Consider the following 112,597-nt stretch of genomic DNA (forward strand, 5'->3'; position numbering starts at 1 on the left):
CACCGAGAGCGAAGCCATTTCACGTTTTGAAGAATTCACGGATTCAGTCAGACAGCTAAAAAGTGCAGGCATCAGCGTGACGATCGATCACTTTGGTGCCGGCTTTGCGGGACTACAGCTACTGGCCCAATTCCAGCCCGACAGAATTAAGATTAATCGCGATCTCGTCGCGAACGTGCACAAAAGTGGCCCTCGACAGGCCATTATTCAGGCGATTATCAAATGCTGTTCATCGCTTGAAATTCAGTTCTGCGCGGTCGGCGTGGAGAAGGCAGAAGAGTGGATGTGGCTGGAATCTGCGGGCATTTCCCAGTTCCAGGGCCATCTATTTGCAAGCCCCCGGCATGGCGGAATTCCGGCGATTGCATGGCCGGAGAAAAAATTCGATTTTTGATAAAGCTGTACAAAACCCGGCAGACTTAGCTGTACGAGAAGCAAATTTTAGACAACAATGTATTAACAGGTGAAAGGGAGAACGACCCCTTTCACCTGTGCAAAATGCGGTCTTAGTTATACAAATGGTTTGTACAATCTGATAAGGTTGGTGTAGTTAGGTATGGAAGTTCTGAGCGTGAGGGAGTTAATGGCCTATTACAGTATCGGCGAAGTGGCCGAACGATGCGGTATCAACCCCGTTACGCTGCGTGCCTGGCAGCGACGTTATGGATTGTTGAAGCCGCAGCGCAGCGAAGGGGGTCATCGTCAGTTTGACGATGAAGATATCCTGCGTATTGAAGAGATCAAACGCCTGATGAAAAGCGGCGTTTCGGTCGGAAAAGTAAAAGCCTTACTGGAAAATAAAGAAGTCCTGACTCAGGGTAACTGGGTCTCGTTCCAGGAAGAGATGATGACCGTTCTGCGTTATGCCAGCCCGGCAAAGCTGCGCGCCAAAATCGGTGAGTTCCGCCGGGATCACGCCATGGATGCGCTGATTGATAACATCATTTCCCCCGTCCGCCAGCGAATGAATCAGGATCAAAATACTGTACGCCACATGGCGAGCATGCTTGACGGCGTCCTGATTGAATTCGCGGTTCTAAGCCTGGCGGAGTCGCGCAAGAAAGCGGGTAAAGATGCGTTGCTTATCGGCTGGGAATGCGATGACCGCACCCGTCTTTGGCTTGAAGCCGCGCGGCTGGCGCAGCAAGGCTGGCACATTGACGTGCTGGCGGACCCGATTGATTCTCCGCGTCCTGAACTTTTCCCGGGGCAAAAAATCTTCGTCTGGACGGGAAAAACGCCAACACCGCGTCAGCAGGAACAGCTGGATCACTGGCGTGAGCAGGGTTTTAGCGTTTCATTTCACCAATAATAATCAGAGGCCTTGAGGGCCTTTTATTGTTTTAGACACTTCCAGAACAAAAGCTATCTCAAAAATAGGCATTTCCGATACATATTTTACTTTTCCTTTCTTCGCTGTTTTCTCCAACAGATAATCCATTAATTTTCAAAGTATTGAACAATTAAATCCATCCTGCCTGCATCCTGCCACAGGGTCTATGCTTAATAAAAGTAGACAAAAAGGGCGGTTTAGCCGAATGCCCCTGCTGACAGAGGGTTGAAGTGATAATCGTTATCACTAACATGGTGTTATGCCCTGATGGCTAATCAGATGAGGTGGACCTATGGAACTGCATTCAGAAACCTTCAATCCTGCCGATTTTGCCTGGCGAGGATTAACGCTCACGCCTGCGGCGGCGGCGCATATCCACGAGCTGGTGGCAAAAAATCCCGACATTCTCGGCGTGCGCTTAGGCGTTAAGCAGACCGGCTGCGCGGGCTTTGGCTACGTGCTGGATACCGTCACCGCACCGGAAAAGGATGACCTGGTGTTTGAAACCGACGGCGCAAAGCTGTACGTCGCGCTGCAGGCTATGCCGTTTATCGATGGAACCGAAGTGGATTACGTGCGGGAAGGTTTAAACCAGTTATTCAAATTTCATAACCCGAAAGCCCAGAACGAATGCGGCTGCGGCGAAAGCTTTGGGGTATAGGCGGTACTATGTCTCGTAATACTGAAGCAACGAGTGATGTAAACACCTGGAGCGGCGGACACCTCAACTATAAAGAGGGTTTTTTCACGCAGCTGCAGACCGACGAGCTGGCGAAAGGCATTAATGAAGATGTGGTGCGCGCCATTTCGGCCAAACGTAACGAGCCCGAGTGGATGCTCGAATTTCGCCTGAGCGCATTCCGTGCCTGGCTGGAGATGGAAGAGCCGCACTGGCTGAAAGCCCACTACGACAAGCTGAACTATCAGGATTACAGCTACTACTCCGCGCCCTCCTGCGGCAGCTGTGACGATACCTGCGCCTCGCAGCCCGGCGCGGTCCAGCAGACCGGTGCCGAGAACAGCTTCCTGAGCAAAGAGGTTGAAGAGGCGTTTAATCAGCTGGGCGTGCCCGTGCGCGAGGGGAGAGAGGTGGCGGTAGACGCCATTTTCGACTCCGTCTCGGTGGCGACCACCTACCGTGAAAAGCTGGCCGAGCAGGGGATCATTTTCTGCTCCTTTGGCGAAGCCATTCATGACCATCCCGATCTGGTGAAAAAGTACATCGGCACCGTGGTACCGAGCAACGATAACTTCTTCGCCGCGCTGAATGCCGCGGTAGCCTCTGACGGCACCTTTATCTACGTACCGAAAGGCGTGCGCTGCCCGATGGAGCTCTCCACCTATTTCCGCATCAACGCCGAAAAAACCGGACAGTTCGAACGCACCATTCTGGTAGCGGACGAAGGCAGCTACGTCAGCTATATTGAAGGGTGCTCCGCCCCGGTGCGCGACAGCTACCAGCTGCACGCGGCGGTGGTTGAGGTCATCATTCACAAAGACGCCGAGGTGAAATACTCCACGGTGCAGAACTGGTTCCCCGGCGACGGCAATACCGGCGGTATCCTGAACTTCGTCACCAAGCGTGCGCTGTGCGAAGGCGAAAACAGCAAAATGTCCTGGACGCAGTCGGAAACCGGCTCCGCTATTACCTGGAAATACCCGAGCTGTATTCTGCGCGGGGATAACTCCATCGGTGAGTTTTACTCGGTGGCGCTGACCAGCGGGCATCAGCAGGCCGATACCGGCACCAAGATGATCCACATTGGGAAAAACACCAAATCGACGATTATCTCGAAGGGGATCTCCGCCGGGCATAGCCAGAACAGCTATCGCGGGCTGGTGAAAATCATGCCGACGGCCACCAACGCGCGTAACTTCACCCAGTGTGATTCAATGCTGATCGGTGCCGACTGCGGGGCGCATACCTTCCCGTACGTCGAGTGTCGCAACAACACGGCTCAGCTAGAGCACGAGGCGACCACGTCGCGCATTGGGGAAGATCAGCTCTTCTACTGCCTGCAACGCGGCATCAGCGAAGAAGATGCCATTTCGATGATTGTGAACGGCTTCTGTAAGGACGTGTTCTCTGAACTGCCGCTGGAATTCGCCGTTGAAGCACAAAAACTCCTCGCCATTAGTCTTGAACACAGCGTCGGTTAAGGAAAGCACATGTTAAGCATTAAAGATTTACAGGTTAGCGTGGAAGAGAAAGCGATCCTGCGCGGTCTCAATTTTGACGTCAAGCCGGGTGAAGTTCACGCCATCATGGGGCCAAACGGCTCCGGGAAAAGTACGCTTTCAGCGACGCTGGCGGGACGTGAAGATTACGAAGTAACAGGCGGCTCGGTCGAATTTAACGGCAAAGATCTGCTGGAGCTGTCTCCGGAAGACCGCGCGGGTGAGGGCATCTTTATGGCCTTCCAGTACCCGGTGGAAATTCCGGGCGTCAGCAACCAGTTTTTCCTCCAGACGGCGCTGAATGCGGTGCGCAAGTATCGCGGCCAGGAGGCGCTGGATCGCTTCGACTTCCAGGATCTAATGGAAGAGAAGATCAAACTGCTGAAAATGCCGGAAGACCTGCTGACCCGCTCGGTCAACGTCGGCTTTTCCGGCGGCGAGAAAAAGCGTAACGATATCCTGCAGATGGCGGTGCTGGAGCCAGAGCTGTGCATTCTGGATGAGACCGACTCCGGTCTGGATATCGACGCCCTGAAGATTGTCGCCGACGGGGTGAATTCCCTGCGCGACGGCAAGCGCTCGTTCATTATTGTCACCCACTACCAGCGCATTCTGGACTACATCAAGCCGGACTACGTCCACGTGCTTTACCAGGGACGTATTGTGAAATCCGGTGATTTTACGCTGGTTAAACAACTGGAGGAGCAGGGTTATGGCTGGCTTACCGAACAGCAGTAATGCGCTCCAGCAGTGGCACCGGCTGTTTGAGGAGCAGGGTAATACGCGCTCCGAGCAGGCGCAGCAACACCTGCAGCAGATGCTGCGCCTCGGCCTGCCGACGCGGAAGTATGAGAACTGGAAATACACCCCGCTCGACGGCCTGCTGAACGGCGAGTTTGTGACGCGTCTGGCGGAGATTGATCCGGCCCGGCGTGACGCTCTGGCGCTGACGGTGGATGCGGTGCGTCTGGTCTTTGTCGACGGCGTCTGGCGTCCAGAACTGAGCGACGACGCCCGGGATAGCGGGTTCGATATCGTCATTAACGACGACCGCCAGAGCCTGAGCGCCCCGGTTCAGCCGGAAGTTTTCCTCCACCTGACCGAGAGCCTGGCCCGCAGCGTGACGCATATCCAGGTCAAGCGTAACCAGCGTCCGGCAAAACCGCTGCTGCTGATGCACATCACACAGGGCGTGGAGGGCGATGAGATCAACACCGCGCACTATCGCCATCACCTTGAGCTGGCGGAGGGGGCGGAGGCCACGGTAATCGAACATTACGTCAGCCTCAACGAGACCCGCCATTTTACCGGGTCGCGGCTGACGATGAACGTTGCCGCCAATGCGCAGCTTTACCATATTAAGCTGGCGTTTGAGAATCCGCAGAGCCACCATTTTGCCCATAACGATCTTCTGCTGGGCCAGGATGCCGCGGCGTACAGCCACAGCTTCCTGCTCGGCGGCGCGGTGCTGCGCCACAACACCAGCACGCAGCTTAACGGTGAAAACACTACGCTGCGCATCAACAGCCTGGCGATGCCGGTGAACGCAGAAGTGTGCGACACGCGCACCTGGCTTGAGCACAACAAAGGCTACTGCAACAGCCGCCAGCTGCACAAAACCATCGTCAGCGATAAAGGGCGGGCGGTGTTTAACGGCCTGATTAACGTGGCCCAGCACGCCATCAAAACCGACGGGCAGATGACCAACAACAATCTGCTGCTGGGGCGCCTGGCGGAAGTGGACACCAAGCCGCAGCTGGAGATCTACGCCGACGACGTAAAATGCAGTCACGGCGCGACGGTCGGTCGGATCGACGACGAGCAGATGTTCTACCTGCGCTCGCGCGGCATCGACCAGCAGGCGGCGCAGAAAATGATCATCTACGCCTTTGCGGCGGAGCTTACGGAAGCGCTGCACGATGGCGTATTGAAGCAGCAGGTGCTGGCCCGCATTGGTCAGCGTCTGCCCGGAGGCGAAGCATGAGTTTTCCCGTAGAGAAAGTGCGGGCCGATTTCCCGGTTCTGACCCGTGAAGTGAACGGCCTGCCGCTGGCCTATCTCGACAGCGCGGCCAGCGCGCAGAAGCCGAATCAGGTGGTGGATGCGGAAGCCGAGTTCTACCGCCACGGCTACGCCGCCGTGCATCGCGGTATTCATACCCTGAGCGCCGAGGCGACCCAGCGCATGGAAAACGTGCGCACGCAAATTGCATCCTTCCTCAATGCACGCCTGCCGGAAGAGCTGGTATTTGTGCGTGGCACAACCGAGGGGATTAACCTTGTCGCCAACAGCTGGGGCAACGCCCAGGTGCGCGCGGGGGATAACATCATCATCACCCAGATGGAGCACCACGCCAATATTGTGCCGTGGCAGATGCTCTGCGAGCGTGTCGGCGCGCAGCTGCGGGTCGTTCCGTTGAACGACGATGGCACGCTGGAGCTGGAGCAGCTTGACGCCCTGCTGGACGATAAAACGCGGCTGGTGGCGGTCACCCAGGTCTCTAACGTGCTGGGCACCGAAAACCCGGTGACAGAGATTATCGCAAAAGCCCATCAGGCCGGCGCGAAGGTGCTGATTGACGGCGCGCAGGCGGTGATGCACCACGCGGTGGACGTGCAGGCGCTGGACTGCGATTTCTACGTATTCTCCGGGCATAAGCTCTATGGCCCGACCGGGATTGGCGTGCTGTATGTGAAAGAGGACATCCTGCAGGCGATGCCGCCGTGGGAAGGGGGCGGATCGATGATCGCCACCGTCAGCCTCACGGAAGGCACGACCTACGCGCGCGCGCCCTGGCGTTTTGAGGCGGGCACGCCCAACACCGGGGGCATTATCGGGCTCGGGGCGGCGGTGTCTTACGTCTCCGCAATCGGCCTCGACGCCATTCAGGAGTACGAGCAGCTGCTGATGCACTACGCGCTGCAGGAGCTTGCCAGCGTACCTGACCTTACCCTGTATGGCCCGGCTGACAGACAGGGCGTGATTGCCTTTAACCTGGGGAAACACCATGCCTATGACGTGGGAAGCTTCCTCGATAATTACGGCGTGGCCGTCCGTACCGGCCACCACTGCGCCATGCCGCTGATGGCTTTTTACCAGGTGCCGGCAATGTGCCGCGCATCGCTGGTGATGTATAACACAATGGAAGAGGTCGACAGGCTGGTGGCGGGGCTTAAGCGCATTCACCAGCTGCTGGGCTAATAAGAGGCAAAAGATGGCAGAACTGCCGGACAGAGACAAATTGCTGCGCAACTTTGGGCGCTGTGCAAACTGGGAAGAAAAGTACCTTTATATCATCGAGCTGGGGCAGCGTCTGCCGCCGCTCGGTGAAGAGGCGCATAACCCGGAAAACATTATTCAGGGCTGCCAGAGCCAGGTGTGGATTGTGATGGAGCAGTCTGACGACGGCACTATCGCCCTGCACGGCGACAGCGATGCGGCCATTGTAAAAGGGCTGATTGCGGTCGTCTTTATTCTTTACCACCGGATGTCGGCGCAGGATATCGTCGCGTTCGATGTCCGCCCGTGGTTTGAAAAAATGGCCCTGACCCAACACCTCACCCCGTCCCGCTCCCAGGGGCTGGAAGCGATGATTCGCGCCATTCGCGCCAAAGCTGCAATCCTTAGCTAGACTTACAGAACAGCATTCATTCTGTTTCGCGAGGTGGTTCCCGCCTCGCTGGTTTTTCAGCTTTCTGGCATCCTGCCAGTGAATAAGGAATCTCAGCATGAAGCGCGCGTCTCTAATAACTCTATTACTCCTCAGTTCGCTCGGTACGTTTAATTCGGCCCGCGCGATGGACTATCCGTTGCCGCCTGCAGGCAGCCGCCTGATTGGGCAAAATCAAACCTACACGATACAGGAAGGGGATAATAAGCTTCAGACTATCGCCCGTCGGTTTAATACGGCGGCGCAGGTGATCCTTGAAACGAACAATACCATTGCGCCAGTAAACCCGGCACCGGGTACCGTTATCACGATCCCGTCGCAGATGTTGCTGCCGGATACCCCGCGCGAAGGCATTGTGGTTAATCTGGCCGAGCTTCGGCTCTACTACTTCCCGCCGGGAGAAAATATTGTCCAGGTCTTCCCGCTCGGCATCGGACAGCTGGGGCTGGAAACGCCGGTGAGCACCACCCGCGTCAGCCAAAAAATCCCTAATCCAACCTGGACGCCAACGGCGGGCATCAGAGCGCGTTCTCTGGCCCAGGGAATTAAATTGCCTCCCGTCGTCCCGGCGGGGCCAAATAACCCGCTGGGGCGCTATGCGCTGCGTCTGGGAATTGGTAATGGGGAATATCTTATTCACGGCACCAGCGCGCCGGACAGCGTAGGTCTGCGCGTCAGTTCCGGCTGTATGCGAATGAACGCCCCGGATATTAAAGCCCTGTTTGAACAGGTGCGGGTCGGCACGCGGGTACAAATCATCAACGAGCCGGTGAAATTCTCGGTTGAGCCGGACGGAAAGCGCTATATTGAGGTCCACCGTCCGCTGGCGCAGGTGGAGGGCGAGAACCCGCAGATTTCGCCCATTACCCACTCGGCAGACTTTGCCACCTTTGTTTCTCAGGCCGGAAGCGATAAGGCGTTAATTGATAAAGCCCTGGCGCGCCGTGCCGGGATCCCGGTTGTCGTATCCGCGGGTAGCGGCCCGTCGGCCAGCAATAGCGTGTTGTCAGTGCAGAACAGCCGGGTGTCTGCTGCGGTAGCAGAAGAGGAAGGGGAAAAGGTAACGCAGTAGCAGTTTGACGCAGGCAAAAAAAATGGCGCACAATGTGCGCCATTTTATTAACAGGTACTATTACTTACGGTATTTAGTAGCCTGGTTGTCCAGACGCTGGTTAGCGCGAGCTGCGTCGTCTTTAGCAGCCTGAACGTCGGAACGCATTGCGTTCACGTCGTTGCTCAGCTGGTCAACTTTAGCGTTCAGAGTCTGAACGTCAGAAGACAGCTGATCGATTTTAGCGTTGCTGGAGCAACCAGCCAGCAGAGTAGAACCCAGGATTACCGCGCCCAGTACCAGTTTAGTACGATTCATTATTAATACCCTCTAGATTGAGTTAATCTCCATGTAGCGTTACAAGTATTACACAAACTTTTTTGGGTTGAGAATATTTTTTTGATGGGAATACGCCTATTTTTGATCGTTCGCTCAAAGAAGCATCGAATCAGTGCGTTTTGAGTAAAAAGCTATGTAAAAAAAGGCATTTTTCATCGGATTCATCTTAGATAAATCGCATTTAAATAGAAAAACCCGATTTGCTTTTTGAATGAATTTGGCTAATGCCGGGAATAAAAAAAGCGCCCATTGGGCGCTTTTTCTCAAATTTAATTCGTTCGTGAATTATTACAGCACGTGAACGGAGGCAGTATTGGTTGTTCCGCTTGGTACCAGAGCACCAGAAACCATTACAACCACGTCGCCCTTCTGCGCCAGACCGCTTTCCAGAGCCATTGCTTTACCCTGAATGTAGAAATCGTCAGTAGAGGCGATCTCTTTGACCAGGTGCGCAACCACGCCTTTGCTCAGCACCAGCTGACGTGCGGTGGTTTCGTTGGTGGTCAGGGCCAGGATGGTGGCATCCGGGAAGTATTTACGCACTGCGCGCGCAGATTTACCGCCCTGGGTCGCAACAACAATCAGTGGCGCTTCCAGTTTCTCAGCGGTTTCTACCGCACCGCGGCACACTGCTTCAGTGATGCGCAGCTTACGGCTGTCGTTGTTGAAGTCCAGACGGCTGGTCATCACGCGGTCAGTACGTTCGCAGATGGTCGCCATGATGCCAACCGCTTCCAGAGGGTATTTCCCTTTCGCGGATTCACCGGACAGCATGACTGCATCGGTACCGTCGAGGATGGCGTTCGCCACGTCGCCTGCTTCAGCGCGGGTAGGGCGTGGGTTTTTGATCATGGAGTCCAGCATCTGCGTGGCGGTGATAACCACTTTACGCGCGCGAACACATTTCTCGATCATCATCTTCTGCGCGAAGATCACTTCTTCAACCGGGATTTCAACGCCCAGGTCGCCACGAGCAACCATGATGCCGTCAGACGCTTCGAGGATTTCGTCGAAGTTGTTCAGGCCTTCCTGGTTTTCGATTTTGGAGATGATCTGGATCTTCTCGCCGCCGTGGGCTTTCAGGTGCTCACGAATTTCAACCACGTCGGAACGCTTACGGATGAAAGATGCCGCAACGAAATCAACGCCTTGTTCGCAGCCGAAGATCAGGTCCTGTTTGTCTTTCTCCGCCAGTGCTGGCAGCGCGATAGAAACGCCCGGCAGGTTAACGCCTTTGTTTTCGCCCAGGTCGCCGTTGTTCAGCACTTTACAGATAACTTTGTTGCCTTCGATAGCGGTGACTTCCATACCGATCAGACCATCGTCGACCAGCACGGTGTTACCCACGGACAGATCGCTGGTGAAGCCTTCATAGGTGACCGCAACGATTTCGCTGTTACCAACAACGGATTTGTCGGTAGTGAAGGTGAAGGTCTGGCCCGCTTTCAGAGAGACGTCGTTACCGCCTTCCAGTTTGATGGTACGGATTTCCGGACCTTTGGTGTCGAGCAGGATCGCCGCTTTTTTACCGGTCTTGCTCATCACGTTGCGCAAGTTCTGGATACGCTGACCGTGTTCTGCGTAGTCACCGTGGGAAAAGTTCAGACGCATCACGTTCATGCCGGCGTCCAGCATTTTGCTCAGCATCTCTTCGGATTCGGTTTTCGGGCCGATAGTACAAACAATTTTCGTCTTTTTCATGACAGTCTTAGTCTTTAAGTTGGGAAGGATATGGAAATCTCGCTCCGGGGGCGCACCGCCGCGGAGTCAAACCTGTGTTGCAAAAGAGTATATGACACGCACTAAGGATAGGAGACATCAAATGAGCGTGCAGAAGAAAGTGTGCCTGAGTGACAGCCCAACGAAGGAGAGGAGAAGTTGTACGTTGTTTTTTGTATTCCAAGCGCTGAAACCATTCACCAGGGATTTGGCGCGCATTATACGCTAATTTTAAGATAAAAGGAAAATGGAAACGGTGTTTCAGAATTAATCAATGCCGTTTCACATAATATTGTTATCAAGGCGTTAAGCCATGATGACAACTTTTGGCGGCAGGTGAGCGACCTGCCGCCGTTTGCTTATTTTTGCAGCGCCTGGCTGAGGTCGGCAATCAGGTCTTTTGGATCTTCAATGCCTACCGAGAGGCGGATCAGCTGCGGCACAATGCCGTTTGCCAGCCGTTGCTCCAGCGGAATCGAGGCGTGCGTCATGCTGTAAGGCTGGCTCACGAGACTCTCCACCCCGCCCAGGCTTTCCGCAAGAGTGAACAGCTTCAGGTTGCGAATCACCTCGGTGGCGCGTTGCGCATCGCCTTTTACCACGACGGAAATCATCCCGCCCGGCAGGGCCATCTGGGTGCGGGCAAGCTGGTACTGCGGATGCGATTCCAGGCCGGGATAGAACACTTTTTCGACAAGAGGATGCTGCGCCAGCCATTGCGCAATCTCCAGCGCGTTGGTGCTGTGCTTTTCGACCCTCAGCGCAAGCGTGCGGATACCGCGCAGGGTCAGGAAGCTGCTAAACGGATCCAGGACGCCACCGACCGCATTTTGCAGATAGCCAAGCTGGTCCGCCAGCGCCGGATTATCTCCCACCACTGCCAGCCCGGCCACCACGTCAGAGTGCCCGTTAAGGTATTTGGTGGCGGAGTGCACCACGATATCGAAACCGGACGCCAGCGGGCGGTGGATCACCGGCGATGCGAACGTGTTATCCGCCACGCTGATGACGTTATGACGACGGGCGATCGCCGCAATGGCCGTCAGATCCGCCAGCTTCAGCAGCGGGTTGGTCGGCGTTTCGACCCACACCATGCGGGTCTCCGGGCGAATGGCGGCCTCAAGCCCGGCTAAGTCGTCCGGCTTAACCCAGCTGACCTGCAGGCCCGTACTGCGTTTGCGCACGTTTTCAATCAGGCGATACGTCCCGCCGTAAACGTCATCAATGGCGACGATATGGCTGTCTTTATCCAGCAGTTCGAGCACCGTGGAGATGGCCGCCAGACCGGAAGCAAAGGCGTAGCCGCGCGTGCCGCCCTCCAGTTCGGCGATGGCGGTTTCCAGCGCATGGCGCGTTGGGTTGCCGCTGCGGGAATACTCATAGCCGGTATGCTCGCCGGGTGATGGTTGCGCAAACGTCGACGTGGCGTAAATCGGCGGCATGACGGCGCCGTGCGGGTCGTTGAATGCGCCGCTGTGGACGCTCAGGGTTGCCAGGTTTTTCATCGTTTAATCCTTTATTGCTGTAGACGATTGCGCCATGCGGTCAGGACGTCGCTGCGCGTAATCAGGCCGAGAAAATGGTCATTGTCGTTAATCACGGCCACCAGACCGCGGTCGAAGATGGCGTGCAGGGCGCTCTCCGGGGCACGTTTATCGAGAAATTCCACCTGACGGGTCATGGCCGCCGTGACCGGCAGGGCAAAGCGGTCGCCGTTGCCGCCGATATGCCGCAGCAGATCCCACTCGTCGATAATGCCCACCACCTTGCCGTTCTCCAGGACCGGCAGCTGAGAGATGTCATACAGGCGCATGCGTGCCAGCACGGTGGAAAGCGTATCGTCCGGCGCGGCGGTGACGGTAGCGCCTTCATCATGGCGCAGGGCAATGTAGTCAGAGAGATCCCCCGCCTGAGGGCGCGTGATAAGCCCCTGCTGGCGCATCCAGTCGTCGTTAAACATCTTCGAGAGATACTTATTGCCGCTGTCGCAGGCGAAGGTCACCACGCGCTTCGGCGTGGTCTGCGCCTGGCAATACTTCAGCGCCGCCGCCAGCAGCGTGCCGCTGGAGGAGCCCGCCAGAATGCCTTCCGTCTTCAGCAGCTCGCGCGCGGTGGCGAAGGCTTCGCGGTCGGTGATGCGCCAGGCGCGATTCACCCCTTCAATGTGGGCCAGCGGGGGAATAAAGTCTTCGCCAATGCCTTCGACCAGCCAGGAGCCCGCGTCGTGGTAGCGTCCGGTTTCCACCTGGTCAGCCAGCACCGACCCGGCGGGGTCAGCCAGGACAAACTCCGTGTGCGGAGAGTGCTCGGCGAACCACGCCTGCAGGCCACCGAGCGTACCACCTGAGCCGACGCCGACCACGATGGCGTCAATTCTGCCGTCAAGCTGCTCGTACAGCTCCGGTGCCGTGGTGGTGCGGTGCGCCAGCGGGTTGGCTTCGTTATTGAACTGGTCGATGTAAAACGCGCCCGGCAGCTCGTTAGCCAGACGCCGGGCGTAATCCTGGTAATAGGCGGGATGGCCCTTGTTGACGTCGGAGCGGGTCAGCACCACCTGGGCACCCAGCGCGCGCAGGTGGAAAATCTTTTCGCGGCTCATTTTGTCGGGCACTACGAGGATCAGCGAGTAACCTTTCTGGGCGGCGATCAGCGCCAGGCCGAGGCCGGTATTGCCCGCCGTGGCCTCAATAATCGTGCCGCCCGGCTGCAGCTGGCCGGTACGTTCCGCTTCGTTAATCATCGACAGCGCAACGCGGTCTTTAATCGAGCCGCCGGGGTTCTGGTTCTCCAGCTTCAGAAACAGCGAGCAGGGACCGGTATCAAGCTTATGCAACTGGATCAGCGGCGTGCGGCCAATCAGTTCGGTGACGGAGTGGTAAATCGTCATGATGTTTTCCTTTCGGTATGTCATGACGGGATGATAGGGCTGTGAAATTTTCTCAATAAAGAACCATTCACTGCCGTTTAGAACGGAAAGGAATATAAATGCCATTTCTGGATGGCAGGACAGCAAGACGTAAAGTTGTCTGGATGTGGGGATGGCTATATCGGGATAAAATGCTGCAAAAATGACCGTTTTTTGCGCGCGTCCGCCAGCAGATATGCATCCGGCAGATAATCATTGCTGAAATTGGTCTAAATGCTTCGCACCCGGTAAATCCGCTGTTTATTTCCGAAAGTTATAACACATTCTTTTTTGTTCATTTAAAAGCTGATAACGCCTGTTTACTATCTTTTGGACATCCATACTGCTAAACCGCCGAGGGCGGCACGGATAACGAATAAGAATGATTGTACTGAGCAATATTTCGAAGGTTTTTGACAACGGAAAGGTCGCGCTGACCGCCGTTGATAACGTCAATTTGACGATAGAGCAGGGACAGATTTACGGCATTATCGGTTACAGCGGCGCCGGGAAAAGCACGCTGATTCGGCTGCTGAACGGTCTGGAGAAACCCAGCGCCGGGAGCGTCACCATCAACGGGCAGGATATCTCCGCCGCAAAAGGTGAAGCACTGCGCCAGGCGCGTCTGAAGATCAGCATGGTGTTTCAGCACTTCAACCTGCTGTGGTCGCGCACGGTGAGTGAGAACATTGCTTTCTCTATGCAAATTGCCGGTGTGCCAAAAGCGAAGATTAAGGCGCGCGTCGCCGAACTGGTGGAGCTGGTTGGCCTGAAGGGACGCGAAAATGCGTACCCGTCGCAGCTGAGCGGCGGGCAAAAGCAGCGCGTGGGGATTGCGCGTGCGCTGGCCAACGACCCCGACGTGCTGCTCTGCGATGAGGCTACGTCTGCGCTCGACCCGCAGACCACCGATCAGATCCTCGATCTGCTGCTGGACATTAACCGCCGCTTCAAACTCACCATCGTGTTGATCACGCACGAGATGCATGTGGTGCGCAAAATCTGCGACCGCGTGGCGGTGATGGAGAACGGCAAAGTGGTGGAAGAGGGCGACGTGCTGAGCGTCTTTACCCATCCACAGCAGCCGATTACGCAGCAGTTTGTCCGCCAGGTGAGCCAGTACGCCGAGGAAGAGACCTTCAATACTGAACTGGCAAACGATCTGGAAGGCACGGTGATCAGGCTGACCTTTACCGGACACAGCACACACAAGCCGATTGTCGGGGAACTCACCCTGCGCTACGGCCTGCCGTTTAACATCCTGCACGGAAAAATGACCCAGACCGCCCACGGTGTTTTCGGGCAGCTCTGGGTCCACGTGGCGGCATCCGATGAACAACTGAACAATATCCTCGCCGACCTGCAGCACAGCGATATTGAAGGCGAGGTAATTAAACATGTCTGAGAATCTCTTTCCGCATCTCAAGTGGGATCAGCTCTGGGCTGCAACGCTGGAGACGCTGTACATGACCGCGCTGTCCGGCGTGGCGACCTTTGTTCTGGGCATCGTGCTGGGCCTGGCGCTGTTTTTAACCGCGCGCGGTGGCTTGTTCCACAACCGCACGGTCTACAGCGTCATTTCGATTGTGGTGAACGTGTTCCGATCTATTCCGTTCATCATTTTGATTGTCCTGCTGATCCCTTTCACCAAGACCGTCGTCGGCACCATCCTTGGCGCTAACGCGGCGCTTCCGGCCCTGATTGTCGGCGCCGCGCCGTTCTACGCGCGTCTGGTGGAGATCGCCCTGCGCGAAGTGGACAAAGGGGTCATTGAAGCAACGCGCTCGATGGGCGCACGACTGAGCACGCTTGTGTTTCGGGTTTTACTGCCGGAATCATCACCTGCACTGGTATCAGGTATTACGGTGACGCTGATTGCGCTGGTGAGCTACAGCGCCATGGCGGGGGTGATTGGCGCCGGTGGTTTGGGAAATCTGGCTTATCTGGAAGGATTCCAGCGCAACCATGGTGACGTCACGCTGGTGGCAACGGTGACCATTTTAATCATCGTTTTCATTATCCAGTTCTGCGGCGATGTCATTACTTCACTGTTAGATAAACGCTAATAAATACACACAGGAACCACATCATGAAAAAGACACTGACACTGATCGCCGCCGCAACCCTGAGCGCCCTGAGCTTCGCCTCATGGGCCGACACCCTGACCGTGGGCGCATCCAACACGCCGCACGCCGAAATTCTGGAGCAGGCCAAGCCGATTCTGGCGAAGCAGGGTATCGACCTGGAGATTAAACCGTTCCAGGACTACATTCTGCCGAACACTGCGCTCGCGGGTCATGACATCGACGCGAACTATTTCCAGCACATTCCTTACCTGAACAGCGTGCTGAAAGATCATGCGGGCGATAAAGACTACGATTTTGTCAGTGCGGGCGCGATCCACATTGAGCCAATCGGCATCTACTCAAAAAAATACAAATCCCTGAAGGACCTGCCGGAAGGCGGCAAGATCATCATGCGTGATGCGGTTTCCGAGGAAGGCCGTATTCTCTCCATCTTCGAAAAAGAGGGCGTGATCAAGCTGAAGCCGGGCATCGACAAAGTGACGGCGCGCATCAGCGATATCGTTGAGAACCCGAAAAAACTGAAGTTCACGCCGAACGTGGAAGCGTCCCTGCTGCCGCAGATGTACAACAACGACGAAGGCGACGCGGTGGTGATTAACGCCAACTATGCGATAGACGCCGGTCTGGATCCGGTTCACGACCCGATTGCGGTCGAGAGCGGTGAAAACAACCCGTACGCCAACATCATTACCGTGCATCGCGGCGACGAGAAAAAGAAAGACATCGTCGCGCTGGTGAACGTGCTGCACTCCAAAGAGATTCAAGACTGGATCCGCACCAAATACAAAGGCGCGGTCATTCCCGTGAACAACTAATTATTTGATTTTCCAGATGAAGCCCGGCGAGATCCTCGCCGGGCTTCTTTTTTGTATCCGGCGGGAGAATCATTTAAGCTCAACGTTTAACAGGCAATGGAGTGATGACGATGGGTAACGTGACCAAAGATGAAGCGCTGTACCAGGAGATGTGCCGGGTGGTCGGAAAGGTGGTGCTGGAGATGCGTGATTTAGGGCAGGAGCCGAAGCATATTGTCATTGCGGGCGTGCTGCGCACGGCGCTGGCGAACCAGCGCATCAAGCGCAGCGCACTGACAACCGAAGCGATGGAAACGGTGGTTAAGGCGCTGGCCGGCTAACGCGCCAGCGTTTCGCGACCTGTTCAAGCGAGCAGCAGAGCAGGTAATAGACCGCACCCGTAAAGATAAAGATGGCCGCCGGGTAGATTTGCACCCGGTTGTTGACCTGTCCCGCCACCGTTGTTAGCTCCGGGACGTTGACGATGAATGCCAGCGACGTATCCTTCAGCAGGCTGATAAAAATTCCCACCAGCGATGGCAAAATATTTCTCAGCGTCTGCGGCAGCAGCACGCGCCACAGGGTTTGCTGTGTGCTGAACCCCTGAGACAGCGCGGCCTCGTTTTGACCCGCAGGGAGCGCCCTGAGCCCGGCAAAAACCGAATGCATCACCGATGCCGCCGTAAACCAGGCCAGCGCCAGCGTCACGGTCAGCGCCCCCGGCAGATCCCCGCCGGTGATCAGCGGCAACAGGTACCACATCCAGAAAATCACAAAAATCAGGGGAATACCGCGAATCAACTCCGCCCACAGAAAAAGCCCCCTGCGCACCAGCCCAGGATAGCGCCAGGCGAGGCACGCCAGCGCCACGCCGCCGGGAAGCGCAAGCAGGGCGGCCCCTGCGGCCATCAGCAGCGAAAGCAGTACGCCGCCGGGTTCACCCGCTGCCGTTCGTCCCCACAGCAGATAATCCAGGTTTTCGACAATAACGTTAAATCCTGCCATCATCTTTTTTCCTCCCTGAATGCGGACCGACGCGCACCAGCACCATCCCCATGACAATGCCGGTAAGCAAATAGAGCACCGTACCGACGATAAACGCCTCCATGGCGTGGGCGTTGTAACTTTCAATCTGCCGGACCTGGTAGGTTAGCTCAGCGAAGCCAATCCCGCTGGCGAGCGAGGAGAGCTTCATCAAGTTGAGGTACTGGCCGACAACGGGCTGCCAGGCGTTGGCGAGCCCCTGCGGCAGAAGGATGTAGCGAAATAAACGCCACGAGGAGAACCCTTGCGCCAGCGCCGCTTCATGCTGTCCGGCAGGAACAGAACGCAGTCCCGATGCCGCTTCCTCAATTAAAAACGCCGAGGTAAAAACGCCCAACCCCCAGGCAGAACATAAAAACTCAGGGGTAAACCACCAGACGTCGCCGGGCAGAATTGACCAGCTGTGATCCGCATTCACCGCGTCTCGAAAGCCCTGCGGTAACCCGTTCCAGGCGGCGAAATACCAGAACAGCAGCTGCACCAACAGCGGCGTATTGCGAAACAGCGATACCCAGCCGCTGACGACCGCATTCCCGATGCGTCCACCGGAAAGACGCAGGAGCAAAAAGGTCGGTGCAAGCAGGCTGGCGATCAGGCCCCCCGCCAGCGTCACCCACAGGGTGGTGAGAAATCCGGAGAGTATCCACTGCAGAGGCTGTCCGGCCAGCACGCCCTGCCAGTCGAGGGCGGGCATCAGAGGTGCTCCTGGTGCAGCGGGTTCAGCACTTTTTGCAGGAAACGCTGCGCCCGGGGATGCGACGGTTGACTGAAAAATTGCCCCGGCGGCGCGGTTTCAAGAATCTGCCCGCCGTCGATAAAGACAATCCGGTCGGCAATTTCCCGGGCGAACTGCATCTCATGAGTCACGACAATCATGGTGATCCCGCTATGGGCAAGGGCTTTCATGACGAATAACACTTCGCCAATCATCTCCGGATCGAGCGCCGACGTCGGCTCGTCGAAGAGGATGATCTGCGGCGACGAGGCCAGGGCGCGGGCAATCGCCACGCGCTGCTGCTGGCCGCCGGAAAGCTCAGCGGGGAGGTGGTGAGCCTTTTCCTGCATTCCGACCTTCTCCAGCAGCGCCAGCGCGCGCTCCTGAGCTGGCTGTGGCTTCCAGCCGTGCACATGCTCCAGCGCCAGGGTGATGTTCTGGCTGGCGGTGAGGTGGGCATACAGATTGAACTGCTGAAACACAAATCCAACGCGGCTGCGCAGCTGACGCAGCCTGCTGCCGGAAAGCTGCCCGGTCGGCTTGCTGTCGACCAGGATTTCCCCGCCGCTCAGGGTTTCAAGCTGATTGATAAGACGGATCAGCGTTGATTTACCCGAACCGGAAGGGCCGAGAATAGCAACCACTTCACCGGGCGTGATGGTGAGGTTAATGTCGCGTAAAACCTGATGGTCGCCGTAGCGTTTGTCCACGTGGCGAAACTCAACGCTGGCCTGTTCCAGATGTGAAAAATCCGCGGCACCGGCCGCGGAGTGGGAAAATAAACCTGAGAGCATAATTACCTGGCTTCTATTTTAAAGGCGCGAGGCTGTGGAGCGGGCGTGTTTGGGCCAAACCAGACGTCATAGATTTTTGCCGCCTGACCGTTCTTCTCGAGATTAACCAGCTCATCGTTGACGGCTTTCAGCAGCGCTGTTTCACCTTTCTTCACCCCGACGCCAATTTCTTCTTTACTGAGCAGATCGGGCAGGATTTTGAAGTTCGCTTTATCCGGGGCCTGTGCCAGCAGGCCTGCAAGAATTGTGCTGTCCTGGGTAATGGCCTGCACGTTGCCGTTACGCAGCGCCGTCAGCGCCAGAGGAATGTCGTCATAAGCCAGCACGCGGGACTGCGGGAAACGCTGGTGGAGCGCCTGTTCACCCGTGGTGCCTTTGACCGCGCCAATGCGCGCCCGGCTGTATTCATCCAGCTTATCGGGCGATTTGGCGGGAACCAGGAACTGTTGTCCGGTCACGAAATAGGGGGTGGAGAAATCAATCACCTGCGCGCGTTCCGGGGTGATGGTGATATCCGCTACGATCAGGTCTGCTTTACCGGACTGAAGCAGCGGAATGCGGTTGGCCGGATTGGTGGCAACCAGTTCAAGCTTCACGCCGAGTGATTTTGCCAGTGCTTTAGCAAAGTCCACGTCGTAACCCACGATCTCGTGCGTTTTTGCATCAATTGAGCCAAACGGTGGGTTGGCGTCAAACGTGGCGACTTTCACCACCCCCGCGGCCTTAATATCTTCCAGCCGATCGGCCAGCGCCTGCGCTGAAAACAGGCTCCCGGCGGCCAGTAATCCCAGAACTGCCGTCCCTTTTTTAAACCTTTTCATCTTTGCTGCCATAGTCATCGTTCGTCCCGTTGTTTTTGTTTTGCACCGTTACGCTCCCATAAGCAAAAGCTATCGCCAAATAAGAAAATGTTCTTTGCTCTATACAAAAAAGCATTAGTGAACAGTGTGTTACCGGCAGGTAAATGTAAGGAGCTATTTGCACGTCCTGCACATCGACTGCCGGAATTGATATTTCCGTGGCCAGGAAACGCGTGCTTAACTCAAGGCTGGTGAAGCGAGAGGGGTAAAGGCAATGAAAAAATGGATCGGCACGCTACGGCGGTTTTTTGCGACCCGGCCAGCGAATGCGGAGAACAGCGCGCAGCGTGTTCTGGAGTCAATACTGCCTGTTGCCAGCCTGTATGGCGTGGACGTCGCTAACATCGACCCGGAGTGGTTCCATGATAAAACGTCACGCTGAACTTCGCCGCACGCGCGAAACGTACTGGAATGAGCTGTGCGTGATGCCTGTAAAGCAGGGATGAACGGAAAAATACGCGGGCAAATCCTCGGTAAACCCTGGCCGTTTTGATACCAATATCTCCTTTCTCAGAAGGAGATGATAATGAAACGGACAGTATTAACCCCGGCACTTTCTGCCACCGCACTACTGATTGCCATGCAGGCGGCGCACGCTGCGCCACAGGCGCACGTCGTCTGCGGTTACTCCCACACGCTCGGCGACGATGCCATTATGATGCACGGCATGCCCAACGAGGCCATGCTGCACGATTTTTTTGGCAACGTGCAAACGGATGCCTTCTCCAGCCGTGAATCTCTGCGTAAAGATGAAAAGACCACCTGCGATAACAAAGCAGACAGCTCGGCCTACTGGGCACCCTCTCTGAAATTGCCTGACGGAACGGTGGTCAAACCCGCCTATCAAAAAACCTATTATCAGGCATCGAACGTCGACGCCTGGCCGCTGCACCCGTTCCCGGCGGGGCTGTCGCTGCTGGCGGGCGATCATCACGGCACTGCGCCGAATCCACATATCACCTTCCTGTGCGCTAACGGCAAGGGCTACACCACCAAAACGGGTGAGGTCTGCGGCTTACGCAAGGCGAACGATGCCGTGCAGTTTAATATTGGCATTCAGTTTCCGAACTGCTGGGACGGGGTAAATCTTAAGCCCGCTCACGGTCTTGCCAATGCCACCTACGACACCAAAGGGCAGTGCCCGTCCGACTTCCCGGTGAAAATTCCCACCGTGAACATGAACATTGCGTACGTGCTCCCGACGATTAGCTCGCTCGATACCAGTAAAGCGCAGCTTTCTCTCGATCCCATCATGCACGGCAACGAGCGTGAAGAGCGGTGGGGGAGCCTGTATACGGCGCATGCTGATTTTATGAACGGCTGGACGGAAGACGCCGCGCGCTTTATGACCGACCTGTGCATGAACCGCGGTCTGGACTGCGGCACCACCGTTCCGTATGGTTATTCAAAAGCGAAGGCCAACGTCTGGCTCAGCAGCCTGGAGCCCGCGCTTACCCAGCCAGAGCCCCAGGTCCTGCTGGTGCAGGATAACTGGCAGAACGGCGGGCGCACCAAAAACAGCGAAACGCTGTCGCTGGTGAAGTTTCACATTCCCCCGCTGCCTGCCGGACAGGATCCTTCGCAGTTTAAATACCGCGTGCGGATTTATGGCGGGAAAGTGGAAACCAACGGCGCGGATCAAATTTTCTTCTATCCGGCAAGCAACGACTGGGATCCGGCCAGCGTGAGCTGGCAGTCGCGGCCAGCCTGTAACTACCGCTCGGATGCGGTGCTTTACCTTAACCACTCCCGCGAATACCGGATGGTGGACGTGGATAAGGCGGTGCGCAAGGCGCTGGCAGAAGGGAAAACCGAGATTTCGTGGTACATCGGCGGCGATCGTCAGGGGAATCACTACCAGTTTGAGACGGCGTCTTCCCCGCAAAGCCTGATCCTGATGCTGACCGGCTTTAGCAAAACGCCGGAGATCTGATTACGCCCGCGTTTTTTTGTTCTCATCAACGTTAACTGGTAATGTCGACAGCCTGAAAAATGAGAAGGGCATTCTGGTTACCCTGGGGTACTGCTGGAAGGGTGCAGTAATAAAGAGGTGGCTGCACGCCTGAATCTTTCCCCGAGAACCGTGGAAGCGCACCGTGCGGCGGCCATTGACTGGCTGAAAAAGTAAAATAAAAAAGCACCGGTTTACCGGTGCTTTTTTTATCAAATCTTGCAGGCATCACCGCAGTCGTCGTCGGCAACAATCGCCTGCGCTTTTTTATCCGCGTCGTCCAGACGTTCCGCGTTACGCTCTTCCGCTTCATCCAGACCGTTAAAAACTAAGTTATCGAGATCAATTTCCATGTTGCACCTGCTCTGTTCGGTTTTTGATACTGGCACAGTATAGGGTAAAAAACGTCGGCAATGTACCTCGCAGCACATAAGGATAATCCCTGCCATACTCAGTGCTTTATCACCGAGGAGCGCTCATGATTACACTCTGTAAAACCTGCGGTACCTCCTATGATGGAAAGCCGGAGAGATGTCCGATTTGCGAGGATGAACGCCAGTATGTCCCGGTCAGCGGTCAGGCGTGGATTGATTACGCGACGGTGACGGCCACGCACGTGAATAAATGGCAGCAGCTGGAGCCCGCGCTGTTCAGTATCAAAACGGTTCCCGCTTTTGCGATTAACCAGAGGGCGCTGCTTCTGCGCACCCCGCACGGCAATATTCTTTGGGACTGCATTGCCAACCTTGATCCCGCAACCCAAACGCTCATCACCGCGCTCGGTGGCCTTCACGCCATTGCGATATCGCATCCGCACTATTACACCACGATGCAGGAGTGGGCCGCGGCTTTCAATGCGCCGGTCTACCTGCACGCCAGCGACCGCGAATGGGTGATGCGCAACAGCCCGGCGATTCATTTCTGGGAGGGGGAGGCGCTGGAGATTTGGCCGTCCGTCACGTTGCTACGTCTCGGCGGCCATTTTGCGGGCGGAACGGTGCTGCACTGGCAGGAGGGCGAGGGCGTTTTGCTGGCGGGGGATATTTTGCAGGTCACCCCGGGGAAAGATGCGGTGTCGTTTATGTGGAGCTACCCGAATATGCTCCCGCTGCCTGCCCGTACGGTTGAGGTCGTTACCCGGCGCCTGGCGGGAAAATCGTTCGCTCGTCTTTACGGCGCGTTCGAAGGGCAAAACATCCCGGCGAACGCGGACGACATCGTGCAGCGGTCGGGCCAGAAATATATTGCTTGTCTCAGGTAAAGTACGGTGGGTAAACTTTACGAGTGTGATCGCGATCATACCGAAACGAAAACAGATAAAAGAGAAATTGCTATGCAACATATCATTGAAGGTTTTCTCAGCTTTCAAAAAGAGATTTTCCCGCAACGTAAAGAGCTCTTTCGCAGTTTAGCGTCCAGCCAGAATCCCAAAGCGCTGTTCATCTCCTGCTCCGACAGCCGTCTGGTTCCTGAACTGGTCACCCAGCAAGAGCCGGGACAGCTTTTTGTCATTCGTAATGCTGGCAACATTGTCCCGCCTTTCGGGCCGGAGCCGGGCGGCGTATCTGCAACTATCGAGTACGCGGTGGTGGCGCTGGGCGTGACGGATATCGTGATCTGCGGCCACTCCAACTGCGGCGCGATGAAGGCGATTGCCGATAACGCCAACCTGGAGCCAATGCCAGCCGTATCGCACTGGCTGCGCTATTCCGACGCGGCGAAAGCCGTGGTAGAGAAGAAAAGCTGGGACAAGCCGATCGATAAAGTGAATGCGATGGTGCAGGAGAACGTGTTTGCGCAACTGAGCAACATCAAGACCCATCCGTCCGTCGCGGTGGGCCTGCGTAATAATTCGCTTCGTCTGCACGGTTGGGTGTATGACATTGAAAGCGGCAAAATCCTCGCCCTGGATAAGAACACCAAAACGTTCGTATCGCTGTCGGAAAACCCAGAGGTCTTCTTCGAGTAATTACCGATAGCAGGGCATGGAAGCCCTGTCAGTTCTCCACGTACGGTAACCGACGCCGTCTCCCCGAGGCAGGTTTTTCAGCCGCCTTCGCCATCGCCTCTGCAATTTCCGCACACTCCGCCAGCCCCTGAACGAAGGGACGATCGTGCATCAGCCACGGTATCGCACCGAAAGCAATGCGCCCGCGAACCGTTTCAGGCGCTTTAAGCGTGTAATCCTCGCCAATGTCGGGTATCTCGTCGCCCGTCTCTGCCAGCTGTTTACGCAGCGTCGGGAAAGGCAAGTCCTTTGTTTTGAGCGGCTTTTGCCCGCGCGCGTCAATAAACACGTCGAAACGATAAACGCTCTCTTTGGTGGTAATTACCGTCCGATCGCTGCCAGCGTCGAGCGTGTAATCATCGCCAAGCGCCGCCACGCTAATGATGCCGGCCTCGCGAAGCGCAAGCAGCCTGCGGATAGACTGCGGCGGGATGGCGGCATAGTTGTCGATAAACACGCGGGCGAGGCCCTGCTTAAAGCGCTCTCTGTCGTCGTCGTTGAGGTGGGGCACAATCTCCTGAACCACCTCATGCAGTCGAAGGACGGTATAGCGCCAGGCCACGGTGCGCCGTTCGCGTTTGTTGCGTTCAACCTCGCTGAGGTTCTCTTCCGCCCAGGTAAAGGGGCCGTGCCGTTTACGGTCCTCAAACCATGCCTCACGAAGGCTGTCGGCATCCTGGTTACGCAGAGAAATTTTCTCGCACCACGCCGGGTCAGCGAGCTCGAGCTCTTTCACCATCAGGGAAAATATGCGGTCAAGCAGGCCGTCCGATCCTTTGGCTATCTCGCGTTCAACCACGAATTCGGTCAATACCGACAGCGGTTCGTAAGGGATTGGACAGTAAAAATCGGCTTCCGGCAGAATGCCCGTGCGGGACATCAGCGTAATGTTTAACCCTTCGCTGCCCTTGTCGAGGAGGAATTTACCGTCACGAAACTCACCGTGCTGCATTACCACCGCCATAGCCGCGTCCAGACCGCTCAACGACGTTCCCATAATGCCCACGCGGCAAGGGGGAATGCTGGCGTCCATCAATCCCGACCACGGGCTGGGGAAGAACGTGCGCGTGGCTTCCTCCTCATCTGGCCAGACGTGGCCGGTGGCGATAACCGCCAGGTCGAACCGATCGGGCAAAGTGGTGTCGTTGACGGAAAGCGTTACGCCGGTTGTCGAGGGGATGATGTCCGTTACCTTCGCGGATTCATGGACCGCAACCTGGAACCCCAGCTTTTTTGCCTCTTTCACGATTGAACGCAAGCTGTCGCGAAAATACTCTCCCAACAGGAGTCTGGGCAGGAACTGCCGGTCATGCAGGCTGGCTTTATCAACCATAAAGCGCGCCAGATGGGCGTCGCTCTGTTCCTTGAGCCAGTCGAGGTAGGTCATAAAAATGGGCGGGATTTCTATGCTCGCAATGTTCGCCAGCATCAGCCGGGAATTATCGTCGTCGTTATAGGGCATGCCCACGCCGGCTTGCTCGGCCTGTTCGAAGACGGATACGGAGAGCGGAGTGCTGTTATTAAGCAGATGATAAAAGGTGTAAATCCCTGTGGGGCCGGAGCCGATAATCGCGATCTTCTTCATCGACACGTTTCCTGTGTTTTTTTCCATAGAAAAAGCGTAGCAGGAGAATAATAAAGAAAATAAGGGATTAAGAAAATTCAGGCTATCAGGTGAGAATTTGCACCATTTCAGGACTGAAATGGTGCGTCCGAGTGGACTCGAACCACCGACCCCCACCATGTCAAGGTGGTGCTCTAACCAACTGAGCTACGGACGCAGAATGGTGCGTTCAATTGGACTCGAACCAACGACCCCCACCATGTCAAGGTGGTGCTCTAACCAACTGAGCTATGAACGCAACGTGTTGTCGGTGACAACGGGGACGAATATTAGCGGCACAGCACCGAGGTGGCAAGAGGGAAAATGCAATTTTCTCTCTGATTTCACGCGATTGCTTCATTACCGCGCAAAGTGAAGAGAAAGTAGCCGCCGGGTGGCGGCTACTGCGTAGTTAACGCGCAGCGCGTTGCAAAATGATCGTTGACGGTTGGCGCTGCAGGAAGCGCATGCGCATCATCATCATGATCGCCGCCGACGTCAGGCCGATGATAAAGCCCATCCAGAATCCGGCCGGTCCCATGCGATCAACGACCAGATCGGTCAGCGCCAACACGTAGCCAGTAGGCAGACCCAGCACCCAGTAGGCGATAAAGGTAATAAAGAAGATCGAACGCGTGTCTTTATATCCGCGCAATACGCCGCTGCCAATCACCTGGATGGAGTCAGAAATCTGATACACCGCAGCCAACAGCATCAGGTGCGAAGCCAGCGCCACCACGTCCGGGTTGTCGTTATAGAGCAGGGCGATCTGCTCGCGCAGCGCCACCGTAAACAGCGCCGTACAGATGGCCATGCAAACACCGACGCCCAGTCCGGTGCGCGCGGCCGTTTGCGCATCCAGGGTGGAGCCCTGTCCCAGGCGGAAGCCGACACGAATCGTCACCGCCGCCGCCAGCGACATCGGCAGGACGAACATCAGGGAGCTGAAGTTAAGCGCGATCTGGTGTCCGGCCACGTTAACAATCCCCAGCGGGGAGACCAGCAGGGCAACCACGGCAAAGAGCGTCACCTCAAAGAACAGGGCCAGCGCAATCGGCAAGCCTAGCTGCACCAGGCGCGTCATGATGCTCCAGTCCGGCGTGCTGAATCTGTTCTCGTTACGAATATCGCGCATTGAACGGGCGCGTTTCACATAAGCGATCATACTGAAGAACATTACCCAGTAAACCGCAGCCGTCGCCACGCCACAGCCGACGCCGCCCAGCTCCGGCATGCCGAAATGGCCGTAAATAAAGATATAGTTCACCGGAATATTCACCAGCAGGCCGATAAAGCCCATCACCATGCCGGGCTTGGTTTTCGCCAGCCCTTCACACTGGTTACGGGCGACCTGGAAAAAGAGGTAGCCGGGCGCACCCCAGAGCAGGGCGCGCAGATATCCCACGGCTTTGTCTGCCAGCGCCGGGTCAATGTTATGCATGGCGCGGATGATATGACCCGCGTTCCAGAGCACGACCATAATCAGCACGGAGACAAACCCTGCCAGCCAGAAACCCTGGCGGACCTGATGGGCAATACGCTCGCGACGACCCGAGCCATTAAGCTGAGCGATAACCGGGGTGAGGGCGAGCAGCAGACCGTGGCCGAACAGGATGGCCGGCAGCCAGATTGACGTGCCGATGGCAACGGCCGCCATATCGGTGGCGCTGTAGCCACCCGCCATTACCGTATCCACAAATCCCATTGCGGTCTGGGCCACCTGCGCGACGATCACTGGTATAGCCAGTGCCAATAGCTGGCGCGCTTCATTCATGTACTTCTGCACGTGAACACCTTTATTTTGTAGTTATATGAGAGACTAAAAAAGCCGCCGAAACGGGCAGCAAGAAGAAAATGCAGGGGGGTGCCAGCTATTGTAGCGGGCTTTAGCTATTTATCTAGTGAAAAAATCGCCAGAAAATGCGCTCCGCTGGCAACCTGTTTTTCCAACTGTTATTGTGGTGGGATTAAACGGTGTCACCACCGTCCGGAAAAAACAGGAGTTGTAAGCATGTTTACTGGTATTGTGCAGGGCACCGCCAAAGTGGTGTCCATTGATGAAAAACCTAATTTTCGTACTCATGTTGTAGAGCTGCCGGAATATATGCTCGACGGCATCGAAACCGGCGCCTCGGTTGCCCATAACGGCTGCTGCCTGACCGTCACCGAAATTAATGGCAACCAGATTAGCTTTGATTTAATGAAAGAGACGCTGCGTATTACCAACCTGGGTGAACTGGTGGTGGGGGATACCGTCAACGTTGAGCGCGCGGCGAAGTTCAGCGACGAGATTGGCGGCCATCTGATGTCCGGGCATATCATGACCACCGCCGAAGTGGCGAAAATCGTCACATCAGAAAATAACCGTCAAATCTGGTTTAAAGTGCAGGACCCGTCATTAATGAAATACATCCTCTATAAAGGGTTTATTGGCATTGATGGGATTAGTCTGACGGTGGGAGAAGTGACTCCGACGCGTTTTTGCGTGCATTTAATTCCCGAGACGCTGCAGCGCACCACGCTGGGTTCGAAAAAACTGGGGCATCGCGTGAATATCGAAATCGATCCGCAAACCCAGGCGGTTGTAGATACCGTTGAGCGCGTGCTGGCCGCAAAAGAAGCCGCAATAATTAAAGCTGTAGAAGACGAATAAAAAATAACCCCGGCTGGCCGGGGTTATTTTTCTAGCGTGCGACCCGCAAGCCGTGTTCAATCCCACGGCTAAAAACAACCTGCCAGAGCTGAATATCTCGCGCGCGAAACGCCCCCGCGCAGGCATTCAGATAATAGCTAAACATCCGCTTGAATCGTTCAGAATAGTTGTCCGCAATTTCAGGCCAGGCTTCCTGAAAACGTGCATGCCACGCCATTAACGTGGTGTCGTAATCCGCGCCGAAGTTATGCCAGTCTTCCATCACGAAATGGGATTCGCTGGCGTTGGCAATCTGGCGTACGGACGGTAAACAGCCATTCGGAAAGATGTATTTGTTGATCCACGGGTCAACGTTATTGTCGGTCCGCTTAGAGCCGATGGTGTGCAGCAGGAAAATACCGTCCGGTTTCAGATTACGGTCCACCACCTCGAAATAGGTGTCGTAATTTTTCGGCCCGACGTGCTCGAACATGCCCACGGAAACGACCCGGTCAAACTGTTCGTTCAGATCCCGGTAATCCTGCAGGCGGATATCCACATCAAGCCCCAGGCAGCGCTCCTGCGCCATTTTTTGCTGTTCAGCGGAAATGGTGACGCCGACCACGCTGACGCCGTAGTGCTTCGCCATAAAATACGCCAGCCCGCCCCAGCCGCAGCCAATATCCAGCACGCGCATACCGGGCTGCAACTGCAATTTCTCGCTAATCAGGCGCAGCTTGGCCTGCTGAGCCTCTTCAAGCGTCGACGCCTCTTTCCAGTAGGCGCAGGAGTATTGCATGAAGGGGTCCAGCATGCGGCTGAACAGATCGTTGCCGAGATCGTAATGCTCTTTGCCGACGATCCAGGCACGCTTTTTACTTTGCAGGTTAAAGAGACGGGCAGAGGCGACACGCAGGGTGTCTTTAAGATTACGGGGGAGCTGTTTTTCCAGACCAGCACGCAGCACGCTGGCGAAAAAAGTATCCAGCCGTTCGCATTCCCACCAGCCGTCCATATAGCTTTCCCCCAGGCCTAGCGACCCCTCGCGCAACACGCGTTTAAAAAAATCGGGATGTTTAACCTGAGGATCCGATGGGGATGATCCGTTGATAGTGATGCCTGCCCGACCTAACAGTTCACTGACGATCCGGGACCAGTTATCGTCCGGAACGCTGACTTCTTCTATACACGATGAACTCATAGCTTCTCCATCACCCTACTGTGATCAGAACCTTAAAACAGCGTAGACGCTTTTTTGGTTTGTGAGAAATCTCACGGTAAATACCGCGAGGCTAGTATCCGACGTAGAACAGAGGAAGGGAGATAACCCTTGCCGAAATGCCTTCCATGGTAAAACGGGAGCACTCCGGCTCCCGTTAACACATAATATTTATCGTATTTAATCGAACCAAATTTAGTATAGGCCTCAAAATTTGGTGATTCAATAGAAAATTCTTAGCAACCTAATCACTGAAAATTAACATAGTTTCTGGCGCGATTAGGCATGCGAGGTTTCTACCTGCGTGCTCTCATCCTGCGCGGAAGCCTGCATGCGATAGCCTATAACGGCCAGCGCAACGGTAGCCAGCATCACGCTGGTCGTCGTCAGCAGCGGCGTGGCAATCAGCGCGGAGACCACCAGGCTTGCCAGGAAGCACAGCCCCAGCTGCAGGGTATTCTGCAGCGCAGCCGCGCGGCCTGTCGCCTGCGGGAACGGACGCAGCGCCTGCGCCACAACGATAGGGTAGATCGCTCCGTTCGCGATGGCCATCACGCAGAATGGAATCAATATTTCGGCCAGACCCGCGCCCGGAATAAAGCCAACGGCCCAGGTGCCGATGACGCTCAGCGCATAGAGCACCAGCAGCCACGGCAGCATCTGCTGGCCTTCCCATTTTTGCAGCGCCGCGCGGCAGCCGTACCCGCCCACCAGGAACGCGATGGTCTGCGGAACGTAGCTCAGGCCAATGGCCGCTGGGCTATAGCCCATATCGTGCAGAATAAACGGCGAACCGGTCAGCCACGCGAAGAAGCTCGCCGAGCAGGCGGCATAGATCAGAACGTTGCCGCGATACGCTTTCGCGCTCAGCAGGGAGATGAAGGTAATCGGCTTCGCGTCTGCGTGCGCCTCTTTCTTATGCGCGGGCTTGAGGGTGAACGCCGGCAGCATCAGCACCAGCGTGATGGCAAACAGCGTGGCAAAGATGGCCTGCCAGTCAAAGTGCGCGAGGATCCAGCTTCCTAGCAGCGGGGCGAGGGCCGGTGAGAGCCCTACCAGCGGCATGATGGTGGCGAAAATACGGTTAGTGCGGTTCGCCGGATAGTAGTCGGTGACCAGCGCCTGCCAGGTCACGGCCGCGGCACAGACGCCGACCGCCTGAACAAACCGCAGCACCAGCAGCCAGGTGGCATCGCGCACCCATAGCATCCCCAGGCAGCCCACGGCAAAAATGGCCAGCCCCAGCAGCAGCACCGGTTTACGCCCAAAGCGATCCGAAAGCGGTCCCCAGAGCAGCTGCGCGAAGGCAAAACCGGCCAGGAACAGGCTCAGGCTGGCGCTGATGGCGGCAGCAGGGGTTTGCAAATCTTCCTGCATGGCGGCAAACGCCGGCAGGTACATATCGGTGGCCAAAAAGCCCAGCACGCTTAAGCCGCCGAGCCAGACTAAAAATCCTTTCCTGGGTTGCATTCTTTTATTCTCCTGAGGAGGCAGGTGTACTTTGGCGCAGAGTGTAGGGAGTGCAAAGCGGCTTGTGAAACGCTAATATTTGGCGGGTGCATTCAAATTTTTTGCAGGCAGAAAATGTGGTCAGATTATTCTCTTGAAGTGGTCGATGCTGTCGCGCGTAACGGCAGCTTTAGCGGAGCGGCGCAGGAGTTGCACCGCGTCCCTTCGGCCATCAGCTATACGGTGCGACAGCTTGAGGAGTGGCTGGCGGTACCGCTGTTTGAACGGCGGCATCGTGATGTGGAATTAACGCCCGCAGGGGCGTGGTTTTTAAAGGAAGGGCGTTCTGTTATCAAAAAAATGCAGATCACCCGCGAGCAGTGCCAGCAGATCGCGAACGGCTGGCGGGGCCACCTTTCCATTGCGGTGGATAACATCGTTAAGCCCGAGCGCACCCGGCAGATGATTGTCGATTTTTATCGGCATTTCTCTGACGTAGAACTGCGGGTCTCGCAGGAGGTGTTCAACGGCGTCTGGGATGCGCTGGCGGACGGCAGGGTAGAGATGGCGATTGGCGCAACCCAGGCGATCCCGGTCGGGGGACGTTACGCCTTTCGCGATATGGGGATGCTGAGCTGGAAATGCGTGGTGGCAAGCGATCATCCCCTGGCGGCGACGGAAGGGCCGCTGAGCGACGATACGCTGCGCAGTTGGCCGTCGCTGGTGCTGGAAGATACCTCCCGCTCGCTGCCGAAGCGAATTACCTGGCTGCTGGACAACCAGCGGCGGGTTGTCGCCCCTGACTGGGGATCGTCGGCGACGTGCCTCAGTGCCGGGCTCTGCGTAGGCATGGTGCCCGCCCATTTTGCACGTCCGCGAATCGACACCGGTGAGTGGGTTGAGCTAACGCTGGAGAATCCGTTCCCGGATGCGGCCTGCTGCCTCACCTGGCAACAAAATGATGTCTCGCCGGCGATGGCCTGGCTGCTGGACTATCTGGGGGACAGCGAAACGCTTAACCGGGAGTGGCTGCGGGAGCCAGACTGACTGGCTCCGCAATGAGATTAACGACGGTAGTCGCGGAACGGGCCATCCGCAACGGAACGGCGTTCGATGAGGCGAGGGTGAACTTCAATGGACTGCGACTCTTCACGCTTGTTGACGATCCTGTCCAGCAGCATATTGAAGGCGGTTTCACCCAGTGAATCTTTCGGCTGGTGAATGGTGGTTAACGCTGGCGTGAAGAAGCGCGCGTTGCGCACGTTGTCATACCCGATCACGGAGATGTCCTGCGGTACGCGCAGACCCAGCTCGTCGGCCGCACAGAGGGCGCCCATCGCCATGATATCGCCCCCGCAGAAGACGGCGGTTGGACGGTGAGGCTGGGATACGATCTGCTGCATCGCGCGGTAGCCTGATTCCGGCTCAAAGTCGCCCTGCACGATCCAGTTTTCCGGCACGGTGATTAGCGCTTCTTCCATCGCTTTCATAAAACCGGCCAGGCGGCCCGCGCCGGTGTTGCGTTCCAGCGGACCCGGGATCACGCCAATCTCGCGGTGGCCGCGTTCGATCAGATAACGGCCCGCCATGTAACCGCCTTCAAAGGCGTTATCGATAACGGAGTCGGTGAAGTCGGCGCGCGCTTCGCCCCAGTCCATCACCACCATAGGGATATGGCGATACTCTTCCAGCATCGACAGCACGGATTCCGGGTACTCTGAACACATCACCAGCAGGCCGTCCACGCGCTTTTGCGCCATCATCGACAGGTAGGCGCGCTGTTTTTCAATGCTGTTCCAGGCGTTGCCGAGAATCAGGGTATAGCCTTTCTGGAAGCAGTTTTTTTCTACCGCTTCAATGATCTCGGCAAAATAGGCCGCTTCGCTGCTGGTCGCCAGCAGACCAATTGACTTGGTGTGATTAACCTTGAGGCTGCGCGCAACCGCGCTCGGCGAGTAGTGCAGCTCTTTGATCGCTGCCCAGACGGCGTTGCGCGTCTCTTCCGCCACAAAACGGGTTTTGTTAATTACATGTGATACGGTTGTAGTGGAAACGTTTGCGCGTTTTGCTACGTCTTTAATTGTTGCCATTAAATGTCACTCCAGACCATATCCTAAACTCCTGAAAAACTTGAAGGTAAACGTTTGCCTTCTCTCACCCTTATCACGCAATTTTGAATTGCGGCACGCCGGGAAAACGACACGGGACGTCAGGAGGGGGTCAATGGCCGGTACGCTAATAAATTTAGCGTGGAATTTTGGCCTATCTTGATGAAAAGGGGAAGAGGTAAAGTGTTTATCAGCTTAAATCCAGGAAGATTTTTGACGTAAACTGTGCAAAAATGAGCAAGCTCACTTTTCGTGGGGGGATTAAAAGGAGAAAAATTGATGAGTTCCGATCTGAAGTTTTCGCTGTTCACCACCGTTATTGTGCTGGCGCTGATTGTGGCGGCTGGCCTGACGGCTGCGCTGCATTGATTTACGCGGGGGGAGAGTCTTCTCCCTCCCGAACGCTCCGATTGTTACTTCTCTGGCAAAAATCTTTTGCCATTTTGTTAACTTCTCATTTTTTGTGATTGATGTCATGCTTTCCGCTTCTTTGTTCTGTGTCACCACATGACACGGCATCCGGAGTTGACGCATGAAAATCAATTTTCCCCTGCTGGCCCTGGCGATTGGCGCTTTTGGGATTGGCACCACTGAATTCTCCCCGATGGGGTTACTGCCCGTTATCGCCCGTGGCGTGGACGTCTCGATCCCGGCCGCCGGGATGTTAATCAGCGCCTACGCCATCGGCGTGATGGTGGGAGCGCCGCTGATGACGCTTCTGCTTTCGCACCGTGCGCGCCGCAATGCGCTGATTTTCCTGATGGCGATTTTCACCCTGGGCAACGTGCTTTCGGCCATTTCGCCGGATTACACCACTCTGATGCTGTCGCGCATTCTGACCAGCCTCAACCACGGTGCCTTCTTTGGTCTGGGCTCGGTCGTGGCCGCAAGCGTGGTGCCAAAACACAAGCAGGCCAGCGCCGTGGCGACCATGTTTATGGGGCTGACCATCGCTAACATCGGCGGTGTTCCTGCGGCAACCTGGCTGGGCGAGGTCATTGGCTGGCGGATGTCCTTCCTGGCGACGGCCGGACTGGGCGTGGTCGCGATGGTGGCGTTGTTCTTCTCGCTGCCAAAAGGCAGTGCGGGTGAACGCCCTGATGTACGCAGAGAGCTGTCGGTGCTGATGCGCCCGCAGGTACTTTCCGCGCTGCTGACCACCGTGCTGGGGGCAGGAGCGATGTTTACCCTCTACACCTACATTTCGCCGGTCTTACACGACATTACCCACGCAACGCCACTCTTTGTTACCGCGATGCTGGTGCTGATTGGCGTGGGCTTCTCGATTGGCAACTATCTCGGCGGGAAATTTGCTGACCGTTCCGTGAGCGGCACGCTGAAGGGCTTTTTAACCCTGCTGATTGTCATTATGGTCGCGATCCCGTGGCTTGCGCAGAATGAATTCGGTGCGGCGATTGCGATGGTTGTCTGGGGCGCTGCCACCTTTGCCGTGGTGCCGCCGCTGCAGATGCGCGTGATGCGTGTTGCCCATGAGGCGCCGGGTCTCTCGTCTTCCGTGAATATCGGGGCATTCAACCTCGGCAATGCGCTGGGCGCCGCCGCCGGAGGCGCCGTGATTTCAGGCGGTCTGGGGTACAGTTTTGTGCCGGTGATGGGGGCGATTATTGCCGCGCTCGGCCTGCTGCTGGTGATGATGTCCGGCCGTAAACAGCCTGAAGCGGTTTGCACGGCTGAATAAGCAAAAACGCAGAAGGGTTTCCCCTTCTGCGTGTCTCTTACGCGGCGAAGTTCTTCGCGACAAAGTCCCAGTTAACCAGAGCCCAGAAGTGCTCCAGGTAGTTTGGGCGCGCGTTGCGGTAATCAATGTAGTAAGCATGTTCCCACACGTCCACGGTCATCAGCGGCGTAGCGCTGGTGGTCAGCGGGGTGCCCGCGTTAGACGTGGACACGATAGCCAGTTTGCCATCCGCCTCTTTTACCAGCCACGTCCAGCCAGAACCGAAGTTCTTGATGGCGGCATCGGTAAACTTCGCTTTAAACTCAGCAAAGCTGCCAAAGGCGGCGTTGATGGCGGCTGCCAGTTCACCGGCAGGTTCGCCACCGGCATTCGGCGCCAGGCAGTGCCAGTAGAAAGTGTGGTTCCACACCTGAGCCGCGTTGTTAAAAACGCCACCCTCTGAGCTGCGAACGATCTCTTCCAGCGTTTTGCCTTCAAAATCGGTGCCCTTGATGAGGTTGTTCAGGTTAGTGACGTACGTCTGATGATGCTTGCCGTAGTGGTATTCCAGGGTTTCCGCAGAAATGTGCGGTGCCAGGGCGTCTTTTGCATACGGTAGTGCAGGTAATTCGAACGACATTGCTTCTCTCCTTATTGTATTTTGTGTTGCCAATAACCCTACAGACAACAAGGACAGGATAGCAAATTGAAAGGGTATGCAAAAGAGGAACTTACCCTGCCGCAGATGCGGCAGGGCAGGGATTAACGAATGGTTTTTGGCGTCATGACGCGACGCGCGCCGACGTAATGACGTACCCAGTAATCTTCGCTGAGCGAGGTGATCTGAATGTCCTGACCGCTGCGCGGAGACTGGATGAATTTCCCGTTGCCGACGTAGACGCCCACGTGGTCAGCCGTACCGCGACCCTGCGTGCGGAAGAAGACCAGGTCGCCGTTTTCCAGCTCACCCCGGTTAACCGGTGACGCATCGCGCAGGTGATACATCTCATTGGCGGTACGTGGAATACGGAATTTAACCAGATCTTTGTAGGCGTAATAGACGAGGCCGCTGCAGTCGAAACCGGTACGCGGCGAACTGCCGCCCCAACGATAAGGCTTGCCAATCTGCCCCATCAGTTTATTCATCGCGGTTTTTTGCGCTTTTTGCACACGCACTTTATGCACATCCGCCAGCTTTGTTACCTTCGTGCATTTTGCTTTATGGCCTTTACGGGTAATGCATTTTTCTGTAACGAGGTTAGCGGCGGTCTGCGAAGCTTTATTTTTGGCGGTGCGGGTAGTGCGGGAAGATTTTGTTTTCGTCTTGCTGGAAGCGGTTTGTTTAGTCTGAGCGGTGGTTTTTTTCTTGTCGTTCTTGCTGCTGGTTTTTTTCTTACGTTCTGTGGCTTTCACCAGATGGCTTTTTTGTACAGCAGATTGCCGCGCCTGCTGAGAGGCGTTTGCCGCTGGCGTTAACGTGAGTGATGTAAACAGTAAAGCACAGAGCGTGATCGAGATTTTAGTTATCCGCGCCACTGGGCAGTCCCCTGATATATGCAGGTCATCAATAATACCCGCGTGTGATTTACAAAGCCCGTCGATTCTAATCCATAAAAACCCGAGAAGTTAATAGCATTTTTCAATCTAAAAACGTGTTTCGTTAGCAAGTGCAAAAAAATTCATCGTTCTGACGCACAATTGTTCACTCCCTAAGCAAAACCCTGACGGGCGAAGGGGTAAACACCATTTGCAATGCAACTTTTGTGGAGTCGGGGTAAAATATATAAACGTGACGAAAATGTTATTTTCCGATGCCAGCCTGACCCGCTACAATGTCAGACTACTGCCGTAACAGAAGTTAAAGGAAGCAAGACATGAGCACCACTATTGAAAAAATCCAGCGCCAGATCGCTGAAAACCCGATTCTGCTGTATATGAAAGGTTCTCCGAAGCTGCCAAGCTGCGGCTTCTCCGCGCAAGCGGTTCAGGCGCTGTCAGCCTGTGGTGAGCGTTTTGCTTACGTTGATATCCTGCAGAACCCGGACATCCGCGCTGAGCTGCCAAAATACGCTAACTGGCCGACCTTCCCGCAGCTGTGGGTAGACGGCGAACTGGTGGGCGGCTGCGATATCCTGATTGAGATGTATCAGCGCGGCGAACTGCAGCAGCTGATCAAAGAGACGGCGGCGAAGTACAAAACGGAAGAGCCGGACGCTGAATAATTTTCTGCGTTAATAAAAAAGCGACCTGAAGAGGTCGCTTTTTTTATTCTTCACTGTCGCCCATCGGCAGCGGCCAGCCGCCCAGACGCTTCCAGCGGTTGACGATCTCACAGAACAGCTCTGCGGTGCGCTCCGTATCGTATAAGGCGGAGTGCGCCTGGGTACCGTCAAACGGTATACCCGCCGTAATGCAGGCTTTGGATAAAACCGTTTGTCCCAGCGCCAGGCCGCTTAGCGCGGCGGTGTCGAAGGTCACGAACGGGTGGAAAGGGTTGCGTTTGAGCGATGCGCGTTCGGCTGCGGCCATGGTAAAGCTGTGATCGAAGGTGGCGTTATGGGCTACCATGATAGCGCGGCTGCAGTTGCTCTCTTTCATGCCTTTACGCACCATTTTAAATATGGCGTGCAGCGCATCATATTCACTGACTGCACCACGCAGCGGGTTATGCGGATCGATACCGTTAAACGCCAGCGCCTCCGGCTGTAAGTTTGCCCCTTCGAAAGGTTCAATGTGGAAATGCAGCGTGGTGTCCGGTGTAAGCCAGCCCTGTTCATCCATCTTCAGCGTGATGGCGGCAATTTCGAGCAGCGCATCGGTTTTAGCGTTAAATCCGGCTGTTTCTACATCAATGACAACGGGATAAAAACCACGAAAACGGTCGCACAGACCGCTAAATTGAGCGTTATCGGACATCAGGGTCTCTTACAAGGGGAAAAAGCAGTGCGCATTATGGCAAATTTTGCAGGGTGATGCAGTAAAACTACGGGCGCATGTTGCGCCCTGAGGGATCAGTTGCCCAGACCGCGACCCGCGTCTTTGGCTTCAATCAGCTCGATTTTATAACCGTCCGGATCTTCAACAAACGCAATCACGGTGGTGCCGCCTTTTACCGGGCCGGCTTCGCGCGTGACGTTACCGCCGTTGCTGCGAATGCGTTCACACGCCTCGGCCGCGTTGTCCACTTCCAGCGCGATATGGCCGTAGGCGGTGCCCAGCTCATAGCTGTCCACGCCCCAGTTGTAGGTCAGTTCAATGACCGCTTCATCCGTTTCCGGGCCGTAACCCACGAACGCCAGCGAGTATTTGTATTCCGGGTTTTCGCTGGTGCGCAGCAGCTTCATGCCCAGGACGTTAGTGTAGAAATCGATAGAACGTTGCAGATCGCCAACGCGCAGCATGGTGTGAAGTAGGCGCATAATTTCCTCATTAACCAATGGAATAGACTATTTTTTTGAACAGAAACGATGTTTTAGTATAGCGGCGAAGTGTCGCCGCTATCAATGAACAATGGCGAGATTACAGTGAAGGGTAGTCGGTGTAGCCTTCCGCGCCGCCGCCGTAGAAGCTCTCAGGACGCTGCGGGTTCAGGGCCGCTTTCTGCTGCAGTCGAGCAACCAGATCCGGGTTGGCAATATAGTCGCGGCCAAACGCCACGGCGTCGATCAGCCCTTTATTAATCAGGTCTTCAGCTTTCTCAGGGGTATAAGCACCCGCACCGATGATCACCCCGTGGAAGCGTTCGCGCACTTTCTGACGGAAGGCTTCCGTATAAGGCTTACCGCCGGCCCAGTCCGGCTCGGACAAGTGCAGATAGGCAATGCCGCGTTTCGCCAGCTCTTCAATCAGATACAGCGCGTCCGCTTCTTCATTCGGACCGTTGTCGACGTTCTGGAACGTACCGATTGGGGAGACGCGGATACCGATACGGTCCGGGCTCCACTCCTGACAAACGGCGTCAACCACTTCCAGCACCAGGCGGGCGCGGTTTTCGACGCTGCCGCCGTACTGGTCGGTACGATGGTTAGACGACGGTGACAGGAACTGGTGCAGCAGGTAACCGTGCGCGGAGTGCAGCTCAACCAGGTCAAAACCGGCTTCGCGGGCGTTGGCCACGGCCTGACGGAAATCGTTCACGATACCCGGGATCTCATCCAGCTCCAGCGCGCGTGGCGTAGAGGTGTCGACGCGGATCGCGTTGCCGTTTTCATCGCGCAGGGAGGTGCGGGTGTTCGCGTTCAGGGCAGACGCTGAAACCGGCGCCTGACCGCCAGGCTGAATGCTGCTGTGGGAGATACGACCGGTATGCCACAGCTGGACCGCAATGCGACCGTCTTCAGCGTGAACGCCCGCGGTGATTTTCTGCCATGCGGCGATCTGCTCCGGGCTGTGCAGCCCCGGCGCACCCGCATATCCCTTGGCCTGAGCAGAAATCTGCGTGGCTTCAGTGATGATCAGGCCAGAGCTGGCGCGCTGACGATAGTATTCACCCATCAGTGGGGTTGGGATATCACCCGGCTCAATGCTGCGCAGACGGGTAAGCGGAGCCATAAACACGCGGTTTGGCGCGGTGACGGCACCCACTTTTAAGGGGGTAAATAATTTTTCAGCTGACATAACGACTCCTGAGTAGACCAGTCGACTAGTGATAACGAAAATAAAAACGCCTGCTAAGCGCCAGGCGCAGTAATCGTACTTTTCACATGTGCCAGCGCGCTTTCGAGCGGCACGGCACTGCGAGAAATTTTAGCCTGCAGGTTGGCGCCTAACCAGAGGGAGTAGAGCACCTGAGCCTGCGTTAAGGGATCCCCGGGGAAGGCGAGCGTATTTTCTTCGCGCCCCTTCGCCAGCGCCTGCGCCAGCAGGGCGATAACGCCGCTGGCGCCTTTATCCATTGCAGTGCGCATATCTTCTGAGAGATCGCACACTTCGGCAGAGAGTTTAACCGTCAGGCATCCGCTGATAATGCCCTGCTGACAGAACTGGTTCAGCGTTTCCTGGTAGTAGTTCAGAACACGATCCCGATAGTTACCTTCCCCCGTGGCGAAGTGGGTCGCGAGGCGCTGGTGGTAAGCAGCATAGTGCCGCTCCAGCATCGCCACGCCAAAGGCCTCTTTGGACCGAAAGTAGTGATAAAACGACCCTTTCGGTACCTCAGCGGTTTTTAATAGCTCGCTCAACCCCATACCGGTGAAGCCGCGGTGCATGCACAGCCGCTCGCCGGTCGCCAGGAGATGTTCGCGCGTGTCGTGTTCAGTATTTCTGCTCATGGATTCACTCTAATAGACCGTTCGGTCTAATGCAAGCGCTGTTACCGGCGACACGCATTCAGAATGTCCAACTGTTGCTGATAAACGCTTGATTTAACGTCCATCATGCCCAGCACCGTCGAGAATAAATTGTCCTGCGAAACCGCATTTTTTGCTGCGTGGTCGCGTAAACACTGCGCGTTGATGCCAAAGTTTTTCGCATAGTCCGGGGACAGCCAGAACATAAATGGAATGTGCGTCTGCTGCTCCGGCGCCAGCATGTACGGCGTGCCGTGCAGATAAATACCGCTTTCACCGAGCGATTCCCCGTGATCCGAGAGGTAAATCAGCGCGGTGTTCATGTTCGCCTGACGGGCTTTCAGCGCATCAATGGTTTTGCTGACCATGCTGTCGGTATACAGGATGGTATTGTCATAGGTGTTCATCAGCGCCTGATGGTCGCAATCCTGAATTTCGTTGGTGTCACAGGTGGGGGTGAATTTACGGAAATTATCCGGGTAACGGCGATAGTACGCCGGGCCGTGGCTGCCCATCAGGTGGATAACCAGCACCGTGTCCTGCTTCAGACCGTCCAGCACGTTGTCCAGGCGGTAGAAATTCACGTCATCAATACAGGACTGGTCTTTGCAGAACTGATCCAGCTTCCACTGCGTCATGTCGGTATGGGGAATACGATCGCAGGCACCTTTACAGCCACCGTCGTTGTCGCGCCACAGGAGGTTGATACCCGCATGGTTGAGCACGTCGAGCAGCCCTTCCTGATGGTGCGCCAGGTCAGCATCGTATTTGCTGCGCGTCATACCGGAGAACATGCACGGAACGGATACGGCGGTTTCAGTGCCGCACGATGAGGCCTGCGGGAAGTTAATCACATCCTGCTTTTTCAGCTCGGGGTTGGTTTCACGCCCGTAGCCATTGAGGGAGTAGTTCGCCGCGCGCGACGCTTCGCCGATGACCAGCACCAGAACGGTTTTCTTCTGCTGACCCGTAATCAGCGCGCCTTTGTGCGCATCTTCGCCAATCCGCACCAGCGTTTGATCGCCGGCAAACCAGCGCATCTTGCTGTATTTCACCACGGCGCTGACGTAGTTCGCCGGAGTGACCATTTTGACGATGCTTTTGTTATTGCGGAACAGCGACGCGTAATCTTTATAAAACACCGCGGCGATAAGAATAATCACCAGCAGGGCACCGAGCATCGCGGCAACACGCGTCAGCAGGGCGTACCACCATTTGCCGGTACGAATGCGGGTCAGCGCCAGCACCAGGGATGGAACAAGACCGGCTATGACAATCCACAGAATCATCTGCGGGGTCACCAGCGCGGTGGCTTCCTGGGAGTTAGTTTCGAACACGTTCACAATCATGTTCTGATCGATGACCGCACCGTAGGTAAACATAAAGTAAGTTGCCGCAGCGCACCCGACAGTTAAGACGATCATCAGCGGCTTACGGATATACGGGATATTGAGCAGGCTAAATACAATGACCCAGCCACAAAACAGCACCACCGGCACGGATGCGGCGAAGAGAATATCGTGCAGATGCGCAGGGGCAATAATGGCCCAGCTGCGCTGGATAAACAGCCCGTTAAGCAGAGTAAAAAAGAGTGCACAGCCCAGAGTAAATTTTATGTCGTTACATTGTAACTTTTTACTTAACCACATCGATCGTAAAACCTGTCATTGTCATGATGTGGCGAGTATAGAGAGGGAAGATTAGTGAAACCTTAATGCCACAAAACTGTGGTAAAGCCCTTGCACGCGGCGCTTTTAGCGTCTTCACTGTAGGTGAGAGAGGTAAACCGGAGGTGAGTGTGGCAGAGCAACTGGAGTTTTTCCCCATCCAGAGCCCGTGCCGGGGGATTTGTCAGTCAGATGAACGCGGTTATTGCCGCGGGTGCATGCGTACCCGTGACGAGCGTTTTAACTGGCAAAACTTCAGCGACACGCAAAAGCAGGATGTGCTGCGCCTCTGCAGACAGCGACTTCTGCGCAAAATCCGCGCAAACAAAGCCTCTGAGACCGAAGAACCTCAGCAACCTTCACTGTTTTAATGCGGTAATTGCGTATACTCAAGACATCACGTCCTTGAGGAAAATGTTATGGTTCAGCGTATTACCCTTGCCCCCCAGGGGCCAGAATTCTCCCGTTTTGTGATGGGCTACTGGCGCCTGATGGACTGGAATATGTCCCCCCTCCAGCTGGCAAGCTTTATTGAAGAGCATATCGATTTAGGCGTAACAACCGTCGATCATGCGGATATTTACGGTGGCTATCAGTGTGAAGCCGCCTTTGGCGAGGCGCTCAAGCTGGTTCCGGCACTCCGGGAGCGCATGGAGATCGTTACCAAATGCGGTATTGCCACCACGGCCAAACCGGAGCATGCCCTCGGCCACTACATCACCGACAGCGCCCATATCATCAAGAGCGCCGAGCAGTCGCTGGTCAATCTGGCAACCGATCGTATCGACCTGCTACTGATTCACCGTCCGGACCCGCTCATGGATGCCGACGAGGTGGCGGAAGCCTTCCTGAGTCTGCATCAGAGTGGGAAGGTGCGTCACTTCGGCGTCTCCAACTTTACCCCGGCCCAGTTTGCGCTGCTTCAGTCTCGTCTGCCGTTTACGCTCGCCACTAACCAGGTTGAGATCTCCCCGGTGCATCAGCCGCTGCTGCTGGATGGTACGCTCGACCAGCTGCAGCAACTGCGCATTCGCCCGATGGCCTGGTCGTGCCTCGGCGGTGGACGCCTGTTTAATGATGATGCGTTCCAGCCGCTGCGCAATGAGCTGGAAACCATCGCCCGCGAGCTGAACGCCCAGAGCATAGAGCAGGTGGTTTACGCCTGGATCCTGCGTCTGCCGTCAAAACCGCTGCCGATTATTGGCTCCGGGAAAATTGAACGCGTCCGTTCCGCGCTGGCCGCCGAAGAGCTGCAGATGACCCGCCAGCAGTGGTTCCGCATCCGCAAGGCCGCGCTGGGTTACGACGTGCCTTAAACCGCAAGAAGGTGACTTTCCGGTGAAATCTGTGCCCCTGGTATACACTTAAGGGGCAAAAAATAACCAGCGGAGGTCATATGAAGCGTTTTACTCTGGCATTGGTCACGCTGGTTGTTTGCGCAGGGGCGCAGGCAGCCAGCGACGAAGTAGAAATGAATCTCGTCACCTCACAGGGTGTGGGGCAGTCCATCGGGACGGTGAAAATCACCGAGACCGATAAAGGGCTGGAATTCGCACCCGATCTTAAAGCACTCCCGCCGGGCGAACACGGCTTCCATGTTCATGCCAAAGGGAGCTGTCAGCCAGCCATGAAAGAGGGTAAACCGTCGGCAGCGGAAGCAGCAGGGGGCCACCTCGACCCGCAGAATTCAGGCAAACATGAAGGGCCTGATGGTATGGGACACCTGGGCGACTTGCCGGTGCTGGTGGTGAACAATGACGGTAAAGCCACGGATCCGGTCGTGGCCCCGCGGCTGAAAAAGCTGGATGAGGTTAAAGGCAAAGCGCTGATGATCCATGTGGGCGGCGATAACATGTCCGATCAGCCTAAACCGCTTGGCGGCGGCGGGGCGCGCTATGCCTGCGGCGTAATCTGATCCCCAATCGTTCCCGGCGGGGGCGCCTGTTCCAGCTGCGACAGCGAGCAGTGCAGGCGCCAGATTATCGAGGCCAAATCGCGCGCTGCGGGAAGATGATGCCGGGCAAGGGTGTCGCAGATCCGCTGCAGTTCAGCCAGCGTGGCCTCCAGAGGCCGCTGCTGAACGCCGCGCTCGCTCATCACATCGCGTAGCAGAGAGATACACACATCACGTACCTGCGACAGCGGATCGGAGCGCGTTTCCCATGCGCGAAGCTGCCAGACCACGTGCGAGCAGTTCAACAGCACCACCCCCCAGCGCAGCAGCCAGCGTCGGGACAGCGCGTCCTGGCTGTTATTTAACTGGCTGACGTGGTGATAAACCAGCGATTCATACTCGCTTTCTTGCAGATGCGGCTTGCGGCTGAGCTGGTCGACAAACCCTCTGCGCAATTCACGGATATGTCGACGGCTTTTGCGTGCGTCAGAGCCGGGACGCAACACCGCGAAGGCCAGCCACGCCAGCCCGACGCCAAGAATCTTTGCCAGGTTGTCATTCAGAAAAGCGGCGTAATCATAAACCGGCGGATTCGTCACGGAGATAAACGAGCCCATAAAGACAATCAGCTGCCCCCACAGACCCGCCAGTTTCGGCATTTGCAGCTTAAGGAGCTGCATCGTAGTTAACAGCGGAAACAGGAACAGCAGAAACTGCCAGAGATCGCTTATCTGTACCATCAGGCCAAACTTCACCACAAAACTGAACAGTGATAGCAAAACAAGCGTTCGCAGCAGCAGCGTAAGCGAGTTAAACGGCGAGGCCGCGACGGAGTAAAGTACGCAGCTGATAGCGGCAAGCGTTAACGCCGCCGAGCCTGACTCCCACTGCGTGGTAATGCTCCACGCCCCCACCAGCATCAGTGCGCTGAAGGTGCGAAAACCGCTCCACAGCGCTTCCAGATAATCGGTGTGACGTGCGAGAGCCGGGCTGCCGGGAACGGCGAACTCCGTGACCGGGGTAGCATTCTCTACCGCCTTAATCCAGCGGCTGCTGCGCAGGTATAGCCGACAAAAGTAATTCAGCCGCTGCCAGAAGGCGCGATGGCGATAATCAAACTCATCCACCGGGGCGAGCGGGGCGATGATCTTCGCGACGGTATAGATGTCCGCATCCGGTCGCGCGAGCGCCGCGAGCAGGGTTTCGATTACCGCGCGGGTGTTTTCTGGCGGTGTCGGCCAGTTGAGCAGCATTCGGCGCAGGCTGGAGATAGCGCTGGTCATGCGCAACTGCTGGTGCAATAAATAGTTAAGCAGCGTGTTCTGACGGCGAAAACGGTAATGGCTCCAGAACGCCTGAATTCGCAACAGATTCATGGTCAGGATCTGCCCGATAACCCTTTCATGCGCGAGGCGGATGTCATCGCTGGTATCCGGTTGCCACAGCAGGCTCGCATGTTCCAGCAGCCGGGTATGCATGGTTTTCAGCGCAGTGATAAGCGCAGTGCCGTCAGAGGTGCTGGGCAGGATCATCATCATAAATCCGCCGCAGAGGATCCCGACAATGACTTCGCAGACGCGCGCCTGTGCGATATCCCATAGCTCGGTGGTGTCGAGCACGTTGACGACCGGGAAGGCGATAATGGCGGCGGTATAGCCCGCCAGCTGGAAAGCATAGGCCACGTTATTGGTGAAATGGGCGCAGGCCCAGGTACAGCAACCCAGCCATGCCGCCATGCTCAGCAGGAACAGCCACGGATCGTTCAGCGTGTGGCCCGCGATAATTAACGCCGCGGTGGCACCCAGCAGGCTGCCTGCGATACGGCCAAGGCTTTTGCTGATCACTCCGCCAACGGTCGGGAAACTCACCACCGCCGCGGAGGTCATCGCCCAGTAGGGTTCGTCCAGGTTCAGGTAATAGGCGACTGTCAGCGCCAGGCACATGGCAATGCCGTTACGCAGCGCGTAGCGCCACTGGGGGCGCGTCGCTTTCATCCACGGCGTGTTTTGCCAGGAGAGCGCCTGCAGCTTCATTAACGGGTTCCGATAGAGACAGTGCAGGTGGTGCCGGAAACCAGAGTGATGTCCTCGGGTAAACGGTCAAACTCCACGCGCACAGGCACGCGTTGAGCAAGGCGCACCCACGGTACGTTCGGCTTGATGTCCGGCACCAGCCCGGAATCCGTTTCAACGCTTTGATCGTAAATGGCGCGGCCAATGCTGGAAACGTGACCCTGTAACTTTTGCGTGCCACTATACAGCGTTATGGCGGCGGGTGCGCCTTCATGTATATGCCGAAGCTTGGTCTCTTCGAAATAGCCCACGACGTAGAACGAGTGGCTGTCGACAAGAGCAAAAACCGGCTGACCGGCGGTGGCGTAGTTACCCACTCGGGCAGAAAGGTTAGTCACCCATCCATCTACAGGTGCGGTAATCACGGTTTGGGTTAATTCCCACTGTGCCTGCTTAAGCGTCGCCTGGGCTACGTTGACGCTTGCCTGCATGGCCTTGACGTTAAGGTTGGCGGTATCCAAATCTTCCGCTGAGATGTAGTTTTGCGATAAATGACGGCGGCGATTGGCTTCGTTATTGGCCTTCGCCAGGTCTGACTGGGCTTTTGCCAGCTGCGCCTGGGCATTCAGAACGGCAATATGGTAGGGGGTATCGTCGATACGAAACAGTTCCTCTCCCTTTTTAACATACTGGTTATCCTTCACCTTGAGCGTGGTAATGCTTCCCGACACCTGGGGGGTGATGCTGACCTGCTCGGCGCGAACTTTGCCGTCACGCGTCCAGGGGGACTGCATATAAAAATTCCAGAGCCACCAGCCGGCGATCAGCGCGAGGAAAAGGACAAACAGGGTGGAAAAGTACTTCAGCGTTTTCAGAGGCATATTCACCACACGGTCAAAACAGCAAGGCCCAGACTGACACAGAGGGCGAACAGGGAGAGATCCATCAACATGGGATGCCAGATTTCGCCGGAGTACATCCAGTCGCGAAGCAGGCGATGCGCGATGAGCCAGAGAACAAAGCCCACCAGCACGGCTTTAAACAGGGGAGGAAAGTAGACTGACGCACCGAAGATCAGGTCCTGAAGGGGTAAACCTTCTGAGCGATGAAAAAAGATCACAGGCAGAAATCCTTTGCAGTGAACAGAATGCCGCGTTGGCTTGTCTGAGTATGAAGAAGCATCATAATTCAGTGTAAGTCATACTTTTGAGTCCGATGAATGCAGTATTGCATTTGTTTTGCCAATACAAATGCTGCACACTATTCTAAAATCAGTATAATAACTTAGCAAGCTAATTATAAGGAGATGAAATTGGAATCGCCATTAGGTTCTGATCTGGCAAGGTTGGTACGCGTCTGGCGTGCTCTGATTGACCATCGCCTGAAACCTCTGGAACTGACGCAGACGCATTGGGTCACGTTGCACAACATTCATCAGCTGCCGCCCGACCAGTCGCAAATTCAACTGGCTAAAGCGATAGGCATTGAGCAACCGTCGCTGGTGCGCACGCTTGACCAACTGGAAGAGAAGGGACTGATCTCCCGGCAAACCTGCGCCAGCGATCGTCGCGCCAAGCGCATTAAGCTGACGGAGAAAGCGGCGCCTATCATCACTGAAATGGAAGCGGTGATCACCAAAACGCGCGGTGAAATCCTTTCAGGGGTTTCACCGACGGAGCTGGAAATGCTCATCAGCCTCATTGCGCGCCTTGAGCAAAACATCCACGAGCTACAGTCTCGCGACTGACCAGACAACACGGCCTTGCATCTGCAAGGCCTTGTTTTTACTTAAAGACAACAACGCGGTTACGGCCCGTCTCTTTCGCTTCATACATCGCCTTATCGGCACTTTCCACGCACGCTTCTGCGCTTACCGACGAAGAGGTTGCCGTAAAAACCCCCATGCTGATGGTAATCGGCTCTGGTAACTGACCCTCGCTGCTAATTTTATCAAAACCGCTTAGCTTCAACCGAATGCGCTCCGCCACCAGATATGCGTCTTCTGCGGAGGTGTTTGCAAGCATCAGGACAAACTCTTCGCCGCCGATTCGCGCTGCAATATCCTGCGGACGTACGGAGTCCATCAGCAGATTGGCGACAAACTGCAGGACTTTATCTCCCTGCAGGTGACCGTAGTTGTCGTTGATACGCTTGAAACGATCGAGATCGCTGACGATAACCGAAACCGGGCGGCTGGGTTTGGCGATGCCCAGCGCCTGGTTTAACGATTCATAAAAATAGCTGCGGTTATAAAGGCGCGTGAGCGGATCGCGAATCGAATTTTGATACGACTGCTGATACTTCAAATGGGAGTCACGATACAACCTGAAGACATCATAGAGCAGCACAAAAATAATAATCAGCGTCGCGACGGTTTCAAATAATCGGGCGCGATACCAGGATATATCTTCTGCATGTCCGCCTACCAACAGCATAGAGAGCGTGACGACATAGCAGACACACAGAAAATTACCCCCTACCCAGAACATATTACGCACGCGCGTAATAAGCATCAGCGTGGCTAGTGTCACGACCCAGAGAACGATTAATGAAATATTAATGCTGTGGCTCCAGAGAACCATAAATTGCCGCGTTTCATTATCAACCAAATCGAGGGATAAAAACGGGGAATGGCTGGAATACATCCAGGCCAGAATCACCATACATGCGGTAAAAAGAAATGAACCGCTAACGATGATAATATGCGCCAACCGTGAAAGGGACAGATTGCGCGTGGGATAAAGTAATGCCGAAACCATCATCAGCACCGCCATTAAGAGGTGGCGGAACATATAGTAGATCATCGCATCGTTGTAGTTCACAACGTTGAATTGATAGAGATCCAGCCACGCCGGAAAGCTGGTCAATGTTCCGACCATCAGCAAGGCCGAACCGGCAAAGGCAAATGAGATGGCAATCAGATAGAGCCGCCGCTTATCACACCAGTATTTCATTGCCATAAAGCAGGCAATAAACAGGTGAAACACGAGTAAAAAAATGGTGAGTGTGGGGAACAAAAGAGGCGAAAAGGATGGTACCCAGTCAACCAGTTTTGAAAATAAAACCTGTAATATTTCGATGACAACAAAGCAACCGAAACAGAACGAGATATAACGACCTTTTACAGAACGACTATTCGCAAGCATATAAAATTTTACAAATTAAAATAATTATGAAGAGATGATTGCGAAGAGTTTAATCAATTAGCACGCTAAATACTTTGCGCAGAAACAATATATGGTGCGTTTAATAATGTGTGGGGTGAATGTATTTTATAAATATATTTGTGAGGGTGATATATATTGTAAATGGATGTGGCCTGATGACCACATCCATTTTTAATTAACGCGGAGAAACGGTAACCTGGCTGCCGTTGCTCGCCAGCACGACGCGTTGACCCGCAGAGAAGCGGGTGTTGCCCTGCTTCTGAACAACCATAATGGTGCTGCCGTCGTCTTTACGAATTTCCAGCTCTACGCCCTGGGTTTTGTTCATCGCGCCTTGAACGCCCTGACCCGCGACACCACCCGCAACAGCGCCCGCTGCGGTTGCCAGAGAACGGCCCGTGCCGCCGCCAACGGTATTACCCAGGAAACCACCCAGTACAGCACCGCCGATTGCGCCCATCACGTTGTTTTCATCACCACCCTGAATTTGTACAGGACGGGCGTTAACAACGGTACCGTAAGTCACGCTCTGAACCTGTTTTGCTTCAGAAGCGCTGTAAACGTCGCCAGACAGCGAGCTGTCGTTCACACAGCCGGCCAGGGTTAAACCAATCAGCGAAACGCCCAGTACACGTACAATCATTTGAATCTCCTGTTCACCAAAAACGCCCATCTGGAGGCATCCGTTATGGCTAAATTATATGGCATAAAGAGCCATAGTTCATATCTTTGCACTAACAATAAGAAAATTGTACTTGAATTTGACTTAACGAGACATAAACAGGAGCCACTCGTCATACCGGCAAGAGATTGTTAAAAAATATTATCGTCGGATGGCAAAGGAGCGCTGTTTATGGTTGAGTGGATATCCTTAGCCCACGCAACGTAAGGAAAGCGCATGAAATCGGGTCGCTACATTGGTGTGATGTCGGGCACCAGTCTGGATGGGGTAGATGTCGTTCTGGCCGCCATTGACGAACATATGGTGGCACAGCAGGCGAGCCTGACCTGGCCAATCCCCCTTTCGCTGAAAGAGGACATTCTGAGCATCTGTCAGGGGCAGCAGTTAACCCTCTCCCAGCTTGGTCAACTTGATGTTCGGCTGGGGGCGCTGTTTGCGGATGCGGTGCAGGCGTTAATGCAAAAAGAACACCTTCGTCCTCAGGATGTGGTCGCCATCGGGTGTCACGGACAAACCGTCTGGCATGAGCCCACTGGCGACGCGCCGCATACGTTGCAAATCGGCGATAACAACCAGATTGTGGCAAAAACGGGCGTCACGGTGGTCGGCGATTTCCGTCGTCGTGATATTGCGCTTGGCGGACAGGGCGCGCCGCTGGTGCCTGCCTTCCATCAGGCTTTGCTGGCGCACCCTACAGAACGCCGCATGGTGCTCAACATAGGCGGGATTGCTAACCTCTCGATGCTTATTCCAGGGCAGCCCGTTCGCGGCTACGATACCGGCCCGGGAAATATGTTAATGGATGCCTGGATCTGGCGGCAGTGCGGTCAACCGTATGATAAAAACGCCGAGTGGGCGAGCGAGGGTAAAGTGGTTCTCCCGCTGCTGCAGTCCATGCTCAGCGACCCTTATTTTGCCTTACCGGCGCCGAAAAGCACGGGACGAGAATACTTCAACTTTGGCTGGCTCGAGCGCCAGCTTGCACTGTTCCCGGCACTCGCCCCGCAGGATGTCCAGGCGACGCTTGCCGAATTAACGGCCGTGTCGATCTCTGAGCAAGTGCTGCTCAGCGGCGGCTGCGAACGCCTGCTGGTGTGCGGCGGGGGAAGCCGAAACCCGCTGGTGATGGCGCGTCTTGCCGGGCTGCTGCCGGGCACCGAGGTGACGACGACGGACGAGGCCGGCATCAGCGGGGATGATATGGAAGCGCTGGCTTTCGCCTGGCTTGCCTGGCGCACTATCGCAGGGCTGCCAGGGAATTTGCCGTCGGTAACCGGCGCGCGCGAGGCCAGCGTCCTCGGGGCGATTTTCCCTGCAAATCCTCGTCATAATCAGAGTTAACTGAAATTCAGCGCGGCGCCTCGTCGTTAGAATGGAATAAAACAGGGGGGCAGCCATGCCCTCCAGGACCAGGAAAGTCTTCGGAATACGCCCATGAAAAAACTTCTTCTTATTGCCGCGCCTTTATTGCTGTCAGGATGCAGCGTCTATAACCAGTTCCTTGAGCGCATGCAGACCGATACGCTGGAGTATCGCTGCGATGAAAAACCGCTGACCGTGAAGCTGAATAACCCGCGTCAGGAAGCCAGCTTCGTTTACGATAACAAGCTGCTAACCCTTAAGCAGGGTATCTCGGCCTCCGGGGCGCGTTATTCGGACGGCATCTATGTCTTCTGGTCGAAAGGCGACAGCGCCACGGTCTACAAACGAGACCGCATTGTGCTGAACAACTGCCAGCTTGAAAATCCGAAGCGTTGAGATTTTTACAGGGGCGGCGCACAATAGCGCCACCTAATCTCAAGATCAGCTAACGCCATGTCAGATAACGACGAACTGCAGCAAATTGCGCATCTGCGCCGTGAATACACCAAAGGCGGCCTGCGTCGCCAGGATCTTCCCGCTGAACCCCTCGTGCTCTTTGAGCGCTGGCTGAAACAGGCCTGCGACGCGAAGCTGGCCGACCCAACGGCCATGGTCGTCGCGACGGTAGATGAAAACGGTCAACCGTATCAGCGCATCGTCTTGCTTAAGCATTACGACGAGAAAGGGCTGGTGTTCTATACCAATCTGGGCAGCCGCAAGGCGCACCACTTAGAAAACAACCCGCGCATCAGCCTGCTGTTCCCGTGGCATATGCTTGAACGTCAGGTGATGGTCACCGGGAAAGCGGAACGTCTCTCGACCCTTGAGGTGGTGAAGTATTTCCACAGCCGCCCGCGCGACAGCCAGATTGGTGCCTGGGTGTCAAAACAGTCCAGCCGGATCTCTGCCCGCGGCGTGCTGGAAAGTAAATTCCTGGAGCTGAAACAGAAGTTCCAGCAGGGGGAAATTCCGCTGCCGAGCTTCTGGGGCGGCTTCCGCATTCCGATTGAGCAGATGGAATTCTGGCAGGGCGGTGAGCATCGCCTGCATGACCGCTTTTTATACCAGCGCGAGAATGGCGGCTGGAAAATCGACAGACTGGCCCCGTAATCCCCGAAATTTGTTGATTTAAGCGCTAGCGCACACCGCGCTTGCGCTTTATTCTATGGTCCTTTCGCATCAGGCGAAAAGTCGTGTACCGGCAAAGGTGCAGTCGTTTATACATGGAGAATTTGATGGCAAGCAGTAACTTGATTAAACAATTGCAAGAGCGGGGCCTCGTGGCCCAGGTGACGGACGAGGAAGCGTTAGCAGAGCGACTGGCGCAAGGCCCGATCGCGCTCTATTGCGGCTTCGATCCCACCGCTGACAGCTTGCATTTGGGGCATCTTGTTCCATTGTTATGCCTGAAACGCTTCCAGATGGCGGGCCATAAGCCTGTTGCCCTGGTGGGCGGCGCGACCGGTCTGATTGGTGACCCGAGCTTTAAAGCCGCGGAGCGTAAGCTGAACACCGAAGATACCGTGCAGGAGTGGGTGGATAAGATCCGCAAACAGGTTGCACCGTTCCTCGACTTCAACTGTGGTGATAACTCTGCCATTGCTGCTAACAACTACGACTGGTTTGGCGGCATGAACGTGCTGACCTTCCTGCGTGACATCGGCAAGCACTTCTCTGTTAACCAGATGATTAACAAAGAAGCGGTCAAGCAGCGTCTGAACCGTGACGATCAGGGTATCTCCTTTACCGAGTTCTCCTACAACCTGCTGCAGGGCTATGACTTTGCCTGCCTGAACAAGCTGCACGGCGTCTCTCTGCAGATCGGCGGCTCTGACCAGTGGGGGAACATCACCTCCGGTATCGACCTGACCCGTCGTCTGCATCAGAACCAGGTCTTCGGCCTGACCGTTCCACTGATCACCAAAGCAGACGGCACCAAATTCGGTAAAACCGAAGGCGGCGCGGTGTGGCTCGATCCGAAGAAAACCAGCCCGTACAAATTCTATCAGTTCTGGATCAACACGGCGGACGCAGATGTTTACCGCTTCCTGAAGTTCTTCACCTTCATGGACATTGCAGAGATCAATGCGCTGGAAGAGGAAGATAAGAACAGCGGTAAAGCGCCGCGTGCCCAGTACGTGCTGGCGGACGAAGTGACCAAACTGGTTCATGGTGAAGAGGGCCTGGCCGCGGCAAAACGCATCACCGCAAGCCTGTTCAACGGTACGCTGAGCGATCTGAGCGAAGCGGACTTCGAACAGCTGGCGCAGGACGGCGTGCCGATGGTTGAGATGGAAAAAGGAGCTGACCTGATGCAGGCGCTGGTGGACTCTGAGCTCCAGCCTTCCCGTGGTCAGGCGCGTAAAACCATCGCCTCCAACGCTATCACCATCAACGGTGAAAAGCAGGCTGATCCGGAATACACCTTCGTTGACGGCGATCGTCTGTATGGCCGCTACACGCTGCTGCGCCGCGGTAAGAAAAACTACTGTCTGGTCTGCTGGAAGTAAGTAAAAGTCTCGAGGGGCGTGGGAAACCACGCCCTTTTTGTTTGTTCAGGGTTTGGTAAGAAAAAGATGAAGAACATCCTCGCCATTCAGTCCCACGTTGTGTTTGGACATGCTGGCAATAGCGCAGCGGAATTCCCGATGCGCCGCCTCGGTGCCAACGTCTGGCCTCTCAATACCGTGCAGTTCTCTAACCACACGCAATACGGCAAATGGACCGGCTGCGTGATGCCGCCTTCGCATCTCACAGAGGTTGTGCAGGGTATTGCGGATATCGACCAGCTCAAGCGCTGCGACGCCGTTCTGAGCGGCTACCTCGGCTCAGCGGAGCAGGGGGAACACATCCTCGGCATCGTGCGTCAGGTGAAAGCGGCAAACCCGGCGGCAAAATACTTCTGCGACCCCGTCATGGGACACCCGGAGAAAGGCTGCATCGTGGCGCCTGGCGTAGCGGAATTTCACGTTCGCCATGCGCTGCCCGCCAGCGATATCATTGCGCCCAACCTGATTGAGCTGGAGATCCTCTGCGAGCATCCGGTTAACAGCGTAGAAGAGGCTGTACGCGCGTCTCGCGAGCTGATAGCCCAGGGGCCGGAGATTGTGCTGGTAAAACATCTCGCCCGCGCAGGGCTGACTCAGGAGCATTTTGAGATGCTGCTGGTGACGAAAGATGACGCATGGCATATCAGCCGTCCGCTGGTGGATTTCGGCACGCGTCAGCCGGTGGGCGTGGGTGATGTGACCAGCGGGCTACTGCTGGTGAAACTGTTGCAGGGTGCAACGGTGAGAGACGCGCTGGAGCACGTGACGGCAGCGGTGTACGAAATTATGATTGCGACGAAAGAGATGCAGGAATATGAACTGCAGGTGGTCGCGGCACAGGATCGTATCGCGAAGCCGGAGCACTATTTCAGCGCCACACGGCTATAATCGTCCAGAGTTCGTAGGCCGGGTGAGCGTCAGCGCCACCCGGCAACACAGACGCCTCGCTTAATTCAACCCTTCCGCTTTTAGCGCCGCGGCCACCGCTGGACGCTCCGCCACGCGCGCCATATACGATGCGATGTGGTCCAACCCTTCCAGGTTCAGCTTAACCGCACGCGCCCAGCGCAGTACGGTAAACAGGTACGCGTCGGCAATGGTGAAGCGTGAACCACAAATCCACTGATCGTCTTTCAGCGATTCGTTAACATACTGCAGCTTTTTCTCCAGCAGAGCTCGCACGGTAGGCTTGTACTCTTCCGGCGTATCCGGGCGGAAGAGGGGGGTAAAACCTTTGTGCAGCTCGGTGGCGATATAGTTCAACCACTCCAGCGTTTTATAACGTGCGACGCTGCCGGTAGGGGCAAGGAGCTGGCGATCCGGTACGTTGTCCGCCAGGAACTGCATAATCGCCACGCCTTCGGTCAGCAGAGTTCCGTCATCCAACAGCAGGGCCGGAACCTGCCCTTTTGGGTTAATCGCAAAAAAGTCATCCCCGTTTTCCAGTCGCTTTTTCATCAGATCAACGCCATCCAGCGTGAAATCTTTGCCGCTCTCGCGCAGGGTGATATGGGAAGCAAGAGAGCACGCGCCCGGTTTGTAGAACAGTTTCATCGGTAACTCCTTTTTGCTGAGGTTTCAGCTATGTTAGTGCGCGAAGGGACAAAAAAAAAGCCGCTAATCTCTTAGCGGCTTCTGTTCTGTCGTTTCTCTCAAATATCACGCGGTAGCGGTTTTGTTCGCTTCCGCCGCCTTGTCGTCGTCCTGAGTCATTCGATTCAGTTTCGGCGCGGTCAGCAGCATCAGCGCCGCGATAACCGCCGTAGCGATACCAATCTGCATAAACACGGTACCGTAGACGTTCAGGGAGAGCAGCGGATCGGTCACGTTTTCTGGCACAGCCATCAGGTTCGCGATCTTACCGGCGATGATCGCCGCACCGGCAGTGGTCAGGAACCAGCTACCCATAATGAAGCCCATCAGACGCTGTGGAACCAGCTGTGCAACCATCGCCAGACCCAGACCGGAGATCATCAGTTCGCCGATAGACTGCAGCGCGTAGCTCAGGATCAGCCAGTTAACGGACACGATACCGGCGTCGGACGCAAACTTAGTCCCCAGCGGCAGCACCAGGAACGCACCAGAACAGAGCACCATACCCACCGCGAACTTGTGCGGCATTGGCAGACGATCGCCCATCTTGTTATAGATTGCGGCCAGAATCGGGGAACCGATCATGATCCAGAAGGGGTTCAGCGCCTGGAACTGCTCGGGTTCGAATGCGATACCCAGGATAGAGTGCTCAACGTTACGAATAGCGAAGAAGTTCAGAGAGGTTGGCATCTGGCTGTACAGCACGAAGAAGATAATCGCTTCCAGCATCAGAATGAACGCCACAATCATCTTACGACGGGCTGCACCCTTCATAGCGAACGCTTCTTTTGCGAAGATGACCACGATGCCCAGCGCAACTACGCCCAGAACGGCACGAGCGATACCCTGGTTGTGCAGCAGCCAGGTGGCGATCGCCGCCAGGACCACAACGCCCACGATGGTAGCCAGCAGCTTGCCCATGTGGACAGGCTCGAAGTCTGGTTTTGAACCGTAGTTTTTAACCCAGCTGCGGCAGAACAGGAAGTTCACCACGGTGATCAGCATACCCACGAAGCTCAGTGCAAACGCCACGCTCCAGCCGAATTTCGCTGCGAGCCATGGGGTTGCCAGCATCGAGAAGAACGAACCGATGTTGATGGACATGTAGTACATGGTAAATGCACCGTCCAGACGCGGGTCATCTTTGCTGTAGCAGGTAGAGAGCAGAGAAGACGGGTTCGCTTTGAACAGACCGTTACCCACGGCGATCGTAGCCATGCCCATATACACGACAGCGGCATCATGCCCTGACCATGCTACCAGTCCATAGCCAATCGCCAGAACAATGGCGCCCAGCATAATGACGCGCTTAGTACCGAGAACTTTATCACCCAGCCAGCCGCCGATAGCAACCAGACCGTAGACGAGGGCACTGAAGGAGGAGAACAGCGTGATGGAATCGGCTTCGGACATACCCAGCTGTTTTACCAGGTAAACCGCCATGATCCCTTGCAGGCCGTAGTAACCAAAACGCTCCCATAACTCGATAGAGAAGATGAGATAAAACGCTTTCGGTTGTTTAAAAGCGTTCAGACTCACGCTTTCATCTGTTGGTTTATTGTTTGCAGTCGACACATATACCTCTTTTTTTACATCCCATATTAACGGGGGTGTTCATAGCGTGATGGCCGTAGCCCATCCGCCTTATAGTTATATTGGGAGGAGAAACGGCGGGTAATGTTCACTATCCTGCCCCTTCTGGCAAGACGTTTGTAATAATCTGTTACATATATCTGAGATGGTATAATCGTCGGTTCATGCAAATGTTATTCAGCGTTAAATTTTATAAGGTGAGTAAAGGTAGTTTTTTCGACTGCTTTTGACCGGTACGGACCGGTGAATGGCGATATGTTCTGCTATTTGCCGCTTCTGGCAGTGATATAGCCCATAATCTGAAAAATCACTGGTCTTATCGTCGGTAAAAAAAGAAGGGTGTCTTGTCAGACAAAGGGTTTAGGTCGATTTTGACAACAAAAATATAACATGAAGTTATCAGGGTGATCGCGATCACAGATGTATAGAAATTTTTGGCTATGAAAAAACTATTAACCTGTTTAAACGTTAAAGAACCGAAGAAGTGACAGGCCAGAGGAAACGAAAGGCGGACAAATAACGGTCAAAAGAAGCGTGCACCATCACCCTTCTTTTGATGTGGTAATAACGTTCAGGAATACACTTTTTCTTTGTATTCGCAGAGATCTTCGATAATGCAGGAGCCGCAGCGAGGTTTACGCGCAATACACGTGTAACGACCGTGCAAAATCAGCCAGTGGTGGCAGTCAACCTTGAATTCGGCAGGAACCACTTTTAACAGCTTCTCTTCTACCTGCTCGACATTTTTCCCTGGGGCGAAGTTGGTCCGGTTTGAGACGCGGAATATATGCGTATCAACGGCGATGGTCGGCCAGCCAAACGCGGTATTGAGCACAACGTTCGCGGTTTTACGCCCCACGCCCGGCAAGGCTTCCAGCGCGGCGCGATCTTCCGGTACTTCGCCTCCATGCTGTTCCAGCAGGATCCGACAGGTCTTAATTACGTTCTCGGCTTTGCTGTTAAACAGGCCGATGGTTTTGATATAGGACCTCACACCTTCCACGCCCAGCTCCAGCATGGCCTTCGGCGTATTGGCGACCGGATAGAGCAGGGCAGTGGCTTTATTGACGCTCACGTCGGTCGCCTGCGCAGAGAGCAACACTGCGATCAGCAGCTCAAACGGGGAGGTAAAATTCAGCTCCGTCGTCGGGTGCGGGTTCTCGTCCCGCAGGCGGGTCAGGATCGCAATGCGCTTTTCTTTATTCATGAGGCCTTCTCGGGTGTCCCTTCCAGAACGCTGCGCTCAGCCGCGCGGCGCTTACGTTTCTCATCAATCAGGTATTTTATCGCCAGCATCATGCCGAGGCCAATAAACGCGCCGGGCGGCAGCATCGCCAGCAGGAATGGCGTATCGGTGTGAAACACCTCAACGCGCAGCGCTTTAGCCCAGCCGCCCAGCAGCGCATCTGCGCCGTCGAACAGCGTACCGTTGCCGAGGATTTCACGCAGCGAGCCCAGCACGAACATGGCGCACGTGGCGCCCATGCCAATGGAAAAACCATCCAGCGCAGACATGGCCGGGCTGTTTTTCACCGCGAACGCTTCCGCACGCCCGACCACAATACAGTTGGTGACGATAAGAGGAATGAAGATCCCGAGCGACTGGTACAGACCAAACGCGTAGGCGTTAATCAGCATCTGGACAATACTGACCACCGACGCAATGATCATGACGTAAATCGGAATACGAATTTCCGACGGCGTCCAGCGTCTCAGGGCAGAGATGGAGAGGTTGGTCAGGGTCAATACCAGCGTGGTTGCCAGACCCAGACCGAGCGCGTTGGTGGCGGTGGATGTCACCGCCAGCAGGGGGCACATGCCCAGAAGCTGTACCAGCGCGGAGTTGTTTTTCCACAATCCCTGGACAATAACCTCTTTAACCTGGCTCATGATTACTCCTCACAGGCCGGAAGATTGTTGATCTGCGCGGGCAGCGTTTCAGCGTACAGCCCGGCTCGTTTTACGGCGTTTACCACCGCCCGCGGGGTGATGGTCGCCCCAGTGAACTGGTCAAACTCGCCGCCGTCTTTCTTCACCGCAAACGCGGTGTCATCTTCACCATGGATCACTTTACCGGCAAAGTGCAAAATCCAGTCGCTCAGACGGGTTTCAATTTTGTCGCCAAGACCCGGCGTTTCATGATGTTCCGTCACGCGGGTGCCCAGGATGGTACCGGAGAAATCGCTGCCCACGAGCAGCTGAATGGCGCCGGAATAGCCGTCAGGCGCGGTTGCTTCCATCACCGCGCCGACCGGTTTATCCCCTTTGCGGGCGATAAAGAGGCGGTGCGGGCCTTTCCCAAGCTGCGGCGCGTCTACCACAAAGCAGCTTTTTTGCAGGTCATTATCGTAGAAATCGGACGGGATCACCTGATCGAACAACGCCTTTTGCTGCTTCGAGGCCTGTTCTTCGATGGTCGTTTTGGTCAGCGCATTAACCAGTGCCGTCAGCCCCGTCAGGACCGCGGCGAAGACAGCCAGCGTGACGCCGTGTTTTTGCATCGTTTTTAACATGGCGAAACCCTTAGCGATGGCCGTACACGCGCGGACGCGTGTAATAGTCGATGAGCGGAACGGTAATATTGGCGAGCAGGACGGCAAAGGCCACGCCGTCCGGGTAGCCGCCAAAGCTGCGGATGAGCCAGACCAGCAATCCAGCCAGCGCGCCGAAGATCAGGCGTCCGCGGTTAGTCGTTGAGGCCGTCACCGGATCCGTCAGGATAAAGAAGGCACCCAGCATGGTCGCGCCGGAGAGCAGGTGCATCTGCGGGCTGGCCAGGGATTCAGGAGAGAATACCCAGCCCAGCGTGGCGCAGACCGCCAGCGTCACGAGGAAGCTGACCGGAATATGCCAGCGGATGGCCTTCTGCTGCAACAGGAACAGGCCGCCCAGCAGATACGCCAGGTTGACCCACTGCCAGCCGGCTCCCGCCAGCACGCCGCTGTAGATCGCCGATTTCATAATTTGTTCAACGCTGTGTCCGGCATGCAGGGACGTTTTAAAGGTATCAAGCGGCGTCGCCTGGCTGATACCGTCCACGCCCATACGCAGCGCGTTCATATCAGCACCCAGCGCCGTATGGCCGGTAAAGATCACCTGCAGAGCATCCATAAAGCCGGGCACCGTGGCTGCAATCTCGTGCGGTGGCAGCCAGCTGGTCATCTGTACCGGGAAGGAGATCAGCAGCACCACGTAGCCAATCATTGCCGGATTAAACGGGTTATGACCGAGGCCGCCATAGAGCTGTTTGGCAATAATCACGGCAAACACGGTGCCGAGCACCACCATCCACCACGGGGCAAGCGGGGGAATGCTGATGGCCAGCAGCAGGCCGGTCAGCAGCGCGGAGTTGTCGGCCAGGATGCGGGAAACCGCCATCTTGCGCAGCTTCAGCACGAGGGCTTCCGCCGCGACGGCGCTGGCGCATCCAAGAGCTATCTGGAACAGAGTTCCCCAGCCGAAAAACCAGCACTGAACGGCAATGCCCGGTAGCGCCGCCAGGCAGACCAGCATCATGATACGCGAGGTCTGGCGCTGGTTGTGGGTGTAAGGGGAACTTGCGATTCTGAAAACCATTTAATCCTCGTTTACGGCTTGCTGTGCGGCTTTCTTTGCCTGAACGCGCGCAATGGCGGCGGCGACGGCGGCCTTGCGCGGGTCATCGTTGGCGGCCTGCGGCTGCTCTTCCTGCTGTGCTGCTTTGCGCGCTTTGGCGCGGGCAATCGCCGCTTCAACGGCGGCTTTACGTGGGTCGACCGGTGCTTCAGGTTCTGCGGCTGGCGCCTGCTGTGCTGCTTTGCGCGCTTTGGCGCGGGCAATCGCCGCTTCAACGGCGGCTTTACGTGGGTCGACCGGTGCTTCAGGTTCTGCGGCTGGCGCCTGCTGCGCTGCTTTGCGCGCTTTGGCGCGGGCAATCGCCGCTTCAACGGCAGCTTTACGCGGGTCGACCGGTTCCTGTTCAACCACCACTGGCTGCTCCCCGGCCTTGCGCGCTTTGGCACGGGCTATTGCCGCCTCAACGGCGGCTTTGCGTGGATCGATTTCAGCTTCCGGCTGCGCCGCTTGCGCTTTTTCCGCCTGACGGGCGCGGGCCGCAGCTTTACGCGCTTCGCGGGCGGCAATCGCTTCGCTGTTATCCGGTTTTTCACCGGCCTGGATCACCAGCGTCTGGGCGGCACTGGCTTTTTTCTCGCGAACGCGCGCCAGTGCGGCGTTGATTGCATCCTGATCTTTCCCGGCAGGCTGAACGGCGGCCTGCTTATGTCGCTCCTGACGAGCCATCTTCTCACGTTCGAGACGCGCCTGACGCGCTTCGAAACGTGCCTTGGCTTCCGCGGCGCGTTTTTCTTCCATGGAGATGGCATAAATCTCGGCCTTCTCCTGGCGGAAGTACTGCACCAGCGGAATGTTGCTTGGGCAGACCCAGGCGCAGGCACCGCATTCGATGCAGTCGGCCAGGTTATGGGCTTTGGCTTTATCGTGCTGCTGGCCTTTGCTGTACCAGTACAGCTGCTGCGGGAGGAGATCCGCCGGGCAGGCATCGGCACAGGCGCTGCAGCGGATGCAGCCTTTCTCTTCCTGCTCCTCCCCCATTTCGGTTGGGGAAGGGGCGAGCAGGCAGTTGGTGATTTTCACTACCGGAACGTCGAGCCACGGCAGGGTAAAGCCCATCAGCGGACCGCCCATGATCACCATCTGGTCGCTGGCAGGGCAAAATTCAGCCTGTTCCAGCAGATGGCGCACCGGCGTGCCGAGGCGCGCCCAGACGTTACCCGGACGAGAGACAGACTCTCCGGTCAGCGTTACCACGCGCTCGGTCAACGGCTCGCCGTCAATCACCGCACGCTTGACGGCGTAAGCGGTGCCGACGTTTTGCATCAGCACGCCGATATCCGATGAGCGTCCGCCGTGCGGGACCTGCTTGCCGGTGAGGATTTGCGTCAGCTGCTTTGCGCCGCCAGAGGGGTACTTGGTCGGAATAACGCGCAGGGCGATATCATGGCTACCGGCCAGCACGGCGCGCAGCATTGAAATAGCCTGCGGTTTATTGTCTTCGATACCGATCAGCACTTCCCGCGGCTGCAGAATGTGCGCAAGGATGCGGATGCCTTCCACCACCTGGGCGGCGCAATCCTGCATCAGACGATCGTCGGCGGTGATGTACGGCTCGCATTCGGCGGCGTTGATAATCAGCGTCTGAATCTTATCGCCACCGCCGCGCAGCTTGACGCCGGTCGGGAAGCCCGCGCCGCCAAGCCCGGCGACGCCGAACTGATGAATACGCTCGATGAGCGCTTCGCGGCTCTGGCTGCGGTAGTCGCTCCAGCCGTCACGGTCAATCCAGCGATCTTCGCCGTCGGCTTCAATAATCACGCTCAGTTCCGACAGCGCGGACGGATGCGCCACCGTATGAGGGGCAATCGCCACCACTTTCCCGGAAGTAGGGGCGTGTACCGGCAGCATACGTCCGCGTCCGAAGGTCAGCGGCTGACCGCGCAGCACCGTATCGCCTTCTTTCACGCACAGCTCGCCCTCAGCGCCAATATGCTGCTTGAGCGGCATGACGTAACGCGTCGCCAGCGGAACTTGACGCAGCGGCGTGCCGTTGGACTGGGCTTTCATCTCTGGCGGATGGATACCGCCGTCAAAGTCCCAGATCTTCTCTTTTCTGAAAGCAGAAAATAACTTAAGCATGTTGTTCCACAGGAATATTGCGAACCGGAATGGTTTGAAGATCCCACTTCCAGCTTTCGGTAGTCGTTTCAACCGGGCGCAGCTCTATACATTGCGTCGGGCAGGGGGCCACGCAGAGGTTACAGCCGGTGCAGAGATCCGCCACAACGGTGTGCATGGCGCGCGTTGCGCCAACAATGGCGTCGACCGGACAGGCCTGAATACATTTGGTGCAGCCGATGCAGTTTGCTTCGTCGATCACCGCGAGGGCACGGACCGGCTCCTGGACTTCCGCATCGCCATCAACGGGCTGCGGATCGACGTTAAGCAGGGCGGCAATTTTCAGCATCACCGCTTCGCCGCCGGGCGCACAGCGGTTAATTTTTTCACCCTGAATGCCTACCGCTTCAGCGTAAGGGCGGCAGCCCGGGTAGCCGCACTGTCCACACTGACTTTGCGGCAAAAGCTCATCAATTTTTTCAACAACAGGATCGTCCTCTACCGCGAAACGGCGGGAGGCGTAGCCCAGGATAAGGCCAAACACCAACCCCAGGACGCTGATAGAGGCGATGGCAATCCAGATAGCACTCATTACAACTTCACCAGACCACTAAAGCCCATAAAGGCAAGAGACATTAAACCCGCGGTCACCAGCGCAATGGCATTACCGCGAAATGGCGCAGGGATATCCGCTGCTGCCAGACGTTCGCGAATCGACGCGAACAGCACCATAACGAATGAGAAACCGACAGCGGCGGAGAAACCGTACAGCGCCGACTGCATGAAGTTATGGCCAAGGTTGATGTTCAGCAGCGCCACGCCAAGCACCGCGCAGTTGGTGGTGATCAGCGGCAGGAAGATACCCAGCAGGCGATAGAGCGCCGGGCTGGTTTTACGCACGACCATTTCGGTAAATTGCACCACCACCGCAATGACCAGAATAAACGCCAGCGTGCGGAGATAGATTAACCCCAGCGGGATGAGGATCCAGGTGTCAATCAACCACGCGCAGATGGACGCCAGCGTCATGACGAAGGTCGTCGCCAGCCCCATGCCCATCGCCGTTTCCAGCTTTTTGGACACGCCCATAAACGGGCACAGGCCAAGGAACTTCACCAGAACGAAGTTGTTAACCAGCACGGTGCCGACAAAGAGCAGTAAGTAATCGGTCATTATTTAGCCTGAAATAAAAAAGCCGCCTATTATCGGACAAACCGGGGCAGGCGACAACAGGTTATCTGTAAGGTTATTACGGGTTCACGAAGGTGTTTTTCACACGCGTTGAACGTTTGAAATAGGGCACCAACAGCGCCGCAGCCAGTAACGGGAAAAGCAGCTGGCGTACAGCAAGCGCGTCAGAGACGGGCGAGAAAGCAAACGCTTTAACCGCCAGCAGGACCGAGACCAGCAGCCAGATAATGTAGTGCTTAGGCACACTCTTGCGGCGCTTAAAGAAGGCGATAGTCAGCCACAGGGTGTAGTACCACATCCCAATCGCGAAAACGAACGACACAAACCACATCGCTATATTCAGCACGCTTTGCGACATCAGGGTCTGTATAGCGTGAGGGGTAATCAATGCGGTGGTATAAAGCAGCAGCGCAAGCGATGCGCTTAATAAGGCAACCAGCAGCCATGCCAGTGGGGCGATTAACCAGCCTCCGATGCGTTCTCCAGGCGTTGCGGTCATGAACTCTCCCATTATCTGCGCGAAATGTTGTACAGCCAGTTTGCAGGGCGGAGAGTATATAACATTTCGCGCGGATGGCTACTTTCTTATAAAACGTAACGCCATACGGACTTCGGCACCTCGCCGACGTTGAACAAGCGACCGCCGGAGACCAGCTCCGCACGGCGATGGTCAGCGGCGCGATACATATTGATGATGTCCTGATTATCCGACAGGGTGTAGTTCAGATGGTCAAACAGTTTTTCCAGGCTCTCAAGCGAATTGATCTTGCGAAATTTTAATAAATAGTCCTGAACTGTCATATTAATAATTTTCCATATAAAAGTGAGTAATACCAGTTAAGGTAATTCGGTCGAATAATAAACGGATTAATACAGACGTAAACAGCCCACTCAGATAACGCGACGAAATTAGGAGTTTTCTTTGCTGAAATTCAGGCACCGAAGGTGATGCCTGGAAGAGAAGGTTAACCGCGTTCACCAGGGCTGGCAATACGAAACTGACACATTATGTCACTCTTTAAAGCAGCAACCGGTTACTTAGGATGGGTGACGGCAGCAGGCTCCGGCGGCTGGTAGTTATCAATATGGCTGGCTACGCCGAGCAAAATGACCGAAACCCCAAGAACAATCCATCCCGCTAATTCAATGATTCGATTAATAATTGATGCCATGATTCACTGTTGTAATTTATCCATAAATACAGGTCGCAAATGTTACAGCGCTGTTTCTCTGACGGCAAGCGCTTTGGGAACGATTCCCTTAAACAAAATCAGAAGGTTAATACTATGTAACAAAAATAGCCGGTACAGCCTGCTATTTTAAGCGCCATGGCTCATTATTAATGAGGACAATGCCAGAAAGGCCAGTATGAAATAAGAAACGCAAAAAGAGGACAACACGATGAGTGATAACATCCGCGTCGGGCTTATAGGCTACGGGTACGCGAGCAAAACGTTTCATGCGCCTCTGATAGCCGGAACGCCGGGAATGGCGCTGGCGGCGGTATCCAGCAGCGACGCCGCCAAAGTCCACGCTGACTGGCCCGCAGTGCCGGTTGTCTCCGAGCCTAAACACCTTTTCAACGATCCGAATATCGATTTAATTGTTATTCCCACCCCGAACGACACGCACTTCCCGCTGGCGAAAGCCGCGCTGGAAGCCGGGAAGCACGTCGTTGTTGACAAACCCTTCACCGTGACGTTGTCACAGGCGCGTGAGCTGGAGGCGCTGGCAAAAAGCCTGGGCAGAGTGCTGTCCGTTTTCCATAACCGCAGGTGGGACAGCGACTTCCTGACGGTTAAAACGCTTCTTGGGGAAGGCACGCTAGGAGAGATCGTTTTTTTTGAATCGCATTTTGACCGCTTCCGTCCGCAGGTGAGAAACCGCTGGCGCGAGCAGGCCGGTCCGGGCAGCGGCATCTGGTACGATTTAGCCCCGCATCTGCTGGACCAGGCCGTGAATCTGTTTGGGCTGCCGGTGAGCATGACGGTCGATCTGGCCCAGCTCAGGCCCGGGGCGCAGACAACCGATTACTTCCACGCGGTGTTGAGTTACCCGCAGCGGCGGATTGTGCTGCACGGCACGATGGTCGCGGCCGCGGAATCTGCCCGCTATATCATCCACGGCACGCGCGGGAGCTACGTGAAGTTTGGTCTCGATCCGCAGGAAGACAGGCTGAAAAACGGTGAGCGTCTGCCGCAGGAAGACTGGGGCTATGATATGCGCGACGGCGTCCTCACGCGGGTGGAAGGCGACGAGCTGGTCGAGGAGACCTTGCTGACGATCCCGGGCAACTATCCAGCCTATTATGCGGGCATCCGCGATGCGCTGAACGGCACGGGGGAGAACCCGGTTCCGGCCAGCCAGGCGATACAAATTATGGAGCTGATTGAACTGGGCATCGAATCTGCCAAACATCGCGCCACGCTCTGTCTGGCATAAATCTTTGACGTTGTTGTAGGCCGGGTAAGGCGTAGCCGCCACCCGGCAAAAGGGTTTACGCGGTTGCCACCTTATCCCGCAGCGCCTGCTTCTCAGCAGGCGTCAGGAAGGCAATTTCCAGCCCGTTAATCTGCGCCTGACGGATCTGCTCACGGCTCAGACCCGCCTGCGGTGCGGCGATGTTGTACTCGTGGATGATATCCACGCCCTGAACCGCCGGATCGTCCGTGTTCAGCGAGGCCAGCACGCCGTGCTCGAGGAAGGTTTTCAGCGGGTGCTTGTCAAGGGCCGCCACGGTGCTGGTCTGAATGTTAGACGTCAGGCACGACTCAATCCCGATGCGCTGCTCCGCCAGGAAATCCATCAGCGCGCGGTCTTCTACCGCCTTCACGCCGTGGCCGATACGCTCGGCGCCCAGCTCGCGGATGGCCTGCCAGATGCTTTCCGGGCCAGCCGCTTCACCTGCATGCACCGTAATGTGCCAGCCGGCATCGCGCGCGCGGTTGAAGTGGGAGAGGAACAGACTGCCCGGGAAGCCCAGCTCGTCACCGGCGAGATCGACGGCGGTGATGGCATCGCGATGGGCCAGCAGCGCTTCCAGCTCCTGCAGGCAGGCGGCTTCGCCGAACGTGCGGCTCATAATGCCGATCAGGCGAGCCTGAACGTCGAAGGTTTTACACCCTTCGCGGACGCCTTCAATGACGGCCTCCACCACGCCTGCAACGGGCAGGCTGTGGGTCATCGCCATGTAGCCCGGCGAGAAGCGCAGCTCGACGTAGTGCAGGCCGTTGCGGGCGGCATCTTCGATGTTCTCAAACGCCACGCGGCGGCAGGCATCCAGCGACGCCAGCATCTTCACGCCCCAGTCGAGTTTGCTCAGGAAGCTGACCAGGTCCGGTTCATTAGAGGTCACCTGTACGTGAGGGATCAACGACTCAAGCGTCTGAGCGGGAAGCGTTAAGTTGAACTGGCGGCCAAGATCGAGGATGGTTTGGGCACGAATGTTACCGTCAAGGTGACGATGAATATCAGTTAAGGGCAGGCGTGTATCAATCATGGTCGCACTCTTTTCGGGTTAAAGTGCGCCATATTATAAAAACAAAACGGGGTAAAAAGCTATTTGCGCAAGGGAATATTCCGTTGCGCAAACAAATTACAGGAGCGTGTTGATCCCGGCGATGAGGCGCTGAACCCCTTGTTCCAGCTTGCTGCGTGGGCAGCCGGCGTTAAGGCGCACGAAGCCGTTACCCTCGTTTCCATACGTGTATCCCGGCATGATGGCGACCTTTTGCTGCTCGATCAGTACTTTTTGCAGTGCCCTGTCGTCAATGTTCAGCGGGCGCAGGTTAATCCAGGCCAGATAGGTAGCTTCCGGCGGCTGCCAGTTCAGTTTCGGAAAAGCACTGTTTAATTCCTGTGCGATATACAACAGATTCTCTTCCAGATAACGACGCAAGGCATCCAGCCACGGCTCTCCCTGCTGATAGGCGGCGATATGGGCCGTCAGCGCCAGCACGGAAGGGGAAGAGAGCCCATCCCGTCCTTTTAGCGCGCTGAGATAGCCGTTACGGCTCTCTTCATCGCCGATCAGGCCGTATGCGCCCGTCAGTGCCGGAATATTAAAGCTTTTCGAGCCGGAGGTGAGAAGCGCCCATTTGCCGCGCGCTACCGCATTCCACGGGGTGTGGCGATGCGCCCCCCAGACCATGTCCATATGAATTTCATCGCTGATAACCGCCACGTCATAGCGCTCACAGAGTTCCGCCATCTGCGTCAATTCATCCCGCGTCCAGACCTTGCCGGTCGGGTTCTGCGGGCTGCACAGCAGCAGAATTTTGTTTTCCGGTTTCGCCAGGGCCACTTCAAGCGCCGCCATATTGCCCTGCCAGCCAGCCGCCTGCTTTTCCATCTCAACGGCCACAACCTGACGCGCATTGCCTCCAATGGCGTTGTAAAACGCATCGTACGCCGGTGTGTGGACCACCACGCCGTCACCGGGCTTTGACCAGAGGCGAATCAGCTCTGACACCATATAGATGACGGAAGGGCCATAAACGATGGTTTCTTTATCAATTCGGCTGTTAAAGCGCTGCCGAAACCAGTGCTCAACAGCGGCAAGAAACTCGTCGTTTTTCCAGCGGCTGTAGCCCAGCACGCCGTGGTTGATGCGCTGATGCAGCGCGTCGGTAATGCAGGGGGCGGTGGCGAAGTCCATATCCGAGATGGTGAAGGGCAGCAAATCCGCCGCGCCAAAGCGGTCGGCGACGTAGTCCCACTGCGTACACCAGGTGCCGTGACGATCCACGACGGTAGAAAAATCAAACATGACGTTAATCCTTAAAGTAAAACCCCCTCATGAGAGGGGGTTGAGGCATCAGGCTTCTACTGTTCGCATCAGGGTTGCCAGCTCATCTTTCACCGACTGAACCTGCGGGCCGATAACCACCTGCAAATTGTGCTGATTTAACTGTACCACGCCGATGGCCCGGTTGGCCTTGAGGGCGTTGGTATCCACTTTTGACATATCCGCCACCGACAAACGCAGGCGGGTAATGCAGTTATCCAGCGAGGTGATGTTATCCGCACCGCCCAGCGCCGCCAGAATGGCAGGGGTGTTATAGCCGGATTTGCCCACGGTACCGGCAACCGCCTGTTCAACGCTGGTGGCCGTATCAATATCGCGTCCTGGCGTTTTTAGATTAAAGCGGGTGATGGCGAAGCGGAAGATGCCGTAGTACACCGCAAACCAGATTGCCGCCACGACAGGGACCAGATACCACTTGGTTGACAGGCCGTGCAGGATCCCGAACACCACGAAGTCAATCACGTTGCCGTCGGTGTTGCCGATGGTGACGCCGAGCACCGCCATCACGGTAAAGCCCAGGCCGGTCAGCAGCGCGTGGATGAGATACAGCACCGGCGCAACAAACAGGAACAGGAATTCGATAGGCTCGGTGGTGCCGCCCACGACGCAGGCAATCACGCCGGAGATCAGCAGCCCTTTAATTTTATGTCGGTTTTCCGGGCGCGCGCAGTGGTACATCGCCAGCGCGGCACCCGGCAGGCCGCCGAGGAAGGCCGGCATTTTACCCTGAGACAGGAAGCGGGTGGCGCTTTCAGAGAAGCCGTGGGTAGTCGGACAGCTCAGCTGCGCCTGGAAGATGGTCAGCGCACCGCTCACGTCGTGACCGCACACCTCCATGGTACCGCCCGCTTCGGTGAAGCGAATCAGGGCCACCAGGATATGCTGCAGGCCGAACGGCAGCAGCAGACGCTCGCCGGTGCCGAAGATCATCGGACCAAAATCTCCCGCGCCGTTGATGATGCGGCCAATGCCGTTGATGCCCATCGCAAAGACCGGCCAGATCAGCGGAATGATCAGGCCGAACAGACCCATAACTACCAGGGTGACAATCGGCACGAAGCGGGTACCGCCGAAGAAGGCCAGGGCATCCGGCAGGCGGATATTGTGGAAGCGCTCGTGCAGCATCCAGATAATGACCCCGGCGATCACCGCTCCGAGGATCCCGGTATCAATAGACTGGATGCCAATCACGCTCTGAATGTTGTTGGCCTTCAGCACGGCAGCATCGGTCGTCGGCAGAATGCCTTTCGCGGTCAGCCAGAAGTTAACCGCCAGGTTCATCACGGCGTAACCCACAAACCCGGCAAAGGCCGCGACGCCTTTATTCTCGCGGGCCAGGCCCAGCGGGATGGCGATGCAGAACATCACGGGCAGGAAGCTAAACGCGAAGGAGCCGACCTTACTCATCCAGATAAAGATCGCCTGCAGCACGGGAGTACCGAGGAACGGGATCAGCGTGATGACGTCTTTACTGCTCAGCGAGCTGCCGATCCCGAGCATGATCCCGCAGAACGAGAGGAGCGCCACGGGCAGCATAAAGGTTTTACCCAGTTGCTGGAAAAACTCCCACAGCGATATTTTTTGTGCTGTTTTCGCCGTCATAAAACGACTCCTTTATTGTTAAAATCAGTTTTCCTGCTTCAATGCTGCGAGAAGATAAAACGTTTTATCAAAGTTTAGTGCGCGCTAAATCACATTCTCAGGCTTTGACTGGTAGTATAAAGATAACGTATTGATAAAACGTTTTACCGATCTCATTTCAGGGAGTCACGCTGACACATGGCTGTAGCGAAAAAAGTCACCATCAACGATGTCGCGCTGGCGGCGGGGGTTTCCGTCAGCACCGTTTCTCTCGTGCTCAGTGGTAAAGGGCGCATCTCGCCCGCAACCGGCCAGAGGGTGAACGAGGCGGTTGAACAGTTGGGCTTTGTGCGTAACCGTCAGGCGTCGGCGCTGCGCGGCGGGCAAAGCGGGGTGATTGGCCTGATTGTCCGCGACCTGACGTCACCTTTCTATGCGGAGCTGACCGCCGGGTTAACCGAAGCGCTGGAAGCGCAGGGGCGGATGGTCTTTCTGTTGCACGGCGGGCGCGAGGCCGGGCAGCTTCTCTCCCGTCTCGATATGCTGCTGACCCAGGGGGTTGACGGAGTGATCGTCGCCGGAGCGTCGGGCGTGGGTAGCGAACTGTGCGAGCGTGCCGCCGAAAAAGGCGTGCCGCTGGTGTTCGCCTCGCGCGCCAGCTATCTGGACGAGGCCGATACGCTGCGCCCGGATAACATGCAGGCCGCGCAAATGTTGACCGAACATCTTATTCGCCGCGGGCATCAGCGCATTGCCTGGCTGGGAGGGAAAAGCTCCTCCCTGACGCGCGCCGAGCGGGTCGGCGGCTACTGCGCGACGCTGATTAAATACGGCCTACCGTTCCACAGCGAATGGGTCGTGGAGTGTGAATCTAGCCAGAAGAAAGCGGCGGAAGCGATAGGCGCGCTGCTGCGAAGCAATCCGACGATCAGCGCCGTGATTTGCTACAACGATGTGATTGCCATGGGGGCCTGGTTTGGCCTGATCCGCGCCGGGCGTCAGAGCGGCGAGGGCGGGGTGGAAACCTTCTTCGGCCATCAGGTGGCGTTAGGGGCGTTTGCCGACGTTGGTGAAAACGCGCTGGACGATCTCCCCATCGTCTGGGCTACCACCCCTGCGCGGGAGATGGGCTACACGCTGGCAGACAGAATTATGCAGCGCATCGACAACACGGATGTCCAGTCCGGGCACCAGATTGTGGCGGCGCGGCTGGTGACGGTGAAATAATTCAGCTCTGCTGCGTAAGCGGGTTGAGCGTCAGATGTGTCTCCAGGGCTTCTACAAATTTTCGTACTTTTGCCGGGATCAGCCGGGAGGTCGGGTAAACCGCCCAAATGGCCAGCGATTCCGGCTGAGCATCTTCCAGGACGATCCGCACGAGTTTACCCTCAGCAATGGCAGGCTCTACGTACCAGCGAGATAAATTTGCGATGCCGAGTCCCCCCAGACAAGCCTCGAAAATCGCCTCAATAGAGTTAGCCGAGAATCGGCCTGACACCTTTTGTTTGTAGCGCTGTTCACCCTTCTCAAACGACCAGTGTGTCGTATCTGATGTGGCCAGGCAGCTATGTCCAGCCAGATCGTTAAGCAATTTCGGTGAACCGTACGCAGCGAGATACTCCGCGCTGGCGCAAAGCTCGCGGGGGTTATCACAGATGCGGTGTGCGACTAACCGGTTATCGCGCAGCGGTGCAATGCGTAACGCCACGTCTATGCCTTTCCCGACAATATCAATTTGCTCATCGGTTGCCAGCAGGTCGACCTGCAGGGCAGGATGTTGCTGCATAAACAGCGCCAACATCGGTGCAACGATCTTGCGTCCAAACGCCGCTGAGGCGGTAATGCGAAGGCGTCCGGACAGGTGCGTACCATCAGGAAACAGATCGGCCAGCGCGTTATTTTTATCTTCCAGCAACGCCTGCGCATGCGGCAAAAAAACGTCACCATCGCTGGTGGGTGAAAGGGATCGCGTGGTGCGATGCACCAGCCTGACCCCCAGCTCAGCCTCAAGATTGTTAAGAGAGCGTGACGCCGCCATGGCGCTCATTGAGAGCCGACGCGCGGCGCCCGCCAGGCTACCCGCCTTAATGGCTTCGACAAACACTTCTACGTCTTCCAGTTTCATTGTTTCGTTTTTCGTTATGCTGACTTATCAAAGGACATATCTACAGTATTTATCGTTACGCTGCCATAGTCTCTTCACAACCTGAAAAATATCAATCTGGAGTGAAGATGAAAAAGTTGAAAACGGTTCTGGCATTCAGCAGCCTGTTATTGGTAAGTGCCGCCTGGGCTGACGCACCTGCACAGGTGAAGCAGCAGGTCCCAGGCTATTATCGTCTGGCGGTAGGGGAATATGAGGTCACGGCGCTGTTCGACGGCTATAACGACCTTTCGCCGTCATTACTCCACGGTCTTTCAGACGACAAGGTTCGTAAACTGCTGGCTCAGCATAAAATCGATGCCGACCGCATGCCGACCGCCTTTAACGCTTTCCTGGTTAATACCGGTAAACATCTGGTCATGATTGACAGCGGAGCGGGGCACTGCGTGTCGGAAACGGCCGGCCAGCTGGTTAACAATATGAAAGCATCAGGCTATCGTCCCGAGCAGGTTGATACCATTTTCCTGACGCATCTTCATCTTGATCATGTTTGTGGCCTGAGCGATGCGAACGGTAAAGCGTTGTTCCCCAATGCCACCGTCTACGTACCGCAGGGGGAGGCCGACTACTGGCTTGATCCTGCAAAAGAAGCGAGCGCGCCGGCTAATGCGAAAGAGTATTTTGCTATCGCCCGAAAAGCATTGTCTGAGTATAAAGCCTCCGGACATCTTAAAACCTTCGTTCCGCCAGCTTCGCCGATCCCGGAAGTCCAGACGGCCTATGCCGTTGGCCATACGCCCGGCAGTACCGTTTATCGCTTTGCGTCGCAGGGGACGGCTATTAACTTCATTGGGGATCTGATTCATGCGCCAGCCGTCCAGTTCCCGCATCCTGAAGTGTCTATTCGCTTTGATGTCGATTCGAAAAAAGCCATCTCGTCCCGGGCGCAGGAATTTAACGCCCTGGCGAAAGACGGCGAGTGGATGGCCGCTGCGCATCTGCCTTTCCCCGGTATTGGGCATATCACCGCCTGGCAGCAGGGCTATAGCTGGAACCCTGTAAATTACGGTCCTTATCAACGTGCGGCCAACGTGCCTCTGCTGAAATAAAGTGAGGTTATGAATATGAAAAGTTACACCGTAACGGCAAACGGCATTCGCCAGTTTGTGGCTGAAGAGGGTGAAGGCGCGCCGGTTATTCTTCTGCACGGTTTTCCTGAAACAAACTATGCCTGGCGCTACCAGATACCTGTATTGTCCCGGCACTACCGCGTCATCGCGCCGGATTTGCGAGGATATGGCGAAACGGATAAACCGGCTTCTGGCTATGATAAACGGAACATGGCCCGGGATATCCGGGAGCTAATGCGTGCGCTGGGGTTACAGAAGGTGGTGCTGGTGGGGCACGATCGCGGGGCGCGCGTCGCGACGCGGTTCGCAAAAGATTACCCTGAGCTGGTGGATCGTCTGGTGGTCATGGATAACGTGCCAACGCGTATTGTGGCGCGCGATTTGAATGCATCCATCGCCCGCGCATACTGGTTCTTCCTGTTCCATCTTGTGCCCGATCTGCCGGAAGCGCTGATTGCAGGACGTGAAAATATCTGGCTGCGCCACTTTTTCTCGGACTGGACCTACGATCCGTCAACCATCAGCGGCGAGGCGTTTGACACCTATGTTCGCGCGTATCAGGCGCCCGGAGCCGTGCGAGGCGCGATGGCTGACTATCGCGCCAACGCGGAAGACGTGGCGCAGGATCTTGCCGACGCTGACGTGAAAATCGCCTGTCCGGTAATGTCGCTGTGGGGCAATGATTTTCACGCGGTCGGCAAGCTCTTCGATATGCAAAGCGTCTGGGCTGAAATGGCGGATAACCTGCGGGCGCAGGGTATCGACGAGTGCGGCCATCTTCCTCAGGAGGAACAGCCTGAGAAAGTTAACGCCTTGCTGCTGGATTTCCTGCAGGGATGGAAAGGATAAGGGCAATAAAAAACCCCTCTTGCGAGGGGTTTTGACGTTTACTGCTGCGGTGCCGCCGGTACGGCTGGCGCTGCGGGTTCAGCCGGTTCCGGCATTCCCAGCGTCGGCATACCAAACATGCCAACAAACTCTTCCAGCGGCATTTTGTCGCCGTTCAGCGTTACCTGGCCGTTGGCATATTGCAGGCTGGTGGAAATGGTGTTGTCTTCCACTTTGGTGATGCGGAACATCTGACCCATCGCCGCCAGACCTTTCACCTGCTGGTTCGCCAGCTTGCCGGCATCTTCATCGCCGTAGCCTTCCAGCTTCGCAATCTGGGTCATAAACTCGGTCGCCATATCCATCGGGATGGTCAGCTTGCTGTCGAGCGACTTCACGCTGCGATCCACTTCCTGCGCCAGCGTCTGGGGTTCACCCGTGGCGGCTGCAGGATCTTTCAGGAACAGCGACAGGTTAAAGCTGGTTTCGCCTTTGCTGTTTTTCCAGCTCAGCGGCGCAACGGTGACCACCGGCTGGCCTTTCAGCAGGATTGGCAGGTTATTGAACAGCACCGCCATCGCCTGCTGCTGGTACACTTCCGGGTTCTGCTGCAGCGCGGCGTCGGTCAGCAGCGCCTGGCTCTCTTTGCTGTATTTCTGGCTAAATTCGTGCCATGCCTGGCCGTCGATATTGCCGATCTTCAGCGACAGCTTGCCGGTGCCCAGATCCTGATTCTGCACTTTCAGGCTCTTCAGCGTGTAATCCAGCTGGGTATTGATACTCTTACCGTCTTTGGATACGTCGGATTGACCGTTAACGTCCATGCCTTCCAGCACGGCCATCTCTTTTCCTTCAATTGCGATAGCAATTTTATCCACGGAGAGCTTCTGATCGCCGATACGCTCTTTAAAGTCGGTCATACGGCTGTTGCCGTCGGCTTTCAGGTTGTTGAAGGTGAGCTGAACTTTTTGGTTATATTCGTTCACGGCGTTGACCAGGCCGCTTTCCGCTTCACCCGTCATGGAGAAGACGTTGCCGTCCCGATCCGCATCAAGTTTGAAATGGCCACCGCTGAAGGCGACTTTTTCGTTCTCTTTCTCGTAGTTCAGCGGTTTCAGCGCGATATCAGAACTGGTATCACCGGAGTAGCTAATACGGGTGTTAATGTCGAAAGGTGATTCATTCTTCGCCAGGTCAAACAGCGGTTTGGTGACGTCGTTATTCACCAGTACGGTATGAACGGACGCCATGGACGGGATCAGGTTAAACGACTTTAACTGCGCCAGCGGCAGCGGACCGTGGCTTACCACTTCATCCAGCACCACGCTTTGTCCCGGCTTCAGCCAGCCGTTTGCCGCACCGGCCACCGGCTTCACCACCAGCTGCATGCGGCTGGTGAACACGCCGCGCTGATAGTTCTGGTAGCTCAGCTCCAGACCCGCCTCCGGCGCGCTGCGCTTAATTTCTCCGTTAGCCTGCGCCACCATCTCAGCCAGACGGCCTTCCAGCTGTTTCCCGGTAAACCAGGAGGCACCCGTCCAGACCACGCCTAACGCTACAATCACTCCAACCGCTACGACCGATTTTTTCATTGCGACTATCCCTAAAATGAAACCAGGCGGTAAAAACCGCCCGGAGATATTAAGCCTTCAACTAGCTTAGCAAGAGTTGTTAAAAAATTCAGTAAGTGCTTAAAGCTTATTAAAAACGCGCGCCAGGCGACCGGTGCCTCTCACGCTGACCGGGGACTCATTGGCTGCAACGAATGCTGACTCGCCAGGCTGGAGAACCAGACGTTGCTCGCCTTTGCGCAGCGTTGCTTCGCCCTCGACGCAGAACAGGATCGCCGCGCTCTCCTGTGCGATTGTCGTTTCCGTCTGATTGAGGTCGTGCAGGGAGAACGCAAAATCCTCAACCGGAATCGGGAAGTCCAGCTCTGCGCCGTTTTTCACCGGCTGAGTCAGCAGCTCCGCGGCAGGCTTCGCCACAAACTTCACGTTGGCAACCAGCTCAGGGATGTCGATATATTTCGGCGTCAGGCCCGCGCGCAGCACGTTGTCAGAGTTGGCCATCACCTCCAGCGCTACGCCCTGCAGGTAGGCGTGCGGGGTTTCCGCGAACAGGAACATCGCTTCGCCCGGGTTCAGCTTCACCACGTTCAGCAGCAGAGGGGAGAACAGGCCGCTGTCGTCAGGGTAAAACTCGGAAATCAGGCGGATGGTCTCCCACGGTTCCCCTTGCTGGCTGTTCAGGGCCGCTTTCAGCACCGCCAGCGCGTGAGATTTCTCTTCACCCTGCATATTCAGCAGGCTGGCAAACAGCTGGCTGAGCGCGTCCGCGTTTGGGTTTTCAAGGAAGTGGGCAATAGCCTTGTTGGCACCCGCGACCGGCTGCAGCAGGGAGATAATCTCTGAAAACTCGCGGAACGCGTTCATCGCCAGGAACGGCGTCAGCGCAAAAACCAGCTCCGGCTTGTGGTTAGGATCTTTGTAGTTACGCTCGGCGGCGTCCAGCGGGATGCCCGCCGCGTTCTCTTTGGCAAAGCCGATTTCAGACGCTTTTTTGTTCGGGTGAACCTGGATGGAGAGCGGCTGGTCGGCGCACAGCACCTTAAACAGGAACGGCAGTTCGCCAAAGCGTTGAGCCACCTTGTCGCCCAGCAGTGCGGCTTTATCGGCATCAATCACGTCACGCAGGCTGCGTACCTGGCCGCTGGCGTCTTCAATTTTTGAGCTGCTCTTCGGGTGCGCCCCCATCCATAGTTCCGCCATCGGCAGGTTGTTCGGGTTCGCGATACCGTAGAGATCCGTTAACGCAGTTTTACTTCCCCAGGCGTAGTTTTGCACTGAGTTAATGAGTTTTTGCATTATCAAGCCCTGATTCAAATGTGGAATTAACTCCGGGTATTAAAGCAATAAACTACGTGGAAGTAACCTGTGGATGTAAAAAGTCGTACTAGTCTCAGTTTTTGTTAAAAAATTGTGTAGGATAAGCTGACTCGCTTTTAAGCCGGGCAGCGGAACATCTGCCCTGAATAAACAGACCGAAGCAGTAAGTGAGAGAACAATGTCGAATAAACCCTTCCATTATCAGGATCCTTTCCCCCTCAGTAAGGATCAGACCGAGTATTACCTGTTAACCCGCGATCACGTCTCCGTCTCTGAGTTTGAAGGACAAGAGATCCTCAAGGTGGATCCGCAGGCGCTGACGCTGCTGGCGCAGCACGCTTTCCACGATGCCTCCTTTATGCTCCGCCCCGCGCATCAGCAGCAGGTTGCCGATATTCTGAGCGACCCGGAAGCCAGCGAAAACGACAAGTACGTTGCCCTGCAGTTCCTGCGTAACTCCGATATCGCGGCGAAAGGCATTCTGCCCACCTGCCAGGACACCGGCACGGCGATCATCGTCGGTAAAAAAGGCCAGCGCGTCTGGACCGGCGGCGGTGACGAAGCGGCGCTGGCTCACGGCGTCTACAACACCTACACCGAAGACAACCTGCGCTACTCGCAAAACGCGGCGCTGGATATGTACAAAGAGGTCAACACCGGCACTAACCTGCCTGCACAGATTGACCTCTACAGCGTTGACGGTGACGAGTACAAATTCCTCTGCATCGCCAAAGGCGGCGGTTCAGCCAACAAAACCTATCTCTACCAGGAAACCAAAGCGCTGCTCACTCCGGGCAAGCTGAAAAATTACCTGGTTGAGAAGATGCGTACCCTCGGCACCGCGGCGTGCCCGCCGTACCATATCGCCTTCGTGATTGGCGGAACCTCAGCTGAAAGCACGCTGAAGACCGTCAAGCTGGCCTCGACCAAATACTACGACGGCCTGCCTACTGAAGGTAACGAGCACGGTCAGGCGTTCCGCGACGTGCAGCTTGAGCAGGAGCTGCTGGAAGAGGCGCGTAATCTGGGGCTCGGGGCGCAGTTTGGCGGTAAGTACTTCGCCCACGACGTGCGCGTGATCCGTCTTCCGCGTCACGGTGCATCCTGTCCGGTCGGGATGGGCGTCTCCTGCTCTGCGGATCGCAACATCAAGGCCAAGATCAACCGCGAAGGCGTGTGGATCGAAAAACTGGAAAACAACCCGGGTAAATATATTCCGGAAGCGCTGCGCAAAGCGGGTGAGGGGGAAGCGGTTCGCGTTGACCTGAACCGTCCGATGAAAGAGATTCTGGCGCAGCTGTCTCAGTATCCGGTCTCGACCCGCCTGTCGCTGAACGGCACGATCATCGTGGGCCGCGACATTGCGCACGCGAAGCTGAAAGAGCGTCTGGACAACGGCGAAGGGCTGCCGCAGTACATTAAAGATCACCCGATCTACTACGCGGGCCCGGCGAAAACGCCTGAAGGCTATGCCTCCGGCTCGTTAGGCCCAACCACTGCAGGGCGTATGGACTCGTACGTTGATCAGCTGCAGGCCAACGGCGGCAGCATGATCATGCTCGCTAAAGGCAACCGCAGCCAGCAGGTGACGGACGCGTGCCACAAGCACGGCGGCTTCTACCTCGGCAGCATCGGCGGCCCGGCGGCGGTACTGGCGCAGGGCAGCATCAAGAGCCTGGAGTGCGTGGAATACCCGGAGCTGGGTATGGAAGCGATCTGGAAAATCGAAGTGGAAGACTTCCCGGCGTTTATCCTGGTGGATGACAAAGGCAACGACTTCTTCAAGCAGATCCAGTCGTCCCAGTGTTCGGCATGCGTGAAGTAAATTGAAAAAAACGGGTGGCGCAGCCGCCACCCGACATCAAAAAGAGCGCACAAAGCGCCATACCGTTTCTCAGAAGTCATCAATACTTATCCCTTAAGCATGTGAGCAATCCCTCTTTTGTTATCAAGGAGAAAGTAATGACCACGGTACGCCATGAGAAAGACTCGATGGGCGCCATCGACGTCCCGGCCGACAAGCTATGGGGCGCGCAAACCCAGCGTTCGCTGGAGCACTTCCGTATTTCGACCGAAAAAATGCCTGTCTCGCTGATTCAGGCGCTGGCGCTGACCAAACGCGCCGCCGCGAAAGTGAACCAGGATTTGGGCCTGCTGGACACCGATAAAGCCACCGCCATTATCAACGCCGCAGACGAAGTGCTGGCGGGCAAGCATCCTGACGAATTTCCCCTCGCTATCTGGCAGACCGGTTCCGGTACCCAGAGCAACATGAACATGAACGAAGTGCTGGCGAACCGGGCGAGCGAGCTGCTGGGCGGCGTGCGCGGCATGGAACGTAAGGTCCACCCGAACGATGACGTCAACAAAAGCCAGAGCTCTAACGACGTCTTCCCGACGGCGATGCACGTGGCGGCGGTAATCGCCATTCGCGAGCAGCTTATCCCGCAGCTCAACGTGCTTAAATCCACGCTTAACGAGAAAGCGCAGGCCTTCCGCGACATCGTCAAGATTGGCCGTACGCACCTGCAGGACGCCACGCCTTTGACGCTCGGCCAGGAGATTTCCGGCTGGGTGGCGATGCTGGAACACAACCTGAAGCATATCGAGAACAGCCTGCCGCACCTGGCGGAGCTGGCGCTCGGTGGGACGGCGGTCGGTACCGGGTTGAACACCCATCCAGAATACGCGGTGCGCGTGGCGGAGGAGCTTGCTGCCATCACCGGACAGCCGTTCGTCACGGCGCCCAATAAGTTCGAAGCGCTGGCGACCTGCGATGCGCTGGTCCACACCCATGGCGCGCTGAAGGGGCTGGCGGCCTCGCTGATGAAAATTGCTAACGACGTGCGCTGGCTGGCCTCGGGCCCGCGCTGCGGCATCGGTGAAATCAGCATCCCGGAAAACGAGCCGGGCAGCTCCATCATGCCGGGTAAAGTGAACCCGACCCAGTGCGAAGCCATGACCATGCTCTGCTGCCAGGTGATGGGCAACGACGTGGCCGTCAACATGGGCGGTGCGTCCGGCAACTTCGAGCTGAACGTCTATCGCCCGATGGTGATCCACAACGTGCTGCAATCTGTTCGTCTGCTGGCGGACGGGATGGAGAGCTTTAACGAGCATTGCGCGGTGGGGATTGAGCCCAATCGCGAACGCATCAGCCAGCTGCTCAATGAATCTCTGATGCTGGTCACCGCGCTCAATACCCATATTGGCTATGACAGGGCCGCCGAGATCGCCAAAAAAGCGCATAAAGAGGGGCTGACGCTGAAAGCCTCCGCATTGGCGCTGGGCTATCTCACGGAGGCGGAGTTTGACGCCTGGGTTCGCCCGGAAGCGATGGTCGGCAGCCTGAAATAATCATCCCGCCACGTACAGGTGCAGCCGAGGAATAATCAGCTGTAGCGGCTGCGCCTGAGGTCTGTAACGGTGCTGAACATTGTCAGCATCGTAATTCAGCAGTTCCCCGATATCGGGTACCACCGCGCCCTGATCGGCATCGTAAAGCGCAATCAGAGGCGTCGGGCAGGCATATTGCACCTGCTTTTGCTGACCGGAATACCAGACGCGAGCGATAGGCTGCACCTTCACCGGGCGCTTTATCTTCAGGCGCGCATCCGCTGGCAGCGAGGCGATGCTGTGGTACTCCTGCTCCAGGCGCTCAATCCACTGCTCCCGCGACCATGGCGCGACGGTGCGCGGCGTCTTCAGGCTTTTTTCCAGCTGGGCCAGAATCTCATCCCGGGTGAAGTTTTTAATGACGTGCTTATTCGCCCAGCCGAAGCGCAGCGTAGCGGGGTGACGCAGTACCGTCAGCGTCCGATAGGCATTCAGGGTAATCAGCCCCGGAAGCTGGCGGTGCACCCACTCAAACCGCGCGGCAGGGGCGAGGCCGGACTCTTCGGTGATGATCTTTTCAAAGGCCGCTTTCAGGGTGTTGATATGCGCAATCTGGCTTTCCAGCGCTTCGCGCGCTGTCGCATCGGTTTGCAGGCAGATGACCCCCGGCAGGCGCACGGCGGCCTTGCTGCTGCGGTTTTCTGACTGCTGCTGGATAAACAGGCGACGATAGTGTTTTAGCGCCAGCTCAAGGGCCGCGCTGCCGATGTGCTGTTCGACCTCGATGGTGTCCAGCGGATCGTGCTCGGCTCCCTTAGCCACTTCCGGCAGGGTAAAGACGCGCGCGGCCAGCAGGCGACAGGCCTGCAAACGCTCGGTCAGGGTCAGGAGTTCGTGTTCTATTTCCCGAAACGTGCCGTTAAGCCGTTCGATGAGATCGTAGTTCGCCATAAACATTCTCATTAGTTACAACATACTTATCATATAGCACAGCACGCCGGGTCAGGCCAGCGTGCGGTTGAGGTCAGGCAGGGACGGGAAGGGCGATGTTATGGTACACCGGCCAGCTAAAGCAGAAGCGCGCGCCGCCGAGCTCGCTCTCCTCGCAGTGTACCGTGCCGCCCATCGCCTGCGCGATAGAGTGGACAATCGCCAGCCCCAGGCCGCATCCGCCGGTGGCGCGATCGCGGCTGGGATCGAGGCGGACAAACGGTTCAAACACGGTTTCTCGCGCTTCGGGGGAAATTCCCGGTCCGTCGTCCTCCACCGTCAGGCTGGCCCGGTTGCCCTGCAAATCCAGGGCAATCTGGAGCGTACTTTCGCTGTAGCGCATGGCGTTGTTCATCAGGTTGTCCAGCACGCGCTCCATCAGGCGCATATCGAGCGCGCCGTAGTCACCCGGCGTGACGCGCGTCAACAGCGTGCGCTGCGGGTTTACGCTCTGAACGTCATCAATGTGGGTTTGCAGCCAGGCGGGCAGATCCGGCGTGGTGAGGTTCAGCTCGTTTTGCGGGCGGTCGAGACGCGCGTAGGTCAGCAGCTCCTCAATCAGCGCTTCAAGCTGGCCAATGTCGCGGTTAAGCGCCTGATTCTCTGCCTCGGTCAGATTCTCGCTCATCTCCAGACGGTAGCGCAGGCGAACCAGCGGCGTGCGCAGCTCGTGCGCAATTCCGTCGATCAGCTGCTTCTTACTGGCGATCAGGGCGTTGATGTTATCGGCCATCTGGTTAAAGGCCACGCCCAGACGCTCGAAGCTGGAACCGCTGTCGAAGTGAATGCGTTCGGTAAAATGCCCCTCGCCAAAACGCTGCGCGGCAGATTCCAGCTTCAGCATGTCCTGCCAGTGGGGCCGCATCCAGATAAAGACCGGAAATGCGAGCGAAATGGCGATAAAGGCCATCAGCGCCATGTCCAGCAGGCGCATCTGGTGCAGATAATAGAGATAGGGCACCGGCCCGACGGCCAGCACATAATGGCTGCGCGGAATGCGCTGGATAAACGTGTATTTCTCATCCAGCGCGACGATGTCACCGTCGCGCAGACGCTGCATGGCGGGCGGATCCAGCTCAAAATCTTTTAACGGCTCAATGCGTAAATCGAATGACAGATTGAGATCCAGCTCTTTCAGGGTTTTCGCCCAGTCGTGTGGCGGGATCTCTCTTAGCTCGCTGCGCATCAAATAGAGCGAGCTTTTCATCAGATCGTCCAGCGACTGCCGGCCCGCACGTTCGGCGGTGAATTTATAAACCAGGCCGACCAGCATGGTCATCACCAGGAAGCAGACAAACAGTAAAAGATAAAACTGCACAAACAGCTTTTTCATTGGATCTCACCGAAGAAACGCTTTGTGCAGAATATACATGAAATCCCATCGATATTTTCATGTCTGTGAAGCGCGTTACATGGCATTCGCGCTGTTTTTTACCCTGCCGATGAGTGTTTCCGTTATGGCCAGACCTTCCGCAATGTGCGGATCGATCACGGCAGTCCCAAATTCGTTAATCAAATCCAGGAGTATTTCGTAAAACTGGATGAGTTCAAGGAGGTCAATGAGCGCTTTTTGATCGGCACGTGAGGGTGAGGCATGGCTAGCTGCTGCCTGATTAACTATCCATTCAAGATTGGTTTTAATGGCTTCTACTTCAGAGTAGCTATACATATCTCATAGGCTTAAATCCTCATTTCAAGATTTCATGGGAGAGAATGTGCTGAAAAGGTGTGGGCTTATAGCCGGCCCGGCGCGACTTAAAGGAGATAACGTGTGAATAATAATTATGGATAAGTTCGCGCGCTTATCAAGTTAACTGTTGCGCAAACGTGAAAATTAACGCGCGAAAGAAAGGGCTTAGACGCCTGATGCCTTCATTTCGCGCATGTTATCTTTTATCAGGTTTCCCAGGCGTGTGGGGCAAACAGATAACCCTTGTTACGCACGGTTTTAATGCGGTAGGGCTCGGTGGCGTTATCCTGCAGTTTTTTGCGTAATCGCGAAATCGCCACATCAACGCTGCGATCCATACCGTCATAGCTCACGCCACGGAGGTTTTTCAGCAGCGCGTCGCGGTCCATGATTTGCCCGGCATGCGTGGCCAGCTCCCACAGCAGGTCAAAGTCTGCGGTAGAAAGGGCGATAAGCTCGCCGGAAAGCAGGACCTGGCGGTTAACCGGGTCAATAGACAGCGTACCGAAGCGCAACGCTTTGTGCGGCGTCAGGGACGGCGCGGGCGCTTCGCGTTCGATGCTGGCGTGCTGGCGCAAATGCAGGCGCAGGCGGGCCAGCAGGACGGCAGGCGGTGTGGTTTTCAGAATGTAATCATTGGCGCCCATCTCCAGCGACAGAATATGGTTCATATCGCTGTCCAGTGAGGTAAGCAGAACGATAGGACCGTCCCAGCGGGCGCGCAGGTCCCGGCAGAGCGTCATGCCGTCTTTGCCTGGCAGCATGATGTCCAGCAGCACTAAATCCGGGTTTTCACGGACGACCACCTCTTCGGCACGATCGCCGCGAGGCTCGACAATGACGTCCATATCATGTTTACCCAGATAGGCGGCGATCAATTGCCCGACTTCGGGTTCGTCTTCAACATATACAATCTTATTCATACAGCGTCTGTTTTCGTGAAAAAAGCCAAAATACACCGCGGAACCTTAACCTTCCATTAATCTTTCAAAATTAACGCCGCTTCCGTTATTCTGACGTTTCTTGTTATTTGATTGTTATAGGAAAAAATATGGGGCTGGTTATCAAAGCCGCGCTGGGGGCGCTGGTGGTGTTACTGATTGGCATTCTGGCAAAAACCAAAAACTATTATATTGCCGGGCTGATCCCGCTATTCCCGACCTTTGCGCTGATTGCCCACTATATTGTGGCCTCTGAGCGGGGTACGGAAGCGCTACGCACGACCATCGTGTTTGGCATGTGGTCAATCATTCCGTACTTTCTCTACCTGCTTTCCCTGTGGTATTTCACCGGTTTTCTGCGGCTTCCCCTGGCGCTGGGCGGGGCAGTGGTCTGCTGGGGGCTCAGCGCCTGGGTGTTAATCTTCTTCTGGAGCCGCTTTCACTAGCGCAGCGGGCGACCGCCGTCCACGGCAAAGGTTCTGCCGGTGACGTAGCAGCTGGTGAGCAGATAATCTACAAGGTCGATCACCTCTTTCTCGCCTGGGGCAATTTTCATCAGCGACTTATTCAGCGCCTGCTGGCGGTATTCCGCATCATCGTGTTCGTTAAACAAAATCATCGCCGGGGCGATGGCGTTCACCTTTACCTCGGGCGCGAGCTTGCGGGCAAAGGAGCGCGTCATGTTATCCAGCGCGGCTTTGCTGGCCGCGTAGGCGATATGCTTGTCGCTGCCGCGCTCCACCACATAATCGGTAAAGTGAATAATGTCGCCCGCCGCATGCCCGTGGCCGCGCAGCAGATCCTGCAGCGCGTGGTTAAGCAGATAAGGGGCGTTAACGTGGATCTGCAGCATGGCGGAGAGCGTATCGCTGAGGGACGTGCCGGGCTTCTCGGCACACCATGCGCTGGCGTTATGGATCACGGCGCGCAACCCCGTCGCGGTGGATTTAACCTGTTCGGCAAAGGCCAGAATGCCTTCGTCGGTGGAAAAATCAGCCTGAATGCAGATCGCTCCGGCTTTGCGCAGCCCCTCAATCGACGGGTATTCCGTACGGTAGCTGACAATGACCGGATGGCGAAGGTTGAGAAAGTGATGGGCGAGGGCGAGGCCGATACGGCGGCCTCCACCGGTGATCAGTATTGGGCGAAGCGGTGCATTTCCCATCGTATTCTCCTTTACAGTTCAACAATGGGAAAGACAGTGCTATCCCATTAACATCCAGGTTGCCGGTACGGCAGCAACCAGTAACAGCCCGATTAAGGCCATTTCACGGCGTTTCAGCGCGTTCTCCAGCTGATGCGTGCGGCGGGCATAGATAAACACCAGCAGACCCGGCGCATACAGCACAACCGACAGCAGCAGATGCATCGGCCCGGAAGCATACAACAACCACAGGCCGTAAATACAGGCCCCTACGCCCACAACATAGTGCGCCGGACGCGTGGCGATTTTTAACAAATACGCACCCACTAAGAAATAGGGTACCAGAATCATCTCCGAGGCGATGGTCAGCAGGGTGTTATAGTCTGAACCTGTGAGCCAGATCAGCACCAGACAGACCTGAACGCTGATGTTGGTCAGCCAGAGTGAGGCTGATGGCGCATTATTTTGGTTTTGACGAGCAAACAGGCGGGGAAACGCCTTGTGCGTAGCGGCCAGAAACGGCACTTCAGCCGCCATGATGGTCCAGCTCAGATAAGCGCCGCAGACGGAGACGATCAGCCCTGCGGCAATCACCACGTCGCCCCACGGGCCGAGCATTTTCACCATCAGGCCTGCCATGGACGGGTTACGCATTTCGGCCAGTTCAGGACGCGCCACCACGCCCAGCGACAGCAGGGTCACCAGCAGATACACGCCCAGCGCTGCCAGGACGGCCAGCAGCGTGGCGCGTCCCACATCGCGCTTATTACGCGCGCGGGCAGAAACCACGACGGCACCCTCAACGCCGATAAATACCCACAGGGTAATCAGCATCGTGTTTTTCACCTGCTCCCAGACCGGAACGCCCAGCGCAATGCCGCTGAAATCAAGCGAAAACACGTCGAGACGAAACGCGATAAAGGCCAGCACGATAAACAGGCCAAGCGGCACCAGCTTCGCCAGCGTTGCCACCAGGTTGATGCTGGCGGCGGTCTGGACACCGCGCAAAATCAGCCAGTGAACAATCCACAGCAGCACCGAGGCGCCGACGATAGACTGCCAGGTATTACCGTCGCCAAACAGGCGCAGCTCAGGGGTATCGGTAAAGAAACTGAGCGCCGAGAAGACAATCACCAGATAAGAGACGTTGGCGATGACCGCGCACAGCCAGTAGCCCCAGGCGGAACAGAAGCCGATCAGCTCGCCGAAACCTTCACGTGCATAGGTGAAAATGCCGCCGTCCAGATCCGGGCGAATGCGCGTCAGCAACAGCATGGCAAACGCCAGCAGCATTATCCCGACACCGGTAATGCCCCAGCCAATGAGCAGGGCGGCAGGGCTTGCGACGGCCGCCATGTTCTGCGGTAAACTGAATACGCCCGCGCCCAGCATTGAGCTCAATACAAGTGCAGTTAAAGCACTCAGGCCAAGTTTCTTTTCCATTGGCTTCCTGTTATGAAAAGTCCCAATCCAGAATAATTATTTCGCTAAGGCGCATAAAAATGGTGGATCACACTAAGGCGCGGGATTTTACGGAGTGTAACGAAAGCATGCAATGATGTGTGGCAGATTTTCAAAAAAAGTAACAAAAAAGGCGGCATTGCGCCGCCTTTCTTCAACGGTTTTGTTACTTGTACAGATCGGCGCTGATGGTCACGTTGTTACCACGTTCCTGCCACTGGCGGGTGATGTGGTAATACTTCGCCCCTTTCTTCGCCGCACGCTTCGCGACCTGATAAGAGACTTCCGTCATATTGCCGTAGTTGCCGGTAAACTTGATGCTGTCGAACGGCACCATCTGCGCGGCAGTGGCTTTGTTCAGCTCTTCAATTTTGGTGCCGTCCGGCAGCGTCACGGAGTAACGGCCACCTTTCGTGGACTGCGTTTCAAAGAAACGGCCCACTTCAGCGCTTGGCGCCGCAGAGGTCGCTACGCCCGGAATTTCAACTTTCTTCGCTTCTTCGCCGCCTTTGGCTATCGCCGCGCGACCCGCTTCAGAATCCGCAGGGATGGCATCCGGGCTCTGCAGAACGCGTTTTTTCGCATCTTCTTTGTAGATGAATGCGGTAATGCGCTGGTTGCCGCCCTGGTTAGCATCCACCTGACGCACGATATAGAAAGAGTAGGCACCTTTCTCTTTCGCGGCTTTGGTGATGGCATCGTTCACTTCTGGCTGGCTGCGATAGAAGCCCTGAACGGTAACGGTGTCGTAAGGTTCCAGCTCAATGGCCTGATCTTTCGGCAGCTCAACGATACCGTTGATCACGCGATTTTTCGGCGCGTCAGCCTTTGGTGCATTATCTTTATACAGCGCAATGGTCACGCGCTGGTTACCGCTGTTGCCGTAATCGGACTGGTCAACTACGTAAAACGAGGCCGCCCCGTTTTTATCCGCGGCTTTTGATGCGGCGGCGACGGCATCGCCAATAGAATTATAACGACCCACAATGACCGTATGGTCAAAAGGTTTTAACGCTGCCGCTTGCTCTGGCGTTAACTCTGTTGCGGCATTCGCAGACAGGGCGGTCGCACAGAGAAGTGCGGACGCCAGGAGTGTGTTCTTAAGCTTCATAAAAATAATCCTTCGCCTTGCGCAAACCATGCACTGGTATTGTTGTTTATTTGAGACGGCCCCGATTATGGCATTTAAAACCCGTCGCTGTCTGCGCCATTTTTCACTGCCTGTGCTCACTCAATTACCGAATTCGATAACATTTAGTGATATGTTGAAAAAACAGGCGTTTGACAAGCAAAACTGATAAAGCATATGACTTTTACAAGTTAATTTAATGTTAATAACTTGTTCTCTTATGGCGCTATATCATGTTTTTACCGTTTCGCTTGCGCGATTTATCGGTTCTGGCGATGAATTTAAGGTAAATATCACTGTCAGTGACGCCGATCGCTTATTTTTCACAGATAAAGTAAGAAATAGTGTTTTCTGGCGGTAGATCACAAGCGCTATTTTCAGTAGGTTATAGACAGTTTGTTACTGTTTTATTTTGCGGGGTTACTCATTTCTCGTCGCTATCATGCTGGCGAAAATTGATACAAACCGCGGGCATTTATCGACAAACCATCATCAAAAACCGATGGAAGGGAAAACTATGCGTATTGGGGTACCAAAAGAACGGTTAGCCAATGAAACCCGCGTAGCGGCAACACCGAAAACGGTGGAGCAACTGCTTAAGCTGGGTTTTACCGTCGCGGTTGAAAGCGGCGCAGGCAAGCTGGCGAGTTTCGATGACGAAGCCTTTATTCAGGCTGGCGCGGAAGTGGTGGACAGTGCTGAAGTTTGGCAGTCGCCCGTGATTCTGAAGGTCAACGCGCCGGAAGAGAGTGAGATTGCGCTGCTGAATCCAGGCACCACGCTGGTGAGCTTCGTCTGGCCTGCACAAAATCCTGAACTGATGGAGAAGCTGGCGGCCCGTGGCGTGACCGTGATGGCGATGGACTCTGTGCCGCGTATTTCGCGCGCACAGTCGCTGGATGCGCTGAGCTCCATGGCAAACATTGCCGGCTACCGCGCCATTGTTGAAGCAGCCCACGAATTTGGACGCTTCTTTACCGGCCAGATCACCGCGGCGGGGAAAGTCCCACCGGCGAAAGTGATGGTGATTGGCGCGGGCGTGGCGGGTCTTGCCGCAATTGGTGCGGCAAACAGCCTGGGCGCTATCGTGCGCGCGTTCGACACCCGTCCCGAAGTGAAGGAACAGGTTCAGAGCATGGGGGCCGAATTCCTTGAGCTGGACTTTAAGGAAGAAGCGGGCAGCGGTGATGGTTACGCGAAGGTGATGTCCGAAGCCTTTATCAAAGCCGAAATGGAACTCTTCGCCGCGCAGGCGAAAGACGTCGACATTATTGTTACCACCGCGCTTATTCCGGGTAAACCGGCGCCGAAGCTGATCACCCGCGAGATGGTCGACTCCATGAAGCCGGGCAGCGTGATTGTCGACCTGGCGGCGCAAAACGGCGGTAACTGCGAGTATACCGTTGCCAATCAGGTGACCACGACCGCGAACGGCGTGAAGGTGATCGGCTATACCGACCTGCCTGGCCGCCTGCCAACCCAGTCGTCTCAGCTGTACGGCACCAACCTCGTTAACCTGCTGAAGCTGCTCTGCAAAGAGAAAGACGGCAACATCACCGTCGATTTTGACGATGTGGTGGTGCGCGGCGTCACCGTCGTTCGCGAAGGTGAAATTACCTGGCCTGCGCCGCCTATTCAGGTTTCAGCCCAGCCCCAGGCTGCGCCAAAAGCGGCACCCGAGCCAAAAGAACCGGCAAAACCGGCTTCTCCGTGGCGCAAATACGCCATCATGGCGCTGGTCATTATTCTGTTCGGCTGGCTGGCTGACGTCGCGCCGAAAGAGTTCCTCGGCCACTTTACCGTCTTCGCACTCTCGTGCGTTGTGGGTTACTACGTGGTGTGGAACGTCTCCCATGCGCTGCATACGCCGCTGATGTCGGTGACCAACGCTATCTCCGGGATCATCGTGGTAGGGGCGTTGCTGCAGATTGGACACGGCGGCTGGATCAGCTTCCTGAGCTTTATCGCGGTGCTGATCGCCAGTATCAATATTTTCGGTGGCTTCACCGTGACTCAGCGCATGCTGAAAATGTTTCGTAAAGGCTAAGGGGTAGCATATGTCTGGAGGATTAGTGACAGCCGCATACATTGTTGCTGCAATCCTGTTTATTTTCAGTCTGGCGGGGCTTTCCAAACACGAAACGTCTCAGCAGGGAAATAACTTTGGTATCGCCGGGATGGCGATTGCGCTGATTGCCACCATCTTCGGGCCGGATACCGGCAACGTGGCGTGGATCCTGGTGGCGATGATCATCGGCGGCGCGATTGGTATTCGCCTGGCGAAGCGCGTGGAAATGACCGAGATGCCGGAGCTGGTGGCGATTCTGCACAGCTTCGTGGGCCTGGCAGCGGTGCTGGTGGGCTTCAACAGCTACCTGTATCACGAACCGGGCATGGAGCCGATTCTGGTCAACATTCATCTGACCGAAGTGTTCCTCGGTATCTTCATCGGTGCAGTAACCTTCACCGGTTCTATCGTGGCGTTCGGCAAGCTGCGCGGTAAGATCTCTTCTAAACCGCTGATGCTGCCTAACCGTCACAAGCTGAACCTGGCGGCGCTGGTGGTGTCGTTTGTGCTCCTGGTGGTCTTCGTGCGTACCGAAAGCGTGGGCCTGCAGGTACTGGCGTTGCTGGTGATGACCATCATCGCGCTGGCGTTTGGCTGGCATCTGGTGGCGTCCATCGGCGGTGCGGATATGCCGGTGGTTGTCTCGATGCTGAACTCCTACTCCGGTTGGGCAGCGGCGGCTGCGGGCTTTATGCTGAGCAACGACCTGCTGATCGTCACCGGTGCGCTGGTCGGTTCTTCCGGTGCCATCCTGTCTTACATCATGTGTAAGGCGATGAACCGTTCGTTCATCAGCGTTATCGCCGGTGGCTTCGGTTCTGACGGTTCTTCTACCGGCTCTGACGAAGAAGTGGGTGAACACCGTGAGATCAGCGCGGAAGACACCGCGGAAATGCTGAAAAACTCGCATTCTGTGATCATCACCCCAGGCTACGGTATGGCGGTGGCGCAGGCGCAGTATCCGGTGGCGGAAATCACCGAGAAGCTGCGCGCGCGCGGTATCAAAGTTCGCTTTGGTATTCACCCTGTGGCCGGACGTCTGCCGGGCCACATGAACGTACTGCTGGCGGAAGCGAAGGTGCCATACGACATCGTGCTGGAGATGGACGAGATCAATGATGATTTCGCCGACACCGACACCGTGCTGGTTATTGGTGCTAACGACACCGTTAACCCGGCGGCACAGGACGATCCGCGTAGCCCAATCGCCGGGATGCCGGTTTTGGAAGTGTGGAAGGCGCAGAACGTCATTGTCTTCAAACGCTCGATGAACACCGGCTATGCTGGCGTGCAGAACCCGCTGTTCTTCAAAGAGAATACCCATATGCTGTTTGGCGACGCCAAAGCCAGCGTGGATGCGATTCTGAAAGCGCTGTAATTCGCTTCACCCTGACAAACCGCCTTTCGGGGCGGTTTTCCTATTTCTGCGGCCAGCGTTTCTCCTCTGTCTATACTTTACCCTTTGTGTAATACGAGGAGGTGTAATGCAATTTCTGTCCCGCTTCGACATCATCGCGCTGATGATGACGCCGACATTCTGGATAGGCGCCGCCACGGTTGTCTTTGTGACGCTGCTGGTGTACTGGCTGCTAACGCGCCTGATCGCATTCGTTAAGAAAGGCATCACCACCTGGGGCGATAAGCACCCGACCACCAACCGGATGCGTTTTATCCTGACCGATATGCTTAACCGCACCAGCCGATTCCTGCTGTTTGTGGTGGCGCTGCTCTTCAGCCTGCGTTTCGTTGACTTGCCGGATCATCTCTTTGGCACCGTGAGCCACGCCTGGTTTCTGGTTTTCGCCATCCAGGTGGCGCTGTGGATGGATCAGGGGGTGGTGTCGTGGCTTCGTCACGTCATGCTGGCGCCCGGAAGCCATAAAAACCCGGTCACGCTGGTGATCACGGGGCTTATTCTCCGTGCCATCGTCTGGTCAGTGATGCTGCTGTCTATCCTTGCTAACGCGGGCGTCAACATCACTGCTCTGGTTGCCAGCCTTGGGGTAGGGGGTATTGCCATCGCCCTCGCCGTACAAACGATCCTCAGCGATGTGTTTGCCTCGCTCTCTATCGGCTTTGATAAGCCGTTTGAAATTGGCGATTTTGTGGTGTTCAACGACGTGGCGGGGACGGTAGAGCACATTGGCCTGAAAACGACCCGCATCCGCAGCCTGAGCGGGGAGCAGATCGTCTGCGGTAACGCCATTTTGCTTCAGCAGACGCTTCACAACTACAAACGCATGCAGACGCGTCGCATCGTCTTTACCTTTGGCGTTGCCAGCGACACGCCGCCCGATAAGTTGCGCTACGTGGGGGATATGGTCAGGCAGATCATTACCGATGTCGGCGAGACAAAATTCGATCGTGCCCATTTTCTGGGATTTGACCGCGACCGCCTGACGTTCGAAGTCGTCCATATCGTTAATACCGCGGATTACAACAAATACATGGACATCCAGCAGGAGATCAATATCCGTATTCTTGAAGGGCTGAACGCCCAGGAGATTAAGCTGGCGCTGCCCAGCATGGTATTGCACGCGCCGTGGATGCAGGATGAGTCAGGTGAACAGCCGAAGCCGGTAATGGAGAGCTGATGAGAAAAGCCCGCCGGAGCGGCGGGCTTTGATGTTTACGTCAATCGTCTTCCGGGTCGTCCAGCTCAATCGGCGTCTGATACTCATCCGGCTTGATGACCAGCAGGTCGCAGCGCAGATGGTCGATCACCTGTTCGGCGGTATTGCCGAGGAAGGCAGCAGAGATACCGGTCCGGCCAATGGTGCCCAGCACCACAATCCCGGCCTGCAGATGTTCGGCTAAATCCGGGATCACCTCTTCAGGCAGCCCTTTTTCCACGTGCGTCATGTTCTCGTCAATGCTGAACTTCTGGCGCAGCGCTTTCATCGCCAGCAGGTGCTGACCGCGGATCGCGTCGTTATAGACGCTAGGGTCAAATTCCGGCAGCTCAATGGCGATATTGATCGGGGTAACCGGATAGGCGCCCACCAGATGCACTTCGGTATGGTTAACCTGATCGGCAAGCTGGATGGTCTCCTTCACCAGCTTCTCGTTGAGCGAATTGTGATAATCCTCTTCGCTCGCGAGATTCACCGCCACAACGGCTTTCCCGCCTTCAGGCCACGGCTGGTCTTTCACCATCCAGACCGGGCAAGGGCATTTCCGCAACAAATGCCAGTCGGTCGGAGTGAAGATTACGGACTCCAGCTTGTCGTGCTGGTGCGCCATCTTCAGCAGCAGGTCGTGCCCACCGGCAACCACTTCCTGGATAATGGCCTCAAAAGGTCGGTTATGCCAGACCACTTTAATATCAATAGGCACTCCCGCTTCCAGGTAATACTTCGCCTGTTCACGGATCCACGCGGTACGCTGGCTGATGACGCCCTGACGCATAGCGGTGCGCTCGTCAGGCGACAGAAGGGTGGTCATCTCATACGAGAAGTCATAGATCGGCAAAAACGCTTTGATTTTGCCACCAATCCGTTGATGTAAATACACAGCACGTCGTAATGCCGGCTGATCGTCCTGATTCGGATCGATAGCTACCAGCATGTTTTGATACTTGGCCATACAGGTCTCCTTACTACTGTCACCACAGTCTGTAATTAAAAGAGTAACCTATATATCCTGAATGAAACAGAGGGGAGCTTTTGCCAGATCAATAATTCATGAAAATTTATCAGAGGAAAAGCACGGTGGATGTCACCGCGATAAACGCAATGAACAGCAGCACCATCACCGCTATCGCAAAGGTCGTGGAATCCTGAACGTAGGTTTTTTCCTCCCCCTTCATCGGACCAATAAGCATGATCCAGATGAATATAAAGGTCACTGAGGCGATCACGACTGAAACGAAAAACAAACTTTCTCTCAATTCATAACCTCAACGACAACCTTTCAGGCGCTGTGTGGGGACGTGCTACGGTGAAAATGTCTTAAAGCGGAAGCGATGATACCAGACCAATAAATCACGTGAATTTATCAGTCTGGTTATCAGCAGGCGGAGAGTTACGCCACGTTGCGGGCGTGTCCGGCAAGAACGGCCAGCGCTTCGCCGTTTTCGATAGTGATGTATTTACCCTTAACGGCCAGCATTCCGCTCTTCTGGAAACGACCCAGCAGACGGCTGATGGTTTCAACGGTCAGGCCCAGGTAGTTACCGATATCGCCACGGGTCATGGTCAGACGGAACTCACGCGGCGAGAAACCGCGCTCGGCGAAGCGGCGGGAGAGATTGTAGATAAACGCGGCCAGGCGCTCTTCTGCGTTCTTTTTAGAAAGCAGCAGAATCATGTCCTGATCGCCTTTGATCTCACCGCTCATCAGACGCATCATCTGCTGACGCAGGTTAGGCATCTTACCGGACAGATCGTCCAGGGTTTCAAACGGAATTTCGCAAACCATTGAGGTTTCGAGTGCCTGAGCAAAGCTCGGGTGGTGACCAGTGCCGATGGCATCAAAGCCCACCAGATCGCCTGCCAGGTGGAAGCCGGTGATCTGCTCGTCACCCTGTTCGGTGATGGTGTAGCTCTTGATGGTGCCAGAGCGGATAGCATAGAGCGATTTCAGTTCGTCTCCCGCTTTAAACAGCGTCTGCCCTTTCTGAATCGGCTTTTTGCGCTCGATGATATTATCAAGCTGATCGAGTTCATGCTCATTCAGGGTAAACGGGATACAGAGCTGGCTGATGCTGCAATCCTGGCAATGGATAGCACAACCGCCAGACTGAATGCGTCGTATAATTCGCTTTTCCGGGATCATAGGTTTGCTCAAGCCTTAATTGATATTGGTCAATTTTAACATCTTTTTGGTAAGTACGTAAGCCTGACAAACCCTCAATAAGGCCAAGAGACGGCAACGTGTTGCCATCTTCTTGAAATTCCACAGCTTGATTATGGATTTTTAGCCTAACCGATAGAAAATTAAGCACAAAAAGCCTGGGATCTACAGCAAGAGATACCCTTCGTGACGCAGTAACCACTCCTTGCGCTGCACGCCGCCGGCATAGCCGGTCATGGTGCCGTTACGGCCAATGACCCGATGGCAGGGCACCACAATGCTGACCGGATTAGAGCCATTGGCGGCACCCACCGCGCGTGCGGCGCCTGCGCGGCCTAGCTGCTCCGCGAGCTGGCCGTAATGCATGACCTGCCCGCACGGAATCGACCGCAGCGCCTGCCACACTTCGCGCTGAAAAGGGGTACCTGCCGTGGCGGTTGGCAGAGTGTCAATGATGCTGAGATCGCCTTCAAAATACGCCGCCAGCTTGTCGCTCAGCCCGCCCGGGTTGGTGGCGCTGATGCGTTCATAACCTTGTGCGCGGTAATGAATATCAAGCAGTTCCTCCATGCGGTCGCTGTGCTCTTCCCACTCAACGGCGCGCAGGCAGAACTGCTCGTCCGCGATCACCCACAGCGGCCCGAGCGGCGTCGCAATTTTATCTTCGAGTAATCTCAGCATTTTCAATCCTTTAATTTAGCCTAGGGTATATCCCCGGCCCAATTGGCAGGCCGACAAGATACCATGCCACCAGCATCACCAGCCATACCCCTAAAAAGATAAGCGGGTAGGGTAAAACCAGCGAATAGTAGGTACCCAGTCTGGCCTCGGGCTTATAGCGCTGCAGGAAACCTAAAAACAGCGGAACGAAAGGTGAGACGGGCGCCAGCGGGATCACCGAGGAGTCCGCGATGCGGAACAGGATCTGGGCAAACGCCGGGTGGAACCCGAGCATCATAAACATCGGCACGAAGATCGGCGCCAGAATTGACCAGATGGCGGAGCCGCTGGCAATAAACATGCACAGCAGGGATGACAGCAGCGCCAGCCCGACAAACGCCGGTACGCCGCTTAATCCGGCAGCCTCCAGCGCGTCGGTCAGGCCCACGGCCATAAACTTGCCCATGTTGCTCCAGTTAAACATCGCCACAAACTGCGCCAGCGGGAATACCATCACGATAAAGCCCGCCATCTCTTTCATCGGCTCGATCATCAGCTGCGGCAGATCGCCCTGACGGCGGATTTTGCCGGTAGCGATACCGTAGGCGAGCGAAACGACAAAGAAGAAGAGAATAATCAGCGGCACGATGCCCTGAATAAACGGCGACGGCAGGACGGTATGCTTAACCGGATCGCGCAGTATGCCGTTTTCCGGCACCACCATCAGCGCCACCAGCGCGATAAACGCCAGCGAGACCAGCCCGGCCACGCGCAGGCCGAAGCGCTGCTCTTTGCTCAGCGTCTCCAGCTTTTCATCGCTACGGCCTTCCCATTTGCCCAGACGCGGTTCGACGATCTTATCGGTAATCAGCCCGCCGACAATCGTCAGGACAATCACCGAGCTGGCCATAAAGTACCAGTTGTCGATCACGCTGACGTGCATGGCCGCATCAATGGTTTTCGCCGCCTCCGTGCTGATGCCCGAGAGCAGCACGTCGGTGGTGACGATCAGCAGGTTGGCGGTAAAGCCGCAGCCCACGCCCGCAATGGCCGACAGCAGACCCGCCACGGGATGGCGCCCGACGGCGAGGAAGATCAGCGCCCCCATCGGCGGCATAATCACCAACGCGGCATCGGATGAAATGTGGCTGAAGAAGGCAATAAACAGCACCATGTAGCTGGCATAGCGCGCGCTGACGTGGGACGCCATTTTTACCATCAGCGCGGGTAACAAGCCCACGCGTTCAGCCAGCCCGGCACCCAGCACCAGCGCCAGAATGGCCCCCAGCGGAGCGAAACCGCTGAAGTTTTTGATCACGTTCGGTAAAAACCAGTGCAGCCCGTCAACGCTGAGCAGGTTTTTCACCGCCACCAGGCTGCCGTCTGCCGGGCTGCGCACGCTGACGTCAAAGGCCGATAGCACGGCCGTGGCAACCATCAAAATCACAATCAGATAGATAAACAGCAGGAAAGGGTGCGGCACTTTATTGCCGATCCTTTCAACCCAGCCATAGAGCTTACCGGATGGGGAATGCGAAGGTATGGATGACATACTCATGGGCGTTCCTCGGGAGTGTTGTGTTGTTGTGTTGTGTTGTGTTTTTTTATTTTAAAGGTGACGGTGTCACGCCCGGTGGGATCGGACACGCGTACGGTTTTTCTTCTATTTGTTGTTCGAACTCTTCACGGCATGTTTTCAGCAGGTCTGCATCCTGCAGCAGATTGAGTGCGGTTGCGCCCATCACTTTCCCGGCCAGCAGCATGCCTTTATGGGCGATGGAGGTTCGTCCCTGCGCCACCAGTTGCCAGGTGTGCAGCGGCGTGCCGACGGTAAAGCAGGGGCTGAAGCACTGGGCGACCGGCATTTTCCAGCTGACGTCACCCACGTCCGTTGAACCCGCCAGCACGTTATCGGTGATGGCATAGGGCGCGACTTCATCCACCAGCAGCGTCTCCTGATGGCGGCGGGCAAAGGCTTTGCCTGCTTCTCCCCCCGTGGCGGCAATGTTTTTCAGGCTGTTCTGCAGATCGTTTGGCGTCAGCGTGGCGCGGATTTCGCGGGCAAAGTCGCGCTCTTCATCGGTCCACTCCGGCGTGCCGTAGTGCTGCAGGGCGCGATACATCGCCGCCTCAAGCGTGCGGTTCGGCAGATAGCTGGAGCAGGCTTTATCAAAGCGGCATTCCACGGTGGTTTCGGTCATCATCGCCGCGCCCTGGGCAATTTTCTCGATGCGTTCGTAGATCTGCTGCGCGTCGGCCATCTCCGGGGCGCGGATCAGGTACAGCACTTCAGCCTGCGCCTGCACCACGTTGGGCGAAATCCCGCCGGTGTCGGTGATGGCGTAATGGACGCGCGCTTTCTCTATGATGTGCTCGTTAAGGAAGTTGGTGCCGGTGGTCATCAGCGTCACGGCGTCCAGCGCGCTGCGCCCTAAATGGGGCGAGTTGGCCGCATGCGCCGCCACGCCGTGAAAACGCCAGGCCGCCTGAATGTTGGCGAGCGTGCTGACGTTAAACATCCCGGCAAAGGCCTCCGGGTGCCAGGTGACAGCGGCATCAACGTCATCAAACAGACCTTCACGTACCATAAATGTTTTCCCGGAGCCGCCTTCCTCACCGGGACAGCCGTAAAAACGCACCGTTCCGCTGCCGCCGTGCTGCTCCAGCCAGCTTTTTACCGCCACCGCGCCCGCAAGCGCTGCGGTGCCCAGCAGGTTATGCCCGCAGCCGTGGCCGTTTTCCCCCGGCGTGGCGGATTGCGCCGTCGCGCAGTGCGCCTGCTGGCTTAGCCCGGCCAGTGCGTCATACTCGCCCAGCAGAGCGATAACCGGTTTTCCGCTGCCGAAGCTGGCAATAAAGGCATTTGGGATACCGCCAGCCTCGCGGGTCAGCGTAAAGCCCTCGGCTTCCAGCTCGTCAGCGAGCCGTCTGGAGGACCAGACCTCTTCAAAGCGGGTTTCGGGATGATCCCAAATTGCATCGGCAATATCGGTTAGCGTCTGACATCGCGTGTCGATGGCATCGGCAATAAAAGCGTAGTTCTCCTGCATTACACACCTCGCGTCCACGGGAAATTGAGCGCAGTTCGCGCCAGCGTTTCAATGGCGACAGCCATGACCTGCTCATCGAAGTCGAATTTTTCGTTGTGATGTCCGGCGCTCAAATCCGTGCCGAACACCATATACGACGCCATGCCGCCGTTCTGCTGCACGCGGGCCATCATCAGCGTGGCGTCTTCAGAGCCTGCTGGCGCTTTCACCTTATCGATTGCGTGCACAATTCCCGATACCTGGCTCGCCTGTTCACGCAGGTAATCAACCCAGGCCGGCGTCGGTGCGCTGGAGGTGGCGGCCCCCATCAGGCGCATCTCCGCGCTCACGCCATAGAGCGCGGCCGCGCCGGTAATGACAGCCTGCGCGCGTTCAAAGACATACTGGTTTATTGCTTCGCTTTCGCCGCGGGTTTCAACCTTAATCAGTGCATTTGCGGGCACCACGTTGCGGCCGCTACCCGCCTGCATCACGCCGACGTTGACGCGGGAAGCGCCTTCGCTGTGCGGGGCGATGCTGTGCAGGGCGAGGGCGGCCTGCGCGGCGGCAAGCAGGGCGTTACGTCCATCCTCCGGTTTGCCGCCCGCGTGTGCGGCAACGCCGGTAAAGTTCACGTCGAACTTGGTGGTTGCCATAAAGTTATCGCTGCCGCAGATCGCCGTTCCGGCGGGGACGCCGGTACCAATATGGATGGCGGTAAAATAGTCCACGCCGTCCAGCGCCCCGGCGGCGACCATGGCGCGCGCGCCGCGGGTGCCTTCCTCGGCAGGCTGGAAGATCAGCTTGACGGTACCGTTGAGCTGCGCTTCGTTCTGCTTAAGCACCTTTGCCAGCCCCAGGCCAATGGTGGTGTGGCCGTCGTGCGCGCAGGCGTGCATCATTCCCGCGTTGCTGGAGGCAAAACCGTCGCGGAACGGGCGATGGCTGTCGTCGAGCGCTTCGCTTAAATCAAGGGCATCCATGTCGACGCGAAACGCCAGCGTCGGGCCCGGTCGTCCGGTATTCAGGGTCGCCACAATGCCGGTAAATCCGCCTTCAAACGGTGCCAGCCATTTCTCAGGCGCCCCCTGTGACCGCGCACGGGCAAACTCTCGCGAAAGGGTGGCGTCATCGGGCAGCCCCATACGGCTTTCGGCATCGATCACGTCGCGACCCATCGCCAGTTCGTAGCCCAGGGAGTCAAGGATTTCCGCAACCTTTGCGGCGGTACGGAACTCTACCCAGCCGGATTCCGCAAAATGGTGAAAATCGCGACGCCATGCGATCAGCTGGGGGGCTAATGTCTGGATGTACTGCGCCAGTGTGTCCATATCTGTTCCTGTCATCATTAAAAAATGTGAACTGCTTCACGCTGTGATAGTTTTTACTTATCACTAACCGTTTTTTCACAGTTTTAACCGTTCAGGAATTACCCTCGCACATCCCTTTCCATTAAAGTAGATGACAGTTTCTTTACTCTGATAAACAACGGTTATCGGTTGGGCTATGTCATTTCAGATTAAATTTCATCAAATCCGGGCGTTTGTTGAAGTGGCGCGTCAGGGCAGCATTCGCGGTGCCAGCCGGACGCTGAATCTCTCGCAGCCGGCGCTGACCAAATCCATCAAAGAGCTGGAGGAGGGCATGGCGGCGCAGCTTTTTATTCGCCGGAGTAAAGGCGTTGCGCTGACCGAGTGCGGGGAAGGGTTTTACCAGCGCGCCAGGCTGATTCTGGAAGAGCTGCGTGCGGCGCAGGATGACATTCGCCAGCGGCAGGGGGATCTGGCCGGGCAGATCAATATCGGGATGGGGGCCAGCGTGTCACGCAGCCTGATGCCCGCCGTCATCACCCGTTTTCACGCCCAGCACCCGCAGGTTAAAGTGCGAATTATGGAAGGGCAGCTGGTGTCGATGATCAATGAATTACGCCAGGGCGAACTGGACTTCACCATCAACACCTATTATCAGGGGCCTTACGACCATGAGTTTACGTTTGAAAAACTCTTCGAAAAACCATTTGCGGTATTTTGCCGGGAAGGGCATCCGGCGACAGGGGCAACATCCATTAACGATCTGCTGCATTATAACTGGACAATGCCAACGCCGCGGGGAAGTTATTATAAGCAATTAGAAGATCTATTTAGCCACCGCTCGCAAATACCGCGGATTGGCGTAGTGTGCGAAACCTTTTCTTCCTGCATTAGCCTTGTTGCGCAAAGTGATTTTTTAAGTATCCTTCCGCAGGAGTTAGGCTGTGACCCGCTGCTGGCGCACCGTCTGGTCATTCTGCCGGTTGCCGAGTCGCTTCCAAAAGCCGCATATTATTTAATTCAGCGCCGGGATTCTCGTCAAACTCCGCTTGCCGAATCATTAATTACGCAATTCAGAAGGGAGGCGAGGAAAATAGATTCAGGGTGAATGTCGCATAATAAAAAAACAGAGTCTGCCCGACATCAGACAGACCCTATAGTACACACAGCAGTGCGTCCTTTCGCAAGTCCTGGGTATTATATCCATGAGGCAGGTAAATTTAGTTATAACACCTTTCCCGAAAAATGAAAGGAAGGTGAATGACTGATTTTACAAAAATTTAACGCAAATCACCTATTTTACCGTTGCTGGGGTTTTAGTTAAGTCAGGTTTAAGTACATTTTATAATGACTATATATATTCATCGGGTTAATATTTATCTCGTGCCTCATCTTCTAAGGGTTATTGAGACACCTGTCTGGCGCAGGTATAGTACAAGCCCAGATGTAGCCGGAGGATTTCCATGAACCCTGACGACAAATCCCTTTTTCTTGACGCCATGGAGGATGTCCAGCCCCTGAAACGCTGCACCGATATCCACTGGCAGCAAAGCCGTAATACCCGGGCTCGCCAGGACATCGATACCGAACAGCTCGACAACTTTCTGACCCTGGGTTTCCTTGAGCTATTGCCGCTTGACGAGCCGCTGGCGTTCCAGCGCGAAGGCGTCCAGCAGGGCGTTATTGATAAGCTGCGTTCGGGTAAATACTCCCGACAGGCCAGCTTAAATCTGTTGCGTCAGCCCGCTGAACGCTGCCGCCAGATGCTGTATTCCTTTATTCGCCAGGCCAGTCGTGACGGATTACGTAACCTCATCATCATCCACGGGAAAGGGCGCGAGCAAAATTCGCATCCTAATGTGGTGCGTAGCTATCTGGCACGCTGGTTAACCGAGTTCGAGGAAGTGCAGGCGTTCTGCGTGGCGCTGCCGCATCATGGCGGCAGCGGGGCTTGCTATGTTTCCCTGCGAAAATCCGACGACGCGAAGCAGGAGAACTGGGAACGGCACGCCAAGCGCAGCCGTTAGCGGGCGATATCTTCGCCCGCCTGAGGCTTAGAAGGTTTCCCAGTTACTGTCGGGGGTGGCGTTAGCCGTTGCCGGACGCAGCAGCTGCGGTGTTTTAACGTTGGCCGGGCGCGGGGCGGTGGCGTTTGCTTTACCGTTCAGACGAAACGCGGCCACGGCCTGACGCAGCTGTTCGGACTGATCTTCCAGCGCCGCTGCCGCCGTGGCGGACTGCTGCACCAGCGCGGCGTTTTGCTGCGTCACGCTGTCCATCTGCGACACGGCCAGGCTCACCTGCTCAATTCCGCGGCTCTGCTCATCCGATGCGGACGAAATCTCGCCCATGATATCGGTGACGCGGGTGACGGCGGCGACAATCTCCTTCATAGTCGCGCCCGCTTCGCTGACCTGCTCAGAACCGGTGTTCACCCGGCTGACGGAGTTCTCAATAAGCCCTTTGATCTCTTTCGCCGCCTGCGCGCTGCGGCTGGCCAGCGTACGAACTTCACCGGCGACAACCGCAAACCCGCGGCCTTGCTCGCCTGCGCGTGCGGCTTCCACCGCGGCGTTAAGCGCCAGAATGTTGGTCTGGAACGCAATGCTGTCAATCACGCCGGTAATATGAGCAATTTGCTGCGAACTGTCGGCAATTTCGTTCATGGTGCGCACCACGTTATCCACGACGTGGCCGCCGCGAGCCGCTGTTTCAGAGGCATTCTTCGCCAGCAGCGTCGCCTGACGGGCGTTATCGGAGTTCTGTTTAACCGTTGCGGTCAGCTCTTCCATGCTGGCGGCTGTCTCTTCGAGCGAGGAGGCCTGCTCTTCGGTGCGGGCGGAGAGATCGTTGCTCCCAGCGGCAATTTCACCCGCGCCGGTGTAGATGGAGTCGGTGCTGCCGCGTACGGCGCTGACGGTCGTCACCAGCGACTGCTGCATCTCGTGCAGGCCAGCCGCCAGTTGGCCCATCTCATTGCGGCCAGAGAGGGTGATATCCTGCGTCAGATCGCCTCCCGCAATGGCGCGAATATGGTTCATGATGGCGTTGAGCGGTTTTAACAGCAGGTGCTGTAAACCCTGCCAGATCACCACCAGCACGGCGATAACGGCCAGGAAAATGGCTGCCAGCGTCCACTGCATCTGCGTGAAGCTGCTTTGGTTCTCTTCGGTTGCCGCCTTCAGCAGCGTGTTGTTCTCGGCGCGCCAGCGGTTATAGACCGCTTCCATGTCGTCCTGGGCCTGCTGAGCGTCCAGATCGCCATAGGCCTGGTAGTTGTCGGCACGCAGATACTCAATCGACAAACGCATCACCTCGTGCATCTGATTCCATGACTTCTGCATCTCGTCGGTTAACGCCGCATTCTGGCCGTTAACCTGCGGCATTTTCTGCCATTCTTTGTTATAGGCTTCAGCTTTAGCCAGCGAGTCGCCTGCGGTGCCGAGCAGTTTGTTGATCGCGGCAAGGGATGCCGGGTCGCGCTGGTTCTTCAGGTAGCGGATTGCCACGCGAGTGACGGTAACGCGCGTTTTCACCAGCGTGTTCACGCTGTCGCTCAGGCTTTCCTGCTGGGCATTCAGCACGCCGGAGTTCTGGAAGTTATGGCGATCGTTGCTGACGGCAGAGTAGAACAACCCTCCCGTGACAACTTGCAGCAGACAGAATATGGTGAGGGCAAAGATAATTCCGGTAATCACGTGCAGATTTTTCAGCATAGCGGTCGTCCGTTAGAAAAGATGCAGAGGTACACCCATACTATCGTCGTATAGAATTTAAACTTTAATTTAACTCGCGCTTAACTTAGGGCTTCGGTCAGGAACCTGTTGTAAATCCGGATCATTTTATGAGGAAGGTTAACATGAGCAGCATTGATAAAAGCGGGACGTACGCGCTCGGAACGCGAACGGTTAAACGACTGGGATACGGGGCAATGCAGCTTGCCGGGCCGGGCGTATTTGGCCCGCCGAAGGATAAACAGGCCGCGCTGGACGTGCTGCGCGAAGCCGTGGCGGCGGGTGTGAATCATATCGATACCAGCGATTTTTACGGGCCGCATGTGACGAACCAGCTGATCCGCGAGGCGCTTCATCCTTACCGGGACGATCTTACCCTCGTCACCAAGATCGGTGCCCGTCGCGATGACAAAGGGGCCTGGCTGCCGGCCTTTTCCGCGCAGGAGCTGACCCAGGCGGTGCATGACAACCTGCGCAACCTGAAGCTGGATGTGCTGGACGTGGTGAACCTGCGGATCATGTTTAGCGCACACGGCCCGGCAGAAGGATCGATTGCTGAACCGCTTTCCACCCTCGCAGAATTACAGCAGCTGGGGCTGGTACGCCACATTGGCCTGAGCAACGTCACGGCCACGCAGGTGGCGGAAGCGCGGAAGATGGTGCAGGTCGTCTGCGTGCAGAACATGTACAACATTGTGAACCGCGGCGACGATGCGCTGGTAGATTTACTGGCGCGGCAGGGGATTGCGTATGTGCCGTTCTTCCCGTTGGGAGGCTTCACGCCACTGCAGTCCACCGGCCTGCAGGCCGTCGCGGATTCCCTGGGCGCAACGGCGATGCAGGTTGCGCTGGCATGGCTACTGCAACGGTCGCCGAACATTCTGCTGATCCCCGGCACGTCATCCGTGGCGCATCTGCGGCAAAACCTCGCGGCGGGAGAGGTGCAATTGCCACCTGAAGCACTTGAAAAACTGAATGCGCTGATGGGTTAATCACAGCATGGGCAAAGCCGGAAGGACACTTCCAGGCTTTGCCTGCTCAGACTCCGCATTGACTTTTCTGTCTGTGAAGCGCTAACGCTTCTGCCACAATTTCCTGCTTGCTTTTTCGCGTCTCAAAGGCGGTGATTCTGATGTATTCCATCAGGTCAGGCTCAATGCGGGCGCTCAACATCCTGAGATCGGCCTCCTTTGCTAAACCGCGGGCAACTCGCTTGTCGGGATAGTCACGGGCTGGCATAGAAAACGTCCTCCAAAAATCTTGATAATTCGTGCCCTAAAATATGCGTTATTCTGATGTTTAAGTCAATCAATAGTGTTTCTATAGTGATTTAATGATCTTTTTTCACATGAAGTGATTTTAAAGTGTTGGTTAGTGCCTTTTTTATGACTTTTGGTTGGCCCGTCTGCGATCGCCAGCAGGAGAGGTTGCTAAATTAAATCCGCTCAAACTTCAACGCGTTTGCGGTCTTTGTCGGAAATGACCTTGATCCTGTGCCGTAATCCGTAATACTGTGTTTATATACAGTATCTGGCGGGAAAGGCATTTATGGACACTCTCTTTTCTTATCATCCAAAGCAACTTATTGAATTACCTTTATATCTTGAGCGTGTTGCCTGTGGCTTTCCAAGCCCTGCGCAGGATTATGTGGAGGATCGTCTCGATCTTAACCGGCTGGCGGTCAGGCACCCCAGTGCGACCTACTTTATCAAAGTGAGCGGGGACTCCATGATCGGCGCAGGGATTAGCGACGGCGATCTGCTGGTGGTAGACCGCTCGTTAAATGCCGAGCACGGGGACATTGTTGTGGCGTCGGTCGGCGGCGAATTTACGGTGAAAGAGCTACAGACCCGCCCGGTTCTGCGGCTGCTGCCGCGTAATGCCCGCTATCAGCCGATCGCCTTTCAGTCCGAAGAGGAGCTGCAAATCTTCGGTGTCGTCACTCATACGCTCAAAACGCATAAACATGTTCGCGCTGGTTGATGTGAATAGCTTCTATGCCTCCTGCGAGAGGGTGTTTCGCCCCGATCTGGTGGGTAAGCCCATCGTGGTGGTGTCCAATAACGACGGCTGTATTATTTCGCTGTCGCGGGAGGCAAAGCAGTTCGGCATAAAAATGGGGGAGCCCTATTTTAAATTCAAAGAGAAGGGGTATCCGTCGCGGGTTTACGTCTTTAGCTCCAACTATGCGCTGTATGCCGATCTCAGCAGCCGGGTGATGCAGACGCTGACCGATCTCGCGCCGGCCATTGAGATCTACTCCATCGATGAAGCATTTGTGAACGTTTCGGGTGTCAGCAACTGCATCTCGCTGGAAGCATTCGGTCATCAGATGCGTACGCAGGTCTTTAAAAACACAGGCTTAAGTGTGGGCGTCGGGATTGCGCCGACTAAAACGCTGGCGAAGCTGGCCAACTATGCGGCGAAGCGGTGGTCAGCCACCGGTGGCGTGGTCGATCTCTCGGATCGTGGACGGCAGCGTAAGCTGCTGGCAAAGGTTCCGGTGGAGGAGGTGTGGGGCGTAGGACGACGCATCACGAAAAAGCTTAACGCGATGGGGATAACCACGGCGCTGGAGCTGGCGGAAGCGTCATCCTGGGTCATCCGCAAACATTTTAACGTGGTAATGGAGCGCACGGCGCGCGAGCTTCGAGGTGAGCCCTGCCTCGATCTGGAGGAGTTTACTCCCACGAAGCAGCAAATTATCTGTAGTCGTTCGTTTGGACACCGTATTACGCAGTACGAGGAGATGCATCAGGCCATTTGCGCCTATGCAGAACGTGCTGCGGAAAAACTGCGTGGCGAGCATCAGTATTGCCGCTTTATCAGCGTGTTTGTGCGCACCAGCCCACACGCGGACAACGAAATTTATTACGGCAATCAGGCTTCCGTCACCCTGATGACGCCCACCAATGATTCGCGCGATATCATCCGTGCCGCCACTGAGGCGCTGGGGCGTATCTGGCTTGACGGATATCGCTATATGAAAGCGGGGGTGATGCTGGCAGACTTTTTCAGCAGCGGCGTTGCCCAGCTGAATTTGTTTGACGATAACCGCCCGAGCGCCAACAGCGCGGCGCTGATGGAAACCATCGATAGCTTAAATCATTCCGGCAAAGGGAAAATATGGTTTGCCGGGCAGGGGATTGAGAAAGCCTGGGCGATGAAGCGGGAGATGCTGTCACCGGCCTATACGACGCGCTACGCGGATTTACCGGTGGCGAGATGAAAGGCGGCTATGTGTGACAAAGAGCCGAAGACGGTTTACGGACGCCGCTCCTGTGCAGCGTCCATAGCATCAGGGTTAAGGGCTTACTCAACCGTTAACGCATCGACAACCTTGTCGCTTCTCTATCCACACCGCCATCTCTCCCGCAAGGTGCGGGCCTTTACCGAGTGGCTGGAAAGTTTAGTGTAAAACCGCCACCGGAGAAGAGCCGCCAGTTCATGACACCGCGCGCCAGTCTGTTCCATGGCATTCAGCAGGCGAGGCGTGGGTTCGTTTGCGCAGTTTAGCCGCAGCTGACGGAGGATGAGATCCCCCGGATCCTGAGGAACCGTTTTGCGCTGACGGCTGTGTAATCTGCCGGGGAACGATTGAGCCTCAGCTCACCTTTCTTCTGCGGCTTTGCGCTGACTCCCCCACTGTAACAGCAGGCTAAACGACGCGGGTAATACGGTCAGCGTTACCAGCGTCGCGACCAGCAGCCCGCCGATAATCGCATAGGCCATTGGCCCCCAGAATACCTGATGAGAGATCGGGATCATGCCCAGAATGGCGGCGCAGGCGGTCAGACAGATGGGTCTGGCCCGATGCTCCGCGGCCGCCACAATCGCGGCATCGTTTGCCATCCCCTGAGCAAGATTACTGTCTACCTCGCTAATCAGTATCACCGCGTTACGCACGATCATCCCCGCCAGGGCGATGACGCCCAGCAGCGCGACAAATCCCATCGGCGTGCCGCCGGGCAGCATAGCCAGCACGATCCCCGGTAAACCAAACGGGGCCATCAGAAGCGCCAGCAGCATCCGGGAATATCGGCGCAACTGAAGCATCAGCAGCATCAACATGATGACAAGCGTCACCGGAAGAACGCTAAAAACGGAGCTGTTCCCCTTATCTGATTCGGCAACCGCGCCGCCTTCTTCTATGCTGTAACCGGCAGGCAGCTCCGCGCGCAGCGTGTCGATCGCCGGACGCAGCGCCGCCGATACCGCTTCGGCCCTCAGCCCCGGCGCGAGGTCAGTTTGCACCGTAATAAAAGGCAACCGCTGTCGACGCCAGATGACCGGATCGTCCACGCTCCAGACCAGCGTCGCGACGGCGCTGAGCGGAATTTTTTTACCGTCATTCCCCTGAACGGTCAGCGAGGAGAGGGTGGCGGTGCTGTGACGTTCATTGTCCGTGGCCCGCAGTACCACGTCGACAAGGCGATCGTTATCCCTGACCGAGGTGACAACGCTGCCGGACCAGAGGGTATTCAAGGTGCGGGCGAGAGCTTCTGACGATATTCCTGCCGCCCTGGCCGCCGTCTGATTCACCTTAAGAGTAATGATCCTCTCTGGCTCTCCGGCCGTCTGGTTAACCTCGCGCGACAGCGGCGATTGGCCAATCGCGTCGGCCAGACGGTTCGCAAGCGCCCGGACCTGCAGATAATCAGGCCCGCTCACCCGGTATTTGATTGGCCAGCCGACGGGCGGCCCAAGCTCCAGGGGCGACACGCGCGTGATGATGTCGCTAAACTGCGCCGCCAGCAGTCTGTTCAACTGCCCATGCAGACGATCCCGCGCCTGAAGATCCTTCGCCACCACCACAATCTGGGCGATGTTTTCATTTTCCAGCAGCACGTCCATCGGCAGGTAAAAACGGATGGCTCCTGACCCGACGTACGTCGAGTAGCGCTCGATATTGCTGTTGCCGGCCAGCGCGTGTTCCAGCTTTTCCACCTCTCTTAACGTTTCGGGCTGCGACGCGTTGGCCGGAAGCGTCAGGCTGACCAGCAGCTCAGGCCGGTCCGACGCGGGGAAGAACTCACCCTGCATAAACGTCGTGCCGTAAACGGACAGCCCCAGCGCGGAAAGCGCAATCAGCACGGTGGCGAGCCGGTGACGTAGCGCCAGCCCTAAAAGCCGCCCGTACCCGCGCGCGATCCTTCCAGGGCCTGCCGCGCGATGTCTGACCTTCTCCGGCAACAGCCACGTGCCCGTCAGCGGCGAAAACAGGATCGCGACTACCCAGGAGCAGAGCAGGGCAATCAGCACTACCGCAAACAGGGAAAAACAATATTCACCGGCGCTGGAGGCCGCAAAACCAACGGGAATAAACCCGGCAATCATCACCAGGGTTCCGGTGAGCATCGGGAAGGCCGTCGTTTTGAATGCATAGGTGGCCGCATGCCGACGGGAATCCCCGGCTTCCAGTCGGGAGACCATCGTTTCGACGGCGATCATGGCGTCATCCACCAGCAGACCCAGAGCAATGATCAGCGCCCCAAGCGAGATACGCTGAAGCCCGATGCCGGCGAGCATCATGCCGGCAAACGTCATGGCGAGCACCAGCGGAATGGCCGCAGCCACCACCAGCCCCGCCCGCAAACCCAGCGAGACAAATGAAACCGCCAGCACGATAACAACAGCTTCAATAAGCACCCGAACAAAACCACTTACCGCGTCACTGACCACCGCCGACTGATCGGCAACTTTCACCATCTCAATACCGTGCGGCAGCCCGGCGCTGAGGACTGTCATTCTGGCGTTCAGCGCGGCGCCAAAACGCAGCATGTTGCCCGTTGGCGCCATTGACACCGCCAGCCCGATGGCCGGTTTGCCGTTTACCCGGTACGCGGGGGCCGGCGGCTCGGCGGCTTCCCGGGTGACGGTGGCGATATCGGTCAGCGGAATATAGCGATTGTTAATGTGCAGCGTGACGGCGCGTAAACTCTCTTCGGACGTGAGCGCCCCGCTGACCTTGATCGCGATGTTCTCCTGCCCGGTACGCATAACGCCAGCCGGGACAACCGCGTTTTGCGCCCGCAGCGCATCGGCGACCGCCTGAATATCCAGTCCCATACCCGCCAGACGGGCCGGAGAAAAGGCGAGAACCATCTGATCCTGCTGTTCGCCCAGCAGGGTGGTTTTGCCGATATCTGGCAAGGAGGCGAGCTCACGACGTATTGTCTCAACGCGATCCCGCACTTCCCGTAAGGTGTAGCCGTCGGGAATAAAGCCGTAAATCGTGCCGAACGTATCGTCAAATTCGTCGTTCACGGCCGGGCCCTGAACGCCTTCCGGTAAAGACGGCGCGATGTCCTGCATTTTTTTGCGGATCTGATACCAAATGTCCTGCACCATTTGCGGCGGGGTATTGTCACGGAGATTCACATGGATAACCGTGCTCCCGGCGCGGGTTTCACTTTCGAGATAATCAAGCCAGGGCGTTTCCTGCAGCTTTTTTTCAAGCGTATCGGTCAGCAGACGGGTGGTGTCCGTTACGGACGCGCCCGGCCACTGCGCGGAGACGACCGCCGTTTTAATGGTAAAAACCGGATCTTCATTACGCGGCAGTTTTTCATAGCAGAACACGCCCATCGCCACGATCAGCAGCATGAAGAAACTGACCATCTGCTGATGGTTAAGCGCCCATGCGGACAGGTTAAATTTCGCTTCCGGTTTCGTGTTCATGGCTGAACCTCCCCGGGTACCACCGGCTCTCCGGAACGGAGTTTGCTCACGCCAGCCGTAATCACCCGGTCGCCTGGCTCAAGGCCGGAGGCGATAATCACCGAGGAGGCCGTATAGCAGGCAGGCACCACCGCGCGCAGCTGCGCCTGCGAATGCGGGTTGATCACGAACACCGCCGGTCTATCTCCTGTTCGGCTCAGCGCCGATGCGGGAATGACGTAACCTCGCGGGCCAGTCGAGGGCAGGGTGACGGTGACGCTGGCACCCAGCGCTATCGCCGCTGGCGGGTTTATCAGGGTGGCTCTGACGCGCCAGGTGCGGGTCTGAGGATCGGCCTGCGGGGTGATATCCCGCAGCACGGCAGATGCCTGTATCGACGGGTCGCTGAGCAGGGAAACCCGCAATTCAGCCTTATCCAGCGGCGGTATCGCATCGGGCGTGGCGATATCAAACGCTACGTCGCGGGCTTCGCCGGTTGCCAGCGTAAGCACCGTCTGTCCCGCGCTGACAACCTGGCCCGCAGAGGCGCTGACCTCGGTGATCGTGCCGGTTTGTGGAGCGATAAGGCGCGTCCAGCCAAGGCTTTCGCGGGCGTTACGCCACGCGGCCTCGCTGCTTTTTAATCGCGCGCGGGCGACAAGCCAGTCCGCGCGGGCGCTGTCGAGTTGCGTGCGGGCTATTGCGCCCGTCGGCATGAGCTTTTGCATTCGGCTGACGTTAAGCGCGGCAACCTGCGCTGAGGCTGTGGCCCCTTCATAGTCGGCCGTTGCGCTGTCGAGCTGATTTTGTCCGGTGGTATTTTCAAGTGTGGCCAGCAGCTGTCCGGCATTAACCCGATCGCCAATATCAACGCTGCGCGTCAGTATTCGCCCCCCGGTTTGAAAGCTCAGCGTCGTTTCATCGTGGGCATGGATCTCACCGGTCCTTTCCAGCGCGGGGAGGGTTTGGGCTGTACGTACGACGACGTAGCGCACCGTACGCACTGGGGCAGGCTTATTTTCCTGTTTGTCACCGCAGCCGGTGAGCGGAAAAATCACCAGCGCGAGCAGGACCAGAGGGAGAAAATTTACCCAGGAAAGAGTGCGCGCCACGCCGTACAGATGGTGCAGGCAGTGGCGGAGGGAGAGAACAAATTCGTCTGACATAACGCCGCTCCATAAAGATGAGGGCGTTATTAAATGCGCGCTACGTCGAGAAAGATTCGATGTTCTGTCAAGGGTTTATCAAGAGTGGATATTTTCATTACCGGACGGCTGCCAGGGTAACAAAATACGCACAGCAAGGCCGCCCGTTTCCGGTAATGAGGCCTCGATCGTGCCCCCATGTGCCTGACAAATCGCCCGGGCGATAGACAAACCGAGGCCGCTGCCGCCGGAATGCCGCGCGCGGGACTGCTCCTCACGGCTAAAGCGCTTAAACATGTCCGGTAAGAACTGGGGGGATACGCCCGGTCCGTCATCGTGAAATTCAATGGCGTAATGCCCGCTGGCGTAGTGCAGCGCCACCTCAAGATGGCCGCCTTCGCGCCCGTAGCGTAGTGCATTTTCCATAAGGATAGTAAATACCTGCCCCATGCGGAACGCATCGCCTCTGAACGGGCACGTACGCGGGTTACGCAGCGTAATCGTAAAATGATGCGCTTCGGCCTGCGGCATGATCCAGGCCGCCCGCTCCTGAATAAGCTCATCCAGAGAAAAGGCCTGCTCTTCCAGCACCAGATTTCCCGCGTCCGCTAACGAGAGAAGGTGAAGCTCATCGGTCAGGCGATTAAGATGCTGAAGCTGTTTCATCACCATTCCCAGCTGCACCGGGCTGGCATCAAACACACCGTCCAACATGCCCTGCAGACGACCAATGGCGGCCGTCAGGGGCGAGCGCAGCTCGTGCGCCATCGCGACGTGCGAGGCGCGGAGCTCTTTTTCATAGCGGGCGAGTTGCCCCGTCATGGAGTTAAAGTCGTTTGCAAAGCTGACCATTTCCGCTGGCGCATCCTTGACCAGTTCAGCCTGACGGCCAAACTGCCCGTCGGCGACATCTTTGGCGGCATCGCGAAGACGGCTGAACTGCAGCGCCAGCGGTCGGGCGTGTTTTAACCCCATCACCACAATAAACGGGATCATCACCAGCACCAGCAGGGCCACCGTAACCCAGTCCGCAGAGGCGATGGATGGCGTGGAATAACTCAGCCCCCACCAGGTATCCACAATGCTGTGAAAGCGGGCCGGATCGGCCTGTGGGTTCTGGCTGAGCGTCAGAAATTCCTGCCGGACCGCCGCTGGCATTCTGCCCATTATCCAGTAGTTCTGTACCGCATAACGTAGCCACATGCAGGTGGCAATGACGATCACGCTGCCGATGGCCAGTGCCAGGATACGCGCGCAAATCCAGCGCCAGAGAGAGGAGTGCCGGTTTTTTATCATGGTTGTCTGAACCTGTATCCCACGCCGCGAACGTTAATCAACACGCCGGAAATACCCGCCGCTTCGAGTTTTTTACGCAGGTTATAAATATGGGTGTCCACCACGCGCTCCAGCGCCTCGCTTTCCGGCAGACAGTGTTCCAGCAGGTACTGACGGGAAAAGGGGCGTGCGGGAGAGCGCAGCAGCGTTGCCAGAAGCGAGAATTCCGTTGGCGTAAGATCGAGCATCACGGGCGCGTCGCCGCTGTTATCCACGCTCGCCACAATGGCGGCCACATCCACCTCCAGCGTTTGCCAGCGAAGGATCTCGTCGTCTGTCTCTTTTTTACTGCTGCGTCGCAGCACCGCCTGTACGCGAGCCACGACTTCTCCCGGATGATAGGGTTTCACAACATAATCATCGGCACCGTACCGCAGGGCACCAATGCGATCGGGGGTGTCGCCCATGGCGGTGACCATGATCACCGGTACATCGCTTTTACGACGCAGTCCGGCCAGCACTTCGGTGCCGTTAAGCCCGGGCAGCATCACGTCCAGCAGGATGAGGTCGGGTTTCCACCGCTGCGCCATATCCAGCCCGGAAAGACCGTCTCCGGTAATGGTGACATCGTAATTTTCACGACGTAAATAGGCTTCAAGCACGCCAGCCGCATCGGCGTCATCTTCAATAATCAGCACTCTTCTGGACAACATCCGTTCACCTTGACCGTTTCTTAACACTATCCCGACGATTCATTGATTTAGCCAAACCATACTGCGCCAACATTGTGTGGCAGACCCTGAATCAGCAGACGCCAGCGTCTGCGTGGAGAACAGTATGATAGCGATAAAAAAAGGCCTGTATATGACCGTTCCTCTTCTGATGGCCGTTGCCTCAGGTGTGCAGGCGGATGATGACGCCGCTTCCGGCTCTTTAACCGTCGGGCTGGGCGGTCACTATGCCCCCCGTTATTCAGGCTCAGACAAGCAGGTGTGGCAGGTGGTTCCTGTGCTGCAGGGGCGCAAGGGTGCTTTCTTTATTGATGCACAAAAAGGAGTGGGATATGACCTGCAAAACGACAGCGG

113 protein-coding genes and 2 tRNA genes (2 of these 115 only partly in view) are annotated in these 112,597 nt (G+C 56.3%); 48 read left to right on the forward strand and 67 right to left on the reverse strand.

Annotation, left to right across the window (positions count from 1 at the left end):
• The 9 genes from APT89_RS15625 to ldtE all read left to right on the forward strand — a co-directional run.
• Positions 1-394: the 3' end of a diguanylate phosphodiesterase gene (locus APT89_RS15625; protein WP_060572897.1), read on the forward strand. It extends 827 nt beyond the left edge of the window; only the last 394 of its 1,221 coding nucleotides appear in the window; the start codon falls outside the window, past its left edge; the stop codon is at positions 392-394.
• A gap of 189 nt (positions 395-583) precedes the next feature.
• Positions 584-1,312: a MerR family transcriptional regulator gene (locus APT89_RS15630; protein WP_060572899.1), complete on the forward strand. Its 729-nt coding sequence runs from the start codon at positions 584-586 to the stop codon at positions 1,310-1,312.
• 313 nt (positions 1,313-1,625) lie between these two features.
• Entirely contained in the window at positions 1,626-1,994 is a 369-nt protein-coding gene (gene sufA / locus APT89_RS15635; RefSeq protein ID WP_041910386.1) for a Fe-S cluster assembly scaffold SufA, read from the forward strand.
• 8 nt (positions 1,995-2,002) lie between these two features.
• Complete coding sequence (sufB, locus tag APT89_RS15640; RefSeq protein ID WP_028012865.1) at positions 2,003-3,493, forward strand: Fe-S cluster assembly protein SufB; 1,491 nt, start codon at positions 2,003-2,005, stop codon at positions 3,491-3,493.
• Between the two features lie 9 nt (positions 3,494-3,502).
• Entirely contained in the window at positions 3,503-4,249 is a 747-nt protein-coding gene (gene sufC, locus APT89_RS15645) for a Fe-S cluster assembly ATPase SufC (RefSeq protein ID WP_047365414.1), read from the forward strand.
• A complete protein-coding gene (gene sufD / locus APT89_RS15650; protein WP_060572901.1) occupies positions 4,224-5,495 on the forward strand; it encodes a Fe-S cluster assembly protein SufD in 1,272 nt (423 codons plus the stop codon). The genes sufC and sufD overlap by 26 nt, the downstream gene beginning before the upstream one ends.
• Positions 5,492-6,712: a cysteine desulfurase SufS gene (gene sufS / locus APT89_RS15655; protein WP_060572905.1), complete on the forward strand. Its 1,221-nt coding sequence runs from the start codon at positions 5,492-5,494 to the stop codon at positions 6,710-6,712. Before sufD ends, sufS begins: the two co-directional genes overlap by 4 nt.
• Before the next feature lie 13 nt (positions 6,713-6,725).
• Positions 6,726-7,142, forward strand: a complete 417-nt coding sequence (gene sufE, locus APT89_RS15660) for a cysteine desulfuration protein SufE (protein ID WP_028012869.1) — start codon at positions 6,726-6,728, stop codon at positions 7,140-7,142.
• Positions 7,143-7,239: 97 nt separating this feature from the next.
• On the forward strand, positions 7,240-8,253 hold the full coding sequence (gene ldtE, locus APT89_RS15665) for a L,D-transpeptidase LdtE (protein ID WP_028012870.1): 1,014 nt from the start codon (positions 7,240-7,242) through the stop codon (positions 8,251-8,253).
• 60 nt (positions 8,254-8,313) lie between these two features.
• Here ldtE and lpp read toward each other — a convergent pair whose 3' ends face one another.
• From lpp to APT89_RS15685, 5 genes are all read right to left on the reverse strand, one after another.
• Positions 8,314-8,550: a murein lipoprotein Lpp gene (gene lpp, locus APT89_RS15670; RefSeq protein ID WP_001082307.1), complete on the reverse strand. Its 237-nt coding sequence runs from the start codon at positions 8,548-8,550 to the stop codon at positions 8,314-8,316.
• A 309-nt stretch (positions 8,551-8,859) separates the two neighbouring features.
• Positions 8,860-10,272 (reverse strand): pyruvate kinase PykF, encoded by a 1,413-nt coding sequence (gene pykF / locus APT89_RS15675; RefSeq protein WP_014883536.1) that lies wholly within the window; start codon positions 10,270-10,272, stop codon positions 8,860-8,862.
• 7 nt (positions 10,273-10,279) lie between these two features.
• Positions 10,280-10,474 carry a protein YnhH gene (ynhH, locus tag APT89_RS24800; protein ID WP_418721936.1) on the reverse strand — a complete coding sequence of 65 codons (195 nt, stop codon included), beginning with the start codon at positions 10,472-10,474 and terminating at the stop codon, positions 10,280-10,282.
• Between the two features lie 175 nt (positions 10,475-10,649).
• Entirely contained in the window at positions 10,650-11,795 is a 1,146-nt protein-coding gene (locus APT89_RS15680) for a trans-sulfuration enzyme family protein (RefSeq protein ID WP_041910375.1), read from the reverse strand.
• Positions 11,796-11,806: 11 nt separating this feature from the next.
• Complete coding sequence (locus tag APT89_RS15685) at positions 11,807-13,177, reverse strand: pyridoxal-phosphate dependent enzyme (RefSeq protein ID WP_060572907.1); 1,371 nt, start codon at positions 13,175-13,177, stop codon at positions 11,807-11,809.
• A 400-nt stretch (positions 13,178-13,577) separates the two neighbouring features.
• Here APT89_RS15685 and APT89_RS15690 point away from each other — a divergent pair, with 400 nt between their 5' ends.
• From APT89_RS15690 to fumD, 4 genes are all read left to right on the forward strand, one after another.
• Positions 13,578-14,600, forward strand: a complete 1,023-nt coding sequence (locus APT89_RS15690) for a methionine ABC transporter ATP-binding protein (protein WP_060572909.1) — start codon at positions 13,578-13,580, stop codon at positions 14,598-14,600.
• Complete coding sequence (locus tag APT89_RS15695) at positions 14,593-15,261, forward strand: methionine ABC transporter permease (RefSeq protein ID WP_028012874.1); 669 nt, start codon at positions 14,593-14,595, stop codon at positions 15,259-15,261. Before APT89_RS15690 ends, APT89_RS15695 begins: the two co-directional genes overlap by 8 nt.
• Before the next feature lie 23 nt (positions 15,262-15,284).
• Complete coding sequence (locus APT89_RS15700) at positions 15,285-16,097, forward strand: MetQ/NlpA family ABC transporter substrate-binding protein (protein WP_028012875.1); 813 nt, start codon at positions 15,285-15,287, stop codon at positions 16,095-16,097.
• Positions 16,098-16,207: 110 nt separating this feature from the next.
• Positions 16,208-16,417 carry a fumarate hydratase FumD gene (fumD, locus tag APT89_RS15705; RefSeq protein WP_028012876.1) on the forward strand — a complete coding sequence of 70 codons (210 nt, stop codon included), beginning with the start codon at positions 16,208-16,210 and terminating at the stop codon, positions 16,415-16,417.
• Here fumD and APT89_RS15710 read toward each other — a convergent pair.
• From APT89_RS15710 to APT89_RS15725, 4 genes are read right to left on the reverse strand one after another with little or no spacing between them, the layout of a single operon-like run.
• Positions 16,398-17,084: an amino acid ABC transporter permease gene (locus APT89_RS15710; RefSeq protein ID WP_045630169.1), complete on the reverse strand. Its 687-nt coding sequence runs from the start codon at positions 17,082-17,084 to the stop codon at positions 16,398-16,400. The genes fumD and APT89_RS15710 overlap by 20 nt on opposite strands.
• Positions 17,068-17,814 carry an amino acid ABC transporter permease gene (locus APT89_RS15715; protein ID WP_045630170.1) on the reverse strand — a complete coding sequence of 249 codons (747 nt, stop codon included), beginning with the start codon at positions 17,812-17,814 and terminating at the stop codon, positions 17,068-17,070. The genes APT89_RS15710 and APT89_RS15715 overlap by 17 nt, the downstream gene beginning before the upstream one ends.
• Positions 17,814-18,629: an amino acid ABC transporter ATP-binding protein gene (locus tag APT89_RS15720; protein ID WP_045261541.1), complete on the reverse strand. Its 816-nt coding sequence runs from the start codon at positions 18,627-18,629 to the stop codon at positions 17,814-17,816. Before APT89_RS15720 ends, APT89_RS15715 begins: the two co-directional genes overlap by 1 nt.
• 2 nt (positions 18,630-18,631) lie before the next feature.
• Positions 18,632-19,462, reverse strand: a complete 831-nt coding sequence (locus tag APT89_RS15725) for an ABC transporter substrate-binding protein (protein WP_071993779.1) — start codon at positions 19,460-19,462, stop codon at positions 18,632-18,634.
• Between the two features lie 241 nt (positions 19,463-19,703).
• On the opposite strand from APT89_RS15725, the gene APT89_RS24465 reads away from it, so the two are divergent.
• The 3 genes from APT89_RS24465 (at position 19,704) to APT89_RS23565 (ending at position 21,617) form a co-directional block, all read left to right on the forward strand.
• Complete coding sequence (locus tag APT89_RS24465) at positions 19,704-19,871, forward strand: hypothetical protein (protein ID WP_032644868.1); 168 nt, start codon at positions 19,704-19,706, stop codon at positions 19,869-19,871.
• Positions 19,872-20,015: 144 nt separating this feature from the next.
• Complete coding sequence (locus APT89_RS15735; protein ID WP_045630173.1) at positions 20,016-21,422, forward strand: DUF1996 domain-containing protein; 1,407 nt, start codon at positions 20,016-20,018, stop codon at positions 21,420-21,422.
• A gap of 93 nt (positions 21,423-21,515) precedes the next feature.
• Positions 21,516-21,617, forward strand: coding sequence for a LuxR C-terminal-related transcriptional regulator (locus APT89_RS23565; RefSeq protein ID WP_374208898.1), 102 nt, complete (start codon positions 21,516-21,518; stop codon positions 21,615-21,617).
• A gap of 35 nt (positions 21,618-21,652) precedes the next feature.
• On the opposite strand, the gene APT89_RS24180 is transcribed toward APT89_RS23565, so the two are convergent.
• Positions 21,653-21,793, reverse strand: a complete 141-nt coding sequence (locus APT89_RS24180; RefSeq protein ID WP_003857665.1) for a hypothetical protein — start codon at positions 21,791-21,793, stop codon at positions 21,653-21,655.
• A 125-nt stretch (positions 21,794-21,918) separates the two neighbouring features.
• Between APT89_RS24180 and APT89_RS15745 the strand changes: the two genes are divergently transcribed.
• Complete coding sequence (locus APT89_RS15745; protein WP_060572911.1) at positions 21,919-22,701, forward strand: hypothetical protein; 783 nt, start codon at positions 21,919-21,921, stop codon at positions 22,699-22,701.
• A gap of 72 nt (positions 22,702-22,773) precedes the next feature.
• Positions 22,774-23,409: a carbonic anhydrase gene (locus tag APT89_RS15750; protein WP_028012884.1), complete on the forward strand. Its 636-nt coding sequence runs from the start codon at positions 22,774-22,776 to the stop codon at positions 23,407-23,409.
• Between the two features lie 28 nt (positions 23,410-23,437).
• On the opposite strand, the gene APT89_RS15755 is transcribed toward APT89_RS15750, so the two are convergent.
• From APT89_RS15755 to mdtK, 4 genes are all read right to left on the reverse strand, one after another.
• The gene (locus APT89_RS15755) at positions 23,438-25,033 is read right to left on the reverse strand and encodes an FAD-NAD(P)-binding protein (RefSeq protein ID WP_060572912.1); all 1,596 of its coding nucleotides are present in this window, start codon (positions 25,031-25,033) and stop codon (positions 23,438-23,440) included.
• Positions 25,034-25,152: 119 nt separating this feature from the next.
• Positions 25,153-25,229: transfer RNA gene (locus APT89_RS15760), tRNA-Val, on the reverse strand.
• 4 nt (positions 25,230-25,233) lie between these two features.
• A tRNA-Val gene (locus tag APT89_RS15765) sits at positions 25,234-25,310 on the reverse strand.
• A gap of 153 nt (positions 25,311-25,463) precedes the next feature.
• On the reverse strand, positions 25,464-26,837 hold the full coding sequence (mdtK, locus tag APT89_RS15770; protein ID WP_047365392.1) for an MdtK family multidrug efflux MATE transporter: 1,374 nt from the start codon (positions 26,835-26,837) through the stop codon (positions 25,464-25,466).
• Between the two features lie 225 nt (positions 26,838-27,062).
• Here mdtK and APT89_RS15775 point away from each other — a divergent pair, with 225 nt between their 5' ends.
• The gene (locus APT89_RS15775) at positions 27,063-27,704 is read left to right on the forward strand and encodes a riboflavin synthase (protein ID WP_047365391.1); all 642 of its coding nucleotides are present in this window, start codon (positions 27,063-27,065) and stop codon (positions 27,702-27,704) included.
• Positions 27,705-27,735: 31 nt separating this feature from the next.
• Here the strand turns inward: APT89_RS15775 and cfa are convergent, their stop codons facing one another.
• Together cfa and punC are read right to left on the reverse strand one after the other, a co-directional pair.
• Positions 27,736-28,884: a cyclopropane fatty acyl phospholipid synthase gene (gene cfa, locus APT89_RS15780; RefSeq protein ID WP_028012888.1), complete on the reverse strand. Its 1,149-nt coding sequence runs from the start codon at positions 28,882-28,884 to the stop codon at positions 27,736-27,738.
• 297 nt (positions 28,885-29,181) lie between these two features.
• Positions 29,182-30,372: a purine nucleoside transporter PunC gene (gene punC, locus APT89_RS15785; protein ID WP_060572913.1), complete on the reverse strand. Its 1,191-nt coding sequence runs from the start codon at positions 30,370-30,372 to the stop codon at positions 29,182-29,184.
• 114 nt (positions 30,373-30,486) lie between these two features.
• Here punC and punR point away from each other — a divergent pair, with 114 nt between their 5' ends.
• The gene (punR, locus tag APT89_RS15790) at positions 30,487-31,398 is read left to right on the forward strand and encodes a DNA-binding transcriptional activator PunR (protein WP_028012890.1); all 912 of its coding nucleotides are present in this window, start codon (positions 30,487-30,489) and stop codon (positions 31,396-31,398) included.
• Positions 31,399-31,415: 17 nt separating this feature from the next.
• Here the strand turns inward: punR and purR are convergent, their stop codons facing one another.
• Entirely contained in the window at positions 31,416-32,441 is a 1,026-nt protein-coding gene (gene purR, locus APT89_RS15795; protein WP_008500597.1) for an HTH-type transcriptional repressor PurR, read from the reverse strand.
• Positions 32,442-32,738: 297 nt separating this feature from the next.
• On the opposite strand from purR, the gene cydH reads away from it, so the two are divergent.
• A complete protein-coding gene (gene cydH, locus APT89_RS24185; RefSeq protein ID WP_020688313.1) occupies positions 32,739-32,828 on the forward strand; it encodes a cytochrome bd-I oxidase subunit CydH in 90 nt (29 codons plus the stop codon).
• A 163-nt stretch (positions 32,829-32,991) separates the two neighbouring features.
• Entirely contained in the window at positions 32,992-34,158 is a 1,167-nt protein-coding gene (locus APT89_RS15805) for an MFS transporter (protein WP_028012891.1), read from the forward strand.
• A 37-nt stretch (positions 34,159-34,195) separates the two neighbouring features.
• Here APT89_RS15805 and sodB read toward each other — a convergent pair whose 3' ends face one another.
• Together sodB and APT89_RS15815 are read right to left on the reverse strand one after the other, a co-directional pair.
• The gene (gene sodB, locus APT89_RS15810; RefSeq protein ID WP_028012892.1) at positions 34,196-34,777 is read right to left on the reverse strand and encodes a superoxide dismutase [Fe]; all 582 of its coding nucleotides are present in this window, start codon (positions 34,775-34,777) and stop codon (positions 34,196-34,198) included.
• Positions 34,778-34,899: 122 nt separating this feature from the next.
• Entirely contained in the window at positions 34,900-35,673 is a 774-nt protein-coding gene (locus tag APT89_RS15815; RefSeq protein ID WP_028012893.1) for a C40 family peptidase, read from the reverse strand.
• Positions 35,674-36,011: 338 nt separating this feature from the next.
• Between APT89_RS15815 and grxD the strand changes: the two genes are divergently transcribed.
• On the forward strand, positions 36,012-36,359 hold the full coding sequence (gene grxD, locus APT89_RS15820; protein WP_003832760.1) for a monothiol glutaredoxin 4: 348 nt from the start codon (positions 36,012-36,014) through the stop codon (positions 36,357-36,359).
• Between the two features lie 43 nt (positions 36,360-36,402).
• Here grxD and rnt read toward each other — a convergent pair whose 3' ends face one another.
• The 5 genes from rnt to eptA form a co-directional block, all read right to left on the reverse strand.
• Positions 36,403-37,053 carry a ribonuclease T gene (rnt, locus tag APT89_RS15825; RefSeq protein WP_028012894.1) on the reverse strand — a complete coding sequence of 217 codons (651 nt, stop codon included), beginning with the start codon at positions 37,051-37,053 and terminating at the stop codon, positions 36,403-36,405.
• Between the two features lie 95 nt (positions 37,054-37,148).
• The gene (gloA, locus tag APT89_RS15830; protein ID WP_013096923.1) at positions 37,149-37,556 is read right to left on the reverse strand and encodes a lactoylglutathione lyase; all 408 of its coding nucleotides are present in this window, start codon (positions 37,554-37,556) and stop codon (positions 37,149-37,151) included.
• A gap of 100 nt (positions 37,557-37,656) precedes the next feature.
• The gene (gene nemA, locus APT89_RS15835; protein ID WP_060572914.1) at positions 37,657-38,754 is read right to left on the reverse strand and encodes an alkene reductase; all 1,098 of its coding nucleotides are present in this window, start codon (positions 38,752-38,754) and stop codon (positions 37,657-37,659) included.
• A 53-nt stretch (positions 38,755-38,807) separates the two neighbouring features.
• A complete protein-coding gene (locus APT89_RS15840) occupies positions 38,808-39,407 on the reverse strand; it encodes a TetR/AcrR family transcriptional regulator (RefSeq protein WP_059355233.1) in 600 nt (199 codons plus the stop codon).
• A gap of 41 nt (positions 39,408-39,448) precedes the next feature.
• On the reverse strand, positions 39,449-41,074 hold the full coding sequence (gene eptA / locus APT89_RS15845; RefSeq protein WP_048960364.1) for a phosphoethanolamine transferase EptA: 1,626 nt from the start codon (positions 41,072-41,074) through the stop codon (positions 39,449-39,451).
• Between the two features lie 149 nt (positions 41,075-41,223).
• Here eptA and APT89_RS15850 point away from each other — a divergent pair, with 149 nt between their 5' ends.
• The 3 genes from APT89_RS15850 to sodC all read left to right on the forward strand — a co-directional run bounded on the left by APT89_RS15850 (position 41,224) and on the right by sodC (position 43,007).
• Positions 41,224-41,463: a DUF1289 domain-containing protein gene (locus APT89_RS15850; protein ID WP_028012898.1), complete on the forward strand. Its 240-nt coding sequence runs from the start codon at positions 41,224-41,226 to the stop codon at positions 41,461-41,463.
• Between the two features lie 48 nt (positions 41,464-41,511).
• A complete protein-coding gene (locus tag APT89_RS15855) occupies positions 41,512-42,408 on the forward strand; it encodes an aldo/keto reductase (RefSeq protein ID WP_028012899.1) in 897 nt (298 codons plus the stop codon).
• An 80-nt stretch (positions 42,409-42,488) separates the two neighbouring features.
• Positions 42,489-43,007, forward strand: a complete 519-nt coding sequence (gene sodC / locus APT89_RS15860; protein ID WP_045630184.1) for a superoxide dismutase [Cu-Zn] SodC — start codon at positions 42,489-42,491, stop codon at positions 43,005-43,007.
• Here the strand turns inward: sodC and APT89_RS15865 are convergent.
• From APT89_RS15865 to APT89_RS15875, 3 genes are read right to left on the reverse strand one after another with little or no spacing between them, the layout of a single operon-like run.
• A complete protein-coding gene (locus APT89_RS15865) occupies positions 42,986-45,019 on the reverse strand; it encodes an FUSC family protein (protein WP_060572915.1) in 2,034 nt (677 codons plus the stop codon). The genes sodC and APT89_RS15865 overlap by 22 nt on opposite strands.
• Positions 45,019-45,879, reverse strand: a complete 861-nt coding sequence (locus APT89_RS15870; protein ID WP_060572916.1) for an efflux RND transporter periplasmic adaptor subunit — start codon at positions 45,877-45,879, stop codon at positions 45,019-45,021. The genes APT89_RS15865 and APT89_RS15870 overlap by 1 nt, the downstream gene beginning before the upstream one ends.
• A 2-nt stretch (positions 45,880-45,881) precedes the next feature.
• Positions 45,882-46,118 carry a DUF1656 domain-containing protein gene (locus tag APT89_RS15875; RefSeq protein WP_041910333.1) on the reverse strand — a complete coding sequence of 79 codons (237 nt, stop codon included), beginning with the start codon at positions 46,116-46,118 and terminating at the stop codon, positions 45,882-45,884.
• A gap of 186 nt (positions 46,119-46,304) precedes the next feature.
• On the opposite strand from APT89_RS15875, the gene slyA reads away from it, so the two are divergent.
• Complete coding sequence (gene slyA, locus APT89_RS15880; protein ID WP_028012904.1) at positions 46,305-46,745, forward strand: transcriptional regulator SlyA; 441 nt, start codon at positions 46,305-46,307, stop codon at positions 46,743-46,745.
• Positions 46,746-46,782: 37 nt separating this feature from the next.
• Here the strand turns inward: slyA and APT89_RS15885 are convergent, their stop codons facing one another.
• The gene (locus APT89_RS15885; RefSeq protein WP_060572919.1) at positions 46,783-48,144 is read right to left on the reverse strand and encodes a sensor domain-containing diguanylate cyclase; all 1,362 of its coding nucleotides are present in this window, start codon (positions 48,142-48,144) and stop codon (positions 46,783-46,785) included.
• A 196-nt stretch (positions 48,145-48,340) separates the two neighbouring features.
• Positions 48,341-48,808, reverse strand: a complete 468-nt coding sequence (gene slyB, locus APT89_RS15890; protein ID WP_028012906.1) for an outer membrane lipoprotein SlyB — start codon at positions 48,806-48,808, stop codon at positions 48,341-48,343.
• Positions 48,809-49,063: 255 nt separating this feature from the next.
• On the opposite strand from slyB, the gene anmK reads away from it, so the two are divergent.
• The 5 genes from anmK to pdxY all read left to right on the forward strand — a co-directional run bounded on the left by anmK (position 49,064) and on the right by pdxY (position 53,646).
• Entirely contained in the window at positions 49,064-50,188 is a 1,125-nt protein-coding gene (gene anmK, locus APT89_RS15895; RefSeq protein ID WP_028012907.1) for an anhydro-N-acetylmuramic acid kinase, read from the forward strand.
• Between the two features lie 93 nt (positions 50,189-50,281).
• A complete protein-coding gene (gene mliC, locus APT89_RS15900) occupies positions 50,282-50,605 on the forward strand; it encodes a C-type lysozyme inhibitor (protein WP_028012908.1) in 324 nt (107 codons plus the stop codon).
• 57 nt (positions 50,606-50,662) lie between these two features.
• Positions 50,663-51,319, forward strand: a complete 657-nt coding sequence (gene pdxH, locus APT89_RS15905; protein WP_028012909.1) for a pyridoxamine 5'-phosphate oxidase — start codon at positions 50,663-50,665, stop codon at positions 51,317-51,319.
• A gap of 125 nt (positions 51,320-51,444) precedes the next feature.
• On the forward strand, positions 51,445-52,719 hold the full coding sequence (tyrS, locus tag APT89_RS15910) for a tyrosine--tRNA ligase (protein ID WP_028012910.1): 1,275 nt from the start codon (positions 51,445-51,447) through the stop codon (positions 52,717-52,719).
• A gap of 66 nt (positions 52,720-52,785) precedes the next feature.
• Positions 52,786-53,646: a pyridoxal kinase PdxY gene (gene pdxY / locus APT89_RS15915; RefSeq protein ID WP_060572921.1), complete on the forward strand. Its 861-nt coding sequence runs from the start codon at positions 52,786-52,788 to the stop codon at positions 53,644-53,646.
• 60 nt (positions 53,647-53,706) lie between these two features.
• Here pdxY and gstA read toward each other — a convergent pair whose 3' ends face one another.
• The 12 genes from gstA to blr form a co-directional block, all read right to left on the reverse strand.
• The gene (gstA, locus tag APT89_RS15920) at positions 53,707-54,312 is read right to left on the reverse strand and encodes a glutathione transferase GstA (protein ID WP_028012912.1); all 606 of its coding nucleotides are present in this window, start codon (positions 54,310-54,312) and stop codon (positions 53,707-53,709) included.
• A 105-nt stretch (positions 54,313-54,417) separates the two neighbouring features.
• Positions 54,418-55,926, reverse strand: a complete 1,509-nt coding sequence (gene dtpA, locus APT89_RS15925; protein WP_060572923.1) for a dipeptide/tripeptide permease DtpA — start codon at positions 55,924-55,926, stop codon at positions 54,418-54,420.
• A gap of 589 nt (positions 55,927-56,515) precedes the next feature.
• Positions 56,516-57,151 (reverse strand): endonuclease III, encoded by a 636-nt coding sequence (gene nth, locus APT89_RS15930; RefSeq protein WP_060572924.1) that lies wholly within the window; start codon positions 57,149-57,151, stop codon positions 56,516-56,518.
• Complete coding sequence (locus APT89_RS15935; RefSeq protein WP_023617347.1) at positions 57,148-57,834, reverse strand: electron transport complex subunit E; 687 nt, start codon at positions 57,832-57,834, stop codon at positions 57,148-57,150. Before APT89_RS15935 ends, nth begins: the two co-directional genes overlap by 4 nt.
• A gap of 2 nt (positions 57,835-57,836) precedes the next feature.
• A complete protein-coding gene (gene rsxG / locus APT89_RS15940; protein WP_045261492.1) occupies positions 57,837-58,457 on the reverse strand; it encodes an electron transport complex subunit RsxG in 621 nt (206 codons plus the stop codon).
• A gap of 10 nt (positions 58,458-58,467) precedes the next feature.
• Positions 58,468-59,520, reverse strand: coding sequence for an electron transport complex subunit RsxD (gene rsxD, locus APT89_RS15945; RefSeq protein WP_028012916.1), 1,053 nt, complete (start codon positions 59,518-59,520; stop codon positions 58,468-58,470).
• Positions 59,521-61,638 (reverse strand): electron transport complex subunit RsxC, encoded by a 2,118-nt coding sequence (rsxC, locus tag APT89_RS15950; protein WP_060572927.1) that lies wholly within the window; start codon positions 61,636-61,638, stop codon positions 59,521-59,523.
• Positions 61,631-62,209, reverse strand: a complete 579-nt coding sequence (gene rsxB, locus APT89_RS15955; protein WP_032640037.1) for an electron transport complex subunit RsxB — start codon at positions 62,207-62,209, stop codon at positions 61,631-61,633. Before rsxB ends, rsxC begins: the two co-directional genes overlap by 8 nt.
• On the reverse strand, positions 62,209-62,790 hold the full coding sequence (gene rsxA, locus APT89_RS15960) for an electron transport complex subunit RsxA (RefSeq protein WP_028012919.1): 582 nt from the start codon (positions 62,788-62,790) through the stop codon (positions 62,209-62,211). Before rsxA ends, rsxB begins: the two co-directional genes overlap by 1 nt.
• A gap of 76 nt (positions 62,791-62,866) precedes the next feature.
• Positions 62,867-63,307, reverse strand: a complete 441-nt coding sequence (locus tag APT89_RS15965; RefSeq protein WP_025758365.1) for a DUF2569 domain-containing protein — start codon at positions 63,305-63,307, stop codon at positions 62,867-62,869.
• 86 nt (positions 63,308-63,393) lie between these two features.
• A complete protein-coding gene (gene ydgT, locus APT89_RS15970) occupies positions 63,394-63,609 on the reverse strand; it encodes a transcription modulator YdgT (RefSeq protein WP_013096896.1) in 216 nt (71 codons plus the stop codon).
• A 233-nt stretch (positions 63,610-63,842) separates the two neighbouring features.
• The gene (gene blr / locus APT89_RS23570) at positions 63,843-63,968 is read right to left on the reverse strand and encodes a division septum protein Blr (RefSeq protein WP_168733269.1); all 126 of its coding nucleotides are present in this window, start codon (positions 63,966-63,968) and stop codon (positions 63,843-63,845) included.
• Between the two features lie 241 nt (positions 63,969-64,209).
• Here blr and APT89_RS15975 point away from each other — a divergent pair, with 241 nt between their 5' ends.
• Entirely contained in the window at positions 64,210-65,250 is a 1,041-nt protein-coding gene (locus APT89_RS15975; protein ID WP_060572930.1) for an oxidoreductase, read from the forward strand.
• 55 nt (positions 65,251-65,305) lie between these two features.
• Here APT89_RS15975 and add read toward each other — a convergent pair whose 3' ends face one another.
• From add to malX, 3 genes are all read right to left on the reverse strand, one after another.
• Positions 65,306-66,307, reverse strand: coding sequence for an adenosine deaminase (add, locus tag APT89_RS15980; protein WP_060572932.1), 1,002 nt, complete (start codon positions 66,305-66,307; stop codon positions 65,306-65,308).
• 96 nt (positions 66,308-66,403) lie between these two features.
• A complete protein-coding gene (locus tag APT89_RS15985) occupies positions 66,404-67,576 on the reverse strand; it encodes a MalY/PatB family protein (RefSeq protein WP_060572934.1) in 1,173 nt (390 codons plus the stop codon).
• 48 nt (positions 67,577-67,624) lie between these two features.
• Complete coding sequence (gene malX / locus APT89_RS15990) at positions 67,625-69,217, reverse strand: maltose/glucose-specific PTS transporter subunit IIBC (protein ID WP_060572936.1); 1,593 nt, start codon at positions 69,215-69,217, stop codon at positions 67,625-67,627.
• Positions 69,218-69,394: 177 nt separating this feature from the next.
• Here malX and APT89_RS15995 point away from each other — a divergent pair, with 177 nt between their 5' ends.
• On the forward strand, positions 69,395-70,423 hold the full coding sequence (locus tag APT89_RS15995) for a Mal regulon transcriptional regulator MalI (RefSeq protein WP_028012924.1): 1,029 nt from the start codon (positions 69,395-69,397) through the stop codon (positions 70,421-70,423).
• Between the two features lies 1 nt (position 70,424).
• Here the strand turns inward: APT89_RS15995 and APT89_RS16000 are convergent, their stop codons facing one another.
• Complete coding sequence (locus tag APT89_RS16000) at positions 70,425-71,321, reverse strand: LysR family transcriptional regulator (RefSeq protein WP_041910312.1); 897 nt, start codon at positions 71,319-71,321, stop codon at positions 70,425-70,427.
• A 107-nt stretch (positions 71,322-71,428) separates the two neighbouring features.
• On the opposite strand from APT89_RS16000, the gene APT89_RS16005 reads away from it, so the two are divergent.
• A complete protein-coding gene (locus APT89_RS16005) occupies positions 71,429-72,409 on the forward strand; it encodes an MBL fold metallo-hydrolase (RefSeq protein ID WP_060572939.1) in 981 nt (326 codons plus the stop codon).
• A 15-nt stretch (positions 72,410-72,424) separates the two neighbouring features.
• A complete protein-coding gene (locus APT89_RS16010) occupies positions 72,425-73,279 on the forward strand; it encodes an alpha/beta fold hydrolase (RefSeq protein WP_041910308.1) in 855 nt (284 codons plus the stop codon).
• Between the two features lie 38 nt (positions 73,280-73,317).
• On the opposite strand, the gene APT89_RS16015 is transcribed toward APT89_RS16010, so the two are convergent.
• A complete protein-coding gene (locus APT89_RS16015; RefSeq protein ID WP_047365362.1) occupies positions 73,318-74,850 on the reverse strand; it encodes a YdgA family protein in 1,533 nt (510 codons plus the stop codon).
• A 99-nt stretch (positions 74,851-74,949) separates the two neighbouring features.
• Positions 74,950-76,125 (reverse strand): mannose-6-phosphate isomerase, encoded by a 1,176-nt coding sequence (manA, locus tag APT89_RS16020; RefSeq protein ID WP_060572941.1) that lies wholly within the window; start codon positions 76,123-76,125, stop codon positions 74,950-74,952.
• Positions 76,126-76,324: 199 nt separating this feature from the next.
• On the opposite strand from manA, the gene fumA reads away from it, so the two are divergent.
• Both fumA and fumC read left to right on the forward strand, forming a co-directional pair.
• Positions 76,325-77,971, forward strand: a complete 1,647-nt coding sequence (gene fumA / locus APT89_RS16025) for a class I fumarate hydratase FumA (RefSeq protein WP_028012930.1) — start codon at positions 76,325-76,327, stop codon at positions 77,969-77,971.
• Between the two features lie 137 nt (positions 77,972-78,108).
• On the forward strand, positions 78,109-79,503 hold the full coding sequence (fumC, locus tag APT89_RS16030) for a class II fumarate hydratase (protein ID WP_045630195.1): 1,395 nt from the start codon (positions 78,109-78,111) through the stop codon (positions 79,501-79,503).
• Here fumC and tus read toward each other — a convergent pair whose 3' ends face one another.
• From tus to rstA, 4 genes are all read right to left on the reverse strand, one after another.
• Positions 79,504-80,433 carry a DNA replication terminus site-binding protein gene (gene tus, locus APT89_RS16035; protein ID WP_047365359.1) on the reverse strand — a complete coding sequence of 310 codons (930 nt, stop codon included), beginning with the start codon at positions 80,431-80,433 and terminating at the stop codon, positions 79,504-79,506.
• Positions 80,434-80,506: 73 nt separating this feature from the next.
• On the reverse strand, positions 80,507-81,805 hold the full coding sequence (rstB, locus tag APT89_RS16040; RefSeq protein WP_047365357.1) for a two-component system sensor histidine kinase RstB: 1,299 nt from the start codon (positions 81,803-81,805) through the stop codon (positions 80,507-80,509).
• Between the two features lie 75 nt (positions 81,806-81,880).
• The gene (locus APT89_RS16045; RefSeq protein ID WP_047365355.1) at positions 81,881-82,141 is read right to left on the reverse strand and encodes a hypothetical protein; all 261 of its coding nucleotides are present in this window, start codon (positions 82,139-82,141) and stop codon (positions 81,881-81,883) included.
• A 227-nt stretch (positions 82,142-82,368) separates the two neighbouring features.
• Complete coding sequence (gene rstA / locus APT89_RS16050) at positions 82,369-83,085, reverse strand: two-component system response regulator RstA (RefSeq protein WP_028012938.1); 717 nt, start codon at positions 83,083-83,085, stop codon at positions 82,369-82,371.
• 128 nt (positions 83,086-83,213) lie between these two features.
• Between rstA and APT89_RS16055 the strand changes: the two genes are divergently transcribed.
• The gene (locus tag APT89_RS16055) at positions 83,214-83,549 is read left to right on the forward strand and encodes a GlpM family protein (protein WP_014883596.1); all 336 of its coding nucleotides are present in this window, start codon (positions 83,214-83,216) and stop codon (positions 83,547-83,549) included.
• On the opposite strand, the gene folM is transcribed toward APT89_RS16055, so the two are convergent.
• The 3 genes from folM to ydgH form a co-directional block, all read right to left on the reverse strand.
• Positions 83,546-84,268, reverse strand: a complete 723-nt coding sequence (gene folM / locus APT89_RS16060; RefSeq protein ID WP_041910292.1) for a dihydromonapterin reductase — start codon at positions 84,266-84,268, stop codon at positions 83,546-83,548. The genes APT89_RS16055 and folM overlap by 4 nt on opposite strands.
• A gap of 39 nt (positions 84,269-84,307) precedes the next feature.
• On the reverse strand, positions 84,308-85,690 hold the full coding sequence (locus tag APT89_RS16065) for an amino acid permease (RefSeq protein WP_060572943.1): 1,383 nt from the start codon (positions 85,688-85,690) through the stop codon (positions 84,308-84,310).
• Positions 85,691-85,874: 184 nt separating this feature from the next.
• The gene (ydgH, locus tag APT89_RS16070) at positions 85,875-86,819 is read right to left on the reverse strand and encodes a DUF1471 family protein YdgH (protein ID WP_028012941.1); all 945 of its coding nucleotides are present in this window, start codon (positions 86,817-86,819) and stop codon (positions 85,875-85,877) included.
• A gap of 535 nt (positions 86,820-87,354) precedes the next feature.
• Here ydgH and pntA point away from each other — a divergent pair.
• The 3 genes from pntA (at position 87,355) to APT89_RS16085 (ending at position 91,499) form a co-directional block, all read left to right on the forward strand.
• Positions 87,355-88,884, forward strand: a complete 1,530-nt coding sequence (pntA, locus tag APT89_RS16075; protein WP_047365354.1) for a Re/Si-specific NAD(P)(+) transhydrogenase subunit alpha — start codon at positions 87,355-87,357, stop codon at positions 88,882-88,884.
• 10 nt (positions 88,885-88,894) lie between these two features.
• On the forward strand, positions 88,895-90,283 hold the full coding sequence (gene pntB, locus APT89_RS16080) for a Re/Si-specific NAD(P)(+) transhydrogenase subunit beta (RefSeq protein ID WP_013096868.1): 1,389 nt from the start codon (positions 88,895-88,897) through the stop codon (positions 90,281-90,283).
• Between the two features lie 106 nt (positions 90,284-90,389).
• Positions 90,390-91,499, forward strand: a complete 1,110-nt coding sequence (locus APT89_RS16085; RefSeq protein ID WP_045261475.1) for a mechanosensitive ion channel family protein — start codon at positions 90,390-90,392, stop codon at positions 91,497-91,499.
• Between the two features lie 40 nt (positions 91,500-91,539).
• On the opposite strand, the gene uspE is transcribed toward APT89_RS16085, so the two are convergent.
• The 7 genes from uspE to APT89_RS16120 form a co-directional block, all read right to left on the reverse strand.
• Positions 91,540-92,490 carry a universal stress protein UspE gene (gene uspE / locus APT89_RS16090; protein ID WP_028012944.1) on the reverse strand — a complete coding sequence of 317 codons (951 nt, stop codon included), beginning with the start codon at positions 92,488-92,490 and terminating at the stop codon, positions 91,540-91,542.
• A 109-nt stretch (positions 92,491-92,599) separates the two neighbouring features.
• Complete coding sequence (locus APT89_RS16095; RefSeq protein ID WP_223239597.1) at positions 92,600-92,752, reverse strand: hypothetical protein; 153 nt, start codon at positions 92,750-92,752, stop codon at positions 92,600-92,602.
• 176 nt (positions 92,753-92,928) lie between these two features.
• Complete coding sequence (gene fnr, locus APT89_RS16100; protein WP_006174991.1) at positions 92,929-93,681, reverse strand: fumarate/nitrate reduction transcriptional regulator Fnr; 753 nt, start codon at positions 93,679-93,681, stop codon at positions 92,929-92,931.
• A gap of 183 nt (positions 93,682-93,864) precedes the next feature.
• Positions 93,865-94,380 (reverse strand): methylated-DNA--[protein]-cysteine S-methyltransferase, encoded by a 516-nt coding sequence (gene ogt / locus APT89_RS16105; RefSeq protein ID WP_028012946.1) that lies wholly within the window; start codon positions 94,378-94,380, stop codon positions 93,865-93,867.
• Positions 94,381-94,390: 10 nt separating this feature from the next.
• Positions 94,391-95,917: a p-aminobenzoyl-glutamate transporter gene (gene abgT, locus APT89_RS16110; RefSeq protein ID WP_045261473.1), complete on the reverse strand. Its 1,527-nt coding sequence runs from the start codon at positions 95,915-95,917 to the stop codon at positions 94,391-94,393.
• Positions 95,918-95,963: 46 nt separating this feature from the next.
• The gene (locus APT89_RS16115; protein WP_060572946.1) at positions 95,964-97,409 is read right to left on the reverse strand and encodes a M20 family metallopeptidase; all 1,446 of its coding nucleotides are present in this window, start codon (positions 97,407-97,409) and stop codon (positions 95,964-95,966) included.
• The gene (locus APT89_RS16120) at positions 97,409-98,719 is read right to left on the reverse strand and encodes a M20 family metallo-hydrolase (protein WP_060572949.1); all 1,311 of its coding nucleotides are present in this window, start codon (positions 98,717-98,719) and stop codon (positions 97,409-97,411) included. The genes APT89_RS16115 and APT89_RS16120 overlap by 1 nt, the downstream gene beginning before the upstream one ends.
• A 175-nt stretch (positions 98,720-98,894) precedes the next feature.
• Here APT89_RS16120 and APT89_RS16125 point away from each other — a divergent pair, with 175 nt between their 5' ends.
• Both APT89_RS16125 and smrA read left to right on the forward strand, forming a co-directional pair.
• Positions 98,895-99,806 carry a LysR family transcriptional regulator gene (locus APT89_RS16125; protein ID WP_060572950.1) on the forward strand — a complete coding sequence of 304 codons (912 nt, stop codon included), beginning with the start codon at positions 98,895-98,897 and terminating at the stop codon, positions 99,804-99,806.
• Positions 99,807-100,161: 355 nt separating this feature from the next.
• Entirely contained in the window at positions 100,162-100,725 is a 564-nt protein-coding gene (gene smrA / locus APT89_RS16130) for a DNA endonuclease SmrA (RefSeq protein WP_045630204.1), read from the forward strand.
• Positions 100,726-100,752: 27 nt separating this feature from the next.
• On the opposite strand, the gene tcp is transcribed toward smrA, so the two are convergent.
• Positions 100,753-102,414 (reverse strand): methyl-accepting chemotaxis citrate transducer, encoded by a 1,662-nt coding sequence (gene tcp, locus APT89_RS16135; RefSeq protein ID WP_028012952.1) that lies wholly within the window; start codon positions 102,412-102,414, stop codon positions 100,753-100,755.
• Between the two features lie 143 nt (positions 102,415-102,557).
• Here tcp and APT89_RS16140 point away from each other — a divergent pair, with 143 nt between their 5' ends.
• Entirely contained in the window at positions 102,558-103,424 is an 867-nt protein-coding gene (locus tag APT89_RS16140) for an aldo/keto reductase family oxidoreductase (RefSeq protein WP_060572952.1), read from the forward strand.
• Between the two features lie 46 nt (positions 103,425-103,470).
• Here APT89_RS16140 and APT89_RS16145 read toward each other — a convergent pair whose 3' ends face one another.
• Positions 103,471-103,671: a hypothetical protein gene (locus APT89_RS16145; protein ID WP_028012954.1), complete on the reverse strand. Its 201-nt coding sequence runs from the start codon at positions 103,669-103,671 to the stop codon at positions 103,471-103,473.
• 309 nt (positions 103,672-103,980) lie between these two features.
• On the opposite strand from APT89_RS16145, the gene umuD reads away from it, so the two are divergent.
• Together umuD and umuC are read left to right on the forward strand one after the other, a co-directional pair.
• The gene (umuD, locus tag APT89_RS16150; protein ID WP_028012955.1) at positions 103,981-104,415 is read left to right on the forward strand and encodes a translesion error-prone DNA polymerase V autoproteolytic subunit; all 435 of its coding nucleotides are present in this window, start codon (positions 103,981-103,983) and stop codon (positions 104,413-104,415) included.
• Positions 104,399-105,661, forward strand: coding sequence for a translesion error-prone DNA polymerase V subunit UmuC (gene umuC, locus APT89_RS16155; RefSeq protein ID WP_045630206.1), 1,263 nt, complete (start codon positions 104,399-104,401; stop codon positions 105,659-105,661). The genes umuD and umuC overlap by 17 nt, the downstream gene beginning before the upstream one ends.
• A 380-nt stretch (positions 105,662-106,041) precedes the next feature.
• On the opposite strand, the gene APT89_RS16160 is transcribed toward umuC, so the two are convergent.
• From APT89_RS16160 to APT89_RS16175, 4 genes are all read right to left on the reverse strand, one after another.
• Positions 106,042-109,113 (reverse strand): efflux RND transporter permease subunit, encoded by a 3,072-nt coding sequence (locus tag APT89_RS16160; RefSeq protein ID WP_045630207.1) that lies wholly within the window; start codon positions 109,111-109,113, stop codon positions 106,042-106,044.
• Positions 109,110-110,258 (reverse strand): efflux RND transporter periplasmic adaptor subunit, encoded by a 1,149-nt coding sequence (locus APT89_RS16165; protein ID WP_045630208.1) that lies wholly within the window; start codon positions 110,256-110,258, stop codon positions 109,110-109,112. The genes APT89_RS16160 and APT89_RS16165 overlap by 4 nt, the downstream gene beginning before the upstream one ends.
• Before the next feature lie 78 nt (positions 110,259-110,336).
• A complete protein-coding gene (locus tag APT89_RS16170) occupies positions 110,337-111,533 on the reverse strand; it encodes a sensor histidine kinase (protein ID WP_045630209.1) in 1,197 nt (398 codons plus the stop codon).
• A complete protein-coding gene (locus APT89_RS16175) occupies positions 111,530-112,225 on the reverse strand; it encodes a response regulator (protein WP_048956323.1) in 696 nt (231 codons plus the stop codon). The genes APT89_RS16170 and APT89_RS16175 overlap by 4 nt, the downstream gene beginning before the upstream one ends.
• Positions 112,226-112,349: 124 nt before the next feature.
• Between APT89_RS16175 and APT89_RS16180 the strand changes: the two genes are divergently transcribed.
• Positions 112,350-112,597 carry the 5' end (the start) of a MipA/OmpV family protein gene (locus APT89_RS16180; RefSeq protein ID WP_060572954.1) on the forward strand. The gene runs 538 nt beyond the window's last position, so the window shows 248 of its 786 coding nt (coding positions 1-248); it begins with the start codon at positions 112,350-112,352; its stop codon lies beyond the right edge, outside the window.

This window comes from Enterobacter sp. 50588862, from assembly GCF_001462935.1.
GTDB classification, from domain to species: Bacteria; Pseudomonadota; Gammaproteobacteria; order Enterobacterales; family Enterobacteriaceae; genus Enterobacter; species Enterobacter bugandensis.

Bases quoted from the DNA above. Each gene is read 5' to 3' on its own strand.
- APT89_RS15630 (WP_060572899.1), top strand. From the start codon at position 584: ATGGCCTATTACAGTATCGGCGAAGTGGCCGAACGATGCGGTATCAAC.
- sufA (WP_041910386.1), top strand. From the start codon at position 1,626: ATGGAACTGCATTCAGAAACCTTCAATCCTGCCGATTTTGCCTGGCGA.
- sufB (WP_028012865.1), top strand. From the start codon at position 2,003: ATGTCTCGTAATACTGAAGCAACGAGTGATGTAAACACCTGGAGCGGC.
- sufC (WP_047365414.1), top strand. From the start codon at position 3,503: ATGTTAAGCATTAAAGATTTACAGGTTAGCGTGGAAGAGAAAGCGATC.
- sufD (WP_060572901.1), top strand. From the start codon at position 4,224: ATGGCTGGCTTACCGAACAGCAGTAATGCGCTCCAGCAGTGGCACCGG.
- sufS (WP_060572905.1), top strand. From the start codon at position 5,492: ATGAGTTTTCCCGTAGAGAAAGTGCGGGCCGATTTCCCGGTTCTGACC.
- sufE (WP_028012869.1), top strand. From the start codon at position 6,726: ATGGCAGAACTGCCGGACAGAGACAAATTGCTGCGCAACTTTGGGCGC.
- ldtE (WP_028012870.1), top strand. From the start codon at position 7,240: ATGAAGCGCGCGTCTCTAATAACTCTATTACTCCTCAGTTCGCTCGGT.
- lpp (WP_001082307.1), bottom strand. From the start codon at position 8,550: ATGAATCGTACTAAACTGGTACTGGGCGCGGTAATCCTGGGTTCTACT.
- pykF (WP_014883536.1), bottom strand. From the start codon at position 10,272: ATGAAAAAGACGAAAATTGTTTGTACTATCGGCCCGAAAACCGAATCC.
- APT89_RS15680 (WP_041910375.1), bottom strand. From the start codon at position 11,795: ATGAAAAACCTGGCAACCCTGAGCGTCCACAGCGGCGCATTCAACGAC.
- APT89_RS15685 (WP_060572907.1), bottom strand. From the start codon at position 13,177: ATGACGATTTACCACTCCGTCACCGAACTGATTGGCCGCACGCCGCTG.
- APT89_RS15690 (WP_060572909.1), top strand. From the start codon at position 13,578: ATGATTGTACTGAGCAATATTTCGAAGGTTTTTGACAACGGAAAGGTC.
- APT89_RS15695 (WP_028012874.1), top strand. From the start codon at position 14,593: ATGTCTGAGAATCTCTTTCCGCATCTCAAGTGGGATCAGCTCTGGGCT.
- APT89_RS15700 (WP_028012875.1), top strand. From the start codon at position 15,285: ATGAAAAAGACACTGACACTGATCGCCGCCGCAACCCTGAGCGCCCTG.
- fumD (WP_028012876.1), top strand. From the start codon at position 16,208: ATGGGTAACGTGACCAAAGATGAAGCGCTGTACCAGGAGATGTGCCGG.
- APT89_RS15710 (WP_045630169.1), bottom strand. From the start codon at position 17,084: ATGATGGCAGGATTTAACGTTATTGTCGAAAACCTGGATTATCTGCTG.
- APT89_RS15715 (WP_045630170.1), bottom strand. From the start codon at position 17,814: ATGCCCGCCCTCGACTGGCAGGGCGTGCTGGCCGGACAGCCTCTGCAG.
- APT89_RS15720 (WP_045261541.1), bottom strand. From the start codon at position 18,629: ATGCTCTCAGGTTTATTTTCCCACTCCGCGGCCGGTGCCGCGGATTTT.
- APT89_RS15725 (WP_071993779.1), bottom strand. From the start codon at position 19,462: ATGGCAGCAAAGATGAAAAGGTTTAAAAAAGGGACGGCAGTTCTGGGA.
- APT89_RS24465 (WP_032644868.1), top strand. From the start codon at position 19,704: ATGAAAAAATGGATCGGCACGCTACGGCGGTTTTTTGCGACCCGGCCA.
- APT89_RS15735 (WP_045630173.1), top strand. From the start codon at position 20,016: ATGAAACGGACAGTATTAACCCCGGCACTTTCTGCCACCGCACTACTG.
- APT89_RS24180 (WP_003857665.1), bottom strand. From the start codon at position 21,793: ATGGAAATTGATCTCGATAACTTAGTTTTTAACGGTCTGGATGAAGCG.
- APT89_RS15745 (WP_060572911.1), top strand. From the start codon at position 21,919: ATGATTACACTCTGTAAAACCTGCGGTACCTCCTATGATGGAAAGCCG.
- APT89_RS15750 (WP_028012884.1), top strand. From the start codon at position 22,774: ATGCAACATATCATTGAAGGTTTTCTCAGCTTTCAAAAAGAGATTTTC.
- APT89_RS15755 (WP_060572912.1), bottom strand. From the start codon at position 25,033: ATGAAGAAGATCGCGATTATCGGCTCCGGCCCCACAGGGATTTACACC.
- APT89_RS15775 (WP_047365391.1), top strand. From the start codon at position 27,063: ATGTTTACTGGTATTGTGCAGGGCACCGCCAAAGTGGTGTCCATTGAT.
- cfa (WP_028012888.1), bottom strand. From the start codon at position 28,884: ATGAGTTCATCGTGTATAGAAGAAGTCAGCGTTCCGGACGATAACTGG.
- punC (WP_060572913.1), bottom strand. From the start codon at position 30,372: ATGCAACCCAGGAAAGGATTTTTAGTCTGGCTCGGCGGCTTAAGCGTG.
- punR (WP_028012890.1), top strand. From the start codon at position 30,487: ATGTGGTCAGATTATTCTCTTGAAGTGGTCGATGCTGTCGCGCGTAAC.
- purR (WP_008500597.1), bottom strand. From the start codon at position 32,441: ATGGCAACAATTAAAGACGTAGCAAAACGCGCAAACGTTTCCACTACA.
- cydH (WP_020688313.1), top strand. From the start codon at position 32,739: ATGAGTTCCGATCTGAAGTTTTCGCTGTTCACCACCGTTATTGTGCTG.
- APT89_RS15805 (WP_028012891.1), top strand. From the start codon at position 32,992: ATGAAAATCAATTTTCCCCTGCTGGCCCTGGCGATTGGCGCTTTTGGG.
- sodB (WP_028012892.1), bottom strand. From the start codon at position 34,777: ATGTCGTTCGAATTACCTGCACTACCGTATGCAAAAGACGCCCTGGCA.
- grxD (WP_003832760.1), top strand. From the start codon at position 36,012: ATGAGCACCACTATTGAAAAAATCCAGCGCCAGATCGCTGAAAACCCG.
- rnt (WP_028012894.1), bottom strand. From the start codon at position 37,053: ATGTCCGATAACGCTCAATTTAGCGGTCTGTGCGACCGTTTTCGTGGT.
- gloA (WP_013096923.1), bottom strand. From the start codon at position 37,556: ATGCGCCTACTTCACACCATGCTGCGCGTTGGCGATCTGCAACGTTCT.
- nemA (WP_060572914.1), bottom strand. From the start codon at position 38,754: ATGTCAGCTGAAAAATTATTTACCCCCTTAAAAGTGGGTGCCGTCACC.
- APT89_RS15840 (WP_059355233.1), bottom strand. From the start codon at position 39,407: ATGAGCAGAAATACTGAACACGACACGCGCGAACATCTCCTGGCGACC.
- eptA (WP_048960364.1), bottom strand. From the start codon at position 41,074: ATGTGGTTAAGTAAAAAGTTACAATGTAACGACATAAAATTTACTCTG.
- APT89_RS15855 (WP_028012899.1), top strand. From the start codon at position 41,512: ATGGTTCAGCGTATTACCCTTGCCCCCCAGGGGCCAGAATTCTCCCGT.
- sodC (WP_045630184.1), top strand. From the start codon at position 42,489: ATGAAGCGTTTTACTCTGGCATTGGTCACGCTGGTTGTTTGCGCAGGG.
- APT89_RS15865 (WP_060572915.1), bottom strand. From the start codon at position 45,019: ATGAAGCTGCAGGCGCTCTCCTGGCAAAACACGCCGTGGATGAAAGCG.
- APT89_RS15870 (WP_060572916.1), bottom strand. From the start codon at position 45,879: ATGCCTCTGAAAACGCTGAAGTACTTTTCCACCCTGTTTGTCCTTTTC.
- slyA (WP_028012904.1), top strand. From the start codon at position 46,305: ATGAAATTGGAATCGCCATTAGGTTCTGATCTGGCAAGGTTGGTACGC.
- APT89_RS15885 (WP_060572919.1), bottom strand. From the start codon at position 48,144: ATGCTTGCGAATAGTCGTTCTGTAAAAGGTCGTTATATCTCGTTCTGT.
- slyB (WP_028012906.1), bottom strand. From the start codon at position 48,808: ATGATTGTACGTGTACTGGGCGTTTCGCTGATTGGTTTAACCCTGGCC.
- anmK (WP_028012907.1), top strand. From the start codon at position 49,064: ATGAAATCGGGTCGCTACATTGGTGTGATGTCGGGCACCAGTCTGGAT.
- mliC (WP_028012908.1), top strand. From the start codon at position 50,282: ATGAAAAAACTTCTTCTTATTGCCGCGCCTTTATTGCTGTCAGGATGC.
- pdxH (WP_028012909.1), top strand. From the start codon at position 50,663: ATGTCAGATAACGACGAACTGCAGCAAATTGCGCATCTGCGCCGTGAA.
- tyrS (WP_028012910.1), top strand. From the start codon at position 51,445: ATGGCAAGCAGTAACTTGATTAAACAATTGCAAGAGCGGGGCCTCGTG.
- pdxY (WP_060572921.1), top strand. From the start codon at position 52,786: ATGAAGAACATCCTCGCCATTCAGTCCCACGTTGTGTTTGGACATGCT.
- gstA (WP_028012912.1), bottom strand. From the start codon at position 54,312: ATGAAACTGTTCTACAAACCGGGCGCGTGCTCTCTTGCTTCCCATATC.
- nth (WP_060572924.1), bottom strand. From the start codon at position 57,151: ATGAATAAAGAAAAGCGCATTGCGATCCTGACCCGCCTGCGGGACGAG.
- APT89_RS15935 (WP_023617347.1), bottom strand. From the start codon at position 57,834: ATGAGCCAGGTTAAAGAGGTTATTGTCCAGGGATTGTGGAAAAACAAC.
- rsxG (WP_045261492.1), bottom strand. From the start codon at position 58,457: ATGTTAAAAACGATGCAAAAACACGGCGTCACGCTGGCTGTCTTCGCC.
- rsxD (WP_028012916.1), bottom strand. From the start codon at position 59,520: ATGGTTTTCAGAATCGCAAGTTCCCCTTACACCCACAACCAGCGCCAG.
- rsxC (WP_060572927.1), bottom strand. From the start codon at position 61,638: ATGCTTAAGTTATTTTCTGCTTTCAGAAAAGAGAAGATCTGGGACTTT.
- rsxB (WP_032640037.1), bottom strand. From the start codon at position 62,209: ATGAGTGCTATCTGGATTGCCATCGCCTCTATCAGCGTCCTGGGGTTG.
- rsxA (WP_028012919.1), bottom strand. From the start codon at position 62,790: ATGACCGATTACTTACTGCTCTTTGTCGGCACCGTGCTGGTTAACAAC.
- APT89_RS15965 (WP_025758365.1), bottom strand. From the start codon at position 63,307: ATGACCGCAACGCCTGGAGAACGCATCGGAGGCTGGTTAATCGCCCCA.
- ydgT (WP_013096896.1), bottom strand. From the start codon at position 63,609: ATGACAGTTCAGGACTATTTATTAAAATTTCGCAAGATCAATTCGCTT.
- APT89_RS15975 (WP_060572930.1), top strand. From the start codon at position 64,210: ATGAGTGATAACATCCGCGTCGGGCTTATAGGCTACGGGTACGCGAGC.
- add (WP_060572932.1), bottom strand. From the start codon at position 66,307: ATGATTGATACACGCCTGCCCTTAACTGATATTCATCGTCACCTTGAC.
- APT89_RS15985 (WP_060572934.1), bottom strand. From the start codon at position 67,576: ATGTTTGATTTTTCTACCGTCGTGGATCGTCACGGCACCTGGTGTACG.
- malX (WP_060572936.1), bottom strand. From the start codon at position 69,217: ATGACGGCGAAAACAGCACAAAAAATATCGCTGTGGGAGTTTTTCCAG.
- APT89_RS15995 (WP_028012924.1), top strand. From the start codon at position 69,395: ATGGCTGTAGCGAAAAAAGTCACCATCAACGATGTCGCGCTGGCGGCG.
- APT89_RS16000 (WP_041910312.1), bottom strand. From the start codon at position 71,321: ATGAAACTGGAAGACGTAGAAGTGTTTGTCGAAGCCATTAAGGCGGGT.
- APT89_RS16005 (WP_060572939.1), top strand. From the start codon at position 71,429: ATGAAAAAGTTGAAAACGGTTCTGGCATTCAGCAGCCTGTTATTGGTA.
- APT89_RS16010 (WP_041910308.1), top strand. From the start codon at position 72,425: ATGAAAAGTTACACCGTAACGGCAAACGGCATTCGCCAGTTTGTGGCT.
- APT89_RS16015 (WP_047365362.1), bottom strand. From the start codon at position 74,850: ATGAAAAAATCGGTCGTAGCGGTTGGAGTGATTGTAGCGTTAGGCGTG.
- manA (WP_060572941.1), bottom strand. From the start codon at position 76,125: ATGCAAAAACTCATTAACTCAGTGCAAAACTACGCCTGGGGAAGTAAA.
- fumA (WP_028012930.1), top strand. From the start codon at position 76,325: ATGTCGAATAAACCCTTCCATTATCAGGATCCTTTCCCCCTCAGTAAG.
- fumC (WP_045630195.1), top strand. From the start codon at position 78,109: ATGACCACGGTACGCCATGAGAAAGACTCGATGGGCGCCATCGACGTC.
- tus (WP_047365359.1), bottom strand. From the start codon at position 80,433: ATGGCGAACTACGATCTCATCGAACGGCTTAACGGCACGTTTCGGGAA.
- rstB (WP_047365357.1), bottom strand. From the start codon at position 81,805: ATGAAAAAGCTGTTTGTGCAGTTTTATCTTTTACTGTTTGTCTGCTTC.
- APT89_RS16045 (WP_047365355.1), bottom strand. From the start codon at position 82,141: ATGTATAGCTACTCTGAAGTAGAAGCCATTAAAACCAATCTTGAATGG.
- rstA (WP_028012938.1), bottom strand. From the start codon at position 83,085: ATGAATAAGATTGTATATGTTGAAGACGAACCCGAAGTCGGGCAATTG.
- APT89_RS16055 (WP_014883596.1), top strand. From the start codon at position 83,214: ATGGGGCTGGTTATCAAAGCCGCGCTGGGGGCGCTGGTGGTGTTACTG.
- folM (WP_041910292.1), bottom strand. From the start codon at position 84,268: ATGGGAAATGCACCGCTTCGCCCAATACTGATCACCGGTGGAGGCCGC.
- APT89_RS16065 (WP_060572943.1), bottom strand. From the start codon at position 85,690: ATGGAAAAGAAACTTGGCCTGAGTGCTTTAACTGCACTTGTATTGAGC.
- ydgH (WP_028012941.1), bottom strand. From the start codon at position 86,819: ATGAAGCTTAAGAACACACTCCTGGCGTCCGCACTTCTCTGTGCGACC.
- pntA (WP_047365354.1), top strand. From the start codon at position 87,355: ATGCGTATTGGGGTACCAAAAGAACGGTTAGCCAATGAAACCCGCGTA.
- pntB (WP_013096868.1), top strand. From the start codon at position 88,895: ATGTCTGGAGGATTAGTGACAGCCGCATACATTGTTGCTGCAATCCTG.
- APT89_RS16085 (WP_045261475.1), top strand. From the start codon at position 90,390: ATGCAATTTCTGTCCCGCTTCGACATCATCGCGCTGATGATGACGCCG.
- uspE (WP_028012944.1), bottom strand. From the start codon at position 92,490: ATGGCCAAGTATCAAAACATGCTGGTAGCTATCGATCCGAATCAGGAC.
- fnr (WP_006174991.1), bottom strand. From the start codon at position 93,681: ATGATCCCGGAAAAGCGAATTATACGACGCATTCAGTCTGGCGGTTGT.
- ogt (WP_028012946.1), bottom strand. From the start codon at position 94,380: ATGCTGAGATTACTCGAAGATAAAATTGCGACGCCGCTCGGGCCGCTG.
- abgT (WP_045261473.1), bottom strand. From the start codon at position 95,917: ATGAGTATGTCATCCATACCTTCGCATTCCCCATCCGGTAAGCTCTAT.
- APT89_RS16115 (WP_060572946.1), bottom strand. From the start codon at position 97,409: ATGCAGGAGAACTACGCTTTTATTGCCGATGCCATCGACACGCGATGT.
- APT89_RS16120 (WP_060572949.1), bottom strand. From the start codon at position 98,719: ATGGACACACTGGCGCAGTACATCCAGACATTAGCCCCCCAGCTGATC.
- APT89_RS16125 (WP_060572950.1), top strand. From the start codon at position 98,895: ATGTCATTTCAGATTAAATTTCATCAAATCCGGGCGTTTGTTGAAGTG.
- smrA (WP_045630204.1), top strand. From the start codon at position 100,162: ATGAACCCTGACGACAAATCCCTTTTTCTTGACGCCATGGAGGATGTC.
- tcp (WP_028012952.1), bottom strand. From the start codon at position 102,414: ATGCTGAAAAATCTGCACGTGATTACCGGAATTATCTTTGCCCTCACC.
- APT89_RS16140 (WP_060572952.1), top strand. From the start codon at position 102,558: ATGAGCAGCATTGATAAAAGCGGGACGTACGCGCTCGGAACGCGAACG.
- APT89_RS16145 (WP_028012954.1), bottom strand. From the start codon at position 103,671: ATGCCAGCCCGTGACTATCCCGACAAGCGAGTTGCCCGCGGTTTAGCA.
- umuD (WP_028012955.1), top strand. From the start codon at position 103,981: ATGGACACTCTCTTTTCTTATCATCCAAAGCAACTTATTGAATTACCT.
- umuC (WP_045630206.1), top strand. From the start codon at position 104,399: ATGTTCGCGCTGGTTGATGTGAATAGCTTCTATGCCTCCTGCGAGAGG.
- APT89_RS16160 (WP_045630207.1), bottom strand. From the start codon at position 109,113: ATGAACACGAAACCGGAAGCGAAATTTAACCTGTCCGCATGGGCGCTT.
- APT89_RS16165 (WP_045630208.1), bottom strand. From the start codon at position 110,258: ATGTCAGACGAATTTGTTCTCTCCCTCCGCCACTGCCTGCACCATCTG.
- APT89_RS16170 (WP_045630209.1), bottom strand. From the start codon at position 111,533: ATGATAAAAAACCGGCACTCCTCTCTCTGGCGCTGGATTTGCGCGCGT.
- APT89_RS16175 (WP_048956323.1), bottom strand. From the start codon at position 112,225: ATGTTGTCCAGAAGAGTGCTGATTATTGAAGATGACGCCGATGCGGCT.